Annotated in this window: 109 protein-coding genes, 4 tRNA genes and 1 pseudogene (1 of these 114 running past the window's edge); 57 read left to right on the forward strand and 57 right to left on the reverse strand. The window is 59.4% G+C overall.

Translation table 11 applies throughout. The features are described from left to right. Positions 1 to 277: 277 nt before the first annotated feature. The 9 genes from msrQ to mrcB form a co-directional block, all read right to left on the reverse strand. On the reverse strand, positions 278 to 892 hold the full coding sequence (gene msrQ, locus C9422_RS19060; RefSeq protein WP_116581775.1) for a protein-methionine-sulfoxide reductase heme-binding subunit MsrQ: 615 nt from the start codon (positions 890 to 892) through the stop codon (positions 278 to 280). Beyond that, positions 892 to 1905, reverse strand: coding sequence for a protein-methionine-sulfoxide reductase catalytic subunit MsrP (gene msrP, locus C9422_RS19065; protein ID WP_116581776.1), 1014 nt, complete (start codon positions 1903 to 1905; stop codon positions 892 to 894). Before msrP ends, msrQ begins: the two co-directional genes overlap by 1 nt. A gap of 58 nt (positions 1906 to 1963) precedes the next feature. Beyond that, the gene (gene pssA, locus C9422_RS19070) at positions 1964 to 2818 is read right to left on the reverse strand and encodes a CDP-diacylglycerol--serine O-phosphatidyltransferase (protein WP_007971084.1); all 855 of its coding nucleotides are present in this window, start codon (positions 2816 to 2818) and stop codon (positions 1964 to 1966) included. Between the two features lie 144 nt (positions 2819 to 2962). Further along, positions 2963 to 3979, reverse strand: a complete 1017-nt coding sequence (ilvC, locus tag C9422_RS19075) for a ketol-acid reductoisomerase (protein ID WP_003228216.1) — start codon at positions 3977 to 3979, stop codon at positions 2963 to 2965. A gap of 45 nt (positions 3980 to 4024) precedes the next feature. After that, entirely contained in the window at positions 4025 to 4516 is a 492-nt protein-coding gene (gene ilvN, locus C9422_RS19080) for an acetolactate synthase small subunit (protein ID WP_003176102.1), read from the reverse strand. A 2-nt stretch (positions 4517 to 4518) separates the two neighbouring features. After that, the gene (locus C9422_RS19085; RefSeq protein ID WP_015096847.1) at positions 4519 to 6243 is read right to left on the reverse strand and encodes an acetolactate synthase 3 large subunit; all 1725 of its coding nucleotides are present in this window, start codon (positions 6241 to 6243) and stop codon (positions 4519 to 4521) included. Between the two features lie 483 nt (positions 6244 to 6726). Next, complete coding sequence (locus C9422_RS19090) at positions 6727 to 7062, reverse strand: YqcC family protein (protein ID WP_116581777.1); 336 nt, start codon at positions 7060 to 7062, stop codon at positions 6727 to 6729. Continuing rightward, complete coding sequence (locus C9422_RS19095; protein ID WP_116581778.1) at positions 7062 to 7799, reverse strand: tetratricopeptide repeat protein; 738 nt, start codon at positions 7797 to 7799, stop codon at positions 7062 to 7064. The genes C9422_RS19090 and C9422_RS19095 overlap by 1 nt, the downstream gene beginning before the upstream one ends. Before the next feature lie 16 nt (positions 7800 to 7815). Continuing rightward, positions 7816 to 10134: a penicillin-binding protein 1B gene (mrcB, locus tag C9422_RS19100; RefSeq protein WP_116581779.1), complete on the reverse strand. Its 2319-nt coding sequence runs from the start codon at positions 10132 to 10134 to the stop codon at positions 7816 to 7818. Between the two features lie 115 nt (positions 10135 to 10249). Here mrcB and C9422_RS19105 point away from each other — a divergent pair, with 115 nt between their 5' ends. The 4 genes from C9422_RS19105 to C9422_RS19120 all read left to right on the forward strand — a co-directional run bounded on the left by C9422_RS19105 (position 10250) and on the right by C9422_RS19120 (position 13546). After that, positions 10250 to 11806 carry a bifunctional aminoglycoside phosphotransferase/ATP-binding protein gene (locus C9422_RS19105; RefSeq protein ID WP_116581780.1) on the forward strand — a complete coding sequence of 519 codons (1557 nt, stop codon included), beginning with the start codon at positions 10250 to 10252 and terminating at the stop codon, positions 11804 to 11806. 90 nt (positions 11807 to 11896) lie between these two features. Continuing rightward, a complete protein-coding gene (locus tag C9422_RS19110; RefSeq protein WP_102701635.1) occupies positions 11897 to 12241 on the forward strand; it encodes a pentapeptide repeat-containing protein in 345 nt (114 codons plus the stop codon). A gap of 247 nt (positions 12242 to 12488) precedes the next feature. Next, positions 12489 to 12761, forward strand: a complete 273-nt coding sequence (locus tag C9422_RS19115) for a TfoX/Sxy family protein (protein WP_007971093.1) — start codon at positions 12489 to 12491, stop codon at positions 12759 to 12761. A 467-nt stretch (positions 12762 to 13228) separates the two neighbouring features. Then, positions 13229 to 13546 carry a Rieske (2Fe-2S) protein gene (locus C9422_RS19120; protein WP_015096854.1) on the forward strand — a complete coding sequence of 106 codons (318 nt, stop codon included), beginning with the start codon at positions 13229 to 13231 and terminating at the stop codon, positions 13544 to 13546. Here C9422_RS19120 and sfsA read toward each other — a convergent pair. Together sfsA and C9422_RS19130 are read right to left on the reverse strand one after the other, a co-directional pair. Beyond that, on the reverse strand, positions 13543 to 14256 hold the full coding sequence (sfsA, locus tag C9422_RS19125) for a DNA/RNA nuclease SfsA (RefSeq protein WP_116581781.1): 714 nt from the start codon (positions 14254 to 14256) through the stop codon (positions 13543 to 13545). The genes C9422_RS19120 and sfsA overlap by 4 nt on opposite strands. After that, positions 14256 to 15428 (reverse strand): pyridoxal phosphate-dependent aminotransferase, encoded by a 1173-nt coding sequence (locus C9422_RS19130; protein ID WP_116581782.1) that lies wholly within the window; start codon positions 15426 to 15428, stop codon positions 14256 to 14258. The genes sfsA and C9422_RS19130 overlap by 1 nt, the downstream gene beginning before the upstream one ends. A gap of 336 nt (positions 15429 to 15764) precedes the next feature. Here C9422_RS19130 and dksA point away from each other — a divergent pair, with 336 nt between their 5' ends. The 16 genes from dksA (at position 15765) to C9422_RS19215 (ending at position 36698) form a co-directional block, all read left to right on the forward strand. Continuing rightward, positions 15765 to 16205, forward strand: a complete 441-nt coding sequence (gene dksA, locus C9422_RS19135) for an RNA polymerase-binding protein DksA (RefSeq protein ID WP_007971100.1) — start codon at positions 15765 to 15767, stop codon at positions 16203 to 16205. A 203-nt stretch (positions 16206 to 16408) separates the two neighbouring features. Further along, a complete protein-coding gene (gene gluQRS / locus C9422_RS19140) occupies positions 16409 to 17305 on the forward strand; it encodes a tRNA glutamyl-Q(34) synthetase GluQRS (protein ID WP_116581783.1) in 897 nt (298 codons plus the stop codon). 77 nt (positions 17306 to 17382) lie between these two features. Next, positions 17383 to 17559 (forward strand): hypothetical protein, encoded by a 177-nt coding sequence (locus tag C9422_RS19145; protein ID WP_003176118.1) that lies wholly within the window; start codon positions 17383 to 17385, stop codon positions 17557 to 17559. Next, positions 17543 to 20497 (forward strand): sensor histidine kinase, encoded by a 2955-nt coding sequence (locus C9422_RS19150; RefSeq protein ID WP_007971103.1) that lies wholly within the window; start codon positions 17543 to 17545, stop codon positions 20495 to 20497. The genes C9422_RS19145 and C9422_RS19150 overlap by 17 nt, the downstream gene beginning before the upstream one ends. 22 nt (positions 20498 to 20519) lie before the next feature. Beyond that, positions 20520 to 21959, forward strand: coding sequence for a sigma-54 dependent transcriptional regulator (locus C9422_RS19155; protein WP_116581784.1), 1440 nt, complete (start codon positions 20520 to 20522; stop codon positions 21957 to 21959). A gap of 818 nt (positions 21960 to 22777) precedes the next feature. After that, a complete protein-coding gene (locus C9422_RS19165) occupies positions 22778 to 24178 on the forward strand; it encodes a polynucleotide adenylyltransferase PcnB (protein ID WP_007971107.1) in 1401 nt (466 codons plus the stop codon). A gap of 3 nt (positions 24179 to 24181) precedes the next feature. Beyond that, a complete protein-coding gene (gene folK / locus C9422_RS19170; RefSeq protein ID WP_116581786.1) occupies positions 24182 to 24667 on the forward strand; it encodes a 2-amino-4-hydroxy-6-hydroxymethyldihydropteridine diphosphokinase in 486 nt (161 codons plus the stop codon). 364 nt (positions 24668 to 25031) lie between these two features. Further along, positions 25032 to 25832: a 3-methyl-2-oxobutanoate hydroxymethyltransferase gene (gene panB, locus C9422_RS19175; RefSeq protein WP_116581787.1), complete on the forward strand. Its 801-nt coding sequence runs from the start codon at positions 25032 to 25034 to the stop codon at positions 25830 to 25832. Next, positions 25829 to 26689: a pantoate--beta-alanine ligase gene (gene panC / locus C9422_RS19180; protein WP_116581788.1), complete on the forward strand. Its 861-nt coding sequence runs from the start codon at positions 25829 to 25831 to the stop codon at positions 26687 to 26689. The genes panB and panC overlap by 4 nt, the downstream gene beginning before the upstream one ends. Before the next feature lie 126 nt (positions 26690 to 26815). After that, positions 26816 to 27196, forward strand: a complete 381-nt coding sequence (gene panD, locus C9422_RS19185; protein WP_003228271.1) for an aspartate 1-decarboxylase — start codon at positions 26816 to 26818, stop codon at positions 27194 to 27196. Positions 27197 to 27420: 224 nt separating this feature from the next. Continuing rightward, positions 27421 to 29085: a glucose-6-phosphate isomerase gene (gene pgi / locus C9422_RS19190; protein ID WP_116581789.1), complete on the forward strand. Its 1665-nt coding sequence runs from the start codon at positions 27421 to 27423 to the stop codon at positions 29083 to 29085. Between the two features lie 230 nt (positions 29086 to 29315). Then, the gene (gene acs / locus C9422_RS19195) at positions 29316 to 31253 is read left to right on the forward strand and encodes an acetate--CoA ligase (RefSeq protein WP_116581790.1); all 1938 of its coding nucleotides are present in this window, start codon (positions 29316 to 29318) and stop codon (positions 31251 to 31253) included. A 108-nt stretch (positions 31254 to 31361) separates the two neighbouring features. Further along, positions 31362 to 32234, forward strand: a complete 873-nt coding sequence (locus C9422_RS19200; RefSeq protein ID WP_116581791.1) for an oxygenase MpaB family protein — start codon at positions 31362 to 31364, stop codon at positions 32232 to 32234. Between the two features lie 103 nt (positions 32235 to 32337). Further along, the gene (locus C9422_RS19205; protein ID WP_116581792.1) at positions 32338 to 33354 is read left to right on the forward strand and encodes a class I SAM-dependent rRNA methyltransferase; all 1017 of its coding nucleotides are present in this window, start codon (positions 32338 to 32340) and stop codon (positions 33352 to 33354) included. Between the two features lie 93 nt (positions 33355 to 33447). Next, positions 33448 to 36405 carry a DUF748 domain-containing protein gene (locus C9422_RS19210; protein ID WP_116581793.1) on the forward strand — a complete coding sequence of 986 codons (2958 nt, stop codon included), beginning with the start codon at positions 33448 to 33450 and terminating at the stop codon, positions 36403 to 36405. Continuing rightward, positions 36405 to 36698: a DUF2845 domain-containing protein gene (locus tag C9422_RS19215; protein ID WP_178082429.1), complete on the forward strand. Its 294-nt coding sequence runs from the start codon at positions 36405 to 36407 to the stop codon at positions 36696 to 36698. Before C9422_RS19210 ends, C9422_RS19215 begins: the two co-directional genes overlap by 1 nt. 266 nt (positions 36699 to 36964) lie before the next feature. Here the strand turns inward: C9422_RS19215 and C9422_RS19220 are convergent, their stop codons facing one another. Both C9422_RS19220 and C9422_RS19225 read right to left on the reverse strand, forming a co-directional pair. Beyond that, positions 36965 to 37321: a BON domain-containing protein gene (locus tag C9422_RS19220; protein ID WP_056728649.1), complete on the reverse strand. Its 357-nt coding sequence runs from the start codon at positions 37319 to 37321 to the stop codon at positions 36965 to 36967. 299 nt (positions 37322 to 37620) lie between these two features. Beyond that, positions 37621 to 38043 carry a pilin gene (locus tag C9422_RS19225; protein WP_116581795.1) on the reverse strand — a complete coding sequence of 141 codons (423 nt, stop codon included), beginning with the start codon at positions 38041 to 38043 and terminating at the stop codon, positions 37621 to 37623. Between the two features lie 227 nt (positions 38044 to 38270). On the opposite strand from C9422_RS19225, the gene C9422_RS19230 reads away from it, so the two are divergent. The 4 genes from C9422_RS19230 to yacG are packed head-to-tail and all read left to right on the forward strand — an operon-like array spanning position 38271 to position 41179. Continuing rightward, the gene (locus C9422_RS19230) at positions 38271 to 39488 is read left to right on the forward strand and encodes a type II secretion system F family protein (protein ID WP_116581796.1); all 1218 of its coding nucleotides are present in this window, start codon (positions 38271 to 38273) and stop codon (positions 39486 to 39488) included. A gap of 1 nt (position 39489) precedes the next feature. Further along, a complete protein-coding gene (locus tag C9422_RS19235; protein ID WP_116581797.1) occupies positions 39490 to 40362 on the forward strand; it encodes an A24 family peptidase in 873 nt (290 codons plus the stop codon). Next, positions 40359 to 40982 carry a dephospho-CoA kinase gene (gene coaE, locus C9422_RS19240; protein ID WP_116581798.1) on the forward strand — a complete coding sequence of 208 codons (624 nt, stop codon included), beginning with the start codon at positions 40359 to 40361 and terminating at the stop codon, positions 40980 to 40982. The genes C9422_RS19235 and coaE overlap by 4 nt, the downstream gene beginning before the upstream one ends. Beyond that, positions 40979 to 41179 carry a DNA gyrase inhibitor YacG gene (yacG, locus tag C9422_RS19245; RefSeq protein WP_007970539.1) on the forward strand — a complete coding sequence of 67 codons (201 nt, stop codon included), beginning with the start codon at positions 40979 to 40981 and terminating at the stop codon, positions 41177 to 41179. Before coaE ends, yacG begins: the two co-directional genes overlap by 4 nt. An 18-nt stretch (positions 41180 to 41197) precedes the next feature. On the opposite strand, the gene C9422_RS19250 is transcribed toward yacG, so the two are convergent. Next, positions 41198 to 41887: an energy-coupling factor ABC transporter permease gene (locus C9422_RS19250; protein ID WP_116581799.1), complete on the reverse strand. Its 690-nt coding sequence runs from the start codon at positions 41885 to 41887 to the stop codon at positions 41198 to 41200. Further along, the gene (locus tag C9422_RS19255; RefSeq protein ID WP_116581800.1) at positions 41884 to 42351 is read right to left on the reverse strand and encodes an FAD/FMN-containing dehydrogenase; all 468 of its coding nucleotides are present in this window, start codon (positions 42349 to 42351) and stop codon (positions 41884 to 41886) included. Before C9422_RS19255 ends, C9422_RS19250 begins: the two co-directional genes overlap by 4 nt. Before the next feature lie 130 nt (positions 42352 to 42481). Here C9422_RS19255 and C9422_RS19260 point away from each other — a divergent pair, with 130 nt between their 5' ends. From C9422_RS19260 to C9422_RS19280, 5 genes and pseudogenes are all read left to right on the forward strand, one after another. Next, a complete protein-coding gene (locus tag C9422_RS19260; protein WP_116581801.1) occupies positions 42482 to 43108 on the forward strand; it encodes a DUF1780 domain-containing protein in 627 nt (208 codons plus the stop codon). Beyond that, positions 43105 to 43632: an MOSC domain-containing protein gene (locus C9422_RS19265; protein WP_116581802.1), complete on the forward strand. Its 528-nt coding sequence runs from the start codon at positions 43105 to 43107 to the stop codon at positions 43630 to 43632. The genes C9422_RS19260 and C9422_RS19265 overlap by 4 nt, the downstream gene beginning before the upstream one ends. A gap of 53 nt (positions 43633 to 43685) precedes the next feature. Further along, positions 43686 to 43859: a DUF3094 domain-containing protein gene (locus tag C9422_RS19270; protein WP_007970531.1), complete on the forward strand. Its 174-nt coding sequence runs from the start codon at positions 43686 to 43688 to the stop codon at positions 43857 to 43859. A gap of 60 nt (positions 43860 to 43919) precedes the next feature. After that, entirely contained in the window at positions 43920 to 45218 is a 1299-nt protein-coding gene (locus tag C9422_RS19275; protein WP_007970529.1) for an NAD(P)/FAD-dependent oxidoreductase, read from the forward strand. Positions 45219 to 45439: 221 nt separating this feature from the next. After that, positions 45440 to 45547, forward strand: a pseudogene (locus tag C9422_RS19280) (hypothetical protein); the annotation flags it as partial. Between the two features lie 203 nt (positions 45548 to 45750). Here the strand turns inward: C9422_RS19280 and C9422_RS19285 are convergent. From C9422_RS19285 to rluD, 7 genes are all read right to left on the reverse strand, one after another. After that, a tRNA-Pro gene (locus C9422_RS19285) sits at positions 45751 to 45827 on the reverse strand. 95 nt (positions 45828 to 45922) lie between these two features. Next, positions 45923 to 45998 (reverse strand) — tRNA-Lys (locus C9422_RS19290). A 5-nt stretch (positions 45999 to 46003) separates the two neighbouring features. Then, positions 46004 to 46080: transfer RNA gene (locus C9422_RS19295), tRNA-Pro, on the reverse strand. Between the two features lie 9 nt (positions 46081 to 46089). Further along, positions 46090 to 46165 (reverse strand) — tRNA-Asn (locus C9422_RS19300). Between the two features lie 300 nt (positions 46166 to 46465). Continuing rightward, entirely contained in the window at positions 46466 to 49030 is a 2565-nt protein-coding gene (clpB, locus tag C9422_RS19305) for an ATP-dependent chaperone ClpB (RefSeq protein ID WP_007970527.1), read from the reverse strand. 130 nt (positions 49031 to 49160) lie between these two features. Further along, positions 49161 to 49886, reverse strand: a complete 726-nt coding sequence (gene pgeF / locus C9422_RS19310; RefSeq protein WP_116581803.1) for a peptidoglycan editing factor PgeF — start codon at positions 49884 to 49886, stop codon at positions 49161 to 49163. Further along, positions 49883 to 50845 (reverse strand): 23S rRNA pseudouridine(1911/1915/1917) synthase RluD, encoded by a 963-nt coding sequence (rluD, locus tag C9422_RS19315; protein WP_007990414.1) that lies wholly within the window; start codon positions 50843 to 50845, stop codon positions 49883 to 49885. The genes pgeF and rluD overlap by 4 nt, the downstream gene beginning before the upstream one ends. Positions 50846 to 50996: 151 nt before the next feature. Here rluD and C9422_RS19320 point away from each other — a divergent pair, with 151 nt between their 5' ends. The 4 genes from C9422_RS19320 to C9422_RS19335 all read left to right on the forward strand — a co-directional run bounded on the left by C9422_RS19320 (position 50997) and on the right by C9422_RS19335 (position 54059). Further along, positions 50997 to 52019, forward strand: a complete 1023-nt coding sequence (locus C9422_RS19320) for an outer membrane protein assembly factor BamD (protein ID WP_116581804.1) — start codon at positions 50997 to 50999, stop codon at positions 52017 to 52019. 124 nt (positions 52020 to 52143) lie between these two features. After that, on the forward strand, positions 52144 to 52377 hold the full coding sequence (locus tag C9422_RS19325; protein ID WP_007970520.1) for a PP0621 family protein: 234 nt from the start codon (positions 52144 to 52146) through the stop codon (positions 52375 to 52377). Positions 52378 to 52482: 105 nt separating this feature from the next. Beyond that, on the forward strand, positions 52483 to 52725 hold the full coding sequence (locus C9422_RS19330; RefSeq protein WP_116581805.1) for a hypothetical protein: 243 nt from the start codon (positions 52483 to 52485) through the stop codon (positions 52723 to 52725). Further along, complete coding sequence (locus C9422_RS19335; RefSeq protein WP_116581806.1) at positions 52722 to 54059, forward strand: sigma-54 dependent transcriptional regulator; 1338 nt, start codon at positions 52722 to 52724, stop codon at positions 54057 to 54059. The genes C9422_RS19330 and C9422_RS19335 overlap by 4 nt, the downstream gene beginning before the upstream one ends. Positions 54060 to 54143: 84 nt before the next feature. Here the strand turns inward: C9422_RS19335 and thiO are convergent, their stop codons facing one another. The 7 genes from thiO to C9422_RS19370 are packed head-to-tail and all read right to left on the reverse strand — an operon-like array spanning position 54144 to position 58230. Continuing rightward, positions 54144 to 55244, reverse strand: coding sequence for a glycine oxidase ThiO (gene thiO, locus C9422_RS19340; protein WP_116581807.1), 1101 nt, complete (start codon positions 55242 to 55244; stop codon positions 54144 to 54146). Between the two features lie 56 nt (positions 55245 to 55300). Next, positions 55301 to 55702 (reverse strand): type IV pilin protein, encoded by a 402-nt coding sequence (locus C9422_RS19345; protein WP_116581808.1) that lies wholly within the window; start codon positions 55700 to 55702, stop codon positions 55301 to 55303. A gap of 14 nt (positions 55703 to 55716) precedes the next feature. Further along, positions 55717 to 56058: a hypothetical protein gene (locus tag C9422_RS19350; protein ID WP_256589995.1), complete on the reverse strand. Its 342-nt coding sequence runs from the start codon at positions 56056 to 56058 to the stop codon at positions 55717 to 55719. A 58-nt stretch (positions 56059 to 56116) separates the two neighbouring features. Then, entirely contained in the window at positions 56117 to 56557 is a 441-nt protein-coding gene (locus tag C9422_RS19355) for a PilX N-terminal domain-containing pilus assembly protein (RefSeq protein ID WP_371924806.1), read from the reverse strand. A gap of 49 nt (positions 56558 to 56606) precedes the next feature. Beyond that, positions 56607 to 57314, reverse strand: coding sequence for a PilW family protein (locus C9422_RS19360; RefSeq protein ID WP_116581810.1), 708 nt, complete (start codon positions 57312 to 57314; stop codon positions 56607 to 56609). Beyond that, positions 57311 to 57760, reverse strand: coding sequence for a type IV pilus modification protein PilV (gene pilV, locus C9422_RS19365; RefSeq protein ID WP_116581811.1), 450 nt, complete (start codon positions 57758 to 57760; stop codon positions 57311 to 57313). Before pilV ends, C9422_RS19360 begins: the two co-directional genes overlap by 4 nt. Then, positions 57757 to 58230, reverse strand: a complete 474-nt coding sequence (locus C9422_RS19370) for a GspH/FimT family protein (RefSeq protein WP_116581812.1) — start codon at positions 58228 to 58230, stop codon at positions 57757 to 57759. The genes pilV and C9422_RS19370 overlap by 4 nt, the downstream gene beginning before the upstream one ends. A 124-nt stretch (positions 58231 to 58354) precedes the next feature. Here C9422_RS19370 and C9422_RS19375 point away from each other — a divergent pair, with 124 nt between their 5' ends. After that, positions 58355 to 58894 (forward strand): GspH/FimT family protein, encoded by a 540-nt coding sequence (locus C9422_RS19375; RefSeq protein ID WP_116581813.1) that lies wholly within the window; start codon positions 58355 to 58357, stop codon positions 58892 to 58894. On the opposite strand, the gene ispH is transcribed toward C9422_RS19375, so the two are convergent. From ispH to murJ, 6 genes are all read right to left on the reverse strand, one after another. Further along, positions 58863 to 59810, reverse strand: a complete 948-nt coding sequence (gene ispH / locus C9422_RS19380; RefSeq protein WP_015096888.1) for a 4-hydroxy-3-methylbut-2-enyl diphosphate reductase — start codon at positions 59808 to 59810, stop codon at positions 58863 to 58865. The two genes, C9422_RS19375 and ispH, sit on opposite strands and share 32 nt — an antisense overlap. A 154-nt stretch (positions 59811 to 59964) precedes the next feature. Then, entirely contained in the window at positions 59965 to 60402 is a 438-nt protein-coding gene (gene fkpB, locus C9422_RS19390; protein ID WP_172435717.1) for an FKBP-type peptidyl-prolyl cis-trans isomerase, read from the reverse strand. A gap of 7 nt (positions 60403 to 60409) precedes the next feature. Next, a complete protein-coding gene (gene lspA, locus C9422_RS19395; RefSeq protein WP_007970932.1) occupies positions 60410 to 60922 on the reverse strand; it encodes a signal peptidase II in 513 nt (170 codons plus the stop codon). Continuing rightward, positions 60915 to 63746, reverse strand: coding sequence for an isoleucine--tRNA ligase (ileS, locus tag C9422_RS19400; RefSeq protein ID WP_116581814.1), 2832 nt, complete (start codon positions 63744 to 63746; stop codon positions 60915 to 60917). The genes lspA and ileS overlap by 8 nt, the downstream gene beginning before the upstream one ends. A 13-nt stretch (positions 63747 to 63759) precedes the next feature. Continuing rightward, entirely contained in the window at positions 63760 to 64698 is a 939-nt protein-coding gene (gene ribF, locus C9422_RS19405) for a bifunctional riboflavin kinase/FAD synthetase (protein WP_104451400.1), read from the reverse strand. 129 nt (positions 64699 to 64827) lie between these two features. Further along, the gene (gene murJ, locus C9422_RS19410; RefSeq protein WP_116581815.1) at positions 64828 to 66366 is read right to left on the reverse strand and encodes a murein biosynthesis integral membrane protein MurJ; all 1539 of its coding nucleotides are present in this window, start codon (positions 66364 to 66366) and stop codon (positions 64828 to 64830) included. A 252-nt stretch (positions 66367 to 66618) separates the two neighbouring features. On the opposite strand from murJ, the gene rpsT reads away from it, so the two are divergent. Next, positions 66619 to 66897 carry a 30S ribosomal protein S20 gene (gene rpsT / locus C9422_RS19420; RefSeq protein WP_007970922.1) on the forward strand — a complete coding sequence of 93 codons (279 nt, stop codon included), beginning with the start codon at positions 66619 to 66621 and terminating at the stop codon, positions 66895 to 66897. Positions 66898 to 67078: 181 nt separating this feature from the next. Here rpsT and C9422_RS19425 read toward each other — a convergent pair whose 3' ends face one another. The 5 genes from C9422_RS19425 to rplU form a co-directional block, all read right to left on the reverse strand. After that, a complete protein-coding gene (locus C9422_RS19425; RefSeq protein WP_015096894.1) occupies positions 67079 to 67543 on the reverse strand; it encodes a CreA family protein in 465 nt (154 codons plus the stop codon). Positions 67544 to 67555: 12 nt separating this feature from the next. Continuing rightward, positions 67556 to 68674, reverse strand: coding sequence for a glutamate 5-kinase (gene proB, locus C9422_RS19430; RefSeq protein WP_033047437.1), 1119 nt, complete (start codon positions 68672 to 68674; stop codon positions 67556 to 67558). A 133-nt stretch (positions 68675 to 68807) separates the two neighbouring features. Continuing rightward, positions 68808 to 70031: an Obg family GTPase CgtA gene (gene cgtA / locus C9422_RS19435; RefSeq protein ID WP_008052064.1), complete on the reverse strand. Its 1224-nt coding sequence runs from the start codon at positions 70029 to 70031 to the stop codon at positions 68808 to 68810. Positions 70032 to 70226: 195 nt separating this feature from the next. Next, a complete protein-coding gene (gene rpmA, locus C9422_RS19440; RefSeq protein WP_003281574.1) occupies positions 70227 to 70484 on the reverse strand; it encodes a 50S ribosomal protein L27 in 258 nt (85 codons plus the stop codon). A 35-nt stretch (positions 70485 to 70519) separates the two neighbouring features. Then, on the reverse strand, positions 70520 to 70834 hold the full coding sequence (gene rplU, locus C9422_RS19445; protein WP_003176051.1) for a 50S ribosomal protein L21: 315 nt from the start codon (positions 70832 to 70834) through the stop codon (positions 70520 to 70522). A 240-nt stretch (positions 70835 to 71074) separates the two neighbouring features. Between rplU and C9422_RS19450 the strand changes: the two genes are divergently transcribed. From C9422_RS19450 to C9422_RS19460, 3 genes are all read left to right on the forward strand, one after another. Continuing rightward, positions 71075 to 72043: a polyprenyl synthetase family protein gene (locus C9422_RS19450; protein ID WP_007970914.1), complete on the forward strand. Its 969-nt coding sequence runs from the start codon at positions 71075 to 71077 to the stop codon at positions 72041 to 72043. A 145-nt stretch (positions 72044 to 72188) separates the two neighbouring features. Continuing rightward, the gene (locus C9422_RS19455; protein ID WP_116581816.1) at positions 72189 to 72530 is read left to right on the forward strand and encodes a zinc ribbon domain-containing protein YjdM; all 342 of its coding nucleotides are present in this window, start codon (positions 72189 to 72191) and stop codon (positions 72528 to 72530) included. 200 nt (positions 72531 to 72730) lie between these two features. Beyond that, on the forward strand, positions 72731 to 72988 hold the full coding sequence (locus C9422_RS19460; RefSeq protein ID WP_007970910.1) for a hypothetical protein: 258 nt from the start codon (positions 72731 to 72733) through the stop codon (positions 72986 to 72988). A 134-nt stretch (positions 72989 to 73122) separates the two neighbouring features. Here C9422_RS19460 and C9422_RS19465 read toward each other — a convergent pair whose 3' ends face one another. The 3 genes from C9422_RS19465 to C9422_RS19475 form a co-directional block, all read right to left on the reverse strand. Then, positions 73123 to 73740, reverse strand: coding sequence for an FKBP-type peptidyl-prolyl cis-trans isomerase (locus C9422_RS19465; protein WP_007970907.1), 618 nt, complete (start codon positions 73738 to 73740; stop codon positions 73123 to 73125). Positions 73741 to 73860: 120 nt separating this feature from the next. Beyond that, the gene (locus tag C9422_RS19470) at positions 73861 to 74151 is read right to left on the reverse strand and encodes a DUF6482 family protein (protein WP_007970906.1); all 291 of its coding nucleotides are present in this window, start codon (positions 74149 to 74151) and stop codon (positions 73861 to 73863) included. Between the two features lie 203 nt (positions 74152 to 74354). Next, positions 74355 to 74843 carry a TIGR00645 family protein gene (locus C9422_RS19475; RefSeq protein ID WP_007970904.1) on the reverse strand — a complete coding sequence of 163 codons (489 nt, stop codon included), beginning with the start codon at positions 74841 to 74843 and terminating at the stop codon, positions 74355 to 74357. Positions 74844 to 75013: 170 nt separating this feature from the next. On the opposite strand from C9422_RS19475, the gene C9422_RS19480 reads away from it, so the two are divergent. Next, a complete protein-coding gene (locus C9422_RS19480) occupies positions 75014 to 76843 on the forward strand; it encodes a hypothetical protein (RefSeq protein WP_116581817.1) in 1830 nt (609 codons plus the stop codon). A gap of 6 nt (positions 76844 to 76849) precedes the next feature. Here the strand turns inward: C9422_RS19480 and C9422_RS19485 are convergent, their stop codons facing one another. Together C9422_RS19485 and C9422_RS19490 are read right to left on the reverse strand one after the other, a co-directional pair. Next, on the reverse strand, positions 76850 to 77191 hold the full coding sequence (locus C9422_RS19485; RefSeq protein ID WP_007970902.1) for a hypothetical protein: 342 nt from the start codon (positions 77189 to 77191) through the stop codon (positions 76850 to 76852). A gap of 338 nt (positions 77192 to 77529) precedes the next feature. Then, entirely contained in the window at positions 77530 to 79968 is a 2439-nt protein-coding gene (locus C9422_RS19490) for a Lon protease family protein (protein WP_007970901.1), read from the reverse strand. A 279-nt stretch (positions 79969 to 80247) separates the two neighbouring features. On the opposite strand from C9422_RS19490, the gene C9422_RS19495 reads away from it, so the two are divergent. The 4 genes from C9422_RS19495 (at position 80248) to C9422_RS19515 (ending at position 83952) form a co-directional block, all read left to right on the forward strand. Further along, on the forward strand, positions 80248 to 80736 hold the full coding sequence (locus tag C9422_RS19495) for a DUF3015 domain-containing protein (RefSeq protein WP_007970900.1): 489 nt from the start codon (positions 80248 to 80250) through the stop codon (positions 80734 to 80736). A 224-nt stretch (positions 80737 to 80960) separates the two neighbouring features. Continuing rightward, complete coding sequence (locus C9422_RS19500) at positions 80961 to 82814, forward strand: DUF4105 domain-containing protein (protein WP_116581818.1); 1854 nt, start codon at positions 80961 to 80963, stop codon at positions 82812 to 82814. A 216-nt stretch (positions 82815 to 83030) separates the two neighbouring features. After that, entirely contained in the window at positions 83031 to 83387 is a 357-nt protein-coding gene (locus tag C9422_RS19510) for a hypothetical protein (protein WP_116581820.1), read from the forward strand. Between the two features lie 70 nt (positions 83388 to 83457). Further along, positions 83458 to 83952, forward strand: coding sequence for a GreA/GreB family elongation factor (locus C9422_RS19515; RefSeq protein ID WP_116581821.1), 495 nt, complete (start codon positions 83458 to 83460; stop codon positions 83950 to 83952). Here the strand turns inward: C9422_RS19515 and gdhA are convergent. Together gdhA and ettA are read right to left on the reverse strand one after the other, a co-directional pair. Next, entirely contained in the window at positions 83949 to 85286 is a 1338-nt protein-coding gene (gene gdhA / locus C9422_RS19520; protein WP_116581822.1) for an NADP-specific glutamate dehydrogenase, read from the reverse strand. The genes C9422_RS19515 and gdhA overlap by 4 nt on opposite strands. A 373-nt stretch (positions 85287 to 85659) precedes the next feature. Further along, positions 85660 to 87324, reverse strand: coding sequence for an energy-dependent translational throttle protein EttA (gene ettA / locus C9422_RS19525; protein ID WP_007970893.1), 1665 nt, complete (start codon positions 87322 to 87324; stop codon positions 85660 to 85662). Positions 87325 to 87612: 288 nt separating this feature from the next. Here ettA and C9422_RS19530 point away from each other — a divergent pair, with 288 nt between their 5' ends. The 7 genes from C9422_RS19530 to C9422_RS19565 all read left to right on the forward strand — a co-directional run bounded on the left by C9422_RS19530 (position 87613) and on the right by C9422_RS19565 (position 97482). Beyond that, on the forward strand, positions 87613 to 91461 hold the full coding sequence (locus tag C9422_RS19530; RefSeq protein ID WP_116581823.1) for an EAL domain-containing protein: 3849 nt from the start codon (positions 87613 to 87615) through the stop codon (positions 91459 to 91461). 212 nt (positions 91462 to 91673) lie between these two features. After that, on the forward strand, positions 91674 to 92927 hold the full coding sequence (gene glyA, locus C9422_RS19535; RefSeq protein ID WP_007970889.1) for a serine hydroxymethyltransferase: 1254 nt from the start codon (positions 91674 to 91676) through the stop codon (positions 92925 to 92927). A 319-nt stretch (positions 92928 to 93246) separates the two neighbouring features. Further along, on the forward strand, positions 93247 to 93789 hold the full coding sequence (locus tag C9422_RS19540; RefSeq protein ID WP_116581824.1) for a hypothetical protein: 543 nt from the start codon (positions 93247 to 93249) through the stop codon (positions 93787 to 93789). A 61-nt stretch (positions 93790 to 93850) separates the two neighbouring features. Further along, positions 93851 to 94402 (forward strand): hypothetical protein, encoded by a 552-nt coding sequence (locus C9422_RS19545; protein WP_116581825.1) that lies wholly within the window; start codon positions 93851 to 93853, stop codon positions 94400 to 94402. Positions 94403 to 94709: 307 nt separating this feature from the next. After that, positions 94710 to 96023 (forward strand): C4-dicarboxylate transporter DctA, encoded by a 1314-nt coding sequence (locus C9422_RS19555; protein ID WP_116581827.1) that lies wholly within the window; start codon positions 94710 to 94712, stop codon positions 96021 to 96023. Between the two features lie 48 nt (positions 96024 to 96071). Continuing rightward, positions 96072 to 96776 (forward strand): FadR/GntR family transcriptional regulator, encoded by a 705-nt coding sequence (locus tag C9422_RS19560; protein ID WP_116581886.1) that lies wholly within the window; start codon positions 96072 to 96074, stop codon positions 96774 to 96776. Between the two features lie 25 nt (positions 96777 to 96801). After that, complete coding sequence (locus C9422_RS19565) at positions 96802 to 97482, forward strand: GntR family transcriptional regulator (RefSeq protein WP_116581828.1); 681 nt, start codon at positions 96802 to 96804, stop codon at positions 97480 to 97482. A gap of 113 nt (positions 97483 to 97595) precedes the next feature. Here the strand turns inward: C9422_RS19565 and yjiA are convergent, their stop codons facing one another. From yjiA to C9422_RS19585, 3 genes are all read right to left on the reverse strand, one after another. Next, positions 97596 to 98567 carry a GTPase gene (gene yjiA / locus C9422_RS19570; protein WP_116581829.1) on the reverse strand — a complete coding sequence of 324 codons (972 nt, stop codon included), beginning with the start codon at positions 98565 to 98567 and terminating at the stop codon, positions 97596 to 97598. A gap of 162 nt (positions 98568 to 98729) precedes the next feature. After that, on the reverse strand, positions 98730 to 98927 hold the full coding sequence (locus C9422_RS19580) for a YbdD/YjiX family protein (protein WP_116581830.1): 198 nt from the start codon (positions 98925 to 98927) through the stop codon (positions 98730 to 98732). Between the two features lie 15 nt (positions 98928 to 98942). Then, entirely contained in the window at positions 98943 to 101009 is a 2067-nt protein-coding gene (locus C9422_RS19585; RefSeq protein ID WP_116581831.1) for a carbon starvation CstA family protein, read from the reverse strand. Between the two features lie 160 nt (positions 101010 to 101169). On the opposite strand from C9422_RS19585, the gene C9422_RS19590 reads away from it, so the two are divergent. Continuing rightward, on the forward strand, positions 101170 to 101538 hold the full coding sequence (locus C9422_RS19590; protein WP_116581832.1) for a PilZ domain-containing protein: 369 nt from the start codon (positions 101170 to 101172) through the stop codon (positions 101536 to 101538). Positions 101539 to 101643: 105 nt separating this feature from the next. Here C9422_RS19590 and radA read toward each other — a convergent pair whose 3' ends face one another. After that, positions 101644 to 103011 carry a DNA repair protein RadA gene (gene radA, locus C9422_RS19595; protein ID WP_007981045.1) on the reverse strand — a complete coding sequence of 456 codons (1368 nt, stop codon included), beginning with the start codon at positions 103009 to 103011 and terminating at the stop codon, positions 101644 to 101646. 603 nt (positions 103012 to 103614) lie between these two features. Here radA and mscL point away from each other — a divergent pair. Continuing rightward, positions 103615 to 104028, forward strand: a complete 414-nt coding sequence (mscL, locus tag C9422_RS19600; protein WP_007981043.1) for a large-conductance mechanosensitive channel protein MscL — start codon at positions 103615 to 103617, stop codon at positions 104026 to 104028. A 40-nt stretch (positions 104029 to 104068) separates the two neighbouring features. On the opposite strand, the gene C9422_RS19605 is transcribed toward mscL, so the two are convergent. After that, complete coding sequence (locus tag C9422_RS19605; protein ID WP_116581833.1) at positions 104069 to 104845, reverse strand: ferredoxin--NADP reductase; 777 nt, start codon at positions 104843 to 104845, stop codon at positions 104069 to 104071. 307 nt (positions 104846 to 105152) lie between these two features. On the opposite strand from C9422_RS19605, the gene C9422_RS19610 reads away from it, so the two are divergent. Both C9422_RS19610 and C9422_RS19615 read left to right on the forward strand, forming a co-directional pair. Beyond that, on the forward strand, positions 105153 to 105866 hold the full coding sequence (locus C9422_RS19610; RefSeq protein WP_116581834.1) for an autoinducer binding domain-containing protein: 714 nt from the start codon (positions 105153 to 105155) through the stop codon (positions 105864 to 105866). A 188-nt stretch (positions 105867 to 106054) separates the two neighbouring features. Next, complete coding sequence (locus tag C9422_RS19615) at positions 106055 to 107179, forward strand: methyltransferase (RefSeq protein ID WP_116581835.1); 1125 nt, start codon at positions 106055 to 106057, stop codon at positions 107177 to 107179. A 64-nt stretch (positions 107180 to 107243) separates the two neighbouring features. On the opposite strand, the gene C9422_RS19620 is transcribed toward C9422_RS19615, so the two are convergent. From C9422_RS19620 to C9422_RS19630, 3 genes are all read right to left on the reverse strand, one after another. Continuing rightward, the gene (locus tag C9422_RS19620; RefSeq protein WP_007975773.1) at positions 107244 to 107411 is read right to left on the reverse strand and encodes a DUF2474 domain-containing protein; all 168 of its coding nucleotides are present in this window, start codon (positions 107409 to 107411) and stop codon (positions 107244 to 107246) included. A gap of 81 nt (positions 107412 to 107492) precedes the next feature. Continuing rightward, on the reverse strand, positions 107493 to 108500 hold the full coding sequence (cydB, locus tag C9422_RS19625; RefSeq protein ID WP_007975775.1) for a cytochrome d ubiquinol oxidase subunit II: 1008 nt from the start codon (positions 108498 to 108500) through the stop codon (positions 107493 to 107495). Between the two features lie 3 nt (positions 108501 to 108503). Further along, positions 108504 to 109940, reverse strand: a complete 1437-nt coding sequence (locus C9422_RS19630; protein ID WP_007975777.1) for a cytochrome ubiquinol oxidase subunit I — start codon at positions 109938 to 109940, stop codon at positions 108504 to 108506. Positions 109941 to 110438: 498 nt separating this feature from the next. On the opposite strand from C9422_RS19630, the gene C9422_RS19640 reads away from it, so the two are divergent. Then, entirely contained in the window at positions 110439 to 111698 is a 1260-nt protein-coding gene (locus C9422_RS19640) for an MFS transporter (RefSeq protein WP_111288301.1), read from the forward strand. Here C9422_RS19640 and C9422_RS19645 read toward each other — a convergent pair. Continuing rightward, entirely contained in the window at positions 111695 to 112246 is a 552-nt protein-coding gene (locus C9422_RS19645; RefSeq protein ID WP_007975779.1) for a DJ-1 family glyoxalase III, read from the reverse strand. The genes C9422_RS19640 and C9422_RS19645 overlap by 4 nt on opposite strands. A gap of 68 nt (positions 112247 to 112314) precedes the next feature. Next, the gene (locus C9422_RS19650; RefSeq protein WP_116581836.1) at positions 112315 to 112761 is read right to left on the reverse strand and encodes a DUF4879 domain-containing protein; all 447 of its coding nucleotides are present in this window, start codon (positions 112759 to 112761) and stop codon (positions 112315 to 112317) included. A 222-nt stretch (positions 112762 to 112983) separates the two neighbouring features. On the opposite strand from C9422_RS19650, the gene C9422_RS19655 reads away from it, so the two are divergent. Both C9422_RS19655 and trmA read left to right on the forward strand, forming a co-directional pair. Further along, positions 112984 to 114279, forward strand: a complete 1296-nt coding sequence (locus tag C9422_RS19655; RefSeq protein ID WP_116581837.1) for an NCS2 family permease — start codon at positions 112984 to 112986, stop codon at positions 114277 to 114279. Further along, positions 114276 to 115064, forward strand: the 5' portion of a protein-coding gene (gene trmA, locus C9422_RS19660; RefSeq protein ID WP_116581838.1) for a tRNA (uridine(54)-C5)-methyltransferase TrmA. 291 nt of this gene lie beyond the right edge of the window; 789 of the gene's 1080 nt are visible here — the first part of the coding sequence; the start codon lies at positions 114276 to 114278; the stop codon falls past the right edge of the window. The genes C9422_RS19655 and trmA overlap by 4 nt, the downstream gene beginning before the upstream one ends.

Here is a 115064-nt window from a genome sequence, read left to right on the forward strand (position 1 = left end):
TGCTGTCAAGTGATTTTTTTCAGAAGTTTTCAAGGAATCCTTAACAACTTCAACCACTTGCGCCTTCGATCTCTCGTCAGCGGGAGGCGAATTCTACAGCGTTACTCGCTGCTGTCAACACCTCTTTTTCAACTTCCTTGGCGCTTCGATGAACTGAAGCAACCTGCCGCCGAAAACTGCGTAACTCTTTGTTTATCAAGGAGTTTTCCGTTTCGACTGCGCCGGAAGTGGGGCGAATTATAGGCCTCCAGAATCTGCCGTCAACACCTATTTACGCCTATTTGGCAGAAGAGGCCTTTTTAGCCGTTAAACGAGGGATTCGACGAGCTACGGGCGGTAGCCGCAGCACTAACAACAACGCACCTATAGACGCATAGATCACCCACTCTTTGAGGTCGGCACGCACAATCCAGAGCATATGCAGCAATCCAAGCCCGAGAATGACGTAAGCCAGGCGATGCAACTTCTTCCAACTCGCCCGCAATCGCCGCTGACTGTATCGATTGGACGTCACCGCCAATGCCAGCAAACCAAGAAAGCCCAGCGCCCCGACAATAATGTAAGGCCGCTTGCGCAACTCGACACCCAATTGCGACCAGTCAAAACCAAGAATGAATGCGGCATAGCTACTGAGGTGGAGCACTACATAGGCAAAACACCACAACCCCAACTGTCGCCGCACAACAATCCACCCTGGCCAACCGGTGAGCCTCTGCAAAGGCGTCATACCCAAAGTCACGAGCAGCAGAACAAGCGCCCCCAACCCCAATCGATCGACCAGTACCTTGCCCGGATCCGGCCCGAGGACATCCCCCCAGGCCTGAGACAACCACAGCAGCGGCCACACCAGTACCACGACAAAGACACCGATACGCCAAAACGGATAGCGCATCAGTAATTCTTCCTCAGGTCGAGCCCCATATATAGAGAGGCAACTTCCTCTGAATAGCCGTTGAACATTTGCGTATCGCGCACATTGGGCTTGAATAAACCGCTCGGCAGGCGGCGTTCACGAGCCTGAGTCCAGCGAGGATGATCAACCGTGGGATTCACGTTCGCATAAAAGCCATACTCATCCGGAGCAATACTTTGCCAGGTGGTTTTCGGCTGCTCGCTGACCAGACTGATGCGCACAATGGACTTGATGCTCTTGAAGCCATATTTCCAGGGCACCACCAAACGCAACGGCGCGCCGTTTTGATTAGGCAACTCACGCCCGTACATGCCTACCGCAAGAATCGCCAACGGGTTCATCGCCTCATCCAGACGCAGCCCTTCTATATAGGGCCAGTCGATCAAGGCAAAACCGGAGCGTTGCCCCGGCATGCTTTTGGAATCCTGCAGGGTTTCGAAGCGGATGAATCTGGCTTTCGAGTTCGGCTCTACTTCCTTGAGTAACGCCGAGAGGGGAAAGCCGATCCAGGGAATGACCATCGACCAGGCTTCTACACAACGCAGTCGGTAGATTCGCTCCTCAAGCTGGTACGGCTTCATGAAATCCTCCAGCGCATACCGCCCTGGCTTGCCCACCTCCCCGTCCACGACCACCGACCACGGCTCAGTCTTCAGCGCGCCGGCATTGGCGGCCGGATCCCCCTTGTCGGTGCCGAACTCGTAGAAGTTGTTGTAGTGGGTCGCATCCTTGAACGGCGTGATCGCCTCATCCTTGACGTTGACCGCACCCCACTGGGTAGCAGGAAGTTTTTCGCTGAACCAGGAAGGCGCCTTGCCGGGTTCGACATCCGGGTAACGCGCAGCATCGCCAGCGCTGGCCCATTGCGGCAGGCTGCCCAAAGCGAAGCCGGCAACCGTGGCACCGAGCACTTTGCGTCGAGACAGATAGAGGGATTCAGGCGTGACGTCCGACTCATGACAGTCGGACGTTCTGGTGACTTTGATCAGCATGGTTACTCCGCAGCTTTGGAGGACAGATGCACCCATAGACTGCGGAGTATGAGGGAAATTACGCGCTCTTGTTACGGCGAAGACGTAACAGGTATTGAACCGGGCCGGAGGCTGCATAGGCGAGAAACACCAGCAACAGGATGCGCGGCGGATCACTGAACACCACCGCAAACACCAGCACCACAGCGAGAATCGCCACGAACGGCACGCGCCCTTTCAGGTCCAGTTCCTTGAAGCTGTTGTACTTGATGTTGCTGACCATCAGCATGCCGGCCGCCGCCACCATCAGCGCAACCAGGAAGGACATCTTCGAGCCCTGAATGCCGTAATCGCTGAATGCCCAGACGATGCCTGCAACAACACCCGCCGCCGCCGGGCTGGCCAGCCCGATAAAGTAGCGCTTGTCCGCCGTACCGACCTGAGTGTTGAAACGTGCGAGACGCAGCGCCGCACCCGCGACATAAATGAAGGCGACCATCCAGCCAACCTTGCCCATGTCACCCAGCGCCCAACCAAAGGCCAGCAATGCCGGTGCGACACCAAAGGCAACCATGTCCGACAGCGAGTCGTACTCGGCACCGAAGGCGCTCTGGGTATTGGTCATACGCGCCACGCGGCCATCAAGGCCATCGAGCACCATGGCAACGAAGATCGCGATGGCCGCAAACGCGAAATACTTGCTCGCATTGGCCGAGTCACCCGCACTCAGGGCCGCCTGGGCGCTCATCGAGTTGATGATGGAGTAAAACCCTGCGAACAGGTTCGCAGTGGTAAACAGGTTCGGCAGAAGATAGATACCACGATGCCGGACTTTACGACCTTCAGCGTCATGGCCCTCCTCGACATGTTCATCGATGGGCAGCAGGCTTTCGGCGTCAGAAGCCTGGTTTGGCTCTTCGGGGCGTTCGCTCATGGACATTACCTTGCAACGGGGTGGAAAGTTTGGACAGGTGTCTGGGACGACGGTTCGGCCGCAAACGATGCAGCTTTATACCAGAACCGCTCTCCCAAACGAAAAAACGCGGCCTAAGCCGCGTTTTTCGTACAAGGGCGTGACTTAGTTTTTGGCTTTGTCGACGATCTTGTTGGCACCGATCCACGGCATCATGGAGCGCAGTTGCTCACCGATGATTTCGATACCGTGAGCGGCGTTGTTACGACGCTTGGCGGTCATCGAAGGATAGCCGGTAGCGCCTTCGCTGATGAACATCTTGGCGTATTCGCCGTCCTGAATACGTTTCAGGGCGTTGCGCATGGCCTGACGGGACTCGGCGTTGATGACTTCCGGGCCGGTCACGTACTCGCCGTATTCGGCGTTGTTGGAGATCGAGTAGTTCATGTTGGCGATACCGCCTTCGTACATGAGGTCAACGATCAGCTTCAGTTCGTGCAGGCACTCGAAGTAGGCCATTTCCGGCGCGTAGCCAGCTTCAACCAGGGTTTCGAAACCGGCTTTTACCAGCTCAACGGTACCGCCACACAGAACGGCTTGCTCGCCGAACAGGTCGGTTTCGGTCTCGTCCTTGAAAGTGGTTTCGATGATGCCGGTACGGCCGCCGCCAACGCCGGCAGCGTAGGACAGCGCAACGTTCTTGGCGTTGCCCGAGGCGTCCTGGTAGATAGCGATCAGGTCAGGGATACCGCCGCCCTTCACGAATTCGGAACGTACGGTGTGGCCTGGAGCCTTCGGCGCGATCATGATCACGTCGAGGTCAGCGCGCGGCACAACCTGGTTGTAGTGGATCGCGAAGCCGTGGGAGAAGGCCAGGGTGGCGCCTTTCTTGATGTTCGGCTCGATTTCGTTCTTGTACAGGGAGGACTGGAACTCGTCCGGGGTCAGGATCATGACCAGGTCGGCCGCTGCAACAGCCGAAGCAACGTCGGTCACTTTCAGGCCGTGGGCTTCTGCCTTGGCAACGGTAGCCGAACCTTTACGCAGACCTACAGTCACGTCAACGCCGGAATCTTTCAGGTTGCACGCCTGAGCGTGGCCTTGGGAACCGTAACCGATGATGGCAACTTTCTTGCCCTGGATGATCGACAGGTCGCAGTCTTTATCGTAGAAAACTTTCATGAATTTCCCCTATATCAGGCCGTTCAGGCCGTTCGCTAATTTGGTTTAGATGCTGAGTACTTTGTCGCCGCGGGCAATGCCGGTCACGCCGCTACGGACGGTTTCCAGAATCGAGGCGGTGCCGATGGACTGAATGAAGCTGTCGAGCTTGTCGCTGGTACCGGTCAGTTGAACGGTATACACGCTGGCGCTGACATCGACGATCTGCCCACGGTAAATATCGGTAGTGCGCTTGATCTCGGCGCGCTGGGCGCCGGTGGCCTTGACCTTGACCAACATCAGTTCGCGCTCGATGTGAGCACTTTCCGACAGGTCGACCAGTTTTACCACTTCGATCAGCTTGTTCAGGTTCTTGGTGATCTGCTCGATGACTTCATCGTGACCGACAGTGGTCAGCGTCAGACGCGAAAGGGTCGGGTCTTCGGTTGGGGCCACGGTCAGGCTTTCGATGTTGTAGTTGCGCTGCGAGAACAGGCCAACCACGCGAGACAGAGCGCCGGGTTCGTTTTCCAGAAGCAAGGAAATAATGTGCCGCATGATTAAGTACGCTCCGTCTTGCTCAGCCACATATCGCGCATGGAGCCGTCTTTGATCTGCATCGGATAGACGTGCTCGCTGGTGTCGACCGAAATGTCGATCACCACCAGGCGATCTTTCATGGCGAACGCCTCTTCCATCTTCGACTTCAAGTCCTTCGAATCGGTGATACGCACGCCAACGTGACCGTAGGCCTCTGCCAGTTTGACGAAGTCAGGCAACGATTCCATATAGGAATGAGAATGGCGGCTGCCGTAGCTCATGTCCTGCCACTGGCGAACCATGCCCAGCACACCGTTGTTCAGGATGACGATCTTGACCGGCAAACCGTATTGCAGGCAGGTCGACAGCTCCTGAATGTTCATCTGGATACTGCCCTCCCCAGTGACGCAAACGACGTCGTCATCCGGGAAGCTCAACTTGATGCCCATGGCCGCCGGAAAACCGAAGCCCATGGTGCCCAGGCCACCGGAGTTGATCCAGCGGTTCGGCTTGTTGAACGTGTAGTACTGCGCCGCGAACATCTGGTGCTGACCCACGTCGGAGGCTACAAAGGCATCACCCTTGGTCACTTCGCACAGGGTTTCGATCACGGCCTGCGGCTTGATGACGCTGCCGTCGCCCTTGTCATAAGGGAACAGGCCACGATCACCGCGCCACTCATCGACTTGCTTCCACCAGCTGGCAACGGACTCCTTGTTCGGGGTCTCGCCGATTTCCTTGAGGATCGCGACCATTTCGGTCAGGACACTCTCGACCGGACCCACGATCGGCACGTCGGCCTTGATGGTCTTGGAGATCGAAGCCGGGTCGATGTCGATGTGAATGATCTTGGCGTTCGGGCAGAACTTCGACGCGCCGTTGATGACACGGTCGTCGAAACGCGCGCCGACAGCGAGGATCACGTCAGCATGGTGCATCGCCAGGTTGGCGGTGTAGCTGCCGTGCATGCCGAGCATGCCGATGAACTGACGGTCGGTGCCTGGGTAGCCACCGAGGCCCATCAGGGTATTGGTCACTGGCAGGTTGAGCATCTTCGCCAGTTCGGTCAGTGGTGCGGAACCACCGCCGAGGATCACGCCGCCGCCCGAGTACAACACAGGACGCTTGGCCGCCAGGAGCATTTCTGCCGCCTTGCGGATTTGACCGGAGTGACCGCGAACAGCCGGGCTGTAGGAACGCAGCTTGGCTTTTTTCGGGAAGACGTATTCGAACTTCTCGGCCGGGTTGGTCATGTCTTTCGGAATATCGACAACGACCGGACCAGGGCGACCGGATTGCGCCAGGTAGAAGGCTTTCTTCATGACTTCCGGGATTTCCGACGCGTGCTTGATCATGAAGCTGTGTTTCACGATCGGCCGGGAGATACCGATCATGTCGGTTTCCTGGAATGCGTCGGTGCCAACCATGGTGCTCGGCACCTGGCCGGAAATGACCACCATCGGAATGGAGTCCATATAGGCCGTGGCAATACCGGTGATGGCGTTTGTCGCGCCCGGGCCGGAAGTCACCAGCACCACACCGGCTTTACCGGTGGCACGGGCGTAGCCGTCAGCCATATGGGTAGCCGCTTGCTCGTGACGAACCAGGATGTGGGTCACTTCCGGTTCTTTGAACAGGGCATCGTAGACATGAAGAAGAGCACCACCCGGGTACCCGTAGATATATTTGACGCCTTCGTCGCGCAAAAAGCGGACGAGCATCTCACCGCCAGATAAAAGCTCCACGTTGCTCACCTCTAAAACGCCAGAATACCGCCCACGAAAAATGGGACGGGTCTTAATAGGTTTACTTCTCAGCAGAGCATGAGCGACGGTGGTCGCCGACTACGTCAGCACTGACTGAGCAAGTATTGGGATCGTCCCAAGTGTTGCGGGGCTTTCCCACCCAGCGCGAGGTAACGCGTTGCGGGTGTAACAGGTCGACGCGGATATGCGCCTCATGATCTGCTGAGAGGGTCTGCTTCTGGCAGTCCCTGTACAGCGGACTTTGGATTCTTCTGTTTCGCCCTTCGCAAGTCAAGTCGTCTATGAGCTTTATTCTACTAAGCACATGAGAACGCAAGAAAAAACCCGTAAATCCGCCCTGTGTTAGCTTCGATTGCGCAACTTTTGGCAAAAAATTGGCACGCGCATGCACTTACCCTGCAACGGCCGACAAAATAGAGAGAGATTGTGGACAACTGCCAGCAGACGCTGGCAGCTTCTGGCTCAGCGAGAGGCGGCTATCAACTGATCAAACTGCTTGAGCAATACCTGCAACTGCCGATCCCTGCCCTGGACATTGCGTCCGGCAAAGACCATTTCAGCCATTTCCTGAATGCCCGAAGCATTGGGTAGCGGCAAATCCTGCTCGAGGATCATCTTCATGCGCGGCAGGAAGATCCATTGCAGCCATTGCTCGAAATCCAGTGTATCGACCGAAAACGGCTCGACACTGGAAAGCGCTTCGGCCGATGGCGAGACCTCGTCCCACCAGCCTTGCACCCGCAACTCGCGCTCGATCAACAGCAGTTGATCGGCGATTTTCAGAAAGCGCGCATCCATCACAGCGTTACCTTGGCCTTCTGGCGCGCCAGTGCCGCGCCCTGGGCGTCACCCTGCTTTTCACGTGCCTGGGCAATCAGCTCCCACAAGTTGGCCTGAAGGGCCGGACGCCCATTGGCCAACGTCAGCCCACGGCGAGCGAACTGCTCGGCCTGGGCCGCATCGCCTTGAGCCATCCGCACCTGCGCCAGACGGTACAGCACCTGCGGTTCACGCGGAGCAACGCGCTGGGCGCGCTCAAGGCTGGAAGAGGCACCGTTGAGATCACCGCTCGCCTGTTGCTGCTGAGCGGTGGTCAGCAAAGCCAGTACCGGACCGTCCAGTTGCTCGTCGGCAGAGAGCCCGCCCGAACTGGCCGACGGAATCCCGCTTGGCGACGACGGCATGCTGTAGCTGCCCTGATTGATCGGCGCCGACTGTACCGGCGACGTGTCAATCGGCCCCGGCGTGATCGGCCCCGGGGTAATAGGCGTAGTGCTGATTGGCGTGGAAGTCGTTGCAGCGCCTGGCACCATCACCACGACGCCGCTGTCACCTTGCGGAATCGCCTGGGTCTGCGACTGACCTTGTACAGGGCGCTTGACGGTCGTCTGGCGGAAGCCGCCATTGGCCGAGATCCGCTCACTGTTGGACACCGCAGTACCGGAATCCACAACCGGAATCGAACCACGTTGGACGGTAGAACAACCGCTGAGCAAAGCTACGGCGGCAACCGCTGGAATCAACCACTTGTTCACTTGAAACCCTCTTTGCTTAATTCATCCAGCCCTTGACCCAATCCATCACCGACTCGGCAGGGCTTTCACCACCGCAAGCGGCACCGGGAGGCGGTTCGCTGCCGCGAATATACGGCATCTGCACGGCACCGGGGCAACCGGCGTCAGAACCTTGCCCGGTTCGCGAATCCACCCAGGCCTGAACGATATTATCCGGCTGCGGCATGTCCAGCGGCAACGGGTCGGCCTTGCGCATGAAGCTGGTCCAGACCTGCAAGGCACCGGTGGCACCCGTGAATGGCGTCTTGCCGTTGTCATCGCGCCCCAGCCAGACCACCGCCAGCAAGTCCTGGCTGAAACCGGCAAACCAACTGTCTCGCGAGTCGTTACTGGTGCCGGTTTTACCCGCGAGGTTCAGCGTTCTTGGCAACACGTTGTAAACCGAGCTGCCGGTACCTTCTCGCATCACGCGCTGCATGGCGCTCTGGATCAGGTAAATGGAGGCCGGATCGAAACGCTGCTGAATCTGGAACGGATAACGCTTGAGCGGCTCGCCTTCGGCCGTCAGCACGCTGCGAATCCCGCGCATCGGCGTATTGAAGCCACCGTTGGCGAGGGTCTGGTACATGGTCGCCACTTCGATGGGCGTCATCCCGCCAGCACCGAGCAACATCGAGGGGAAGGCCGGGAATTCACGAGACACCCCCAGGCGCTCCACCGTCTTCAGAACGTTCGGCACACCGACCGCCAGGCCGAGACGCGCGGTCGACAGGTTGTAGGAATGCGCCAGACCCTGATAGAGGAAGACGGTACCGTGAGAACGACGATCATAGTTCTGCGGCTTCCAGACCTGGCCGTCGGCGCCCTTGACCGAGAAGGACTCGTCCGACAGCCAGCTGGTCAACGTGTACTGGCTCGGCTTCTCCAGCGCGGTCAGGTACACCGCCGGCTTGATCAACGAGCCGATCGGCCGCACAGCATCCAGCGCCCGGTTGAACCCGGCAAAACTGGCCTGGCGACTGCCGATCATGGCCTGTACTTCGCCGGTCTCCGGGTTGGTCACGACCATGGCCGCCTCGACGTCATCGGAACCCTTGCGCCCGGCCAGGCGCTTGAAGGTGTCGTTGACCGAGGCCTCAGCCTTCATCTGCAGGATCGGGTCGAAACTGGTGAAGATGCGCAGGCCTTCCTCGGTCAAGTCTTCGTCGCGATAGTCTTCGCGCAACTGGCGCTTGACCAGATCGAGGAAGCCGGGGAACGAGCTGTCCGCCAGACTGCCGCGCTTGGTCACGCCCAGCGGCATTTTCTTCGCCGCCTCAACCTGTTCGGCAGTCGCGACGCCCTGCTCCTGCAGCACATCGAGTACCAGGTTGCGCCGCTCAAGGGCACGTTCCGGATAACGACGCGGGTTGTAGGAAGACGGCCCTTTGACCATCCCCACCAGCAGTGCGACTTGATGCAGCTTGAGTTCGGCCAGCGGCTGACTGAAGAAGAACTGGCTGGCCAGACCGAAACCGTGCACCGCGCGCTGACCGTCCTGCCCGATAAATACTTCGTTGAGGTAAGCCTCAAGGATTTCGCGTTTGTCGTAATGCAGTTCAAGCAGCAGCGCCATCATCGCTTCGGTGAGCTTGCGGCTCAGACTGCGCTCGTTGGTCAGGTAGAAGTTCTTGACCAACTGCTGAGTCAGGGTACTGCCGCCCTGACGCATGCGGCCGGATGAACCGTTGACCCAGATCGCTCGGGCGATCGACTTCGGCGAAACACCGAAGTGATGATAAAAATCGCGGTCCTCGACAGCCACCAGCGTTTCCAGCAGATACGGCGGCACCTGATCGATCTTGATCAGAATCCGGTCTTCAAGGTTTTTCGGGTACAGGCCACCGATCAACAGCGGCTCCAGGCGCACCACCGACAGTTTCGAGCCTTTTGCCCCCGCCAGCTCGGCCACGTAATCGCCGGAGAAACGCACCCGCACCGGTTGCGCCTGCTCCATGCCTTCGTAGAACTGGAAGCCACGGGTGTTCAGGTCAACGGTATTGCCGTTCACCGACGCCGCGCCCGGACCGTTGGCCACGCTTTCACGGCGATAACCCAGGGCATCGAGCTCGGTCAGGAAATCATCCCGGCTCAGCTTTTGTCCGACGAACAGCTCGAGCGGACGTGCGTAAACCTTGGCCGGAATGGTCCAGCGCTTGCCGGAGAACTTCTCCTGGACGATCGCATCAAGGTAAACGGCGAATCCGGCCAGCACTACCAGGCCGACCAGACTGAGTTTAATGGCCCAGCCCAGCCACGGGCGCAGGCCCCTGGAGGGTGGTTTTTTGGGGGTACGGGGAGTTCGAGTACGAGTCATGGCGGCGGATTATACGCACTTTATTCATACTCAACAGGAGCGCTCCGAGGTTTGCGTCAAGCGGACTTGCAGCCATAATGACGGCCTTGATTTTCCAGACTCTGAAGGATCGCCTGTGAGCCAGACCTTGATCGCTGCCCTGCAAAACCCTGCCCTCTACCCGCACCCGGTAGAAGGATTCCAGGTCATCGAAACCCATATCTCCTGGGTCATTCTCACCGGCCCCTTCGCTTATAAAGTGAAGAAACCGGTCAACTTCGGTTTTCTCGACTTTACCGGCCTTGAAGCTCGCGAACATTTTTGCGCTGAAGAGCTGCGCCTGAACCAGCGCCTGACCGACGATTTGTACCTGGCAGTGTTGCCCGTCACCGGCAGCGCCGAGGCTCCGCAATTGGGCGGCGAAGGGCCAGCCATCGAATATCTGCTGAAGATGCGCCAGTTTCCGCAAAGCGGACTCTTGAGCACCCTGCAAGCCAATGGCGAATTGACCACCGCGCACATCGACGAGATGGCCGAGCAAATCGCCCGCTTCCACCTCAACGCCCCCAAAGTGCCGGCCGGGCATGAAGCCGGCACCCCGGACAGCGTCATGGCGCCGGTACGGCAGAACTTCGAACAGATTCGTCCGTTCCTCAGCGACAAAGCCGACCTGTTGCAACTCGACGCCCTGCAAGCCTGGGCCGAAAGCAGCTTCGAGCGCCTCAAACCACTGCTCGCCCAGCGCAAGGCCGAAGGCTTCATTCGTGAATGCCACGGTGACATCCACCTGGGTAACGCAACCGTGATCGACGGCAAGGTCGTGATCTTCGACTGCATCGAATTCAACGAGCCGTTCCGTTTTACCGACGTTTATGCCGACACCGGCTTCCTGGCGATGGACCTGGAAGATCGCGGCCTGAAGTGCCTGGCGCGCCGTTTCGTCAGCCAGTACCTGGAGTTGACCGGCGACTATCGCGGCCTCGAACTGCTGAACTTCTATAAAGCCTACCGCGCCCTGGTTCGCGCCAAGGTCGCCCTGTTCAGCATGCCGGCCGACGCCACTGCAGTGCAGCGCGCCACGACCCTGCGCCAGTACCGCAACTACGCCAACCTCGCGGAAAGCTACAGCACCATTCCTTCGCGCTTCATGGCCATTACCCACGGCGTTTCCGCTGTCGGTAAAAGCCATGTCGCCATGCGCCTGGTCGAAGCCCTGGGCGCGATTCGCCTGCGCTCCGATGTCGAGCGCAAGCGCCTGTTCGGCGAACAGACCGTCGAGAATGATGTACAGGCCGGCATCTATAGTGCCGACGCCAGCGCGGCGACCTATGCCCGCCTGCACGAAATCGCCGACGTCATTCTGCGTGCGGGCTTCCCGGTGGTGGTCGACGCCACTTACCTCAAGCGTGAGCAGCGTGACAGTGCGGCGAAGGTGGCCGAGGCCACGGGTGCACCCTTCCTGATCCTCGACTGCAATGCACCACAGGCCGTGATCGAAAGCTGGCTGGCCGTACGCCAGGCCGACAAGAAGGACCCGTCCGACGCCACTCTGGCCGTGATCGAAGCCCAACAAGCCAGCCGTGAGGCGCTGACCCCCGCGGAAATCCTCTGCAGCAAACGCGTCCAGACCAACGAAAGCGGGACCCTGGATACCGTTGTGGAACAGATTCGCCAACGCCTGCCGGGCCTGTAAAAACTATTTCAGCCGTGAGGCCCTCGCAGGCCTCACGGCTGTTAAACAGTGGCACTATACTGGCGTCATAAAACCATCAGGTGATGCGACATGAGCCAGCCAAAACTTCTCGACACTCCGCTTTATGCCCTGCTGCACAAAGACGACATCAGAGGCTTCAACAGTGAGCGCCCCAAGGATGGCCCTATCGACATGGTGGGTGGAGATTTCCGGGGGCTGGACCTGCGCGAACTGAATGCCGACGGTGTGGACTTCAGCGACGCCTACTTCCGCTCCGCCGACTTGCGCGGCATCGATTTTCGCAAAGCGAACCTGGAAGGCGCGAGCCTGGCCCACGCGCAAATCTCCGGTACCTACTTTCCAGTGGAACTGAGTGCCGACGAAATCCTCATGTCGATGAACTTCGGCACGCGTTTGCGCTACCGCACCCGCTGATCACCGTTGCCGGCTGACACGTCCAGCGCCCCATTGCGCTGGACTGCAGGGATATTCACTTGCCATCCCTGATTGCTCCCCCCCTGACTCTTCCTTGCACGTTCGCCGACCTTCTACACCCTGCCAACGCTTGTCTCTTAGAAGCTTTTGCGTCGAAAACGAGCAAACAATCACGCTTTTCCTACTGATGGCTACACTCCTCAGAAGATTGCCCACGCTCTCCATTCGGCCATCGCAAGGAGGCTTGATGAATGATGAACTGCAACACCTGAAGAATCTTGGCAAGACGTCAGCGCAATGGCTGCATGCCGTGGGCATCCATAGCGCATCGGACTTGCGTCGCCTCGGGGCGGTGGATGCATATCGGGCCGTGCGGACGCGCGGTTTTCGGGCGTCCAAGGTGTTGTTGTACGCAATTGAAGGCGCCCTGATGGACGTTCACTGGAATGACATCCCTGCCGAGCGCAAGGAAGCGTTGAACAAACAACTGGAAGCCATTTCTTCACGCCACAAGAACTGATCCGACAAATATTTCAGAAGCTTTGCAACCTGAAACCCAATGATTACGGGGTCTACAGAGGTCAATTCGGCGAATCGCAAGGAAATCAAAAAACAGCGGTTGACTTGGTAATGAGAATCGATATGATTATCACAACTGGTCGCGAGACTGGTCGATTTTCTGAATAGCCCTTGGTTCGGACTCTCAGATTATCTCCTCATCAGGCTAATCACGGTTATTTGACCCGGCTCTTGCCGGGTCTTTTTTTGCCTGTGGAAAAGCACTGACGGGATTCGGCGATGGATGCGCCATGCCGATCACCACAGCGCGGGTGGTCAGACGCATATCAGTTTCCCGGGCATCGAATGGTCAGGCCAAGTATCCTCGACGATAGGCACTTGTCCCCGGCGGGCAAGACGGCCAATTGATCGCATTTAACCGTCAAGCCCGGACCTATCCGGTCACGAGCTGCGGGACTGAGGATAGAGATGAAGTTGCTTTGTGCAGGTGCCGAACTGGTCAATGACAGCAGTCGCGGTTTCGACATTGACGGCCAAAAGCTTTTTGCGGTGCGCCGCAGCGGCCAGGTCCATGTTTACATCAATCGCTGTCCGCACCGGGGCGTCGCTTTGGAGTGGCATCCTGACCAGTTTCTCGACCCCAGCAACAGCCTGATCCAGTGCGCCACCCATGGCGCACTGTTCCTGATCGAAGACGGCGAATGCGTCGCCGGCCCTTGCGCGGGGCAAGCCTTGACCAGAGTGGCCTGTCGCGAGGACGAACAAGGGATCTGGATCAGCCTTTAGCCGCCCGGCAACACGTCCAGACGCCGGTCGATCAGCATTTCCTGGTGATTCAAGCTCACAGCGTAAGCCAGCACCTCGACCCCACACTCAATGGCCTCACGCAAGGCCTGCGCATAAGCCGCATCGATTTCCTGCGCCGGACGCACGGCCTCGATGCCGGTCAGGCAAACACAGTACAACTGCACCCCGCGAATACCGTCCCTGGCCAGGTGGGCCAGTTCCCGCAGATGCTTGGCGCCACGCTGGGTGACCGCATCGGGAAACGCCGCCACCGCCGTACCGTCGAAACCCAGGGTCACGCTTTTGACCTCGACGTAGGCAGGCCCTTCGGGGTAATCGAGCCGGAAATCGATACGACTGTTTTCCTGACCATAAGCCACTTCGCGCTTGAGTCCGGTAAAGCCGTTCAATTCCGTGATGACGCCCGCTCGCAGCGCCTCTTCGACCAAACCATTGGCCCGGGCGGTGTTCACACAAAACAACCGCCCTTGCGGGGTTTCGCCGATCTCCCAGGTGCCGGGCAACTTGCGTTTCGGGTCGTTGGAGCGGCTGAACCAGACCTGCCCGCCTTCGACCTGACAATTGAGCATCGAACCTGTATTCGGGCAGTGAATGGTCAGCAACTCGCCGTCAACGGTTTCGATATCGGCGAGAAAACGCTTGTAGCGTCGAATCAGGCGACCTTCTTCGAGGGGGGGATTAAATCGCATCAGCCTTGCCAGCTCCGCAACCCACGGGCAATGCGCTCGACCGCTTCCTGCAACCGCTCGAGATTTTGCGTATAGGCGAACCGCACATGATGCCCGGCCTGATAACGCCCGAAATCCAGCCCCGGGGTGAAGGCCACATGCTCGGTCTCGAGAAAATGTTTACAGAACGCGAAGGCATCGCCGCCGAACTTGCTGATATCGGCGTACAAGTAGAATGCCCCCTCCGGTTCCACGGCAATGCCGAAGCCCAATTCACGCAAGGCCGGCAGCAGGTAATCCCGACGCCGGCCAAATTCGGCGCGACGCTCTTCGAGAATGCTGATGGTTGCCGGCTCGAAACAGGCCAGCGCGGCGTGCTGCGCCATACTTGGAGCACTGATGTAGAGATTCTGGGCGAGCTTTTCCAGCTCACCGACGGCAGCGTCAGGGGCCACCAGCCATCCCAACCGCCAACCGGTCATCCCGAAGTACTTCGAAAAGCTGTTCAGCACGAAGGCACTGTCGTCGACTTCCAGCACGCTGGCCGCATCGGTGCCGTAGGTCAGGCCGTGATAGATCTCGTCGACCACCAGATGACCGTGGCGCTCCTTGATCGCGACAGACAATTTCGCCAGCTCCTCGCGGGTCAGGATCGTGCCGGTCGGATTGGCCGGCGACGCCACCAATGCGCCCACGCTGTCGTGATCCCAATGACGCTCGATCAGGCCAGGCGTCAATTGATAACGCACCTCCGGACCGACCGGTACCAATTGCGCCGCGCCTTCGACCAGTCGCAGGAAGTGCCGGTTACAGGGGTAGCCCGGGTCCGCCAGCAACCAGTGCTTGCCAGGGTCGACCAGCAAAGCACTGGCCAGCAGCAACGCGCCGGACCCGCCGGGTGTGATGAGGATGCGTCGAGGGTCGATGTTCAAGCCATAACGCTGCTGATAAAAGCCCGAAATGGCCTCACGCAGTTCCGGAATGCCGCGCGCGGCGGTGTAACGGGTCTTCCCCGCTGTCAGCGCAGCCTGGCCGGCCTGGATGATCGGTTCGGCGGTGGTGAAGTCCGGCTCACCGATTTCCAGGTGGATCACATCGTGGCCAGCCGCCTGCAATTCATTGGCCCGCGCCAACAGCGCCATGACATGGAAAGGTTCGATCGCGCGACTGCGGGCACTGTAGGGCTGAGCCATTGGCCTTCCTTCAACAGGGGGGAAAAAACCGATTCTACCCAAGCGCAGGAACGAGCGAGAACCTAAAGCGGTCAGAGGGCTTATAACCTTGACCACAAACGATTCAAGCGAGTGCGCAAGGTTTGACTAAAATCAATAGTTGAGCAGGGTTCCGGAGCCGCCAGACAACGGTTTGTCATCATTGGCAAGCACCATCAGCCGCAAGCTCGACATCCGGGAGTAGCGCGGCCCGAGTTGATCTGGTAAGTTCGCCCGCTTGCAGCCGCAGGGCCGGCAGGTGTCGGTGATGGAGCAATCCTGCGCAGATGGATTACAAGAGTAGAGGCGGTCTATTTCATGTCCACCCAAGCAAAGCAGCAAAACCAGGCAATCAGCGGCTTCGAGCCCTATGTTCAGAAAGCTGGCGAAGAGTATATGGGCGAGCCCATGCGCAAGCACTTCACCAAGGTTCTGAATCAGTGGAAAAAAGAGCTGATGGAAGGTGTCGACAAGACCGTGGACCACATGAAGGACGAAGCGGCCAACTTTCCTGATCCGGCCGACCGTGCCAGCCAGGAAGAGGAATTCGCCCTCGAACTGCGTGCCCGCGATCGTGAACGCAAGTTGATCAAGAAGATCGACAAGACACTTCAGCTGATCGAAGACGAAGAGTACGGCTGGTGTGAATCCTGCGGCATCGAGATCGGCGTCAAGCGCCTCGAAGCGCGCCCTACCGCCGACCTGTGCATCGACTGCAAGACCCTGGCGGAAATCAAGGAAAAGCAAGTCGGCAAATAATTGCGACTTGAACGAAGAACGGAGCGTGCGAACGCTCCGTTTTTGTTTCTAAAATTCGCCTCAGCAGCAAACCTGTGGGAGCGGGCTTGCTCGCGAAAGCGGTGCGTCAGCCTATATTGATGTTGAAGCTGATGGCCTCTTCGCGAGCAAGCCCGCTCCCACAAGGTGGTTAGCGCAAGCCTGGAAAAAGTAACACTGCCCTTATGACTGCCATCGCCTCATCCACCTACATCGGGCGCTTCGCCCCTACGCCCAGTGGCCATCTGCATTTCGGTTCTCTGGTCGCAGCGCTGGCCTCGTACCTCGATGCGCGCTCGGTGGGCGGACGCTGGCTGATGCGCATGGAAGACCTTGATCCGCCCCGCGAGGAACCCGGCGCCCAGGCGGCCATTCTCAAGGCCCTGGAAAGCTATGGCTTCGAGTGGGATGGCGACCTGGTACGCCAAAGCGAGCGGCACGACGCCTACGCCGAGGTGCTCAATCGCCTGTTCAATCACGGCCTGGCCTACGCCTGCACCTGTTCGCGCAAACAGCTGGAACCCTATCACGGGATTTATCCGGGGTTGTGCCGCAATGCCGGCCATGGGGCCGATGATGCCGCCATCCGCCTGCGCGTACCGGAACTGGAGTACCACTTCCTCGACCGGGTGCAGGGCGAGTACCGCCAGCACCTGGGCCGGGAAGTCGGCGATTTCGTGATCCGCCGTCGCGACGGGCTCTACGCCTATCAACTGGCCGTGGTCCTGGACGATGCCTGGCAGGGCATCACCGATATCGTTCGAGGTGCCGACCTGCTGGACTCCACGCCCCGCCAGTTGTACCTGCAAGAACTGCTCGGCCTGCCGCAACCTCGCTATCTGCATATCCCGCTGATTACTCAGCCTGATGGCCATAAACTCGGTAAGTCCTACCGTTCGCCGCCGTTGACCGAGGATCAGGCAACGCCCCTGTTATTGCGGGCGCTGCGCGCGCTGGGACAGAACCCGGGAACCGAACTGGTTTACGCCACGCCACGGGAAGTGCTGAACTGGGGCATTGCCCACTGGGATGCCTCGCTGATCCCGCGCACACTGAGCCTGCCCGAGGCACAGCTGCTGTGATCGCACTTGCAGTGGCGCGCCCATCCGTTACCATCGCCGCACGTTTTCGGGCACGCACATAAAAAAGAGAGGCCGGGATGTACATCTATCGCTTGGTCCTGCTTTTGGTAGTGGGCATTTACCTGTTTTCCCCGGCCATCATGGATTGGTGGATCGACGCCACTGGCGCCTGGTATCGCCCTTATCTGCTCTGGCTGATTCTGATCGTCGTGACCTTCATCCTGCAGAGCCAAAAAGATGCCGATGAGCTTTAGCCTGACCCAGATGATCCTGATCAGCGCCGCATACCTGGCGGTGCTGTTCGGTGTGGCCTGGATCAGTGAACGGGGCATGATTCCCCGGGCGATCATTCGCCACCCGCTGACCTACACCCTGTCGCTGGGCGTCTATGCCAGTGCCTGGGCGTTTTACGGCACCGTGGGCCTGGCCTATCAGTACGGCTACGGCTTTCTATCCAGCTACCTGGGTGTTTCCGGAGCCTTTCTGCTGGCGCCGGTGTTGCTTTATCCGATCCTGAAGATCACCCGCACTTATCAACTGTCGTCCTTGGCGGACCTGTTCGCCTTCCGCTTCCGCAGCACCTGGGCCGGAGCGCTGACCACGATTTTCATGCTGGTCGGCGTATTGCCGTTACTGGCCCTGCAGATTCAGGCGGTCGCCGACTCCATCGGCATCCTCACCCGCGAGCCTGTACAAAATCGCGTGGCCCTGAGTTTCTGTGCACTGATTACGCTGTTCACGATTTTCTTCGGCTCCCGCCACATCGCCACCCGGGAAAAGCATGAAGGCCTGGTGTTCGCGATTGCCTTCGAGTCGGTGATCAAGCTGATCGCCCTCGGCGGTGTCGGGTTGTATGCGCTTTACGGCGTGTTCGACGGCCCGCAACAGCTTGAGCTTTGGCTGCTGCAAAACCAGACTGCGCTCGCGGCCCTGCACACGCCTTTGCAGGAAGGCCCGTGGCGCACCCTGTTGCTGGTGTTCTTCGCCTCGGCCATCGTGATGCCGCACATGTATCACATGACCTTTACCGAAAATCTCAACCCACGTTCGCTGGTCAGTGCGAGCTGGGGCCTGCCGCTGTTCCTGCTGCTGATGAGCCTGGCGGTGCCGCTGATTCTCTGGGCCGGCCTGAAACTGGGCGCCACCACCAATCCGGAATACTTCACCCTGGGCATAGGCATCGCCGCCAACAGCAAGGCTTTGGCATTGCTGGCCTATGTCGGCGGGCTGTCCGCCGCCAGCGGCCTGATCATCGTCACCACGCTGGCGCTGTCGGGGATGGCCTTGAACCACCTGGTACTGCCGCTTTATCAGCCACCGGCCGAAGGCAATATCTACCGCTGGCTGAAGTGGACCCGCCGGGCGCTGATTGTCGCGATCATCATGGCTGGCTACGGCTTCTACCTGATGCTCGGTGCCGAACAGGACCTGGCCAACCTCGGCATCGTCGCGTTCGTCGCCACGTTGCAGTTCCTGCCGGGCGTGCTCTCGGTCCTGTACTGGCCGACAGCCAACCGTCGCGGCTTCATCGCCGGCTTGCTGGCAGGGATACTGGTGTGGCTGGTGACCATGTTGCTACCGCTGGTCGGTAACCTGCAGGGCTTCTACATTCCGCTGCTGAACATGATCTACGTGCTGGACGACACCAGTTGGCACATGGCGGCGATTGCCTCGCTGGCGGCCAACGTACTGATGTTCACCCTGATCTCGCTGTTCACCAACGCCAGCACCGAAGAGGCCAGCGCTGCCGAAGCCTGTGCCGTGGATAACGTGCGCCGCCCGCAACGCCGCGAACTGCACGCGGCCTCACCCCAGGAGTTCGCCACGCAGCTTGCAAAACCATTGGGTGCAAAAGCGGCACAGAAAGAAGTGGAACAGGCGCTGCGCGACCTTTATCTGCCATTCGACGAACGCCGACCCTATGCCCTGCGTCGCTTGCGTGACCGCATCGAAGCCAACCTCTCCGGCCTGATGGGGCCGAGCGTGGCCCAGGACATGGTCGAGACGTTCCTGCCTTACAAGGCAGGTGGCGAAAACTACGTGACCGAAGACATTCACTTCATCGAAAGTCGACTCGAGGACTACCACTCGCGCCTGACCGGTCTGGCCGCCGAACTCGATGCCCTGCGTCGCTATCACCGCCAGACCCTGCAGGAATTGCCGATGGGCGTGTGCTCGCTGGCGAAAGATCAGGAAATCCTCATGTGGAACAAGGCCATGGAGGAACTGACCGGCATCGCCGCACAGCGTGTGGTCGGTTCGCGCCTGAGCACCATTGCCGATCCGTGGAAAGAACTGCTGCAAGGCTTCATCAATCTGCCGGACGAGCACTTGCACAAGCAGCACCTGGCCCTCGACGGCCAGACACGCTGGCTGAACCTGCACAAAGCGGCGATCGACGAACCCCTGGCACCGGGCAACAGTGGCCTGGTGTTGCTGGTGGAAGACCTGACCGAAACCCAGATGCTCGAGGACAAACTGGTGCACTCCGAGCGCCTGGCGAGCATCGGTCGCCTGGCGGCCGGCGTGGCCCATGAAATCGGCAACCCGATCACCGGTATCGCGTGCCTGGCGCAGAACCTGCGCGAAGAACGCGAGGAAGACGGCGAGCTGAAGGAGATCAGCGGGCAGATCCTCGAGCAGACCAAGCGCGTGTCGCGCATTGTCCAGTCGCTGATGAGCTTTGCCCATGCCGGCAGCCATCAGCACAGCGACGAGCCCGTCTGTCTGGCCGAAGTGGCTCAGGATGCCATCGGCCTGCTGGCCCTGAACCGACGCAATTTCGAAGTGCAGTTCTACAACCTGTGCGACCCCGAGCACTGGGTCGAAGGCGACCCGCAACGGCTGGCCCAGGTGTTGATCAACCTGCTCTCAAACGCCCGTGACGCATCGCCTCCCGGCAGTGCGGTGCGGGTCAAGAGCGAAGCCGGCGAACACACGGTCGATCTGATCGTGGAGGACGAAGGCAGCGGTATTCCGTCGAGCATCATGGACCGATTGTTCGAACCTTTCTTCACCACCAAGGACCCTGGCGAAGGCACCGGTCTGGGCCTTGCACTGGTCTATTCCATCGTTGAAGAGCATTATGGACAAATCACCATCGACAGCCCGGCTGATGTTCAAAGCCAACGCGGCACCCGAATCAGGGTTACCTTGCCGCGTCATGTCGAAGCGACGTCCGCTGTGAACTGAGACCGTCGAGAGTATCGAATCAATGCCGCACATTTTGATCGTCGAAGACGAAACCATTATCCGCTCCGCCTTGCGCCGCCTGCTGGAACGCAACCAGTACCAGGTCAGCGAAGCCGGTTCAGTGCAGGAAGCACAAGAACGCTTCACCATTCCCTCGTTCGACCTGATCGTCAGCGACCTGCGCTTGCCGGGCGCGCCTGGCACAGAGTTGATCAAGCTCGCCCAAGGTACGCCGGTGCTGATCATGACCAGCTACGCGAGTCTGCGCTCGGCTGTCGACTCGATGAAAATGGGTGCGGTGGATTACATTGCCAAGCCATTCGACCACGACGAAATGCTGCAAGCCGCCGCACGCATCCTGCGTGACCGACAAACGGCACAAGCCGGTGGTGAAGCGGTTGCCGGCAAAGCCGCCAATGGTGCGTCGAAACCCGGTGCCGACAACAGCAACGGTGAAATCGGCATTATCGGCTCATGCCCGCCGATGCAGGACCTGTATGGCAAGATCCGCAAAGTCGCGCCGACCGATTCCAACGTGCTGATCCAGGGCGAATCGGGCACCGGTAAAGAACTGGTGGCTCGCGCCCTGCACAACCTGTCCAGACGCGCCAAGGCACCGATGATTTCGGTGAACTGCGCAGCCATTCCGGAAAGCCTGATCGAGTCCGAACTGTTCGGCCACGAAAAAGGCGCATTCACCGGCGCCAGCGCCGGGCGCGCCGGCCTGGTGGAAGCGGCGGACGGCGGCACCTTGTTCCTCGACGAAATTGGCGAACTGCCACTGGAAGCCCAGGCTCGCCTGCTGCGCGTATTGCAGGAAGGCGAAATTCGTCGCGTAGGTTCGGTGCAGTCGCAAAAAGTCGATGTGCGCCTGATCGCCGCGACTCACCGCGACCTCAAGAGCCTGGCGAAGATCGGCCAGTTCCGCGAAGACTTGTATTACCGCCTCCACGTTATTGCGCTGAAGCTGCCAGCCCTGCGCGAACGCGGTGCGGACGTCAACGAAATCGCCAACGCCTTCCTGGCGCGGCAAAGTGCGCGAATCAACCGCACCGACCTGAAGTTCGCCGCGGATGCCGAGCAAGCCATTCGTCACTACTCCTGGCCGGGCAACGTTCGCGAACTGGAAAACGCCGTCGAGCGCGCGGTTATCCTGTGCGAAAGCCCGGAAATCTCCGCCGAACTGCTGGGCATCGACATCGAACTGGGCGACCTGGAAGATGACGAATTCATTGGCCTGCCGCCCCAACAGGGCAACGGCAACGCCGGTAACAGCAACCACGAGCCGACCGAAGACCTCTCCCTGGAAGACTACTTCCAGCATTTCGTCCTCGAACACCAGGACCACATGACCGAAACCGAACTGGCCCGCAAACTCGGGGTCAGCCGCAAATGCCTGTGGGAACGCCGTCAGCGCCTGGGCATCCCGCGGCGCAAGACCGGGGTGGCCAGCGAAAGCTGAACCCCACCTGTCTCATGTGCGGGTAACACGTGACATTGTGAAAAAACTGTTACCTCAGCTTTTTCACGTAACAGAAGCCGGGGCTTACGGTAACGAAGCCCCGGCTTTTTTTCGCCGTCGAAATGCCCAACAGCCGACCTAACCCCTTGTTTTATTGGGTTTCGCAAAAGTTGGCACGCACCCTGCTATATGTTTGGTACAAGAACAATAACAAGCAATGCACAAGACAATAAAAATAAGACGAATCGACTCACGCACAATAAAAACAAGACGGCGAGAGGCGCAGCTAACTGATTCTTTTGGAGAGGCGTTGTATTTGGGGCTTGCCCCACGACCAGGCCGAGAACAACAAAAACTGTCCTAAGACAGAGCCTGTACTGGTTGGATCGAAAGATCACTGCAATTCAGCGACCAAAGCAATCCGTTTGCTCTTGGCTCCCGATTGGGAGGGTCATGAAGGAAAGCTTCATGGCAAGGGCACTTAACAAAAACAAAAAGCCCGAAACCAAAAATAAAAATAGAGCATGCAACTACTTCTTGGGGAGCTTCGGCTCCCCTTGTAGTTTCTGCGATTCAGAAAAACCCGCGTATCACTGCAGGAGCGAGCCTGCTCGCGAAAATCCCACAGGCACATCGGGGCATCTGGTTTTACGCGTAATCGTTCACGTCCATCGCGAGCAAGCTCGCTCCTACATCCTGCGCCTTACAGCTCATATCTGCTGTGTCCTACACCATCCCCCGACTAAATGCTAGAATCCCCGCCCATCATGCGGTCATTCTTCTGTTATGGCCGAATATTCCTTCAAACAGTGCATCCCATGCTGAAGAAGCTGTTCCAGTCATTCCGTTCTCCCAAGCGTCCTACGCAACACATTCGCAGCACGCCTGAAGTGCTCAACAGCGGCCAACACTCGCTGCAAAAGGCGCAATTCAGCCGCTACGCGGTGAATATCGTTGAACGCCTGCAGAGCGCCGGTTATCAGGCTTACCTGGTGGGCGGCTGCGTGCGCGACATGTTGCTGGGCATTACACCGAAAGATTTCGACGTTGCCACCAGCGCCACCCCCGAGCAGGTACGGGCCGAATTCCGTAACGCGCGTATCATCGGGCGTCGGTTCAAACTGGTGCACATCCACTTTGGGCGCGAAATCATCGAAGTCGCGACCTTCCGCGCCAATCACCCGCAAAACGAAGACGAGGAAGACAGCAACCAGTCTTCGCGCAACGAAAGCGGGCGCATCCTGCGCGATAACGTCTATGGCACCCTGGAAGAAGACGCGCAACGTCGCGACTTCACCATCAATGCCCTGTATTACGATCCGGTCAGCGAGCGCATCCTCGACTACGCCAACGGCGTACACGACATCCGCAATCACCTGATCCGCCTGATCGGCGATCCGAAGCAACGCTACCAGGAAGACCCGGTACGCATGCTGCGGGCCGTGCGTTTCGCCGCCAAGCTGAACTTCGGTATCGAAAAACACAGCGCCCTGCCCATTCGCGACCTGGCGCCGATGTTGCGCGAGATCCCGTCGGCTCGCCTGTTCGAAGAAGTGCTCAAGCTGTTCCTCTCCGGCCACGCCGCGGATACGTTTGAAATGCTGGTCGACTTGCAGTTGTTCGATCCACTGTTCCCGGCCAGCGCCGAAGCACTGGAATACAACCCGACCTACACCCACACCCTGATCAGCGAAGCCCTGATCAATACCGACCTGCGGATCAAGCAGAACAAACCGGTCACCCCGGCGTTCCTGTTTGCGGCCCTGCTCTGGCCTGCCCTGCCGGCGCGCGTCCTGCGTCTGCAGGAGCGTGGCATGCCGCCGATTCCGGCGATGCAGGAAGCAGCGCATGAGCTGATTGCCGAACAGTGCCAGCGAATCGCGATTCCGAAACGCTTCACCATGCCGATCCGCGAGATCTGGGACATGCAGGAACGCCTGCCGCGTCGCAGCGGCAAGCGTGCCGATCTGTTGCTGGACAACCCGCGCTTCCGCGCCGGCTATGACTTCCTGCTGTTGCGCGAGAGTGCGGGCGAGCAGACTGACGGCCTCGGCGAATGGTGGACCGACTATCAGGACGCCAATGAAAGCGAGCGCCGCGACATGATCCGCGACCTCAGCGGCAAGGAAGAAGGCACCGGCGCCCCGCGCAAGCGTCGCCGCAGCGGTGGCTCCAAGCGCAAGCGCGCCGCTGGCGCTTCGAGCACCACGGGCGAGTAATCCATGGAACGCATCTACATCGGCATGGGCAGCAATCTGGCTGACCCTGCCGAACAATTGCGCTGCGCCGTCGAGGCGCTGGCGTCCTTGCCGCAATCCCGACTTGTCGGGGTTTCTGCGTTTTATCAAAGCGACTCGCTGCTTCCCGGACAACCGCGCTACACCAATGCGGTGGCCGCTCTCGACAGCACGCTGGCGCCACTGGAATTGCTGGATGCCTTGCAGGCCATCGAAAACGGCCAGGGTCGCAAGCGCCTTGAACGCTGGGGACCGCGTACGCTGGACCTCGACATCTTGCTGTTCGGTGATCGCCTGATCGACGAACCGCGCCTCAAGGTTCCCCACTACCACATACAGGAACGGGCCTTCGTGCTATATCCATTGGCCGAGCTGGCACCTGCCGATCTGCAGCTGGCCGATGGCCGGACCCTGGCCGAACTGCTCAATGCATGCCCGTTCGTCGGCCTGGAACGCCTGCTCCCGACGTGACACAAATCACCTGTGGGAGCGGGCTTGCTCGCGAAAGCGGTGCTTCAGCCAACATTGATTCTGGATGACACACCGCCTTCGCGAGCAAGCCCGCTCCCACATTGGTTTTGTGTCGGGCACAAGATCTGCTGCTGAATCGCATCAGTTACTCCGGTAACACCCCACCCGTAACAATGCGGTAACACACGCAATTGACTTCCCTCGTTCTCCTCACGACTATAGGCGTCCCGCTGCCGCCTACACGGCGTTCAAGGGCGCAATCCAGGCCTTAAAAGCACGACGAAAGAGCGTGCGCCTGTATTCAACGAAGAATCACGCGCGTTACTCGCAGTAGTTTCCACAGCGCCTGAATGAGGAACTTTTCATGCCAGCCATCACCCTGACCACCCTGCAAGGTCTGAAGCAAAAAGGTGAAAAGATCACCATGCTGACCTGCTACGACGCAACCTTCGCCCACGCCTGCAACCAGGCCGGCGTCGAAGTGCTGCTGGTGGGCGACTCCCTCGGCATGGTTTTACAGGGCCACGACAGCACCTTGCCTGTCACCAGCGCAGAAATGGCTTACCACGTGGCTGCCGTCAAGCGCGGTAACAGCGATGCCCTGATCCTCGCCGACCTGCCTTTCATGGCCTATGCCACCACCGAACAAGCCATGACCAACAGCGCCCTGTTGATGCAGGCCGGCGCGCACATGGTCAAGGTCGAAGGAGCGTTGTGGCTGGCCGATTCGATCCGCCTGCTGGCCGAGCGCGGCATCCCTGTCTGCGCGCACATGGGCCTGACCCCGCAGTCGGTGAACATCCTTGGCGGCTACAAGGTCCAGGGTCGCAATGAAAACCAGGCGCGGCAGATGCGTGCCGACGCGATCGCTCTGGAACAGGCTGGCGCGGCCATGCTGCTGCTCGAGTGCGTCCCGAGCGAGCTGGCTGAAGAAATCACCCAGGCGGTGAAGATTCCGGTGATCGGGATTGGCGCCGGCAATCGCACCGATGGCCAGGTGCTGGTTCTGCACGACATGCTGGGGCTGTCCATTACCGGCCGCGTGCCAAAATTCGTGAAAAACTTCATGACTGGCCAGACCAGCATTGAAGCTGCGTTGAATGCCTACGTGACTGAAGTCAAGGCAGCGACTTTCCCTGGTATCGAACACGGATTCTCTGCATGAACACCGTAAAAACCGTACGCGAACTGCGGGCCGCCGTGGCCCGTGCCCGTAGCGAAGGCAAGCGCATTGCCTTTGTGCCGACCATGGGCAACCTGCACAGCGGCCACGTTGCACTGGTGACCAAGGCCTCCCAACGGGCGGACTTCGTGGTGGCGAGCGTTTTCGTCAACCCGCTGCAATTCGGTGCCGGCGAAGACCTCGACAAGTACCCGCGCACCCTCGCCGCCGACCAGGAAAAACTGCTCCAGGCCGGTTGCCATCTGCTGTTCGCGCCGACCGTCGAGGAGATGTATCCCGACGGCATGGCCGGCCAGACCCGCGTCAGTGTCCCGCAATTGTCCGAAGGCCTGTGCGGCGCAAGCCGGCCGGGGCATTTCGAAGGCGTGGCGACGGTGGTCAGCAAGCTGTTCAACATGGTCCAGCCGGACCTGGCAATCTTTGGCGAGAAGGACTTCCAGCAACTGGCGGTGATTCGCGCGCTGGTACATGACCTGAACATGCCGATCCAGATCATCGGTGAGCCGACCGTACGGGCGGCCGATGGCCTGGCGCTGTCGTCGCGCAACGGGTTCCTCAACGAAGAGCAACGCGCTGTGGCACCGGTGGTCTACCGCACGCTGAATGCGATCAGCGAGGCGATCAAGCAGGGCGAACGCGATTACCCGACGCTGATCGACACGCAGATCAAACAGCTCGAAACGGCTGGCCTGCGCCCTGACTATCTGGAAATTCGCCATGCCCTGACCCTGCGCCCGGCGACGGCTCAGGATCGTGACCTGGTGATTCTGGTGGCGGCGTTCCTCGGTACGACGCGGTTGATCGACAACCTGCACCTGAACCTCGACGCTGCGGTTTAAACAGCACGATCAAAAATCAAACAACAAAACCAAAATCAACGGCGAGATCAAAAGATCGCAGCCTGCGGCAGCTCCTACGCGCCTGTGGGGGTTGCCCGCCGTTTGATTCCGACCTGGGAAACATTCATGCACGCCATCATGCTCAAAGCCAAGCTGCATCGCGCCGAAGTCACCCATGCTGTACTCGATTACGAAGGCTCCTGCGCCATCGACGGTGAATGGCTGGACCTGTCCGGCATCCGCGAGTACGAACAGATCCAGATCTACAACGTCGACAACGGCGAGCGCTTCACCACCTACGCCATCCGTGGCGAAGAAGGTTCGCGCATGATCTCGGTCAACGGCGCCGCGGCGCACAAGGCCAAGGTCGGTGATCGCGTGATCATCTGCGCTTACGCTCATTACAGCGAAGCCGAACTGCTCAACTTCAAGCCGCGCATGCTCTACATGGCACCGGGCAATGAACTGAGCCACACCAGCAACGCCATTCCGGTCCAGGTCGCCTGATCCGAGCCCTGTCTCTTCCGTTTGTCGGACCATTCCTAACTTCGATGTTAAAAAAGTACCGGAAACAGGTCAGACAAAGTCAAGACAGATCATTGCGCGGGGTTTACTGTATTCGCCCTGCGCCATGAAATCGTGTCGACGCAGTTGACCGGAACGCCCACCCACAGCGCTCCGGGATTTTTAGTGTTCCAAAGGCCGTTCAAGTAATAAGGAAACCCGCAGCGATGGCGTATTACCGCACTCCTCACGACGTTACCGCTCTGCCCGCCTGGCAAGCGTTGAATGACCACCGCCAAGCCATGCAGGATTTCAGCATGCGCGAAGCCTTCAATGCCGATCCGCAGCGCTTTACTCAATTCACCCTCAGCAGCTGCGGCCTGTTTCTCGACTATTCGAAAAACCTGATCAACGCCGAGACCCGCAATCTGCTGGTGGGCCTGGCCAACGAAGTCGACCTCAAGGGCGCGATCAAATCGCTGTTCGATGGCGAAATCGTCAATGCTTCCGAAGGCCGTCCAGCCCTGCACACCGCGCTGCGCCGCCCGGTCGGCGACAAGCTGTCGGTCAATGGCGTCAACGTGATGCCCGAAGTGCACAAGGTGCTGAACCAGATCACCGACCTCGTCGGCCGCATCCACGATGGTCTGTGGCGTGGTTACACCGAGAAGCCGATCACCGACGTGGTGAACATCGGCATCGGTGGCTCCTTCCTCGGCCCGGAACTGGTGTCCGAAGCCTTGCTGTCCTACGCCCAGAAAGGCGTGCGTTGCCATTACCTGGCGAACATCGACGGCAGCGAATTCCACGAACTGACCATGAAGCTGCGTGCCGAAACCACGCTGTTCATCGTCTCTTCGAAATCCTTCAACACCCTCGAAACCCTGAAAAACGCCCAGGCCGCCCGTGCCTGGTACCTGGCCCAGGGTGGTTCGGAAGCCGAGCTGTATCGCCATTTCATCGCGGTCTCGAGCAACAACGCCGCCGCCGTAGCCTTCGGTATCCGCGAAGAAAACATCTTCCCGATGTGGGACTGGGTCGGTGGCCGCTACTCGCTGTGGTCGGCCATCGGTTTGCCGATTGCCCTGGCCATCGGCATGTCCAACTTCAAGGAGCTGCTGTCCGGTGCCTACACCATGGACCAGCACTTCCAGAGCGCACCGTTCGAACAGAACATGCCGGTACTGCTGGCCTTGCTCGGCGTGTGGTACGGCAACTTCTGGGGCGCGCAAAGCCACGCGATCCTGCCGTACGATCACTACCTGCGTAACATCACCAAGCACCTGCAACAGCTGGACATGGAATCCAACGGCAAGAGCGTGCGCCAGGATGGCAAGCCCGTGTCCACCGATACCGGGCCGGTGATCTGGGGCGGCGTCGGCTGCAACGGTCAGCACGCCTACCATCAGTTGCTGCACCAGGGCACTCAACTGATTCCGGCCGACTTCATCGTGCCGATCGTCAGCTTCAACCCAGTGTCCGACCACCACCAGTGGCTGTACGCCAACTGCCTGTCGCAAAGCCAGGCGCTGATGCTCGGCAAGACCTTGGCCGAGGCCGAAACCGAGCTGCGCGACAAAGGCATGAGCGAAGCCGACGTACACAAACTCGCGCCGCACAAGGTGATCCCGGGCAATCGTCCGAGCAACACCCTGGTGGTCGAGCGCATCAGCCCGCGTCGCCTCGGCGCACTGGTGGCGATGTACGAACACAAAGTCTTCGTGCAAAGCGTGATCTGGGGCATCAATGCCTTCGACCAGTGGGGCGTGGAGCTAGGCAAAGAGCTGGGCAAAGGTGTCTACAACCGCCTGGTCGGTAGCGAGGAAACCCCGGCCGAGGACGCCTCGACTCAAGGGCTGATCAACTACTTCCGCGGTCGTCACCGCGGGTGATAGGCTGAAGGGGCGGTTTACCCGCCCCTTCAGATTGCAGATTCCGACAGTTACTACGGCACCGGGTTGATCGCAAAATCGGTGGCGTGCGCTATCACTGTGTAGGAGCTGCCGCAGGCTGCGATCTTTTGACCTTCATAAAAACAGGATCAAAAGATCGCAGCCTGCGGCAGTTCCTACGAGGGTCGCGCAGCTCCCCTCTTGTCGCAAAACAAGAATAAGGAACCGTCATGTTCGATATCAGCAAGTTCCCCAAAGCCGATGCCGTCCGCCGGGCTGCACAACTGAGTCAAGACGACTATCAGCGCCTGTACCGCGAATCCATTGAACACCCCAGCACCTTCTGGGCCGAACAGGCCACGCGTTTTCTCGACTGGAGTGCGCCCTGGGAAACCGTCCAGCGCTACAACCTGAAGACCGGTGAGGCCAGCTGGTTTGCCGGTGCGCAATTGAATGTCAGCTACAACTGCATCGACCGGCACCTGGAGAAACGCGGCGATCAGGTCGCCATCATCTGGGAAGGTGACGATCCTGCCGACTCGACATCGATCACCTACAGACAACTGCATGAAAACGTCTGCCGCCTGGCCAACGTGCTGAAAAGCCGTGGCGTGAAAAAAGGCGACCGCGTGTGCATCTACATGCCGATGATTCCCGAGGCGGCCTACGCCATGCTCGCCTGTACCCGCATCGGCGCGGTGCACTCGGTGGTGTTCGGCGGCTTCTCCCCGGACTCCTTGCGCGACCGCATTCTCGACGCCGACTGTCGCACCGTGATCACCGCCGACGAAGGCGTGCGCGGCGGCCGGCCCGTACCACTCAAGCAGAACGTCGACAAGGCGCTGCAAAGCTGCCCGAACGTGAGCACCGTGCTGGTGGTCGAGCGCAGAAATGTACAAGTGAACTGGGTCGAAGGACGGGACATCAAGTACCAGCAGGCCCTGCGCGAAGCCAGCCCCGATTGCCCGCCCGAGCCGATGGACGCCGAAGACCCGCTGTTCATCCTCTACACCTCCGGCAGTACCGGTAAACCCAAAGGCGTGCTGCACACCACCGGCGGCTACCTGCTGCAAGCGGCGATGACCTTCAGGTACGTGCTGGATTACCGCGATGGCGAGGTCTTCTGGTGCACCGCCGACGTCGGTTGGGTCACTGGCCACAGCTACATCGTCTACGGTCCGCTGGCTAACGGCGCAACCACGCTGATCTTCGAGGGCGTGCCGAGCTACCCGACGACCTCGCGCTTCTGGCAGGTGATCGACAAACACAAGGTGAATATTTTCTACACCGCCCCGACGGCTCTGCGTTCGTTGATGCGCGAAGGGCCCGCCGCGTTGAAGGGAACCTCCCGCGCCAGCGTCAGGCTGCTCGGTACGGTCGGCGAACCGATCAATCCGGAAGCGTGGGAGTGGTACTTCCATGAGGTGGGCGAAGAGCGCTGCCCGATCGTCGATACCTGGTGGCAGACCGAAACCGGCGGCATCATGCTCAGCCCTTTGGTCAGCGCCCAACGAATCAAGCCCGGTTGCGCCACACAACCAATGTTCGGCGTGCAGCCGGTGCTGCTCGACGAGCAAGGCAAGGAAATCCAAGGCGCCGGCAGCGGCGTACTGGCCATAAAATCCAGCTGGCCGGCGCAGATCCGCAGCGTCTATGGCGACCCGCAGCGCATGGTCGACACCTATTTCAAGCCGTATCCCGGCTACTACTTCACCGGCGATGGCGCGCGGCGCGATGAAGATGGCGACTACTGGATCACCGGGCGCATCGACGATGTGATCAACGTGTCCGGCCACCGTATCGGCACCGCCGAAGTGGAAAGCGCCCTGGTGCTGCACGACAGCATCGCCGAGGCCGCTGCGGTCGGTTACCCCCACGACATCAAGGGCCAGGGCATCTATGTTTTCGTCACGCCCATGAACGGCGTCGAAACCAACGATGAACTGAAGAAGGAATTGTTGGCCCTGGTCGGCAAGGAAATCGGCAGTTTCGCCAAACCGGACTTGATCCAGTGGGCACCGGCCTTGCCGAAAACCCGCTCAGGCAAGATCATGCGGCGCATTCTGCGCAAGATCGCCTGCAACGAACTGGACAGTCTGGGCGATACGTCGACCCTGGCCGACCCGAGCGTGGTGCAGGGCCTGATCGATAAACGCCTGAATCAATAATGCTCGCTCTCTGTAGGAGCTGCCGCAGGCTGCGATCTTTTTGATCCACAGAGCAAAATCAAAAGATCGCAGCCTGCGGCAGCTCCTACAAAAAATTACCGGGACACCATGGAATTCATCCGCACCCGCATCGAAACCCAGATCATGAGCCTGACCGGTTTGTCCCTGGGCAAGCTCGACCTGGAAAACCCCAAGGGCGACCCCGGGCTGTTCGGACCGGACTCGGTGAGCTGGCAAGTCCATGGCGATTTCAGCAGCATGCTGATCGGTGGCATCAGCGCCCTGATGCTGCAGGCCCTGCACCCGCTGGCATTGGCCGGGGTCTGGGACCATTCGAACTTTCGTGAGGACATGCTCGGTCGCTTGCGCCGCACCGGGCAGTTCATCTCCGGCACCACCTTCGGTTCGCGGCAAGACGCCGACTGGTTGATCGAGAAGGTTCGCACCATTCACTTGCAGGTGACTGGCACGGCGCCGGATGGACGCCCCTATGCCGCCAGCGATCCCGATCTGCTGACCTGGGTGCACGTCGCCGAGGTCAGCAACTTCCTCGCTGCGCATTTGCGCTATCGCAACCCGCATCTGTCCCCAGTCGATCAGGATCGCTATTACGCAGAGATCGCCTTGGTCGCCGAGCGTCTCGGTGCCCGGGATGTGCCCCGTTCGCGACAGGCCATTGCCGACTACCTCGAGCGCGTGCGCCCGCAACTGCTGTGCGACGAGCGCAGCCGCGAGGTGCTGCGCCTGTTGTTGAACGCGCCCTCTCCCAGTCGTTTGGCCAAGCCGTTCGGCGGCCTGATGATGCAGGCGGGGATCGATCTGCTGCCCGATTGGGCCAGTGACATGCTCGGCGTCAGCCAGAACCCGCTGCAACGCAAGCTGATCCGCGCCAGCGTCAATCGCAGCGCGCCAATGCTGCGCTGGGCGGTGCGTAATGGATCGGTGCATCGGGCCAAGCGACGGATGGGGTTGCTGAGCTGACGCTCAGAGCCGCAAGCTCCAAGTTCAAAGCTTGAAGCTTGAAGCTTGAAGCTCAGTAACTGTTAAACTCCCGCGCCCAATTCTCTCCTGCAAGGCGCCCAGCATGTCTTCCTTGAATCAGGCGCTGCGCGCCGCCCTCGATCAACGCCAGGACCTGCTCGCCGAACTGCACCAGCAGGGCACCGACTGCTATCGCTTGTTCCACGGCAGCCAGGAAGGTGCCGGTGGCCTGACCATCGACCGCTACGGCCCGCAATTGCTGGTACAGAGCTTCCACCAGCCGCTGGAGCGCGAGGCGCTGCTGCAACGGCACGACGCGATCAACCAATACCTGGGCTTTGAAACCCTGCTGGTCTACAACGACCGCTCCCGCGGCAACTCGCGCATCGATCGCGAAGACATCGTCTACCGCGCCGACGAAGCCGCCCTGCAAGACCTGGTCGGCCACGAATGGGGCCTGAACTATCGGGTGCGAGGCCGCCATGCCGGACAAGACCCGCTGCTGTTCCTCGACCTGCGCAACACCCGTGGCTGGGTCAAGGATCACAGCAAAAACAAAAGCGTGCTGAACCTGTTCGCCTACACCTGTGGCGTCGGCCTCAGTGCCGCCGCCGGCGGCGCGCGCGAAGTGTGCAACCTGGACTTCGCCGAAGGCAACCTGGCGGTCGGTCGCGAGAACGGCCAACTCAACCCGCAGTTGCCGCCCATGGAATTTATCCAGTCCGACTACTTCCCGGCCATTCGCCAACTGGCTGGCCTGCCGATCAGCCAGCGTCGCGGGCAAAAACTGCCGAGCTATCAGCGCCTGGAACAGCGCCAGTACGACCTGGTGCTGCTCGACCCTCCGGCCTGGGCCAAGAGCGCATTCGGCACAGTCGATCTGCTGCGCGACTATCAGAGTCTGCTCAAACCGGCCCTGCTGACCACCGCCGACAACGGTGTGCTGATCTGCTGCAACAACCTGGCGAAAGTCAGCATGGACGACTGGCGCGAACAGGTTTTGCGTTGTGCGGAGAAGGCCGGGCGGCCAGTGCGTGAGTGGAGCGTGATGAAACCAGGCGCCGACTTTCCGTCGATGGATCAGCAACCACCGCTGAAAACCCTGATTCTGCAGCTCTGACAGCTGTGGGAGAAATCTGAAACTTCCTAGACAGGTCAATCACTTCGGAACCGGAAACGCGTGCCATACTCCAAGGCACTCCGATTCAGACAGATGAAGCCGCACATGTACAAAGGATTGATTCGCGCCATCGGCGCCTTGTTGACTGCTCTGGCCCTCTACAGCTTGCTGGGTTTTCTGATTTTACCGGGTGTGGCGTTGCGCGTTGCCAACCAGCAACTGGCCAACTACGCCACCACGCCCGCCACGATCCAGCGGATCGAGTTCAATCCGTTCAGCCTTGAACTGACCCTATGGGGCTTGAACATCGGCGAGCCCGGCAAGGAGCAGGTCGCTTTCGAACGCTTGTACGCCAATCTGCAACTCGACAGCCTGTGGACCAAGGCGGTGCACCTGTCCGATGTCGAACTGGACAAACCCAAGACCGAAATCCTGTTCGGCAAGGACGGCAAACTCAATCTGCTTGGGCTGTTCAAACTGCCAGAAAGCGAACCCACGCCTGCCGATCCGAACGCCCAGCCGTTTCCGCTGCGCATCGAGCGCATCAAGCTGGCCGGCGGCGCCCTGCACTTTGAAGACGCCCGGCCCAGCGAGCCCATCGAGTTTCTCTACGACTCCCTCGATTTCGAGCTGAAGAACCTCAGCACCCTGCCCGATGACAGTGCCGACATGACCCTGGTGGCCGTCGGCCCCAATGGCGGACAGATCGACTGGACAGGCAATTTCAGCCTGATCCCGATCGCCTCCGAAGGTAAGCTGAAAATCACTGATGGCAAGATGAAAGCCTTTTGGCCCTATGTGCGCGATTCCGTTCCACTGGATCTCGAAAACGGCGTCATGAGCATCAGCACCGACTACAAACTCAGTCTGTCCAAGGAAACCGAGCTGCTGCTGAGCAATGTAGCGGTCACTGTCGCCCCCTTCGCGATCAAGGCGCCGGATGGCCGGCCGCTGGTAAAGCTTGAGCGACTGGACGTCAGCGAAACCACGGTGGACCTGGCCAAACAGCAGGTGGTGGTCGGCAAGATCCGCAGCCACAAACTGGAAACCTGGGCCGCGCTGGAACCGGACGGCCAACTCGACTGGCAGAAACTGTTCGCCAGCCAACCGTCAAAATCCACCGCCAAAGCCAAGGCGGATGCCGAACCGACCAGCACTCCGGCGGCGGCAGACTCACCGAAACCCGAACCGGGCGCACCCGACAAACCTTGGCAGGTGCTGATCAAGGATGTGCAGCTGCGCGACTACAAGGTGCATCTGGCTGACCGCAAGGCACAGCCTGCCGTCGCCCTGGACCTGGCTCCGCTGAACCTCGACCTGCAAAACTTCGACAGCCTCAACGGCTCGCCCTTTACCCTCAAGCTCGATACCGACGTGGGCAAGCAAGGCAAGATCATGGCTGACGGCGAGGTCAACCTGGCCCCGATCAGCGCCAGACTGAAGGTCCAGACCAGGGACATAGACCTGCGGGTTGCCCAGTCCTACATCACGCCATTCATTCGCCTGGAACTGCGCAGCGGCATGCTCGGCAGCGATCTGGCGGTCAACCTCAAAAGCACCGAGCCCCTGGCCTTCAACGTCACCGGTCGCGCCCAGGTCGATCAGCTGCATACCCTGGACACCCTGAAAACCCGCGACTTCCTCAAATGGCAACAGGTCGTGGTCGAAGGCCTGAACTATCAGCATGGGGACAGCCTGTCGATCGACAAGGTCAATCTGTTCCAGCCCTATGCGCGTTTCATGATCAACGATGATCGCACCACCAACATCGACGATCTGTTGATCCCGCAACCGGCGGACTCCGGGGCAAAAACGGCAGCGAGCAAACCGACAAGCAACGAAAAACCGCTGGGCATCCACATCGGCGGCATCTTCATCAATGACGGTTCGGCCAACTTCGCCGACTTCAGCCTCACCCCGAACTTCGCCACCGCCATCCAGCAACTCAACGGGCAGATCGGCACCATCGACAGCCGCCAGCCGAAACCGGCCAGTGTCGACGTCAAGGGCAAGGTCGACCGCTACGCGCCGGTGACCATCAAGGGCTCGGTCAATCCGTTCGACCCGATGGCCAGCCTCGACATCGCCACCAGCTTCAAACGCGTGGAACTGACCACGCTGACCCCCTACTCCGGCAAGTTCGCCGGCTACCGTATCCGCAAGGGCCGGCTCAATCTCGACCTGCATTACCAGATCACCAAGGGGCAACTCAAAGCCGAAAACAAAGTGGTGGTCGAGCAACTGCAGCTGGGTGAAAAAGTCGACAGCCCGGATGCAGTGAGCCTGCCGCTGAAACTGGCGATTGCCTTGCTCAAGGACGTCGACGGCAAGATCTCCATCGAGCTGCCGGTCACCGGCGATCTGAACAACCCTCAGTTCAGCGTCATGCCGATTATCTGGCAGACCCTGCGCAACCTGATCGTCAAAGCCGCAGCGGCACCGTTCAAGCTCATTGGCGGGCTGGTCAGCGGTGGCGGCTCGGAGGACCTGGGCAGCGTTTCGTTCGCGGCGGGTTCCAGCGAATTGGGCAAGGACGCCGAAAGCGCCCTGGACAAACTCTCCAATGCGCTCAAGGAACGCCCGGCCCTGCGCCTGGAAATCGAAGGCACCGCTGCCCAGAGCAGCGATGGCCCGCTGATCGCCGAGCAACGCCTGGAACGGGAATACCAGTACAACTACTACAAAATGCTCCAGCGCCGCGGTGAAAAGGTCCCGGCCCAGGCTTCGTTGCTGGAAGTGCCGGACGGGGAAAAAGGCCCCTTGCTCGAAGGTATCTACCGCACCCGCCTGAAAACCCAGCCCCCTGCCGAATGGAAGGACCTGGGCAAGGAAGAGCGCACCGCGAAAATGCGCGCAGAGGTGATCAAGTTCTGGAGCTCCAGTGACGTACTGTTGCGTCAACTGGGCCAGGAGCGCGCCAGCAGCATCAAGGATTACCTGGTCGACAAGGCCAAACTGGAAGATGAGCGGGTGTACTTCATCGACGCCAACCTGGGCGAAGCGGAAAGTGACGGCCGCGTGGTGACACCGATGCATCTGGATGCCGAGTGATGATGCGGCAGCTGGCAGGCCTGGTCCTGGCGCTATCCGCCAGCCAGGCCTGGGCGGCCGATACCCTGCGCTGCGGCAGCCAATTGATCAGCGTCGGTGATCGTTCGAGTGAGGTGGTGCAGAAATGCGGTGAACCGGTGAGTCGCGACCTGCTGGGTTACAAACGCAGTGCAGACCGGCGCGAGGAGTTTCAGGTCGAGGAATGGACTTACGGACCGAATGGCGGCATGTATCAATACTTGCGGTTCGAAGGTAATCGGCTGAAGCAGATCACCAGCAAACGCGGCAATTAACCGGTACTACCCAATGTGGGAGCGGGCTTGCTCGCGAAAGCGGTTTTTCATTCAACGCATGTGTTGAATGTCAGTCAGCCTTCGCGAGCAAGCCCGCTCCCACAATTGTTTACGGCGCACCACATAAAACAGGCCCCGGCAAAATTGCACGGGGCCTGTGGCGGCCAACATCCGTTTGGCCCTTCGCATGAACACTCAGGTTGCAACAGACGTATGACTCGGCCCGTCTGTCGCGCCTTCTCCCGGTCCAGGCGAGAAGTCTTGCCTTACTCGGCTTTCAGGCCGTCAGCGGAGACCGCCTTGACGCCTTTGATTTTCTTGGTGATGGCCACAGCCATTTCCTTTTGCGAATCGGTCACGGCGGTGGTCGACGACAGCGATACCACGCCTTTGTTGGTTTCAACCTTGATGTCGCTACCTGGAATGCCTTTTTCGGTCATCAGGTCAGCTTTGACTTTGGTGGTGATCCAGGTATCGGAAGTAGCTTCTTTCGCTTCGGTCATCTCACCGGCAGCCAGCACCATTGGCGACTGGGTTGCCTGGGTGGTTTGAGCAAACGCGGCGTTGGCCATGGTCAGGGTCAGCGCGGTAGCAGCAGCGGCAGTGATAGCGAACTTCTTCATACGAGTAACTCCTGTTTTTCGGAAAGTCTGCCGGGTGTCTTGTCGGCAGGGTTACCAAGGATATTGCGAACGCTGTGCCAACTTTGGAAACAAGGATAAAGCATTACAAATCAACAAGTTATAAAATCAGCCAATTTTCGGAATCATGCAAAATGCACGAGATGCACAAACACTGCATGCAAGTTGCGGGTTTATGAAAAGTTCCTAAGATGCTGAAATTTCTGAGCTTTATGAGCGGCTTTTGACGGCCGGTCGACAAACAGAAAAAACCCCGCAAAAGCGGGGACTGATTCAGTACTTCATGCCGCAGAACCGGAACACCCTTTAGGCAAGTAATCCTGAGAGACGCTGCTTTTACATGACCAGCCTTTGGCTTCGTCCCGTGTCAGGGTGACGGTTTTGCCCTGGACCACCCCCGGGGCATTGTGCAACGTACAGACGATTGATCCTGCTCCCTCCGGCGTTGTAGCCGTCACAGACAGGGCGCAATGGGTGGTCGTTGCCGTACCGGCGGGCGCCACGTTGGCAATTGTCGGCGTTTCCCCCTGATTGAGCACATCCTCGAACGGTACTTTCATCGCAGTCAACTCGGCCATCGCCGCCGTGACCTTGGCCCGGGCCTGGTACTTGGAATACATCGGCAGGCCCAGTGTTGCCAGGATCCCGATGATCGCCACCACGACGAGCAACTCGATCAGGGTAAAACCTTTCTGATTGTTCATGTACAAGCTCCATGCATGAGTCGAAGGCTCATGACCTGCCCCATGGCAGCACAGCCTGTGCCAAGGCCGGAAGCCCCTGTTGGCAATGGGTGTGGTGGTCGCGAAGCCCTTACCCACTACCAGGATCAGTACTATCTGACGTTTTTTGTCACCTCACCCTGGCGGGTTTGGCCCCATCCTTTGACTAGGCTATAAGAGCAACTCAATCGGAATACCCAGGACTGAACATGGCGGTCAAGGCAGCGAAAATCAGCGTGTATGCATGGGAAGGCATCGACCGCAAAGGCACAAAAGTGACCGGCGAACTCAGCGCTCAAAACCCGGCGCTGATCAAGGCAAAACTGCGCAAACAAGGCATCAGTCCAGGCAAGGTTCGCAAAAAAAGCCCATCGGTTTTCAGCATGGGCAAGCGTATCAAGGCCCAGGACATTGCCCTGTTCACCCGGCAAATGGCGACGATGATGAAGGCCGGCGTGCCGTTATTGCAGTCCTTCGACATCATCGGCGAGGGCTTCGACAATCCGGCCATGCGCACGCTGGTGGACGAACTGAAACAGGAAGTTGCGGCAGGCAGCAGCTTCGCCGCCGCCCTGCGCAAGAAGCCCCGGCATTTCGATGAGCTGTATTGCAACCTGGTGGATGCCGGCGAGCAGGCCGGTGCCCTCGACACCCTTCTGGAGCGTGTCGCGACCTACAAGGAAAAAAGCGAATCCCTCAAGGCCAGGATCCGAAAAGCCATGACCTACCCGCTGGTGGTGGTGTTCGTCGCGGCGATTGTCACCGGGATTCTGCTGGTCAATGTCGTGCCGCAGTTCGAGTCGGTGTTCAAAGGCTTCGGCGCCGAACTGCCGGCCTTCACCGTGATGGTCATTGGCCTGTCGCAATTCATGCAGGCCTGGTGGTGGGTGGTCCTTGGTGCGCTGCTCACGATGGCCTTCGGCGTGCGCCACGCCCTCGGGAAGTCCCCGGCCTTGCGTGACCGGATGGACACCTGGCTGCTGAAACTGCCGCTGGTGGGCACCCTGATGCACAAGTCCGCCGTGGCCCGGTTCGCCCGCACACTGTCGACCACTTTCGCTGCCGGCGTGCCGCTGATGGAGGCCCTGCAATCAGTGGCCGGCGCGACCGGCAATAGCGTGTTCAAGCGCGCTGTGTTGCGCATCCGGCAAGACATTTCGACCGGCATGCAATTGAATTTCGCCATGCGTACCTCCGGCGTCTTTCCGAACATGGCGATACAGATGACGGCCATCGGCGAAGAGTCAGGCACCCTGGACGCCATGCTCGACAAAGTCGCGGGATTCTACGAAGACAACGTCGATAACATGGTCGATAACCTCACCAGCCTGATGGAGCCGTTCATCATGGTGGTGCTGGGTGTTATCGTCGGTGGACTGGTAGTTGCCATGTACCTGCCCATCTTCCAACTTGGCTCAGCGATCTGACATGCCCTTGAATGAAATCCTGATTCACTCTCCGCTGGCCTTTGTCCTTCTCGCAGGCATCACCGGCCTGCTGGTCGGCAGTTTCCTCAATGTCGTGATCTGGCGCTTGCCGAAAATGCTCGACCGCGACTGGCGTGAGCAGGCCCATGACATTCTCGGGCTGCCTGGCGAAACGCCGCTGCCGACCTACAACCTGTTGCTGCCTCACTCCCAGTGCCCGCATTGCGATCACCGAATCCGTGCCTGGGAAAACATCCCGCTGCTCAGTTATGTGTTTTTGCGCGGCCGCTGTTCAGCCTGTGCGGCGGCGATCAGCCCGCGCTATCCATTGACCGAATTGGCCTGCGGGTTGTTATCGGCGTTTGTTGCCTGGCACTTCGGCTTCGGTTGGCCGGCCGGCCTGGTACTGGTCCTGAGCTGGGGATTGCTGGCGATGAGCCTGATCGACGCCGAACATCAGATATTGCCGGATGTGCTGGTGCTGCCATTGATGTGGCTGGGGTTGGTCGTCAACAGTTTCGGCCTGTTCGTGTCGCTGCACGAGGCACTGTGGGGGGCAATAGCCGGCTACGGCCTGCTGTGGTCGGTGTTCTGGCTGTTCAAACTGATCACCGGCAAGGACGGCATGGGTCACGGTGATTTCAAACTGCTGGCGATGCTGGGCGCCTGGGGTGGCTGGCAGATTTTGCCGCTGACCATCCTCCTGTCCTCGCTGGTGGGAGCAATCATCGGGCTGATCACCCTGCGCTTGCGCCATGCAAAAACCTCGACGCCTATCCCTTTCGGTCCCTATCTGGCCATTGCCGGCTGGATTGCCTTGCTCTGGGGTGGTCAAATAACCGACCTCTATTGGCAGTATGTCGGTTTGAAATGAATACCCCTGTGGAAAAACCCTGGATTCTCGGCCTGACCGGCGGCATCGGCAGCGGTAAAAGCGCGGCCGCCCAACACTTCATCGATCTGGGCGTGCATGTGGTCGACGCCGATCATGCCGCTCGCTGGGTCGTTGAACCCGGACGCCCGGCACTGGCACAAATCGCCGAACACTTCGGCCCCGGCGTGTTGCAGACAGACGGACAACTGGACCGCGCTGCGCTACGCAAATTGATCTTCGAAGTGCCTGAAGAGCGCCGCTGGCTGGAGGCCCTCCTGCATCCACTGATCGGCGAGGAAATCGCTCATCACCTGGCGCTGGCAAAATCACCTTATGCGATTCTGGTATCGCCGCTGCTGATCGAGTCCGGCCAGTACGCCATGACCCAACGGGTGCTGGTGATCGATGCCCCGGAACAATTGCAGATCGAACGCACCCTGCAACGTGACCAGACCAGCGAGCAGCAAGTCCAGGCGATCCTCAAGGCCCAATCCAGCCGCCAGGATCGCGTGAGCCATGCCGACGACGTCGTGGTCAACGACCGCGACCTTGCCTGGCTACATAGCGAGGTCGAACGCCTGCATCGCTTTTATCTTACTTTGCGTGGAGGCCAGTCATGAGCCAACCAACAACCGTCGAATGCCCAACCTGTGGCGCCCCCGTGGAATGGACCGCCGAAAGCAAATTCCGGCCATTCTGCTCCGATCGCTGCAAACTGATCGACCTGGGCGCCTGGGCGTCCGAAGAACACAAGATTCCAGTGGCTCCCGATGCCGAGGACGAGATGTTCAGCGGTGACTTCGACCCGCGCCACTGATCCACCGGATCGACGATTTCAGGGCTTGGGATCGTCGTCCTTCCAAGGGGCCGAGAGGTAGCGGGTGCGGTTGAACGTCTCAAGCCACTCCGGACAAAACACGACCAGCGCACTGACGATCATGCCGTTGATAAAGGCTTCGGGAAAAATGATCAGCCATAGATATCCGACAAAATCTTCCAGCCAGTACGGCATGGCAAAACGCTCGTCGAACCATAACAACCAAAGCGCCAGCAGCAGGCACAGCAGCGCTGACAGCGCGGCGGCGAAAAATCCGGAAACGAAGATATACACAAAGGGATTTCGTGGCTGCGCCCGCTCCACCAGGATCGCGCAGCACTCGGTGACCAGCACCGGCAGTGCAATCAACAACGCACCGTTGACCCCGACTGCAACCAGATCCTGACGCCCGAGCAACACCAGCCCCAACTGCGCGACCAGCCCGCCAACGATCGCCAGCGGCCAGTCCAGCAGCAATGTCACCGCCGTCATTCCAATGAAGTGGTACGACACGCCGGTATCGAAATCCCGCCGCACCAGCCACAGCATGAACAACGCGAACACCGTGCCGAACAATAAATGCTGGCGACGGCTGTCGGTGAACAGTTCAACCCAGGGCGCACGCCACATCGCCCAAAGCAGCACCGGCACATAGATCATCCAGCCGACTGTCAGGCTCTGCGGTGACAGCAGCTCAGCGCCGATCATGGACCAGACGTCTCCAGCGCTTCACGCAATTGCGCAGCCGTGGCGTATTCGTGCTGATTGATCAATCGACCATCCTTGAGCTGCAACCACAACACTTTATCCACAGCGCCGGGGTAACGCGGTGCGACACGACCTTCACGATCCAGCATCACCCGATAGGAGTAATCGCGCATGGCCGGTACTGCGAACATTTTCGCGATCAAGCGTGGCATTCGCTGGATGTCCGCGAGAAAGACCGCGTGCCGGGCCTCCAGATAGCCTTTGGGCTGACCTTGCAGCGCCGCATCGACCAGTTTCGCCGCCTCCATGCTGCGCGCCACCAGCAGCGTCTGAGTGCGACTGTCGAGGGTGAAGGCCTGATCGAACTGGTCAAGCAATGTCCATGGTGCCAGCCGCTCGCCGACCTCCAGCGCATTGGCCCACAGCGGCAGCAGACTGAGCACTAATAGCGACCAATATTTCACCTTGCCCCCCCTTGTTCCATCGCAGGCGCGTAATGGCTATCAGTCTACACCGCCCGTTCCGTGTGCCCAGCGTTGCTGATTGATGCTTAACGCTTTCTGCTTGTCGCAATTGAACGCTAAGCTTGGGCCTATGGATGACTCAGATTACTTACGCCTGCTGACCATCGCGGCCGAGCAAGCCAACGCGTTCCTGTCCAATGCCCGCAAATGGGAGCGTGAGCGTTGGGTGTGCCAGCGCCTGTTGCAAGGATTGAACATTCCCTATCGCGCCGACGAATTCGCCCCCGCCGGGGAGCCGCCGGACGTGTTGTTTCGCGATGCCAGTTTCGAGGTGTTCTTCGTGCTGGACGAGGGCCGGCGCCTCAACGATGAATGGCGCGACGAACTGCAACGCCGACGCAGCGCGTTTTCCCTGAGCCAACTGGTGCGCCGCGAGGCCAAGCCACGACGCATCCCCGCCAACGAGTTCTTGCTGCGATTGGCGCCGACCTTGCGCAAAAAAGCGCACAACTACAAAGAGCGCGGCATGGACCTGGGTGAACTGGACATCATTGCCTTCGCCAGCCTCAAACGCGAAGTGCTGGACCTCAACAGCCATTTCCCGCCGCCGACCGAGTACCTGCGCCAGGGCTGGCGTTCGCTGTCCTTGGTCGGGCCGACTTTTGCCCGCGTGCTGTTCGCCCACCCGGAAGCACCGGACTTCTTGCGCAGCAACCTGGGGCGCAGCATTGTCTTTGACGTCGGGATCAGCCTGTGAGCCCGCTGCAGGCGCTGATCGCCGAGGTGCCGCAACAAGGTCGTGTACGCTGGATCGGCGTGCGCCCGCAATCACGCTCGGCAATGCTTGAACTCGATGCCGTGGAAGCGCGCCTGGAGGCCGGCCTGACCGGTGACCACGCCCGCCCCGGCGTGCGCAATGCGCGGCAGGTCACACTGATTCAGTGGGAGCACCTGGCGGTGATCAGTTCGCTGATGGGGCGTGCACAGGATCATCCGGTCCGGCCTGAAGATCTGCGGCGCAATCTCGTTATCAGTGGCATCAATCTGTTCAGCCTCAAGGGCCGCCGCTTCCGGATTGGCCAGGCAACGTTCGAAACTACCGGCTGGTGCCAACCCTGCGCGCGCCTTGAAAGCAACCTGGGCATCGGCACCTTTCAGGCCGTGCGCGGACATGGCGGAATCACTGCCCGGGTGTTACAAAGTGGAATCATTCGCCTGGACGATATCGTCAGCGTCGAACCCGTTCCAGACAGCGGCTATGCTGCGTTCAACCCTGGGTAAATACACTGTAGCTTCTACACATTCAGCAACGTCTACCTTTGACGAGGCCCGATATGACCAGCCGCCTGAACCCCGACGACCAAAAGCATGTCGAAGAGTACCTGCAGTTGTCCCAGCACCAAGTCGAGCGCCGGCCTTTCCGGCCGTGGATGCTCCTCGTACTGGTATTGGCAGTGACCATTGGCCTGGGCCTGTTGAGCCGACTTATCAGTTACCTGACGCTATGAGCTGCCTTGCGCTCGCTCGGGTAATTGCACCGATTTCTTTTAGCCTTGCGAGTTATCCCCATGTCCCATCGTATTGTCATTGTCGGCGGCGGCGCCGGCGGTCTGGAGTTGGCTACCCGTCTGGGTAAGACTCTGGGCAAGCGCGGTACGGCCAGCGTGATGCTGGTCGACGCCAACCTGACCCACATCTGGAAACCGTTGTTGCACGAAGTGGCGGCCGGTTCCCTGAACTCTTCCGAAGACGAACTCAACTATGTCGCCCAGGCCAAATGGAACCACTTCGAGTTCCAGCTGGGGCGCATGAGCGGGCTCGATCGCGCGAATAAAAAAATCCAGCTGGCCGCCACCTACGACGAGGCCGGTCTGGAACTGGTCCCGGCCCGCGAAGTGCCATACGACTCGCTGGTGATCTCCGTCGGTAGCACCACCAACGATTTCGGCACCCAGGGCGCAGCGCAACACTGCCTGTTCCTCGACACCCGCAAACAGGCCGAGCGTTTCCACCAGCAACTGCTCAATCACTATCTGCGCGCTCACGCCGGCCAGACCGACGCAGTCGAACAAATCAGCGTGGCCATCGTCGGCGCCGGTGCCACCGGGGTCGAACTGGCCGCCGAGCTGCACAACGCCGCCCACGAACTGGCGGCCTATGGCCTGGACCGGATCAAACCGGAAAACATGCACATCACCCTGATCGAAGCCGGTCCACGGGTGCTGCCGGCGCTGCCGGAACGGATTGGCGGGCCTGTGCATAAAACCCTGGAGAAACTCGGGGTCAACGTCATGACCAATGCCGCGGTCAGCGAAGTGACGGCCGACAGCCTGATCACCGCCGACGGCAACGAAATCAAGGCCAGCCTGAAAGTCTGGGCCGCGGGGATTCGCGCGCCGGGTTTCCTCAAGGACATCGATGGCCTGGAAACCAACCGCATCAATCAGCTGCAGGTGCTGCCGACCCTGCAAACCACCCGCGACGAGAACATCTTCGCCTTCGGCGACTGCGCCGCCTGCCCGCAACCAGGCAGCGACCGCAATGTGCCACCACGCGCCCAGGCCGCTCACCAACAGGCTTCGTTGCTGGCCAAATCGCTGAAACTGCGCATCGAAGGCAAGCCCCTGCCGGAGTACAAGTACACCGACTACGGCTCGCTGATCTCACTGTCGCGTTTTTCGGCTGTGGGTAACCTGATGGGCAACCTCACCGGCAGCGTGATGCTCGAAGGCTGGCTGGCACGGATGTTCTACGTGTCGCTGTACCGCATGCACCAGATGGCGCTGTACGGCCCGTTCCGCACGGCGATGTTGATGTTGGGCAGCAAGATCGGACGCGGTACCGAGCCACGCCTCAAGCTGCACTGATAACTGCCCACTGTAGGAGCTGCCGCAGACTGCGATCTTTTGACTTTGCTTTTTGAAGGGCAAGATCAAAAGATCGCAGCCTGCGGCAGCTCCTACAGAGGTACGTGTACACCGACCGGGCGGAACCATTGCGGCCGCAGTGCTCACATCAGGAAAAAAGCAAAAAAAAACCCCGTATCTTTCGATACGAGGATTTTTAAGCGCGGATGTTCTACGTGTAGCTATACCGCATGCACCAGATGGCGCTGTACGGCCCGTTCCGCACGGCGATGCTGATGCTGGGCAGCAAGATCGGACGCGGTACCGAGCCGCGGCTGAAGCTGCACTGATAACTGCCCACTGTAGGAGCTGCCGCAGGCTGCGATCTTTTGACTTTGCTTTTTGAAGGGCAAGATCAAAAGATCGCAGCCTGCGGCAGCTCCTACAGAGGTACGTGTACACCGACCGGGCGGAACCATTGCGGCCGCAGTGCTCATACCAGGAAAAAAGCCAAAAAAAATCCCCGTATCTTTCGATACGAGGATTTTTAATATGGTCGGGGTAAGGGGATTCGAACTCCTGACATCCTGCTCCCAAAGCAGGCGCGCTACCGGACTGCGCTATACCCCGGTAAAAAAAAGGCACCTTTTAAAGGCGCCTTCTGCGAACAGAGCTTTTGGCGTCTGATCTTAAGATTCGATTCCAGCGCTAACTGGTTTCAAAAATGGTGGGTCGTGTGGGATTCGAACCTACGACCAATTGGTTAAAAGCCAACTGCTCTACCAACTGAGCTAACGACCCAAATATGGTCGGGGTAAGGGGATTCGAACTCCTGACATCCTGCTCCCAAAGCAGGCGCGCTACCGGACTGCGCTATACCCCGGTTTGAAATTGGCTCCGTGACCAGGACTCGAACCTGGGACCCAATGATTAACAGTCATTTGCTCTACCGACTGAGCTATCACGGAACTACACATTTCAATTTACAACTTTGAAGCTTTACTGCGTTCTCTTCGACCCGTTCGCATCGCTGCGTTCGTGTGTCTGAGGCGCGCTATTCTACAATCTTCAGCACCTCTGTCAACCCCCTAAATTGCTTTCAAGTTAATGATTTGCAACTTATTTTGGATTCCAGCTTGGGGAGCGGAAACCCTGGTGGGTGACTGACTGCGGGGCGCACTTTACAAGCCTTTTCCTTTGAGTTCAACAGCCTAACGAAAAAAAGGCCTCGTTATGCGAGGCCTTTTCGATTTTGTTGCCGTTATGGATCAGACGAAGACGATTTCGTCGTGTTCCACCACACCGTGAGCGGTATCGCCCGGCATGAATCGGCCAGACAGAATCAACTGCGCCAGCGGGTTCTCGATCCAGCGCTGGATAGCGCGCTTGAGCGGCCGTGCACCGTACACCGGGTCGTAACCGACCGCGATCAGCTTGTCCATGGCCTCAGGGCTGAGTTCAAGCTTCAGCTCGCGCTCGGTCAGGCGGCTACGCAGACGACCCAACTGGATCTCGGTAATGCCGGCGATCTGATCCCGCGCCAACGGCTCGAAGATCACCACTTCGTCGACCCGGTTGATGAACTCTGGCCGGAAGTGGCTGGAAATCGCATCCATCACCGCCGCGCGCTGCGCCTCACGATCACCGACCAGTTCCTGGATCTGCACCGACCCCAGGTTGGAGGTCATGACAATCACAGTGTTCTTGAAATCCACCGTGCGGCCATGGCTGTCGGTCAGACGGCCGTCTTCTAGCACTTGCAGCAAGATGTTGAACACATCCGGGTGCGCCTTCTCGACTTCGTCCATGAGGATCACCGAATACGGCTTGCGACGTACGGCCTCGGTCAGGTAACCGCCCTCTTCATACCCCACGTAGCCCGGTGGCGCACCGATCAGGCGAGCCACGGAGTGTTTCTCCATGAACTCGGACATGTCGATCCGTACCATCGCCTCTTCGGTATCAAAGAGGAATTCGGCCAGCGCCTTGCACAGCTCGGTTTTACCGACCCCGGTCGGGCCGAGGAACATGAACGAACCACTCGGGCGATTCGGGTCGGACAACCCGGCGCGCGAACGCCGCACCGCGTTGGAAACGGCCACCACCGCTTCATCCTGGCCGATCACACGCTGGTGCAACAGGCTTTCCATCTTCATCAGCTTGTCGCGCTCGCCTTCGAGCATTTTCGACACCGGAATACCGGTCCACTTCGACACGACTTCAGCGATCTCTTCTTCAGTCACCTTGCTGCGCAGCAACTGGTTTTCGGCTTTGCCATGCTGATCGACCATTTGCAGGCTGCGCTCCAGGTCCGGGATCACCCCGTACTGCAACTCGGCCATGCGGTTCAGGTCGCCTTTGCGGCGGGCTGCTTCCAGTTCCTGACGGGACTGCTCGATTTTCTGCTGGATCTGCGCAGACCCCTGGACTTCGGCTTTCTCCGAGTTCCAGATTTCTTCAAGATCCGAGTACTCACGCTCATGACGAGCGATTTCTTCCTGCAGTTTTTCCAGACGCTTCTTCGCTGCGTCGTCACTTTCTTTCTTCAGCGCCTGGGATTCAACCTTCAGCTGAATCAGGCGACGCTCCAGACGGTCCAGCACTTCAGGCTTGGAGTCGATCTCCATGCGGATGCGGCTGGCGGCTTCGTCGATCAGGTCGATGGCCTTGTCCGGCAACTGCCGGTCAGTGATATAGCGATGGCTGAGCTTGGCCGCCGCAATGATCGCGCCGTCAGTGATGGCCACCTTGTGGTGAACCTCATAACGCTCTTTCAGGCCACGCAGGATGGCAATGGTGTCTTCTTCGCTCGGCTCGTCCACCAGCACTTTCTGGAAACGTCGCTCGAGAGCGGCGTCCTTCTCTATGTATTGGCGGTATTCGTTCAGCGTGGTGGCACCCACGCAGTGCAGTTCACCGCGGGCCAGGGCCGGCTTAAGCATGTTGCCCGCATCCATCGAGCCTTCGCCTTTACCGGCGCCGACCATGGTGTGCAGTTCGTCGATGAACAGGATGATCTGCCCTTCCTGCTTCGACAGCTCATTGAGCAGGGATTTCAGGCGCTCTTCGAATTCACCGCGATACTTGGCACCGGCAATCAGCGCCCCCATGTCCAGGGACAACAGACGCTTGCCCTTGAGGCCATCCGGCACTTCGCCATTGATGATGCGCTGGGCCAGGCCTTCGGCGATGGCGGTTTTACCCACGCCAGGCTCACCGATCAGCACCGGGTTGTTCTTGGTACGACGTTGCAGCACCTGGATGGTCCGGCGAATTTCATCGTCACGGCCGATCACCGGATCGAGCTTGCCGTCTTCGGCGCGCTTGGTCAGGTCGACGGTGTACTTGTCCAGGGCCTGGCGTGCTTCCTCGTGGTTCGGGTCGTTGACGGCCTCGCCACCACGCAGGTTGTTGATCGCGTTTTCCAGGGCTTTCTTGCTCACGCCCTGGCCGAGCAACAGCTTGCCGAGCTTGCTGTTCTCGTCCATGGCGGCGAGCAGCACCAGTTCGCTGGAGATGAACTGGTCGCCCTTCTGCTGGGCCAGACGGTCAGCCTGATTGAGCAGGCGCGCCAGATCCTGCGACATGTTGACGTCGCCGGTCGGGTTCTGGATTTTCGGTAGCTGGTCGAGCTCTTTGGTCAGCTCTTTACGCAGGCTGTTGACGTCGAAGCCCACCTGCATCAGCAGAGGTTTGATCGAACCCCCCTGTTGCTCGAGCAAGGCTTGCATCAAGTGCGCCGGTTCAATGGCCGGATGATCGTGGCCGACAGCCAGGGATTGGGCGTCGGACAAGGCTAACTGCAACTTGCTGGTTAAACGGTCTATACGCATGGGTCACCTTCCTTTTGAGCAGGCCGGACCTATAAAACATCCTGAATGAAGAAACCTGCCAGATACCACAATAGATGCGGTCGATTCTGGGAGTTTCAAGCGTCGTGACGTTGATGCAGATCAGACAAGTCTAGCGTTCGAGCCAAACCAGGGAGGCAAACCGACCAGTGCGAGGCGCACGGCGGTAAGAAAAGAAGCGCGGATCGGTCACGGTGCAGAACCCGCCACCATAAACGGCGGTGACACCGCGAGCGGCCAGACGCAAGCGCGCCAGCCTATAGATGTCGGCCATGAACTTGCCGGGGTTTTGGCTCGGCACAAAAGCCTCAGCCGCTTGCGGCAATTGCTCGACGAAGGTCTCGCGCACCTCCGGGCCGACTTCAAAGGCCTGCGGGCCGATGGCCGGGCCGAGCCAGACCAATACGTCTCCCGGCGCAACGTCCAGCGTATCGAGCGTCGCTTCCAGCACGCCTGCCGCCAACCCTCGCCAACCGGCATGGGCCGCCGCGACGCGAGTGCCGGCGCGGTCGCAGAACAGCGCAGGCAGGCAGTCGGCAGTCATTGCCGCACAGGCGATGCCGGGCGTCGACGTCCAACTGGCATCAGCGGTGGCCACCTGGCCCGGATCGGCATGGGCCACGACGATGCCGTGGACCTGCTGCAGCCAGGCCGGTTGAATCGAGAAATGATCGGTAAGACGACGGCGATTCTCGGCAACCGCTTCGGGGCTGTCGTCGACGTGATCGCCGAGGTTGAGGCTGTCGAACGGCGCCACACTGACGCCGCCCGCACGGGTGGTCACACAGGCTTTGACCCCGGCCGGCGCGGGCCAGTCAGGAATCAGCCAGTCACTCATCCGATGAACGCCTCGCGGTCTTGCTTGAGCAGGGTCAGCAGCCAGACGAAGTCTTCCGGCAACGGCGATTCCCAGCTCATGCGCTTACCGGTGGTCGGATGATCCAGCTCCAGGAAACGTGCATGCAGCGCCTGACGCGGGAAATTCTTCAGCGACTCGACCATGGTCGGGTTGGCGGCCGGCGGAATACGGAAACGACCGCCGTAGGCGGGATCTCCGACCAACGGGTAGTTGATGTGCGCCATGTGCACGCGAATCTGGTGCGTACGACCGGTTTCCAGCTTCACCCGCACGTGAGTGTGGGAGCGGAAGCGCTCGAGCACGCGGTAATGGCTGACGGCTTGCTTGCCACCTTCCATCACGGCCATGCGCTGGCGTTGCTGGCCGTGACGACCGATCGGCGCATTGATCTTGCCGCCAGCTGTCACCACACCGATCACGATGCACTCGTAGATCCGGCTGACGCTGCGACTCTGCAACTGTGTCACCAGCTGCGTCTGCGCCTGAATGGTCTTGGCCACCACCATCAGACCGGTGGTGTCCTTGTCCAGGCGATGCACAATACCGGCGCGGGGCACATTGATGATGTCCGGCACGTGGTGCAGCAAGGCGTTGAGCAAGGTGCCGTCGGCATGACCGGCAGCCGGGTGCACCACCAGGCCCGCAGGCTTGTTGATCACCAGGATGTCGTCGTCTTCGTAGACGATGTCCAGGGCTATGTCTTGAGCGACCCATTCGCCCTGAGCTTCCTGCTCGGCAGTCAACTCAAGGATGGCGCCACCATGGACGATGTCTCGCGGGCGGATAACCGCCCCATCCACAGTCAGGCGGCCGTCTTTGATCCAGGCGGAAAGGCGCGAGCGCGAGTGCTCAGCGAATAATTGTGCGGCGACTTGATCGAGGCGTTGGCCGCCCAATTCGGACGGCACCTCTGCGCGAAGTTCAATTTTATCGGACATGCTCAGACTAGGCGTCGGCACAGCCTTTGGTTTCGGCTGCGCGCTTGTGGTTAAATACGGCGTCTTTTGCCCCGAGGCTTTTCAACGGGGCGCTCATCATAACAGGACGGCCACGCCCAAGACAGCGGCCGTCATAGGGACGCAAGCCGCCATGCAAGTGAAACACCTGCTGCTGATCGCCATCCTCGCATTGACCGCTGCTTGCTCATCGAAGGAAGTCGTAGACGAAAACCTCAGTGAAGTCGAGCTGTACCAACAGGCTCAAAATGACCTGGACAACAGTAGCTACACCTCCGCCATCGCCAAGCTGAAGGCTCTGGAGTCGCGTTATCCGTTCGGTCGCTATGCAGACCAGGCGCAACTCGAACTCATCTACGCCAACTACAAGAACACCGAGCCAGAAGCGGCCAAGTCCGCGGCTGAGCGCTTCATTCGTCTGCACCCACAGCATCCGAACGTCGATTATGCCTACTACCTCAAGGGCCTGACTTCTTTCGACCAGGACGTCGGCCTGCTGGCGCGTTTCCTGCCGCTGGACATGACCAAGCGTGACCCTGGCGCCGCCCGCGACTCCTATAACGAGTTCGCCCAACTGACCAGCCGCTTCCCGAACAGCCGTTACGCGCCGGATGCCAAGCAGCGCATGATTTACCTGCGCAACCTGCTGGCGGCCTACGAAATTCACGTGGCCGACTACTACCTGACCCGTCAGGCCTATGTCGCAGCGGCAAACCGCGGTCGTTACGTGGTGGAAAACTTCCAGGAAACCCCTTCGGTCGGCGACGGCCTGGCGGTGATGACCGAGGCCTATCAGCGCCTGCACCTGGACGAACTGGCTGCCACCAGCCTGGAAACCCTGAAGCTCAACTACCCGAACCACCCGACGCTGGTAGACGGCCAGTTCGTGCCGACCGTGGCCGAAGCCGACAACCGTTCGTGGCTGAGCAAGGCGACCCTGGGCCTGATCGAATCCCGTCCGCCGCTGCCACCGGGCGAAACCCGCGCCAACCAGGACGTGCAGAAGCAGTTCCAGGACGCCAAGGACGCCATCCCGGCCGAGCTCAAGCCTAAAGACGACAATGGCGACGCAGTCGAAGAAGAAAATCACGAAGCGGAAGGCAACAACAGCGACCGCTCGTGGTTCAGCTACATGACCTTCGGCGTGTTCGACTGACACCTCGGGCTGTGAAAAAGGGAGACTCTCGGGTCTCCCTTTTTTATTTCAGTGCTTTATTACACTGTGCGCCTGTCAGGTCCTTGGCTAAACTGCCGGATCATCAGTCGAAAAGCAGCTCACCATGCTTCGTTTATTGTTCTGGATTGTCCTGATTGCCGCTGCCGTATGGTTCTGGCGCAAATTCAAGGGTCAGGCTTCCACCCCCCGGTCCCCTGCCGAACGGGACGCGGCACCCATGGTCCGTTGCGCCCATTGCGGCGTTCACCTGCCCCGTGACCGCGCGCTGAGTCTCGACCAACGGTGGTATTGCAGCCAGGCTCATCTCGAGCAGGACAAGAACTCCAGCGGCCGCTGACACTCTCCCGAAATGGCGGCCGATCGAGGACTATCGCTGACACCCAAGGAACTGAAGGGCACCGAGTGACGTCTGACGCAGATTATTCAAGACCTCTCTCTGCGAATGAACCGGGTAATCGAAAACGTCCTGTACCTGCAGCGCCGCGCGCCAATGTCGCCGCCATGGCTTGACCTGAAATCACTGGAAATACTCGATCACGAAGCCCCCGCCCCGTATTTCAAGGGCCCGGGGCTTTATCTGTCCGGCCAGCCGGGCGAAAGCATTCTGTCCCGCCTAGACTTCAAGGCACGCCAGGAAAGCGGCTGCTTTTGCATGACCTTTGCTCACGGACGGAACCTAGTTTGAATACGAGACCACGACAAAAAGTCTTGATCGTCGATGACGAACCAGACATACGCGAACTCCTGGAAATCACCCTGGGAAGGATGAAACTGGAGACGTTCAACGCTCGCAATGTCGGAGAAGCGCAATCACTGCTGAAAAGCGAAACTTTCGATCTCTGCCTGACCGACATGCAGTTGCCGGATGGCACCGGCCTGGAGTTGGTGCAGCACATCCAGCAACGCCACCCTCAGGTCCAGGTGGCGATGATCACCGCCTATGCCAGTCTCGAAACCGCAATCAATGTGCTCAAGGCCGGTGCATTCGACTTCCTCACCAAACCGGTGGACCTTCCGCGCCTGCGTGAACTGGTCACCAGCGCCCTGCTGCTTCCTGCCCGCGGGGCCGACATCGATCGCCGTTTGCTGGGCGACTCATTACCCATGCGCAACCTGCGCAAGCACATCACCAAACTGGCCAACAGTCATGCGACGGTATACATCAGCGGAGAATCCGGCAGTGGCAAGGAATTGGTCGCGCGCCTGATCCATGATCAAAGCCCCCGCGCCAAGCAGCCGTTCATTGCGATCAACTGCGCGGCGATTCCCTCGGAACTGTTGGAGAGCGAGTTTTTCGGCCATCGCAAAGGCAGCTTCAGCGGCGCCATCGAAGACAAACCCGGACTGTTCCAGACCGCTCACGGCGGCACCCTGCTACTCGACGAAGTGGCCGACCTGCCGCTGGCCATGCAAGTCAAACTGCTACGCGCCATTCAGGAGAAAGCCGTACGCAGCGTCGGCGGGCAACAGGAAGTGGCGGTGGATGTGCGCATTCTCTGCGCCACACACAAGGACCTTGGCGCCGAAGTCGCCGCCGGGCGATTTCGGCATGATCTTTACTACCGTTTGAATGTGATCGAACTCCGGGTGCCGCCCTTGCGCGAGCGTCGCGATGACATCGAGGTGCTGGCCAGTCACATACTCAAGCGCCTGGCCGCCGATACGGGTCAACCGGCAGCCAGACTCCACCCCCAAGCCCTCGATGCACTGAAAAGCTATCGCTTCCCGGGCAACGTGCGGGAACTGGAAAATATGCTCGAACGGGCTCATACCTTGTGCGAGGACAATCAGATCGAAGCAGGCGACCTGCGCCTGGCTGAGGGCAATTGCGCAGCTGAAGGTGGAATGCCGGACCTGACCCGGATCGACAATCTGGACACCTATCTGGAAAACGTCGAACGCCAACTGCTGCTCCAGGCCCTGGAGGAAACCCGCTGGAACCGCACGGCGGCGGCTCAGCGGTTGAATCTGTCATTCAGGTCGATGCGTTACAGGCTCAAGAAATTAGGGCTGGATTGAGGCTTTAAAAAGATCGCAGCCTGCGGCAGCTCCTACAGGAGGTGCGTTCCCATCATGTAGGAGCTGCCGCAGGCTGCGATCTCTTCAAAGTCTTCCGGCAGGCGCATAAGGCGCCGGATCGATAATCGGCGTACGACCCAGCATCACATCGGCAAACAACTGACACGACGCCGGCGCCAACACCAGTCCGTTACGGTAATGCCCACAGTTGAGCCAGAGCCCCTCAAACCCCGGCACCGGGCCGATATAGGGAATGCCCTCGGGTGATCCCGGGCGCAATCCGGCCCAGTGCCCCACCACTTCGGCATCGGCCAGTGCCGGGATCAATTCCACCGCCGACGCCTTCAGGCTTTCCAGCGCAGACCCGGTCGGCGTCTTGTCAAAACCTTCATGCTCCAGCGTACTGCCGATCAGTATGTGTCCGTCGCGCCGGGGAATCGCATAACGGCCCTTGGCCAGGACCATGCTTGGCAGGAAATCCGCCGCGCACTTGTAGAGAATCATCTGCCCTTTCACCGGCTCGACCGGCAGCGTCAGATCAAGACACTTGAGCAATTCACCGCTCCAGGCTCCCGCCGTCAGAACGACTTGATCGCCGAGAACAACACCGGTGGCGGTCTGCACGCCGACCACTTTGTTGCCGTCACGAACAAACCCGCTGACTTCGCACTGCTCATGGATCGTCACGTTCGGCAGCGCCAGCAACGCGGCCTTGAGCGACTTCACCAGACGAGGGTTACGCACGTTGGCGACATCGGCCATGTAGATCGCCCGGGAAAAACCGCTGCCCAGCACTGGCACCGCGTCGTGTGCCGCCGAGATATCCACGGCACTCAACGGACGATGTTCCCGCGCGGCCCAGGCCAGCGCTTGGGCCTCGTCATCCAGATCCAGCCAATACAGACCGGTGGTATGCACTTCAGGATCAACACCGGTGGCGGCGAACAAGCGCTCGCCCAGTTGTGGATAAAAGTCCTGGGACCAGTGAGCCAACGCAGTGACCGCCGGGCTATAGCGCCACGGGTAAAGCGGCGAAACGATGCCGCCACCGGCCCAGGACGACTCCTGACCGACGTTCGAGCGATCCAGCAGCACAACGCTTTGCACTTCGGAGGCGAGATTGAAGGCCGTCAGCAAGCCAATCACCCCACCGCCGACAATCACTACTTGCTGTTGCCTGGTCATGTTCTGATCCAATCGTTAAATAGACAGAGGGTGCAAAAAGCACCTGAAAAAGAAACTCAGCGCCCCCAGCAATCTTTGCTGGTCAGGCCGGACTTCGCATTGACCATACCCAGTACACCGGTGTTGGTGATGGTCAGATCACCGCATTTGTCAGTGGCCATGCTTGAGCCGGCCTTGCGTACCGCCGTCAGCAGAAAGGTCTGCTCGGTCAGGGCTGGAGTGATGCTGTAGTAGTCATTGCCGGCGCTGAGGCCCGTCGCATCGGTGTAGACATTTTTCTGCGAGTAGAAGCGTTCCAGGAGCTGCGCCTGCTCCGAAAGCAGACCCGCCACTTCCGCGCGACGGCCCTTGTTCAGGTACTCGGTGAAACTCGGGGCGGCAATGGTCATGACAATCCCGATGATCGCAATCACGATCATGATTTCGATCAGGGTAAAACCGCGGTTGGAACTACGCATGCCTCAACTCTCACTTACTGTATTTGTCGCCACATGATGCGACGGCTGCCGCCGGATTTTTCCATCCCCGGCGTGTCGTCGCCAGTGGAATCGTTTACGACCCCGCCATTGTCGCCGGTATCCTGGGGCGAATGTTCTCCGACGAAGATCACACCCTCGGACAGCGTGTCGAGGTTGTCGACCACGCCATCGGCGTTGCTGTCGAGCATCTTAACGCTGATCGCTTCGGGCAGCTTCAGGCAGAAGGCTTTCAAGCCCTGATTGCCATGATAGAAACCGTACCAGTTGCCATTCGCCAGACAGGTTGGCCGGTTCAGCGCTGGCGAATCCGCTGGCGTGGCTGCATGCGCCGACATCGACAGGTCAAGCGCGACAACGACGCCGAGCAGGTGTGACCATAACCTGACAGATCGCTCAGTACTTCGCATAGATACTCTCCACCACACTGCGCGAATGCCCCGCGATGCCGACTGCCGTTACCCGATACAAGGTCGCCTGGGTATTGATTGGCACATTCACCGCCTTCTTGCTGACACCGATGTTTTGCACGCCATAAAAACCTTTGCCCGATGCAATCCAGGTCACTCCGGAGGTGGCGTTGAAGCCGGCGGCGGTAATAGTCGAGGACTCGGACGGTGGTGCACATTGAACGATGCCGCTGCAAACAGGTAGCGCATAACTGTCCCGTTGCACTCCACTCTCGCCTACCCGCAATGCTGACTCGGCGCTCTGAAACGACTGGTTGTGCAAGGCGACGCTACCGGCCATTTTTTCCTGCAGGGTCGCGCTCTGCATCGAGGAGAGACCAATCAGCGTCAGCAAGAGCAAGAAGACCAGACTGACCAGCAGCGCCATGCCGCGCTGGGTGTGATATGTCACGGGAGAACGATTCAATGGCATTCCCTCATGGCAAGCGGTTGCGCAGAGCGGCAACCACGTTGAAGGTTTGATCGCTCACCCGGCGGCTCGGGTCGGTGAGGGTCAGGCTCAGGCGTACGCTACGAATCAGCGCGGGGTCCGGCGGGTTGCTGCTGTAGCGGGATGCAGCCAGATCAGTGGCCGTGCTGGCCAAGCCAAAGCTCACGTCGAAAGCGCTGACGTTATCCACCAGTACCTGGTCTGCTGCGGCCCCGCCCTTCATGAGCAATTGGTTGTTGCTGAACCTGTAACTCAGCCGCCGGATCGGAAATGCCTGCTGCCCTGCCGCTGGCGTCCGGCCTTCACTGTAGGCCGTCGAATGGGTTTTACAATCGGAAAGCACGGTCCAGTCCGGCTTGTCGCCATTGCTGCCAACATCCGACATCACCAGCGTCAACTGGCGGCCGCCGTTTTCCCAACGAATCGGCGTTGTACGACTGGCATGGAAATCACCTTTCTCACTTGAATCAGTGATCGTTTCCAGACAACCGAACATCCCGACCATGCGGATTTCCTTAATCATTTTGCTCAACACAAAACGTGCATCCTCCTGCATGTTCGCGGCCGCATTCTGACTGAGATAGGTGTTCTTGGCCGCGATGAAAACCTGCACCACGCCGAGCACCACGATCAGGCTCAATGCCAGGGCGATCAGCAACTCGACCAGGCCGAAGCCTTTGCTGCAACGAGTCATGGGGTCGCCCCCGGATCGACGGCTGTGCGGCTGGTCAGGACGAAGCTGCGCCGCGAGTCGGCAGTATTCGCGGCCCGTGAGTCGTCCCAGTTGATCGTGATGGTGTACAGCTGCTGGTTGACGGTGACCCTGCCGGTCGCGGTGGCGCCGAGTGAGCTGACAATGTTGGCGTTGAAGTCAAACAGGTCCTGATCCCGGGTAACGTCCGGATTGCCCGAAGCCGGAGGCGCAATGGTGTAGTCCGCAGCGGCATTGGCGCGAATGCGGTCCAGCATGTCGTAGGCGATAAAACTGGCCTGACTGGTCATGCGCGCGCTGTCCGTGTACTTCAGCGCATTGAGCTGAAACGCCGCTGCGCCCAGCAACCCCACCCCCAGAATGACTAACGCCATCAGGACTTCGATCAGCGTCATGCCCTCCTGCGAGCCTTGCATCCCTGCCCTCATCCGCAACGTCCCCCCAATAGAATTCGTCCGTTCAAACACACTGTCAGCGTCCTGCTTTGTGCTCCCCGCCCATAGCTGATCATCACCTCCGAGGACGGCGATGACAATCCGCCCAGACTGTTGAAATCGATAGCAGTGACGCCAGAGGTTAGCGCCAGAGTTGCGCCGTTGCTCATCGCCGGAACAACCCGCAATACATTGGCCAAAGCGCCAGTACCGTCGTAAATCGCCAGCTCTCCACTCCAGGCATCCCCGCCGGCTGTCGGCCGCACCCGCGTGGTATTGCCCCGATCGATGGCCTCGAGCCGGGCAACATTCAACGCTCGGCGCAGGTCCGCGATTTCGGTATCAGCCCTGGTTGTTTGAGCCGAGCGTTTAAACGCCGGGACGGCCATGGTGAGCAGGATCAGAAGAATCGCGAGCGCGATCAGCAACTCGATCAGCGTGAAACCTTTTGTACGATGCTCCATCGGGCCCTTCTGTTTCCTTCGGCTATACCTGCTGTTGCGCAGCACAACGTTCGAACGATGCTGTGCGTTGCCATTTCTCGCGCACGGATTGCGCGAGCCACAGCACGCCACGGAGGGAAATATCATGCGACAACACGGCTTCAGCCTGATCGAACTGCTCATGGGACTGGCAATTACAGGAATTGTTCTGCTTCTGGTGACTCCGGCGTTCGCAACGCTGATCGAGTCGAACCAAAGACAGCAAGCGGCGCAGGCTCTTTTCAGTGGTATTCGCACCGCCCGGAGCGAAGCCATCGTCCGTAACCAGGCCGTGGTGATTCACAGCATCAATGGCGACTGGAGCCAAGGCTGGCGGATGATCCTGGATATCAGCGGCAAGGGGCAGATGGACAGCGACAATCCACTGTTGGCCGAACGCCAGAGCGGCGCACGCGTGTCGATTGCAGGGAACGGTTCGGTCGAAAGCTCAATACGATTCAAAGGTCAGGGCGAAGCACTGATTGGAGGAACGTTATACATTTGCGCCGCTCGCGAGCAGGTAAGCCGACATCAAGTGGTGTTGGCACGGACCGGTCGCGTCAGCCTGCGCAACGACAAGGTTGAGCAGGCGTTATGCGGGAAAAGGACTGAATTCAGAGCAACGAGCGAACGCGCAGTTCTTTAGGCATCGAGAACGTGATGTTCTCCTCGCGACCGGCCAGCTCATCGGCACCGGTGGCACCCCAGGCCTGCAACTGCTGGATCACGCCGCGCACCAGGACTTCCGGGGCGGATGCGCCAGCAGTGATGCCGATACGCTCGACGCCGTCGAACCAGCTCTTTTGCAGGTCTTCGGCACCGTCGATCAGGTAGGCCGGAGTGGACATGCGCTCTGCCAGCTCGCGCAAGCGATTGGAGTTGGAACTGTTCGGGCTGCCGACCACCAGCACCACATCACACTCGTCGGCCAGTTGCTTGACCGCGTCCTGACGGTTTTGCGTGGCGTAGCAAATGTCGTCCTTGCGCGGTCCGCCGATGGCCGGGAAGCGCGAACGCAGGGCGTCGATAACACGACTGGTATCGTCCATCGACAAGGTGGTCTGGGTCACGAAGGCGAGCTTTTCAGGGTTGTTCACCTGCAACGCCGCGACATCTTTTTCGTCTTCGACCAGGTAGATCGCGCCACCATTGCTGGCATCGTACTGGCCCATGGTGCCTTCGACTTCCGGGTGACCGGCGTGGCCGATGAGAATGCACTCCCGGCCGTCACGGCTGTAGCGCGCCACTTCGATGTGGACTTTGGTCACCAGCGGGCACGTGGCATCGAACACTTTCAGCCCGCGGCCAGCCGCTTCGCTGCGCACGGCCTGGGAAACGCCGTGTGCACTGAAGATCACAATGACGTCGTCCGGCACCTGATCCAGCTCTTCGACGAAGATCGCACCACGGGAGCGCAGGTCTTCGACGACAAATTTGTTGTGGACCACTTCGTGGCGCACATAGATAGGCGGCCCGAAGACTTCCAGGGCGCGATTGACGATTTCGATCGCCCGGTCCACACCGGCGCAGAAGCCACGGGGGTTGGCGAGTTTGATTTGCATGCTGTGCCTCGTGTCTTGCGCTCGAAATATTGGATCACTGCAATCCCTGTGGGAGCGGGCTTGCCCGCGAGGAGGGCCTGACAGCCAACTTTGATGTCGGCTGATGTACCGCTATCGCGGGCAAGCCCGCTCCCACAGTGGTCTGCTTTGTTTCTTACAACGCTTTGACGGAAATGATTTCCACGTCAAAGGTCAGCGTTTTGCCCGCCAGCGGGTGGTTGAAGTCGATGGTCACTTGCGCGTCGTCGAACTCTTTCACCACGCCCGGCAGTTCAGTATTGGCCGCATCGTTGAAGATCACCAGCAAACCCGGCGACAGTTCCATGTCTGCAAACTGCGAGCGCGGAATGATCTGCACGTTTTGCGGGTTTGGCTGGCCGAACGCGTTTTCCGGCTCGATGCTCAGTGTACGCTTGTCACCGGCCTTGAAACCGAACAGGGCTGCTTCGAAACCTGGCAACAGGTTGCCGTCACCGACCTTGAAGGTCGCCGGGGCTTTGTCGAAGGTGCTGTCCACCGTGTCGCCATTCTCCAGGCGCAATGCGAAATGCAAGGTGACTTCCGTGTTCTGGCCGATGCGTTGCTCAGCCAATACCTGTTCAGTCATGAACGGTTTCTCCGGTCTTTTTACTTTTGAACATATCCAGTGCCAGCATCACCGCACCAACGGTAATTGCGCTGTCGGCAAAGTTGAACGCCGGGAAATACCAGCGGTTCTGCCAATGCACCAGAATGAAATCGATCACATGGCCCAGGGCAATGCGGTCATACAGATTGCCCAGCGCGCCACCGAGCACCAGCGCCAGCGCAACCGCCAGCCAGGTCTCGTTGCGCCCCAGACGCTTGAGCCACACCACCAGCACCGCACTGACCACCACCGCGATCAAGGCGAACAGCCAGCGCTGCCAGCCGGAGCTGTCAGCCAGGAAGCTGAACGCCGCACCAGTGTTGTAGGCCAGGGTCCAGCTGAAGTAATCGGGGATGATCACGATCTGCTGGTACATCTGGAGCTTGCCTTCGAAGTAGAACTTGCTGGCCTGGTCGATGACCAGGACCAGCAAACTCAACCAGAGCCAGCTCAGCCGTCCGAAACGGCCAACGGCATTAGGCATAGTGACGGACCTCGCCAGCGCCGCTGATGTTGTCCACGCAACGACCGCAGATTTCCGGATGCTCCGGGTTCACGCCGACGTCTTCGCGGCAGTGCCAGCAACGGGCGCATTTAGCGTGGGCCGACTTGACGATCTTCAGCTTCAGGCCGCTGACTTCAGTGACGACCGCGTCCTCTGGTGCCTTCACAAACGGTGCAACGCTGGCAGTCGAGGTGATCAGCACGAAACGCAGTTCGTTGCTCAGCTTGGCCAGGTCGGCAGTCAGCGCGTCTTCGGCGAACAGCGTCACTTCGGCCTGCAGGTTGCCACCGACAGCCTTGGCTGCACGCTGGATTTCCATCTCTTTGTTGACCGCGACTTTCACTTCCATGATGCGGTCCCAGTAGGCGCGACCCAGCTCGAAGCCTTCCGGTAGTTCGCTCAGGCCTTCGTACCAGGTGTTGAGCATGACGGACTCGTTACGCTCGCCCGGCAGGTACTGCCACAGTTCGTCGGCGGTGAACGCCAGGATCGGCGCGATCCAGCGCACCAGCGCCTCGGAGATGTGGAACAGCGCGGTCTGGCACGAACGGCGGGCCTTGCTGTCGGCGCCGGTGGTGTACTGGCGGTCCTTGATGATGTCGAGATAGAAGCCACCCAGCTCCTGCACGCAGAAGTTGTGGATCTTCGAGTACACGTTCCAGAAGCGGTATTCGCTGTAGTGCTCTTGCAGCTCACGCTGCAGCAGCAGGGTGCGATCCACGGCCCAACGGTCCAGTGCCAGCATTTCTTCGGCCGGCAGCAGGTCGGTGGCCGGGTTGAAACCGGTCAGGTTCGACAGCAGGAAACGCGCGGTGTTACGGATACGCCGGTAGGCGTCCGCACTGCGTTGCAGGATCTGCTCGGAAACGGCCATTTCACCCGAGTAATCGGTCGAGGCAACCCACAGACGCATGATGTCGGCGCCCAGGGTGTCGTTGACTTTCTGCGGCGCGATCACGTTGCCCAGGGACTTGGACATCTTGCGGCCGGACTCGTCGACGGTGAAGCCGTGGGTCAGCAGTTCGCGGTACGGCGCATGATTGTCGATGGCACAACCGGTCAGTAGCGACGAGTGGAACCAGCCGCGGTGTTGGTCCGAGCCTTCCAGGTACAGGTCGGCGCGTGGGCCGGTTTCGTGGCCCATCGGGTGCGAACCACGCAGGACGTGCCAGTGCGTGGTGCCCGAATCGAACCAGACGTCCAGAGTGTCGCTGATCTTGTCGTACTGCGGCGCTTCGGCACCCAGCAGCTCGGCGGCGTCCAGCTTGAACCAGGCTTCAATGCCTTCGACTTCGACGCGCTTGGCAACTTCTTCCATCAGTTCGACGGTACGTGGGTGCAGCTCGCCGCTTTCCTTGTTCAGGAAGAACGGGATCGGCACACCCCAGTTGCGCTGACGGGAGATGCACCAGTCCGGACGGTTGGCGATCATCGAGTGCAGGCGCGCCTGGCCCCAGGCCGGGACGAACTGGGTATCTTCAATGGCCTTGAGCGAGCGCTGGCGCAGGGTGTCGCCAGTGGTCGGCTGCTTGTCCATGCCGATGAACCACTGCGCGGTGGCGCGGTAGATCAGCGGGGTCTTGTGGCGCCAGCAGTGCATGTAGCTGTGTTCGATGACGGTGGTGTGCAGCAGCGCACCGACTTCGGTCAATTTGTCGACGATGGCCGGGTTGGCCTTCCAGATGAACTGGCCGCCGAAGAACTCCAGCGAAGGCACGTACACGCCGTTGCTTTGTACCGGGTTGAGGATGTCATCGTTGACCATGCCGTACTTCTTGCAGGTCACGAAGTCGTCCACGCCGTAAGCCGGTGCGGAGTGAACCACGCCAGTACCGGCGCCCAGTTCGACGTAGTCGGCCAGGTATACCGGCGACAGGCGGTCGTAGAACGGGTGACGGAAGTTGATCAGTTCCAGCGCCGAGCCAGCAGCGGTAGCGATCACCGAACCTTCCAGCGAGTAGCGCGCCAGGCACGACTCGACCAGCTCTTCAGCCAGCACCAGCAGCTTGTCGCCGACGTCGACCAGGGCGTAGTTGAATTCCGGGTGGACGTTCAACGCTTGGTTGGCCGGGATGGTCCACGGGGTGGTGGTCCAGATCACGATCGATGCCGGTTTGCCCAGGGCAGGCAGACCGAAGGCGGCAGCCAGCCTGGCTTCGTCGGCAATCGGGAAGGCCACGTCGATGGTCGAGGACTTTTTGTTCTCGTACTCGACTTCCGCTTCAGCCAGGGCCGAACCGCAGTCGAAGCACCAGTTCACGGGCTTCAAGCCCTTGAACACGAAACCGCCCTTGACGATTTCAGCCAGGGCACGGATTTCCCCGGCCTCGTTCTTGAAGTCCATGGTCTTGTACGGGTTGGCGAAATCGCCCAGCACGCCCAGACGGATGAACTCGGATTTCTGCCCTTCGATCTGCTCGGTGGCATAGGCACGGCACAGTTCGCGGGTCTTGTCCGCGCCCAGGTTCTTGCCGTGGGTCACCTCGACCTTGTGCTCGATCGGCAGGCCGTGGCAGTCCCAGCCCGGGACATAAGGCGCGTCGAAGCCCGACAGGGTCTTCGAGCGGATGATCATGTCCTTGAGAATCTTGTTCAGCGCATGACCGATGTGAATCGTGCCGTTGGCGTACGGAGGGCCGTCGTGCAATACGAACTTCGGACGATCCTTGCCAATCTCTCGCAACTTTCCGTACAGGCCAATACTGTCCCAGCGCTGCAGGATCTGCGGTTCGCGCTGTGGCAGGCCGGCCTTCATTGGGAAGGCGGTGTCCGGAAGGTTTAGCGTGGCTTTATAGTCGGTCATTTAAGGCTCTTCATTAGCGATGGGCGCTAGGTGCGGCTAGTGCACGGGCGGCGGCGACATCCGCGCTGATCGCCGTTTTCAGTGCCTCCAGAGAGGCGAAACGCTGCTCTTCACGCAGCTTGTGGTGGAAAACCACCGTTAAACGCCGGTCATACAGATCGCCGGCAAAATCTAAAAGATGCACTTCCAGGTGGGCTTTGCCATCACCTTGAACCGTGGGCCGCACGCCGATATTGGCGACGCCGGGCCAGGTCTTGCCGTCGATCTCGACGTCCACCAGGTAAACCCCGGTAAACGGTACGCGACGGCGCTTGAGTTGTATGTTGGCCGTGGGCGTACCCAACTGCCGAGCGAGCTTCTGGCCATGCAATACGCGACCGGCGATCCGGTATGGCCGCCCGAGGAGGCGTTCGGCCAGGGCGAAATCCGCGGCGGCCAGGGCATTGCGGACCTGCGTGCTGCTGACCCGGATGCCATCGAGCTCGACGGTTTGCGCCGCTTCGACGGTAAATCCCTGAAGGATGCCGGCCTGTTGCAGGAAATCGAAATCTCCCGCGCGATCACAACCGAAACGGAAGTCATCACCGACCTCCAGGTGCTGGACACCCAGGCCATCGACCAGAATCGTATCGACGAACTCGCTGGCGCTGAGCTTGCTCAGGCGCTGGTTGAAAGCCAGGCACAGAACGCGGTCGACGCCTTCGGCGGCCAACAATTGCAGCTTGTCCCGCAGACGGGCCAGACGGGCCGGTGCGGTCTCCGGAGCGAAGAACTCGCGCGGTTGCGGCTCGAAAATCACCACGCAACTGGGCACGCCCAACTCGAGCGCACGCTCACGCAGCCGCGCCAGGATAGCCTGGTGACCACGGTGTACACCGTCAAAGTTGCCAATAGTGGCGACACAGCCCCGATGCTGGGGGCGCAGATTGTGGAGGCCTCGAACCAGCTGCATAACGCGCTTCTTGCTCATAAAGTGGTCGATTATAACCACACCCGGCGGCCGACGACAGGCAACACCGTAACCCAAAGTGATCGAACCGACAAAACCGTCGGCTCGCCCGTGTTTATCGAGGCCGGAACCTCAGCCCAGCGTCTTGCGATTGAAGTCGCGCAAACGGAAGCCCATCAACACTAACATGCCGAAATAGGCCACCACACCGGCAACGACCAAAGCACCCAGACGCAGGAAACGCTCAAGCATCTGGCCCTCACCCCAGGCCGGCATGAAATGCATCCCGGCCAGCAAAACGCCAGACATCACCGCCACCGCAATCACCAGCTTGAAACCGAACTTTGCCCAGCCCGGTTGCGGCTGGTACATCTGCTGTTTACGCAGCTGATAGAAGAGCAACCCCGCATTGAGGCAGGCGCCGGCGCTGATGGCGAGCGCCAGGCCCGCGTGAGCCAGAGGACCAATCAGCAGCAGGTTAAACAACTGAGTGACGACCAGCGTGAAAATTGCGATTTTCACCGGCGTGCGGATGTTTTGTTGCGCATAAAAGCCCGGCGCCAGCACTTTGATCACGATGATTCCGAGCAACCCGACGGAATAGGCGATCAACGCACGCTGGGTCATGGCCGCATCATGGGCATCGAACTGACCATACTGGAACAGGGAAACCGTCAGCGGTTCGGCCAGAATCCCCAGCGCCAGGGCGCAAGGCAATACCAGCACGAAGCACAGTCGCAGACCCCAGTCGAGGATGCGCGAGTATTCGTGGCGATCCTTGCTGGCGTAGGTCTTGGCCAGGGTCGGCAGCAGAATCGTCCCCAGCGCCACGCCCAACACCCCGGACGGCAGCTCCATCAAACGGTCGGCGTAATACATCCACGACACGGAACCGGCAACCAGGAAAGACGCGAAGATCGTGTTGATGATCAGCGAAATCTGGCTCACCGAGACACCGAGAATGGCCGGCAACATTTGCTTCATGACACGCCACACACCGCTGTCACGCAGGTTCAGGCGCGGCAGTACGAGCATGCCGATCTTTTTCAGGTGCGGTAACTGATAGAGCAACTGTGCCAGGCCGCCGACCAGTACCGCCCAGCCGAGCGCCATGACGGGCGGATCGAAGTACGGCGTCAAAAACACCGAAAAGATGATCATGCTGACGTTCAACAGGGTCGGCACGAAGGCCGGCACCGAAAAGCGGTTCCAGGTATTGAGGATCGCGCCGGCCAACGACGACAGGGAAATCAGCAGGATGTAGGGAAAGGTCACCCGCAACAAACTGGAGGTCAGTTCGAATTTTTCCAGCGTGTTGGTGAAACCCGGCGCCGTGACCCAGATGACCCACGGTGCGGCGATCATGCCCAACGCTGTGACCAGCGCGAGCACCAGTGTCAGCAGGCCCGAGACGTAGGCGATGAAGGTACGCGTCGCCTCTTCGCCCTTCTGGCTTTTATATTCGGCAAGAATCGGCACGAACGCCTGGGAAAACGCCCCTTCGGCAAAGATTCGCCGCAGCAGATTGGGCAATTTAAAGGCGATAAAGAAGGCGTCCGTCGCCATTCCTGCGCCAAATGTGCGCGCGATGAGGGTGTCTCGGACAAATCCCAGAATCCGGGAAAGCATCGTGATAGAGCTGACGGCGGCCAACGATTTGAGCAGATTCATGGAAAGAGTTTGTGCCTGTCGATAAACAGCAGGCGAACTACGCGCCTACTTGTGCGATACTCCGCGCCGCAACAGCACAGAGCCAAAGCTCGCGAGTTTACAGGTCACACGCCGGAAAGAAATATCCCGTCGCACCACGCCTACCACTTAGCGGAACGTTTCAAGCGCCCTTGACAAGACTTCAACTCATCGGCATGATTCGCGGCCTATTTTGTTTGCTATTTCCTAAAAAGTCTTTCGAGGAGCTCGACGGTGGCCAACTCACCTTCCGCCAAAAAACGTGCAAAACAGGCTGAGAAGCGTCGCAGCCACAACGCCAGCCTGCGTTCCATGGTTCGTACCTACATCAAGAATGTAGTTAAGGCCATCGACGCAAAAGACGCTGCCAAAGCTCAAGCCGCTTACGTTCTGGCTGTGCCAGTTATCGACCGTATGGCCGATAAAGGCATCATCCACAAGAACAAGGCCGCTCGTCATAAGAGCCGCCTGAATGGCCACGTGAAGGCCCTGAACGTTGCCGCTGCTGCCTAAGCGACACGCTCATTAAAAAACCGACCTCAGGGTCGGTTTTTTATTGCCTGTGATTTGGTGAAGCACACAAAAAATGTGGGAGCGGGCTTGCTCGCGAAGGGGCCATCACATTCAACATCATCGTTGACTGACAGTCCGCATTCGCGAGCAAGCCCGCTCCCACAGTTTGTTTTGCGTCAGATTATTGGGCGTGCGCCCACGGCAGAATCGGAATCGCCGTCACCGCATTCTGCGGACTACCCTCGATCAAGCGATCGCTGTACACCAGATACACCAGCGTATTGCGCTTCTTGTCGAGGAAACGCACCACCTGCATGGTCTTGAACACCAGGGACGTGCGCTCCTTGAATACCTCGTCGCCATCCTTGAGCTCCCCCTTGAAGCTGATCGGCCCGACCTGCCGGCAAGCGATGGACGCCTCGGCACGATCTTCGGCCAACCCAAGACCACCCTTGACCCCGCCCGTCTTGGCGCGCGACAGATAGCAGGTCACACCCTCGACCTTGGGATCATCAAAGGCCTCGACCACGATCCGGTCATTTGGCCCGACGAACTTGAACACCGTCGACACCTGGCCAATTTCCTCGGCCGAAGCCAGCAGCGGCATCGCCAACAGCAATCCCAACAATCCTTTTGCCACGCGCATTCAGGTATTCCTTCAGACCAGGATCAGGTTATCGCGGTGAACCAGTTCCGGCTCTGCCATGTAACCCAGCAGACCGACAATCGCCTCGGACGACTGACCGATGATTTTTTGCGCTTCCAGCGCGCTGTAGTTGGCCAGGCCGCGGGCAATCTCACGACCGTCCGGCGCCACGCAAACCACCATCTCGCCGCGACGGAAGCTGCCCTGCACCAATTTGACCCCGACCGGCAGCAAGCTCTTGTTGCCCTGGGACAACGCGGTCACCGCACCGGCATCCAGCACCAGAGTGCCACGGGTTTGCAGATGACCGGCCAGCCACTGCTTGCGTGCCGCCAGCATGCCGCGCTCCGGCGAGAGCAAGGTGCCGATGCGCTCGCCCGCCTTGAGGCGATCCAGCACACGCTCAAGCCGCCCACCGACGATGATGGTGTGAGCACCGGAACGGGCCGCCAGGCGCGCCGCGCGCAGCTTGGTCTGCATGCCGCCACGCCCCAGCGCCCCGCCCGTACCGCCCGCCACCGCATCGAGCGCCGGATCATCGGCACGCGCTTCGTAAATCAGCTGGGCATCCGGATTGTTGCGCGGATCGGCGTCGAACATGCCATCGCGATCCGTCAGGATCACCAGCAAGTCAGCCTCGACCAGGTTCGCCACCAACGCCGCCAGGGTGTCGTTGTCGCCGAAACGGATTTCGTCAGTGACCACGGTGTCATTCTCGTTGATGACCGGAATGACCTTGAGCTCGACCAATGCGCGCAAGGTACTGCGGGCGTTCAGGTAGCGCTTGCGGTCGGACAGGTCGTCGTGGGTCAGGAGAATCTGCGCGGTATGCCGGCCATGCTCGGCAAAGCTCGACTCCCAGGCCTGCACCAGCCCCATCTGGCCGATTGCAGCAGCGGCCTGAAGCTCGTGCATCGCACTGGGTCGCGAAGTCCAGCCCAAGCGGCTCATACCGGCCGCCACCGCCCCGGAGGACACCAGCACCAGCTCGACACCCGCCTCATGCAAGGCCACCATCTGCTCAACCCAGACACCCATTGCCGCGCGATCCAGGCCTTTGCCGTCCGCCGTCAGCAAAGCGCTGCCGATCTTCACGACCCAACGCTGCGCACCTGTCACCTTGCTCCGCATCATCTTCAACCTTAGCTTGAGGACAGCGCGACCCAGCGCTGCCCGTGACGTTATTCGTGGCTATTCGCGACCAACGATTTACAGATACTAAAACGCCGCTCGATTGAGCGGCGCTTAAGTTTATCGCAACGAATCAGTCACGCACGTAAATGATTTCCGGACCGTCTTCGTCATCCACATCTTCTTCATCCCAATCATCGTCGCCGATGTCGTGGACCGACTTCACGCCGCTGCGACGCAGGGCACGCTTGTCATCCAGCGCCTGCAGCTGAGCGCGAGCCTCGTCTTCGATGCGCTGATCGAGATCGGCCAGCTCTTCCTTGTAGGCCGGGTCATTGGCCAGGCGATCAGCACGATCTTCCATGTAACGCATGATGTCGTGGCACAGACGCTCGGTACCGAGCTTGGAGATGGCCGAGATCACGTAAACCGGACCAGTCCACTCAAGGCGATCAACGATTTCCTTGACACGAGCATCGTGCTCTTCATCAAGGATCTGATCGCACTTGTTCAGGACCAGCCAGCGATCACGCTCCGCCAGGGACGGGCTGAACTTGATCAGCTCGTTGACGATCACTTCAGCGGCATCCGGTGCGCTGGCATCATCCAGCGGCGCCATGTCCACGAGGTGCAGCAGCAGACGCGTACGCGCCAAGTGCTTGAGGAAGCGAATGCCCAGACCAGCACCTTCGGAAGCGCCTTCGATCAAACCCGGAATATCGGCAATGACGAAGCTCTTCCAGCGATCGACGCTGACCACACCCAGGTTCGGCACCAGCGTGGTGAACGGATAGTCGGCAACCTTCGGCTTGGCAGCCGAAACCGAACGGATAAAGGTACTTTTACCAGCGTTCGGCAAACCCAGCAGACCAACGTCAGCCAGTACTTTCATTTCCAGCTTCAGGTCGCGCTGCTCACCCGGCTTGCCCGGAGTGGTCTGGCGCGGCGCACGGTTGGTACTGGATTTGAAACGGGTATTGCCCAGACCGTGCCAGCCACCCTGCACTACCATCAATTTCTGACCAGCCTTGGTCAGGTCGCCGATGACTTCCTGAGTTGCGGAGTCGATCACCGTGGTGCCGACCGGAACGCGCAAGATTAGGTCTTCACCCTTCTTGCCGGTGCAGTCGGTGCTGCCGCCGTTGGAGCCACGCTCAGCATCGAAGTGCCGGGTGTAACGGTAGTCCACCAGGGTATTGAGGTTTTCATCGGCCATCATGTAGATGGAACCGCCATCACCACCGTCACCACCGTTCGGACCACCGTTTTCGATGAATTTTTCCCGACGGAAACTCATGGCGCCATTGCCGCCATCACCGGCCTTTACTCGAATCGATACTTCATCAACAAACTTCATAACAAACGCCTCTCGCCATACGGACGAGCCGAAAAACAATCAAGACATAAGACTCTTGCAAAAATGAGCGCAGCGACCCCAAACCACGACACCTATATCGTACGCCGACAGCCCATACAAACAGCTTTGCAAGAGACTCACCCCACAAACGAAAAAGCCCCGTCGCGAGACAGGGCTTTTCCAGCGATCGCGCAATTAAGCTGCGACTACGCTCACGTAACGACGACCGAAGGCGCCTTTTACTTCGAACTTGATCACGCCTTCGACTTTAGCGAAGAGGGTGTGATCCTTACCCATGCCAACGCCGTAGCCAGCGTGGAATTGGGTACCGCGCTGACGCACGATGATGTTGCCTGCTTTGATAGCCTGGCCGCCATACATCTTCACGCCAAGGCGTTTGGCTTCTGAGTCGCGACCGTTACGGGTACTACCACCAGCTTTTTTGTGTGCCATGAGTTCAATTCTCCTAGTGAGGAATTAGGCTGAAATTAAGCCTGAATACCGGTGATTTTGATCTCGGTGTACCACTGGCGGTGGCCCATACGCTTCATGTGGTGCTTACGGCGACGGAACTTGATGATGCGGACTTTATCGTGACGACCTTGGGAGATCACTTCAGCCACAACGGTAGCGCCAGCAACAACTGGAGCGCCGATATTCACGTCGTCACCGTTGGCAACCAACAGAACGCGATCAAAGGTAACGGATTCGCCGGTAGCGATTTCCAGTTTTTCGATCTTCAGGTATTCACCTGGGGCGACTTTGTACTGCTTGCCGCCAGTAACGATTACTGCATAAGACATGGTATTTCTCCGATAATCCTGCTCACCCAGCTCTTTATAAGAAGAGGTATTGGCTGGCATGGCTGCATGGGGCTGGAAGGCCCGCTTGCAATTGCGTAAGGCAGGTGCTGCCCAGGAAGTTCAGGGTGCGCGATTGTACGCAAGCCACGCCAGCCTTGCAAGGGGCCGTCCATCGCGCCTTGACACCTGCTGGCGTGGGTCCTAGCATGCCGCGCAACCCTTCTGGAGCGACTGTCGCTGATGCAACCCCAAGCTTTCTACCGCGCGGTGGCGGACGATTTTAGCGCCGTCGACGGCATCATCAAGAAGCAGCTGACTTCGCGCGTGCCGCTTGTATCGAAAATCGGCGATTACATCACCTCGGCCGGTGGCAAACGCCTGCGTCCCTTATTAGTGCTGCTGTGCGGCAAGGCCTTGGGCCGTGAAGGCGACGAACTGCGCCTGTTGGCCGCCACCATCGAGTTCCTGCACACCGCCACCCTCCTGCATGACGACGTGGTCGACATGTCCGGCATGCGTCGTGGCCGCTCGACCGCCAACGCCATGTGGGGCAACGCGCCAAGCGTGCTGGTCGGCGACTTCCTGTATTCGCGCTCCTTCGAAATGATGGTCGAACTGGGTTCCATGCCAGTGATGAAGATCCTTTCGCAAGCCACGCGCATCATCGCCGAAGGCGAAGTGTTGCAGCTGTCGAAGGTGCGTGACGCCAGCACCACCGAAGAAACCTACATGGAAGTCATCCGCGGCAAGACCGCGATGCTCTTCGAAGCCTCGACCCACAGTGCCGCCGCCCTGTGCGAAGCCACGCCGGAACAGGCCGAAGCCCTGCGTACATTCGGCGATCATCTGGGCGTGGCATTCCAGCTGGTCGACGACCTGCTGGACTACAAAGGCGACGCCGAGACCCTGGGCAAGAACGTCGGTGACGATCTGGCCGAAGGCAAGCCGACCCTGCCGCTGATCTACACCATGCGCGAAGGTACGCCGGAACAGGCCGCCCTCGTGCGCAAGGCGATCCAGAAAGGCGGAATCGAAGATCTGGAAAGCATCCGCGAAGCCGTGGAAGCCTCGGGTTCGCTGGAGTACACCGCGCAACTGGCCCGCGATTATGTGGCCCGCGCGATCAAGTGCCTCGAAGCGCTGCCCGCCAGCGAATACCGCGATGCGCTGGTTGAATTGAGTGAGTTCGCGGTAGCCCGTACGCATTAAGATCAAAAGATCGCAGCCTTCGGCAGCTCCTACGCCAACCCTGTAGGAGCTGCCGAAGGCTGCGATCTTTTGCTTTCAACTCCCCGCGCCTGAAAAACCCTATATAATGTGCGCTTTTTAGCGATCCTGAATCCAAGGAGCCTTAGTGAGCACGCTGCCACCCTGCCCAAAATGCAATTCCGAATACACCTACGAAGACGGCACCCAGCTGATCTGCCCCGAGTGCGCCCACGAATGGTCCGCCAGCGGTGAAGCCGAAGCGGCGCCCGATGACTCAGTGAAAAAGGATTCGGTCGGCAATGTCCTGCAGGACGGCGATACCATCACCGTGATCAAGGACCTCAAGGTCAAGGGTACGTCCCTGGTGGTCAAGGTCGGCACCAAGGTCAAGAACATCCGCCTGTGCGATGGCGATCACGACATCGATTGCAAGATCGACGGCATCGGCCCGATGAAACTCAAGTCCGAATTCGTCAGAAAAGTCTGATCCTGCTGTTATCCATCCCGCGCCCGGCACGGGATGGAACTCCCCCCCCCGCTTCACCCGGTAAATCCAAGCAATAGCCAGACGCCAGCCCTTTTGACCTGACGCAATCTTTACCCAGGAAAAAGCGCAAACCGCCAATAGGCCCTTGCTATTTATTGAATAGGAATTATTCTCATAAAACCCTCAGTGGAGATGAGAATATGACTTATTTGATCGATGCCTGGCTGGACCGCCCACACCCTTACCTCAGGATCCTGCATCGGGAAACCGGGGAAGTCTGTGCCGTACTGGAAGAAGAAGCCTTGAACGAGCTGCAGGACCAGGGTGACCTGGACGTCAGCGGCCTGAGCTCAAGCGAGCCGGTGGTGCTCAAGGAACTGGTGCGCAATCTGTTTCTGTTCTGCTATGCCCGGGCGTTGCGCCCGCACAGTGAACTGCACCACAAGATCGAACTATGAGAGTCACCGAAAAAACTGTGGGAGCGGGCTTGCTCGCGAAAGCGGTGTGTCAGGCAACCTGTTTGTCGACTGAAAAAACGCCTTCGCGAGCAAGCCCGCTCCCACATTAGCCCGACGCAATATCGGGCCAGGTCTTACAGAACGTCAAGCAGCTCGACGTCGAACACCAGTACGCTGTGCGGCGGGATGCCGCCAACGCCTTGAGCGCCGTAAGCCAGTTCGCTCGGCACGTACAGGCGCCATTTGCTGCCGGCGTTCATCAATTGCAGGGCTTCGGTCCAGCCGGCGATCACGCCACCAACCGGGAATTCTGCAGGCTGGCCGCGCTCGTAGGAGCTGTCGAATACAGTGCCGTCGATCAGGGTGCCGTGGTAGTGAGTACGCACGGTGTCTTCACGGGATGGCTTGGCGCCTTCGCCAGCAGTCAGAACTTCGAACTGCAGGCCGGAAGCCAGAGTGGTGATGCCTTCACGCTTGGCGTTTTCAGCCAGGAAAGCCAGGCCTTCGCCAGCGGCCGCTTCAGCCTTGGCTGCAGCTTCGGCCTGCATGATTTCACGGATGACCTTGAAGCTGGCGGACATTTCTTCCTGACCCACACGGCTTGGCTTGCCGGCGAATGCGTCGGTCAGACCTGCCAGGATCGCGTCCAGGCTGACGCCCGGTGGCGGATTGTCACGCAGCTGGTCGCCCAGCTGACGGCCAATACCGTAGCTGACGCGGGTTTCGTCGGTGGACAGATTTACTTCGGACATGACACTGCTCCGCTGTGCGGACGGCCTGGAACTTGCCGTGCGTGCACAGCGCGTCCCGGAGCGCCCGGAACCAAAAGGGCCAGCAGACTAGCACAGATGACATGCCATTGATGAGGGACGTCAGGCGATCGGCACCTTCAGGGTATCCTGCACATCGGCAACCAGCCCGCACATTTCGTCATGCACGACAGTGTGCACAAGGTTGAAGTGCAACTTGGGAAAGGAGCGCAGCACATCACGGGCATGCTCCACCGAACGCAGGCTCATCGTGTGCCCGTGCATATCGTTCAAGGGATACGCCGCGCCATGCATCCGTGCTTCCAGCAGGTAGATGCCACCTTCCATGGAGATCAGGTTCAGCTCATCGACCTTCCCGGCGACGGCATAGGCATTCAACTCTTGCAGGTTCATGTACGCACCTCACGCAATGGCGAGCCAACATACTTACAGGGATAGGCTTCGGTGCATCAAAGCACAAGCCACAAACGGCGCCGCCCGTCTGTTTTGCAACCCTGTGGGAGCGTGGCTTGCCCGCGATGGCATCACTGCGGTTCGTCGTTAGACCGAGGAGATGCCATCGTGGGCAAGCCACACTCCCACAATGGAAGTTGAAATCAGTGCTTGGTGACTTTATCCAGGTAACCCATGGCGAATGCCGAGACCACGAAAGTCATGTGGATGATCACATACCACTGCAGATGCTCGGGGTCGACGTTCTTGGCGTCCATGAAGATGCGTAGCAGGTGAATGGACGAGATTGCCACGATCGACGCAGCCACCTTCATCTTCAGCGACGAAGAGTCCATGGTGCCGAGCCAGTTGAGCTTTTCCTTGCTGTCGTCGATGTCCAGTTGCGAGACGAAGTTCTCGTAGCCGGAAATCATCACCATCACCAGCAAACCGCCCACCAGCGCCATGTCGATCAATGACAGCAGCACCAGGATCAAGTCCGATTCGGCCATCGAGAACACGTTCGGGATGACGTGGAAGACTTCCTGGAAAAATTTCAGTGCCAGCGCCAACAGCCCGAGGGACAGGCCGAAATAGATCGGCGCCAGCAGCCAGCGCGAGGCGTACATTGCATTTTCGATAAAGCGTTCCATTGAAACTCACATGTGGACTGGAAATGGCGGCGAGTATATCAGTCGCCTGCCCCTATCCAGAAGCTGCCAGAAAACGTCGAAAAATCCGCCACCTGCGCCTGTGTATCAGGGTTTTTCTGCTAGTGTCCAAATCATTGAACGCTCAGTGATATTGGACAGGAAGACTGGAAATGGATGTGCGATTGCCTTTGACGAGTGCCGGAATTTGCCTGGCACTGCTGCTAAGTGGCTGCTCACCCAGCGATGAAAAACGCCAGGTCAGCCTCGAAGAAAAAACCGCGCAGTTCGAAAAGTCGCTGGACGCCATCCAGGATCCGAAGCTCAAGGACGCCGTGTCGGAGCTGGGCGGTTCACTGCTGCTGCTCGAGCGCGCGCAACTCAAGCTCGACAGCAAACCGGTGGAAACCGAATACGGCGAAGACGCCCTTGCCATGCTCAAGCACTACCCGACCCCACAAGCCCTGGTCGACACCTACATCAACGGGTTGTTTGTGCTGCAAAAAGATTCCAGTTCCGACTACCTGACCGATCTGCAACCGGTGTTTCCCTTCACGTTCAGCGTTCCTGCCGCGTTTTTGTTTCCCCACGGCCTGGAATGGCAGTCCGTCACCCTGAGCAATAAACGGGTCATTGCCTTCCAGCCGGAATGGTCGGAAACCGACCCCGGCATTCAACTCAGTCCATCGAGTTCCAACCTGACCAACCCCGATGACCTGACCGTGGCCTACCCCTTCATCGAAGGCCTCGACATCGACAAAAAAAAGCAGCCGCAGCCGGTGAGCCTGCAGGGTAAGGTCGAAGTCATCGCGCCCCGCCGGCTCTACAGCTTCGACCTGACAAAAAAGGACATCGGCCAGACCCGCACCAATGACAACCTGAGCGTCACCTTGCTCACACTGACGAACAACTACGCGGAAATCGAATACAACAACAGTGCGCCGCTGGCGCCTGAAGTCAGTGAAACACCACTGAACCCGTTGATCGTCCAGGCCAGGGACAGCACCGGGCAATACATCACGCGCGCAGGCTCGATCAACGAAACCGCGGCACAAATCGCCTTCTATCGGCAGCAACTGGCCAAGATGCAGCAACAAAAGAGCTGGAGCGAGACGCTGGAAAAGCAACTCGACGAAGAACAACGCGCCTTTGAGAAACGGCAGACCCGACGCTATTCGAAGGTGTATTTCAACGGGACGATCGAAACCCTCGAAGTCAGCATGCTGGATTTTTCCGCCGCCACGGTCACCCGCAAGGACCTCGATCTGCCGGTCCGGCGCTTCGATGCCGAGACCCCGGACAAGGGCATTCAGCCCTTGAACCTGCCCGTGGTGGTCTATGACGACCAGGCGGTAACCTGGCTGAAAGGGGCAACGCTGAGCGAGGATCAACTGAAAAAGAACGTCAGCATCAGCCAGTCGGTCGACGACCCCAGCGCTGCTCGAATCGAATTCACCCATTTGCGCAGCTTCAACGATGAGCTGCTGGGCACATCGCTCAACCCCGGTGAAAGCCCGGTGAGTTTCTTTACCGAAGACGCGCGTGGCAAACGCGACGAGCCGATCGAACTGCCACCCGAGGCCTACCAGATCGACCCGTTGCGCGGCACCATCACCTACGATCTGAATCTGTTTCCGGAAACGCCGGCCTACGCAGTGGGCTCGATGCCACTGTTCCTGGCCACGATCGAGCAAAAAACCGTCGAAACCCGTCAACTGCCCAAAGGCCTCGAGCTCAAGGACAATGCCCTGGTGGTGAATCTGAAAGCATTTCCCGCCCAGGACTGGCGCTTTTTCGCCAAGGACGACAGCGGCAATTACTTGAAGGAAATTCTATCGGTCAGCCATGGCGCGAACGCACAAGGTCGGGCGCAATTTGCCGTGCATTACTTCTACGGGCAGCCTACGCGCCTGGAAACCTACCAGCGCACTGACCTCGCCACCGTGCAATATGGTTTCGAGGTCAAACTCGACAAGGCCGACATGACACGCCTTGATCAATAGTGCGACTCAGTGCTCGGGGTGAAACTCGAAGCCGCCCAGGTTACGGCAGCGACCACCGTTGATTTCCCGCAATTGGGCTTGCAGGTGCAGGCACCAGATTTGCGGATCGTCGGCCAACTCGTAGCCGTGCAAGGTCAGGCTTTCAACGATGGTGTCGAGGATTGATTCAGCGGCGATCGGGCCATGGAACGGGCCTTGGGCCTTGATGGCCGAAGGTTGTTCACCGGCCATTCCGGCGGCGAACAACAGAGTCCACATGCCCGTGTCTCCTGCCAACGGACGGATGGCACACTCGATACGGGTCACAAGGCCCAGGCATTGACGGGTGAGGCAGAGGTTGCGCGACATGGCGGCGACCCTCGGTAGATCCGGTATTCAGCCCCCATGTGAAGGCTGTTTCGATCCTGTGATTACTGTCGATATCCCTGAGCAGAGAATAGAAGAAAAGTCTGGCTTGCAGGCCGAGGCAAGACCGAAAGGCGCCGAATGGTCATAGTGTGAATATTGACGTCATTTCGACGACGCTTTTCGATGCCCACCACAAAAAAACTTGTGGGAGCGAGCTTGCTCGCGATGGCGGTCGAACATTCAACATATTGGTCGAATGAAATTCCGATATCGTCGGAACGCCGCCCGGAGCAAGCTCGCTCCCACAAGGGATTGCACAGTTTCAGATCAACGATGCATCACGCAGGCTTGGTTTCCGCCAGTGCCTCCTGCGCCAACTCCTTCTCGGCTTCCTTGAGATCATCCTCGCTGATCATTTCCGCGATAACCCGCAAGCGTTCCACGACCCGCGCGTTCACGCTGCCTTCAGGGAACTCGCCATTTTCGTCCGGTTCGCCGGCTGGCTCGCCGACCAGCAAACTCAAGGCTTCGTCGGCCTGACGGACCGCATAGACATGGAACTGCCCCGCACGCACCGCCGCCAGCACCTTCTCGTCGAGCATCAGCGTGGCAACGTTGGCGTGAGGAATGATTGCCCCCTGCTCGCCAGTCAACCCGCGGGCTTCGCACAGACGGAAGAAGCCCTCGATCTTCTCGTTGACCCCGCCCACCGCCTGCACTTCGCCGAACTGGTTGATCGAACCGGTGATGGCAAAGCACTGTTTGAGTGGAGTTTTCGACAAGGCCGAGATCAGGGTGCAGGCCTCGCCCAGGGACGCGCTGTCGCCATCGACATAACCGTAGGATTGCTCCAGGGCGATGCTTGCGGAAATCGCCAGCGGGAATTCCTGGGCGTAGCGGCTGCCCAGATACCCCGTGAGGATCATCACGCCCTTGGAGTGGATCGGCTGGCCGAGGTTGACCTCGCGCTCGATGTCGACAATACCGCTGCCACCCGGGTACACCGTGGCGGAAATCCGCGCCGGCACACCGAAAGCCGAGTCGCCGACCTCCAGCACGGTCAAGCCGTTGCACTTGCCGACTGCTGCGCCATCGGTGTCGATCAGGATGATCCCGGCCAGCATGTCGTCGAGAATCCGCGCCGAAACCCGCCCGGTTCGCGTGGCCTTGGCCTTGAGTGCCCGTTCGATGTGCCCGGCGTCGGTCATTTCATCACCGGCCAGATGGCGGATGAAATCGGCCTCGCTGACCAGCTGGAACAAGTCACCGATACGCGCCGACAAGCGCCCCTGGTGCTCGGCCAGGCGGGCGCTGTAAGTCGCCAGACGCGCCACCGCATCGGCGGTCAGCGGTGCCATGCCTTCTTCGGAAGTACGGGTTTTGAGCAACTGGGCGAACTGCTCCAGGCTCTCGTCGACCATCGGGATGTCCTCGTCGAAATCCACCAGGACGCGGAACATCTCCTGGAAGTCCGGATCGAGGTCTTGCAGCGTGTAATACAGCTGACGGGCACCAATGATGACGACTTTGACCTGCAGCGGAATGTGTTGCGGTGTCAGGGTCACAGTGGCCAGACGGCCCAGCTCGCCCAGCGGTGATTCCATTTTCAGCTTGCGCGATTGCAGGGCGCGTTTCAGCGCGTCCCACACGAATGGCTCGCTGAGCATCTTGTCCGCTTCAAGGATCAGGAAACCACCGTTGGCCCGGTGCAAGGCCCCCGGCCGCAGTTGGCGGTAGGTGGTGTACAGCGCGCCCTGGTCTGTGCTGTATTCGATACGCCCGAAGAGGTTTTCGTAGGTCGGGTGCGGCTCGAACACCACCGGCGCACCGCCGCTGGCCGAGTGACCGACCACCAGGCTCGGTGCGTATTGTTCTTCCAGCAACTTGCGGGCGACAGCGTCGGTCTTGCTGTCGTCCACCAGTTGCTCGACCACGGTCTTGAGCAAATACACCTGCATGGCTTGCAGATAACCGCAAACCGCCGCGTTCTCGGCGTACTTCTCCGACAATGGCGACAACAAGGGTTGCAAGGCCAGAGTGATGGTTTCTTCGTTCAGGTGACGCAACTGGTTGCTCGACTCACGCTTCCATTGCGGCAGGCTGGCGAGCTCTTCGTTGAGGCGCTCTTCCAGTGCCGAAATATCTTCGTGAAAGCGCTCGCGTTCGGCTTCCGGCAGCTGGGCGAATTCAGCTTCGTCCAACGCCTTGCCATCGCCCATCGGGGTGAAGGCGATATTGCTGGCGTCGCGGTAGAGCGCGACGTCTTTCTCCAGCGCCAGACGCTCGATGACGTCCAGGGCCTTGTCGTAGCGCTGGTTGAAGGCGCGGTCGATGCCACTCTTTTTCTGTTGGTAGGACGGATGCTCGAAGACAGCCGGAAACGTCGCCAGCAGGTTGTCGATCAAGCCGTTGATGTCACCGATGAATGCACCGGCGGTGCCCGACGGCAGTTCCAGTGCACGCGGCTCGCGCGGCTCATCGAAATTGTTGACGTAGACCCAGTCCGCCGGAGTCTGCAGGCGCTTGCCTTCGGCCTTGAGGTAGCGTTTGACGAACGAGAACCGGCCAGTCCCGGGCTCGCCCATGACAAATACGTTGTAACCGGGGCGTGGCATGGCCACGCCGAACTGCAAGGCTTCGACCGCACGTTCCTGGCCAAGCACACCGCGAAAGGGCTCCAGATCATTGGTGGTAGAGAAGCTGAACTGTTCAGCGGAAAACGGACGGGTCAGCGCTTCGGGCGCTAGACGCAAGCTGGCAGCAACAGGATCAGGCATCGGGCTTCCTTAACAATCAGGCGGGGCAGATGGCAGCATTCTGGCGCTGCCCATGCCCGACTGGCAAGGAGCGCCGCAGTCCTGAGCATCGGCAATCGGCAAACCCCAGGCGGGCCGGGCTAGCGCCGCCGTTCCCCATGAATGTTTTGCAAAAAATCACGGAACCCCGCGATCGTGCCTAAACTCCAAACTGCGCGGCTGGACTAATGACCGGCCCACTGGCACCAGACGGGCCAGAACCCCCTGTCAAATTGGTATGCACATAAAGAGAACAAAGCTATGAAACGGATTCTTCTTGGTACTCTCTTCACCGCTGTATCCATCAACGCCATGGCTCAGGCGCCAGGCGGCCCGGATTGCGGTTGGGGCAACATGCTGTTCGAAGGCCAGCGTGGTACTCCGGCTCACTTCCTGGCATCTACCACCAACGGCACTTCCGGCAACGCAACCTTCGGCATGACATCCGGCACCAACGGTTGCGCAACCAACGCGTCGCTGACCTATGGCGGCAAATCCTGGTTCGCCATGAACGGCATGATGAACGAACTGTCCGAAGACATGGCCAAGGGTCAGGGCGAAGCGCTGACCACCTATGCCGTGGTACTGGGCGTAGCGCCGGAAGACCGTGCGCACTTCGCCGCCGTCACTCACGAGCACTTCCAGCAGATCTTCAGCAAGGCTGACGTGACGGCCGAAGATGTGCATACCAACACCCTGGCCGTGCTCAAGGCCGACCCTCGTCTGGCCAAGTACGCAACTCAAGCTTAAGCTCGACCCGCCCGCTTCTCATTGGGGGAGCGGGTTTTTATTTTTTGGACCTGCCCCCTTTTCGGGTAATGCCAGCCATCTGTAGGAGCTGTCGAGTGAAACGAGGCTGCGATCTTTTGATCTTTTAAAAACAAAGATCGCAGCCTCGTTTCACTCGACAGCTCCTACAGGTGAAGGACAACAATTGCGCTGGTCCTGTTTTTTTCCTGTTTAAGTTGCCGACTATGTTCAAACGCCTTGCCTGGCTGGCGCTGTGTGTCTGCGCCCCACTGTCCGCCGCGCCTCACATCGACCCTCAACGTTTGCAGCAACTGGCCAACGACCCTTTCTGGATATCCCTGGGCCATTACGAAACCGCCAAGCTCGGCGGCTGGCGCAGCTATGTCAGCGACCGAAAATTCTTCCTCGCCGCCGATGGCAATGAACATCCGGACCATGAACTGGCGGCGACTGTACAAGCCTTGTATGCCCCGGCCAGTGCCGGTGAACAGCACGCGCAATGCGTCTACCCGGCCCGCACCCGCTGGCTCAAGGAACAACTCGACCTGACCGGTCTGCCAACGCCGGACTGCGCAGCGTTCAAACAATGGTTCAAGGACGTCTCGCCCGACAGCGCGGTGATGATCTTCCCGGCAGCTTACCTGAACAGCCCATCCTCGATGTTCGGCCATACCCTGCTGCGCATCGACCAGGCTGAAGTGAAGAGCGACAAGACTTCGCTGCTCAGTTACGCGATCAACTTCGGCGCCTACATCGAGGGCTCGGACAACAGCATCATCTATGCCTGGAAAGGCCTGATGGGCGGTTATCCCGGCCTGTTCGCGATGGTGCCCTATCAGGAAAAGCTCTCGGAATACCGCAGCCTGGAAAACCGCGACCTGTGGGAATACCGCCTTAACCTGACCCCACAGGAAACCGCGCGCATGGTCGAGCACGTCTGGGAGCTGAAACAGATCAAATTCGACTATTTCTTCTTCGACGAAAACTGCTCATACCGCTTGCTGGAACTGCTGCAAGTGGCTCGCCCGGGCCTGCGCCTGACCGAGCAATTCCCGCTCACGGCCATCCCCACCGACACCGTCAAGGCCGTGAAAGCGGCCGGGCTGGTGGAATCGATCCAGTATCGCCCGTCCCGAGAGCGCGAGTTGCTCAGTCGCGCCGAGCCGTTGAACCCTGAAGAACAGCAATGGGTGCTGAAAGTCAGCGCCGACCAGAATCAATTGCAGGATCCGACATTCAAGGCTCAGCCCCGCGACCGCCAGGCGCTGATCATCGATGCCGCCTACCGCCTGGAGCGCTATCGCGCCAACGGCCAGGAGCGCGATCCGGCGCGCGCCCAGCGCAGCTTCGAACTGCTGCGGGCGATCAACCAGAATCCGGCGCCGGAGCTGAATATCCCGCAACCCGGCTTGCCTGAAGACGGTCACGAGTCGCGCACCTGGCAGCTCGGTCTCGGCACCCGTGGAGACAAGGCCTTTGGCGAGTACGGCTTGCGCATGGCTTATCACGACCTCAACGACAACAGCGAAAGCTTTCCCCTTGGCGCGCAGATCGAAATCCTGCAATTGAAACTTCGCCAGTACGAAGGCAACGACTGGCAGGTGCAGCAACTGGACCTGGCAACCATTCGCTCCCTGACTCCGCGTAACGAATTGCTTCAACCGCTGTCATGGCAAGTCACCGGGGGCCTGGAACGAGTGCCGGGCAAGCACGATGACCAAACCCTGGTCAGCCATGTCAACGGCGGTGGTGGTGGAACCTGGCAACTGAGCGAGGACATGCTCGGATTTGTCCTGGGCACTGTGCGTGTCGAGCACAACAACGACTTCGCCGAATTCATCGCGCCGGCCGCCGGTTTCAACAGTGGGGTGCTGTGGAAAAACCCGCTGGGCAATCTAAGCCTCGAAGCCAAGGGCGATTACTTCACCAATGGTGAAGTGCGCCGCAGCCTGAGCCTGAATCAGCAATGGGAAATCTCCCGCAATCTCGGACTGCGCTTGAGCGCCCAGCGAGAGTTCAGCCATCTGGCGTCGGCCGAGAACGAAGTGATGCTTGAGCTGAAGTGGTACCACTACTGACCCCAACGCCACGTACCCTTGTGGGAACGGGCTTGCTCGCGAAAGCGGTGTGTCAGTCAGCATTAATTTTGAATGACAAATCGCATTCGCGAGCAAGCCCGCTCCCACAGGGGGTTATGTGGCGTTCGACAAAAAGCGTACACAGCTTTCACATACACCCGACGAATCCACCTCTAGACTTTCTCTATGGGCCACGTATCGGCCTGGGAGAGTGAAATGTGGCGGTGTGCAGGATGGTTGGCTGTGTTGTTGCTGATCGCAGGTTGCCAGTCAACCCACGATGACCTGCTCGCCAAAGGTTACCCGCCCGCCTTCGCCGATGGCTTCGATGACGGTTGCAGCAGTGGCCGGCAGGCCGCCGGGGCGATCACCGGCGAGTTCCGCAAGAATGTCCCGCGCTACCTCAAGGATCCGTTGTACGCCGAAGGCTGGAGTGATGGCTTTCGTCAGTGCCAGGCCATGCGGGATAACCAGGACAGTGGGGATGGGCGCAATAGTCATCTGCAAGAGCGCGACAAAGCCTGGCAGCAACAGAAAGACCAGGACGCTGCCCGGGCCTATCACTCGCCGTAAGTCGCTTTCAGACATCCAGTGAAACCAAATGCCTGCGACCATGGCCCAAATCCTATATCGGGAGATTTTCATGAGTCGTGCCTTCGTCAATGAAGATAACGCCGCCGCGCAAGCCGATCAGCCCGTCGAACGGCAAGTCAGCGCGCAGCCCAATTACGTCACGCCGCAAGGCCTGAGCCTGTTGCAGAGTAAAGTCGCCGAACTGCAAAGCCTGCACGCCGAACAATCGGCAAAAGGCGAGCAGGCCGACAAGCAGCGCCTGGCGGATCTCGAACGAGATTTGCGTTACTTCAAGCAGCGTCTGGGCAGCGCTCAGGTGGTACCCGCCGCGACGTCGACCGAGAAAGTGCAGATCGGCAGTTGGGTGACCTACGCCGATGAACACGCCACCGAACGCCGGGTACAACTGGTGGGCGAAGATCAGGCCGATGCCGCCCATGGCCTGATCAATTGGGGTTCACCGCTGGGCCGGGCACTGCTCGGTGCACGACTCAACGATGAAGTGCTGTGGCAGCGGCCTGCCGGGGATCAACTGATTGAAGTGATCCGTATCGAGCCGACTTAGACCACGCCCTGGGCCAGCATGGCATCGGCAACTTTGACGAAGCCGGCGATGTTCGCGCCCTTGACGTAGTTGACCCGACCATTCTCTTCGCCGTAATGCACGCAGGCGTGGTGGATCGACTGCATGATCGCGTGCAGCTTGCTGTCCACTTCACCTCCGGTCCACGCCAGGCGCATGGCGTTCTGCGACATCTCCAACCCGCTCACCGCCACGCCACCGGCATTGGACGCCTTGCCCGGCGCGAACAGAATGTCGGCCTCGATAAACAGGTCTACCGCCTCCAGGGTGGTCGGCATGTTCGCGCCCTCGGCCACACAGATGCAGCCATTGCGCAGCAAGGTTCGAGCGGCTTCGGCATCCAGTTCGTTTTGCGTCGCGCACGGCAGCGCGATATCGCAGCTCAGGTTCCACGGAAGCTCACCGGCGCGGAACTCCAGGCCAAAACGGCCGGCCAGTTCACGGATGCGTCCGCGCTGTACGTTTTTCAGTTCCAGCACCGCCAGCCATTGCTCCTCGGTCAAACCGCTTTCGCAATACAACGTGCCTTCGGAGTCGGACAGCGAAATCACTTTGCCGCCCAGGTCCATGACCTTGCGCGCCGCGTATTGCGCGACGTTGCCGGAGCCGGAGATCGCTACGCGTTTACCTTCCACGGCCAGGCCACGGCGCTTGAGCATTTCCTCGGCGAAGTACACGCAACCGAAACCGGTGGCTTCCGGACGAATCAGGCTGCCGCCGTAGCTTGGACCTTTGCCGGTCAGCACGCTGGTGAACTGATTGCTCAGGCGCTTGTACTGACCGAACAGGAAGCCGATTTCCCGCGCGCCGACACCGATATCCCCGGCCGGCACGTCAACGTCCGCGCCAATGTGGCGGTACAGTTCGCTCATGAAGGCCTGGCAGAAGCGCATGACTTCCGCGTCGCTTTTGCCTTTGGGGTCGAAGTCGGAACCACCCTTGCCGCCGCCCATGGGCAGTGAAGTCAGGGAGTTTTTGAAGGTCTGTTCGAAGGCGAGGAATTTCAGGACGCCCATGTTCACCGACGGGTGAAAACGCAGGCCACCCTTGTATGGGCCGATCGCGCTGTTCATCTGGATGCGGAACCCGCGATTGACCTGGACCTTGCCCTGGTCGTCGACCCATGACACGCGAAACACCACCGCCCGCTCCGGCTCGCAGATGCGCTCCAGGATGCCGGAGGTCAGGTAATGCGGATTGGCTTCAAGAAAGGGCCACAGGGTACGCAGGACTTCTTCGACAGCCTGGTGAAATTCGGGTTGATCCGGATCGCGTTTTTTCAGGCGCGCAAGGAAGGATTCGACGGATTCGATCATGGAAAAGTCTCGGCAAATTTATTGTCGTTGGAGGAGATTGAGCCGGACTGTAACAAACGATTCGCGCACAAGAACAGAGCAAAATGTCGCATTAATGAAATTAAATGGTGCACATGATATAAATTCACCCGGTTTTCCAGGTCATTCATGCACCTGAATGGGGAGAGCAACTCAAGTCTTGCACCAACAAATACATCGCCATCGCTGGCAAGCCAGCTCCCACAAGTTTTGTAGCCGAGCACACATTTTGGGCATTACCCAAACCCTGTGGGAGCTGGCTTGCCAGCGATGAATGCGCCACGGTATCCCTGAAAAAACCAACGCAAAAAAAACGGAGCCCGAAGGCTCCGCTCTTTATGCAACCAACCCAATATCAGGCCAGCTTCTTGTGCCGTACACGATGCGGCTGGGCAGCCGCTTCGCCGAGGCGTTTTTTACGGTCGGCTTCGTACTCGGTGTAGTTGCCTTCGAAGAACACTGCTTGCGAGTCGTCTTCGTACGCCAGGATATGCGTCGCGACGCGGTCAAGGAACCACCGGTCGTGGGAGATCACAATGGCGGCGCCCGGGAAGTCCAGCAGGGCTTCTTCCAGGGAACGCAGGGTTTCAACGTCGAGGTCGTTGGACGGTTCGTCGAGCAGCAGGACGTTGCCGCCCTCTTTCAGGGTCAGGGCCAGGTGCAAGCGACCACGCTCACCACCGGACAGGTCCTTGACGAACTTCTGCTGATCGCCGCCCTTGAAGTTGAAGCGACCGACGTAGGTGCGCGACGGGATCTCGTAGTTGCCGATGCGGATCTGGTCGGAACCGTCGGAAATCTGCTGGAACACGGTCTTGCTGCCGTCCAGGTCTTCGCGGCTCTGGTCCACGCAAGCCAGTTGCACGGTTTCGCCGACTTCGATGCTGCCCGAATCCGGCGTTTCCTTGCCCATCAGCATGCGGAACAGGGTCGACTTACCGGCACCGTTACCGCCGATCACGCCGACAATGGCGCCTTTAGGCATGGAGAACGACAGGTTGTCGATCAGCACGCGGTCGCCGTAGCCCTTGGTGACGTTCTTGAATTCGATGACCTTGTCGCCCAGGCGTGGACCGGCCGGGATGTAGATCTCGTTGGTTTCGCTGCGCTTCTGGAATTCCTGCGATTGCATCTCTTCGAAGCGTTGCAGACGAGCCTTGGATTTCGACTGGCGGGCCTTGGCGCCTTTGCGCACCCACTCCAGTTCTTCCTTCATGGCCTTTTCGTGGGCCGACTGCTGCTTGGATTCTGCAGCCAGACGATCGGACTTGGCTTCCAGCCAACCCGAATAGTTGCCCTCGTACGGAATGCCCGCGCCGCGGTCGAGTTCCAGAATCCAGCCAGCGACGTTGTCCAGGAAGTAACGGTCGTGCGTGATCGCAACCACAGTACCCGGGAAGTCGTGCAGGAAATGCTCGAGCCACGCAACGGAGTCGGCGTCCAGGTGGTTGGTCGGTTCGTCGAGCAGCAGCATGTCCGGTGCGGACAGCAGCAGACGGCACAGGGCCACACGACGCTTTTCACCACCGGACAGGTGTTCGACCTTGGCATCCCAGGCCGGCAGACGCAACGCATCGGCGGCGACTTCCAGCTGGCGTTCCAGGTTGTGGCCGTCGCTGGCTTGCAGGATGGCTTCGAGCTTGGCCTGTTCGGCGGCCAGTTTGTCGAAATCGGCATCCGGATCGGCGTAGGCCGCGTAGACCTCGTCCAGGCGCGCCTGGGCGTCCTTGATCACGCTGACCGCTTCCTCGACCACTTCACGCACGGTCTTGGTCGGATCCAGTTGTGGTTCCTGCGGCAGGTAGCCGATGTTCAGCTCCGGCATCGGACGGGCTTCGCCCTCGAACTCGGTGTCAACGCCAGCCATGATTTTCAGCAGCGTAGACTTACCCGAACCGTTGAGGCCGAGTACACCGATCTTGGCGCCGGGGAAGAACGACAGAGAAATGTTTTTCAGGATTTCCCGCTTCGGCGGAACAACTTTGCCCAGCCGATGCATGGTGAATACGTATTGAGCCATGGAGAACCTAGGGTCAGTGACTGATGAATGATTGGAGCGCAGGCAATGCCCGGCCAGACCGTGCGCGTCGCTCGCTTGAGGTTATCAATACGTGCGCGCTGAAAAAGTCTGAGTCTAGGAGCTGGAACGCTCCCGCGTAACCGGCAAAGCTACCTTAATGACCGATGGCAGTCCAGCCGACGGGCTGGGGCTGGCACTTCGCCACAACTCAAGGCATGCTAGCCGCCCTTCGGGCGTCCGGCTTATAGTGCACGTCGCGCCAGTCCAGCCAAACCGCAGGATTACAGCTTGTCCAATGTCCCTCCGCCCCTGACTTCCAGTGCGCCGACCACAGCGCCCGGCTCCCCCCTGCGCGGGACCTTGAAGGGCACCTTGGCGACACTTGCGTTGTTGTTGCTGGCATTGCTGTTCTGGCAGTTGTTCGATCAGTTGCGCGAAACCCAGAAAAACCAGCGTCAATACACCATCGACTACACCGCCGATCTGGCCGCTCAGGTCAGCCTGAACATGGCACTCAACGCGCAGATCGCCCTCAACCTGTTGCCCATCGTCGAGCAACCGCAGGATGCCGATGAACTGCAGGCCCTGCTGCGCAAGCTGCAACAGTCGCTGCCGGAACTGCGCAGCCTGGCCTTGCTCAGCCCCTCGGGGAAAGTCATCAGTGACAGCGCTCCCGACAGCGAAGACAGCGACTACCTGGGTGAACTGGTACGCCGCAGCCACGCCCAGGCGCACTACTTCAGCAATGCCACCGATGGTTCTGTGGTGCATTTATTGTTGCATCAGGCCAGCGGCAGTTCCCGGGGCTACTGGGCCTTGCGCCTGACACCGACCTTCTTTGCGTCCTTGACCAAGCAAAACGAGACCGGAAGCCGTCCGTTGTGGCTGGTGGAAAACCGCATCAATCATCAGATCATCAGCCGTGACGAAGGGCTGCCCTCGGTCAATCCGGGCACACTGACCGAGGACGATGTCGCCAACAGTGTGCTGACGGTTCCGCTGAGCAGCAGCGATTGGCAATTGCGCGGCTTGTTTGACCGTCAGCGCGTACTGGAAGAACTGCTGCCGGCGTTCATCGGCAAATGCCTGCTGGGCCTGGCGTTTTCCATGCTGCCGTTCATCGCTTTGCTGAACATGCGCCGGCGTCAACGCCAATTGAATGAAGGCCGCCGGCGTTATCAGGACATTTTCGAAGGCACCGGTGTGGCCTTGTGTGTCCTCGACATGTCCGGGCTGAAGAGCTTTTTCGACAAGGCACACCTGCAGGACAGCGAACAACTGCAAGCGTGGCTGGCGATCCCGGAAAAACGCCGACAACTGGTGCAGGAACTGCGGATCACCGAGGTCAACCAGGTCGCACTGCAGTTGCTCAATGTCGATAACGCCAATAAAGCCTGGAAGCTGCTGATCGACGGCCATCCGCTGGACGGCACCGCCATCGGCAACCAGGTGCTCGATGCAGTGCTCAATCAGCAGCAACAGCTTGAGCTGGAAATCAAATTGCAGGATGCCGGCGGTCGCGACCAACACCTGTGGCTGGTACTGCGCCTGCCGCAAACCCAGGACGATTATAAATCGGTGATTTTGAGCATCACCGACATCACCAGCCGCAAGCTCATCGAGTTGTCGTTGCAAGAGCGCGAAGGGTTTTGGTCGGACGTGGTGCGCACCGTACCGGACCATCTGTATGTGCAGGATGTGATCAGCCAGCGCATGATCTACAGCAACCACCATCTGGGCCAGACGTTGGGTTACAACCGCACCGAACTGCACCAGATGGGCGAATATTTCTGGGAAATCCTCCTGCACCCCGAAGACGCCGACTATTACCACCGCTCCCGCCAGGTCCAGCGCCAGGCCGGTTATCGCCAGTTGATGCAGTGTCAGTTGCGTTTCCGCCATCGGGACGGCCTGTGGCGACGCTTCGAGATTCGCGAGCAGGCACTGGCGCGGGACAACGAGGATCAGGTCACACGGATCATCGGCGTGGCCAAGGACATCACCGACCAGATCGAAGCCAGCGAATCCCTGCGCGACAGCGAGCAGCGCTATCGCATGCTCGCCGAAAGCATCAGCGACGTGATTTTCTCCACTGACAGCCGCCTTAACCTCAATTACGTCAGCCCTTCGGTGCAAGCCGTGCTGGGCTATGACGCCGAGTGGATTTTCCAGAACGGCTGGCAATCGACCATCGCCAACCCGCAACAACTGACCGGCATCTACCACCTGATGGACCGGGTCAGCAAGGCGCTGGACCAGCCGGACCAACTGGCAGTGTTACGCAGCCAGGTACAAACCCAACTGTTCCTGTTCGATTGCCTGCGGGCCGACGGGCGCAAGATCCCCATCGAACTGCGCCTGGTATTGGTCTGGGACGAACACGGGACGTTCGAAGGCGTGCTCGGCGTCGGCCGCGACATCAGCCAACAACGCCGGGCCGAAAAAGACTTGCGCATGGCCGCCACGGTATTCGAGCACTCGACCTCGGCGATCCTGATCACCGACCCGGCCGGCTACATCGTCCAGGCCAACGAAGCTTTCAGCCGTGTCAGCGGCTATGCCGTGGAGCAGGTGCTCGATCAGTTGCCGAACATGCTGACCGTCGACGATCAGCAGGAAGCCCACCTGCGTTATGTGCTCAAGCAATTGGGCCAGCACAGTACCTGGGAAGGCGAAGTCTGGCTCAAGCGCCGCAACGGCGAGCATTACCCGGCCTGGGTCGGGATTACCGCCGTGCTCGACGACGAAGGCGATCTGGCCAGTTATGTGTGCTTCTTCAGCGACATCAGCGAGCGCAAGGCCAGCGAGCAGCGGATTCATCGCCTCGCCTACTACGACGCCCTGACCCACCTGCCCAACCGCACGCTGTTCCAGGATCGCCTGCACACGGCACTGCAATCGGCCGAACGGCAGAAGTCGTGGGTGGTGCTGATGTTCCTCGATCTCGATCGCTTCAAGCCGATCAACGATTCTCTGGGCCACGCCGCCGGCGACCGCATGCTCAAGGAGATGGCCACGCGCCTGCTCGGTTGCGTAGACGATGACGACACGGTGGCGCGCATGGGCGGTGACGAGTTCACCTTGCTCCTGCAACCGCGAGCCAACCGGGAGATCGCCCTGAACCGGGCCATCCACGTGGCCGAACAGATTCTCGCCAGCCTGGTGAAACCCTTCGTGCTCGAGGGCCGCGAGTTCTTCGTCACGGCCAGTATCGGCATCGCCCTGAGCCCGCAGGACGGCAACGAGCTCAGCCAGTTGATGAAGAACGCCGACACCGCGATGTACCACGCCAAGGAGCGTGGCAAGAACAACTTCCAGTTCTATCAGGCGGACATGAACGCCAGCGCCCTGGAGCGACTGGAACTGGAAAGCGATTTGCGCCATGCCCTGGAACAGAACGAATTCGTGCTGTATTACCAGCCGCAGTTCAGCGGCGACGGCAAGCGCCTGACAGGTGCCGAGGCGCTGCTGCGCTGGCGCCATCCCCGCCGCGGGCTGGTGCCGCCGGGGGATTTCATTCCGGTGCTCGAAGAGCTCGGGCTGGTGGTGGATGTCGGCGACTGGGTGATCAGCGAAGCCTGCCGTCAACTCAAGGCCTGGCATCAGGCCAGGGTACGGGTGCCGAAGGTGTCGGTGAACATCTCGGCGCGGCAGTTCTCCGACGGCCAGCTCGGTACCCGAATCGCCACCATCCTCAAGGAAACCGGCCTGCCGCCGGCATGCCTGGAACTGGAACTCACCGAAAGTATCCTGATGCGCGAAGTCAGCGAGGCGATGCAGATCCTCGACGGCCTGAAGAACCTCGGCCTGAGCATCGCAGTCGACGATTTCGGTACCGGTTACTCATCGCTCAACTACCTCAAGCAGTTCCCGATCGACGTGCTGAAAATCGACCGCACCTTCGTCGACGGATTGCCGTCGGGCGAACAGGATGCGCAGATCGCCCGGGCGATCATCGCCATGGCTCACAGCCTTAACCTGGCGGTGATCGCCGAGGGTGTCGAGACCCACGAGCAGCTTGATTTTCTGAGGGAACACGGTTGCGACGAGGTGCAGGGTTATCTGTTCGGGCGGCCGATGCCGGCGGGGCGGTTCGAAGGGCAGTTCAGCAATGATGCCCTCTTCATGTTCGATTGATTGGAGCTGACAGTTCCAATCAATCGAACATAAAGAGCAGCTTCAAGCGGCAAGCTACAAGCGAAGGCCACTCCGCTTTTGACTTGCAGCTTGTGGCTTGCAGCTTGAAGCTGAATCCCATTCGTCTGCGACATGATGCCGTTTCATATGCCATCTAAAACCCATTGGGTTAGAATGCCCCCCTTTTCCGCCCCCGATCCCTGAGGACCGCCATGTTCAGCCGTGATTTGACTATTGCCAAGTACGACGCCGATCTCTTTGCCGCCATGGAGCAAGAAGCTCAGCGCCAGGAAGAGCACATTGAGCTGATCGCTTCGGAAAACTACACCAGCCCTGCTGTGATGGAAGCCCAAGGCTCGGTACTGACCAACAAGTACGCCGAAGGCTACCCGGGCAAGCGCTACTACGGTGGCTGCGAGTACGTCGACATCGTCGAGCAACTGGCTATCGATCGCGCCAAAGAGCTGTTCGGTGCCGACTACGCCAACGTTCAGCCGCACGCCGGTTCGCAAGCCAACAGCGCCGTTTACCTGGCCCTGCTGTCGGCTGGCGACACCATCCTGGGCATGAGCCTGGCCCACGGCGGTCACCTGACCCACGGTGCCAGCGTTTCGTCCTCGGGCAAGCTGTACAACGCCATCCAGTACGGCATCGACGCCAATGGCCTGATCGACTACGACGAAGTCGAGCGCCTGGCCGTTGAGCACAAGCCGAAAATGATCGTGGCCGGTTTCTCTGCCTACTCGCAGATCCTCGACTTCCCGCGTTTCCGTGCAATCGCCGACAAGGTTGGCGCGTACCTGTTCGTCGACATGGCCCACGTGGCCGGTCTGGTCGCCGCTGGCGTCTACCCGAACCCGGTTCCATTCGCTGACGTCGTGACCACCACCACCCACAAGACCCTGCGCGGTCCACGTGGTGGCCTGATCCTGGCTCGCGCCAACGCCGACATCGAGAAGAAGCTGAACTCCGCAGTATTCCCGGGCGCCCAGGGCGGCCCGCTGGAGCACGTGATCGCAGCCAAGGCGATCTGCTTCAAGGAAGCGCTGCAGCCTGAGTTCAAGGCTTACCAGCAACAAGTGGTGAAAAACGCCCAGGCCATGGCCAGCGTATTCATCGAGCGCGGTTTCGACGTGGTTTCCGGCGGTACTCAGAACCACCTGTTCCTGCTGTCGCTGATCAAGCAGGAAATCTCCGGTAAAGACGCCGACGCCGCTCTGGGCAAAGCGTTCATCACCGTGAACAAGAACTCCGTGCCAAACGATCCACGCTCCCCGTTCGTGACCTCCGGCCTGCGCTTCGGCACTCCGGCTGTGACCACTCGTGGCTTCAAGGAAGCAGAGTGCAAGGAACTGGCTGGCTGGATCTGCGACATCCTGGCTGACCTGAACAACGAAGCGGTGATCGACGCCGTTCGTGAGAAGGTCAAGGCCATCTGCAAGAAGCTGCCGGTGTACGGCGCTTAATCAGCCCCGTTCAATCGCAGTTAAAAAACCGGCACTTGTGCCGGTTTTTTTACGCCTGGGATTTCTAACTACCTATATCAATCCCCTTGCGAATCGATACTGATAGCTTCAAAAAAAATGTACCACCAACTATATACTTATCCCAAATAGCAGCCCTTAACCTTACCGACCAACATCTATTATCTTGAAACACAACCAGGATCCCAACTTTAAAAACCCATGATAACCTCCATCAAAGTCACTACAAACAACGAACCATCCGAGTTACTTACAACACAACAACGAGTGTTATTCACACATCACGAAAGAGAAATAGATCATGCAAGCCATGGATGTAAATCAATCGTTCACCGCGCAACTTTTTGTCAATAACACACCCTTAGCCATATCCCGCAAGATACTTGAAAAGAAGCTCGCAGCCCCTGAAGTCTCAGAGTATTGGGCTGGAGTCTTCCGAAAAAAACTCATCTATTCCAGCAACCTCCTGAGTTACGGCGAAGAAGTAGTCCCCGAAACCTTCCTTTTCGCTTATCACGACGATGTTTATACCATCAAGATTGCAGACGAAAACGGTCAGTTCACAAACACTGCAAGCATGGAGGGTGAATTACGCAACTTAACCGTCTTCGATGGCGATGATCCTACTTATTTTCGGATCATTTATCAGGGCGAATATGCGAAGCTGGATGACATGCCAAACGAACTCAATAGAATTCGTTTACGATCCGGACCGCAACACAGGGAGGTTCTAACCTATGGCGATCAACCTAGTTTCCCGGTGCTAACCGACCTGAAGAATCGCGGCCGAACTTTGTTCCTTGAACTGAAAATCCTCCAACGCCATGTTTCATCAGCACTCTGAACACACTGTAATTTAAAACAACCAAAATCAAACACCCGATCTCACGGAAGAGGTATACATCATGCAAAATACAGACAGTCAATCATTCACTGCCAAACTTTTTGTCGGTGACAAACCAGTGGCAGAAGCCCGCAAAGTCATATCAAAGCTGCTCGAAGATCCCGAACTTGCAAATGAATGGCGCGAATTTCATCAACTCATACTTAACGACAACCCCCAAGAACTGAGCTACGGGGAAGGTGTCACTCCCGAAATCTTCTTGTTCACCTATCACGACGACGTGTACACCATCAGGATTAAAGAGAGAGACGGAGTCGGACAGTTCACTAAAACTGCCAGCATGGAAGGATCGCCTCGCAACTTGAGCATGTTCACTGGAGATGACCCAACTTACTTCCGCATCCTTAACAGTGACAGCGTTGTTGTGAAACTGGATGAAATACCAAACGACGTCAGTGACATCTATCTTGCAACCGGGCCGCAACGCCGAATGGTTCACACCTATGGCGGTCCACCCACCTTTCCAGTTTTCACTGATGAGCAAAACCGCGGCGGCAGTCTTGTAGCTTTCAGACTGCAGATTATTGAGCGCAACGTCCCCGGTGTAGGTTGAGCAAACGGCAATAAATCAGGGCAATAAACCTCCCGCTGTGAACCACCGCTCAAGGGTCCAGCAGTGACACCCGATGCCAGTCAGCCCAGCCGACTGGCATTTTTTCATATGAAAAGGCTCAAGGTCGAGGCTTCCCACACAACTGGTAAGACCGGTCATGCCAATTATGCAATTTCCCCTTGCGAATCCCACAAAACAGCGCCTAGACTGCGCCTGCACTGGACATACCGGTAAGACCACAATAATTAAGTCCTGAATCTGATGCGCTACAGCGTCGGCAGCCAGGACACCGACCAGGATTCCTCCCATGCTCAGATGGTGCTCGCGTTCAATCTTCCTCCAAGTGATTCTCGGACTGGTGCTCGGCATCGTCTGCGGGCTGACCCTTCCCGAATACTCCGCCCAACTCAAACCCCTCGGCGACGGTTTCATCAAGCTGATCAAGATGCTCATCGGCTTGATCGTGTTCTGCGTGGTGGTCAGCGGCATCAGCGGTGCCGGCGACCTGAAAAAGGTCGGGCGCATCGGTCTGAAATCGGTGATCTACTTCGAGGTGCTGACCACCATCGCCCTGGTGATTGGCCTGGTGTTCGCCTTCAGCACCGGTATCGGCAGCGGCGCGAACATTCACCTGGAGCAGCTTTCCGCAGCCGACATGGGCGATATTGCCCAGCGCAGTCAGCACATGCACACCACTACGCAGTTCTTGATGGACCTGATTCCGACTTCGGTGATCGGTGCCTTTGCCGATAACAACATCCTGCAGGTCCTGCTGTTTTCAGTGTTGTTCGGCAGTGCCCTGAACCTGGTGGGCGAGGCGGCATCGGGAATTTCGCGGCTGATCAATGAACTCAGCCACGTAATCTTCCGCATCATGGGCATGATCGTGCGACTGGCACCGATCGGTGTATTCGGTGCGATCGCCTTCACCACCAGCAAATATGGCCTGGATTCGCTGCAGCACCTGGGCAGCCTGGTCGGCCTCTTCTACCTGACCTGTGTTGCCTTCGTGGCCCTGATTCTCGGCCTGGTGATGCGCCTTTCCGGCTTGAAGATGTGGCCGTTGCTCAAGTACCTGCGCGAAGAACTGCTGATCGTCATGGGCACCGCTTCGTCCGACGCGGTGCTGCCACAAATCATGCGCAAGCTTGAGCACCTGGGCATCGGCAGTTCGACGGTCGGGTTGGTGATTCCAACGGGTTACTCGTTCAACCTCGACGGTTTCTCGATCTACCTGACCCTGGCCATCGTGTTCATCGCCAACGCCACCGGCACGCCGTTGGCCATGACTGACCTGCTGACCATTCTGCTGGTGTCGCTGATCACATCCAAAGGCGCCCACGGTATTCCCGGCTCGGCGCTGGTGATTCTGGCGGCCACCCTGACAGCCATTCCGGCAATTCCGGTGGTGGGCCTGGTACTGGTGCTGGCCGTGGACTGGTTCATGGGCATCGGCCGGGCGCTGACCAACCTGATTGGCAACTGTGTGGCGACCGTGGCCATCGCGCGCTGGGAAAAGGACATCGATGTGCAGCGGGCGAACAAGGTACTTTCGGGCCAGGCCGGTTACACCTTTCAGCCGAGAAAACCGGCTGCTCAAGCGGCAGCCAAAGAATTCTGAATGATCGCCGTGCCTGCCGACCGCAGGCACGGCTCATGGAGCGAACACGTGATTACCTCATCAACCGTCGTCAACTCAGTGGTAGAAAAACTTCGGGCCGCTTTGGCCCGAGGTCAGTGGCGCTCCGGCGAAATGCTGCCGGGGCAACGTGAACTGGCCGAACAACTGGGTATCAGCCGTCCGAGCCTGCGTGAAGCCGTCATCGTTCTGGAAACCCTCGGGCTGGTGCGCTCGATGCCGGGCAAAGGCGTGGTGGTGCTCGAAGCCAATCTCGCCGACAGCCAGGCCCATGACAACGCGCTGGCCGCAGCGAGCCTGGAAGACGTGCTGCAACTGCGCTACACCCTTGAGCCATTCATCGTCGGCCTCGTCGCGCAATCCATCAGCAGCAAGGAGGTCGGGCAACTGCGCCTGACCCTGATGGACATGCGCGAAGCCCTGGAAGCCCGTGACAGTGAAGCCGGCGTAAACGCCTACATCGCGTTCCACGAAGAATTGTTCACGCTGACATCGAACCCGATCTTCCAGAGTGTGGTGCAGCAAACCAGCAATGCCCTCAAGCAAAGCGCCGAAGTGCTGCGCAACTCCCCGGAGCATCTGGCCGAGCGACTTGAAGAAAACGAAGCCGTGGTGCGGGCAATCCGCAGCAAGAACAGCGCCCAGGCCAGCGCCGAGATGCGCCGGCACATTCTGCGCGAAGGCCAACGCATGGGTATCGAACTGAACATCCCGGAAGACAACCTCGGCAGTTGAAACCTCTTCGAACTGGAGATCGGCCATGAACCGCTTCGCCTCGCCACAAACACTCGCTACCCTGCCCGTCCGCCCTTCAGTGGATGATCTGTATTCACAGGTCCTGGAGGCCATTTTCGAACTGCGCATCCATTCGGCCAGTCGCTTTACGGAAGAAAGCCTTGCGCAGATGTTCGGTGCAAGGCGCAGCGACATGCGTGAGGTGCTGATGCGACTGTCCCATCAGCACATCATCCTCCTTCGCGCCAACCATCGTCCCCGCGTCACTGAGCCTGATGTCGAGCAGACCCGGCAGACACTGCATGCCCGTCGACTGGCCGAGATCATGCTGTTGCGGCTGGCCGCTCAACGAGCGTGCGCACAAGACTTGAAGCGCCTGCGGACACTGGTCGAAAACGAGCGTCAATGCGCCGAGCGTGGCCGGGCGATTCGTTTGTCGGGAGAGTTTCATTTGCAGCTGGCACAAATGGCGGGAAATGCACCGCTAGCGCATTTTCTTGAGAGCCTTGTCCCACTGACTTCGTTGGCGATTGCGCAGTGTGGGGAGCAGATGCACAGTTGTTGTGCCTGGCAGGATCATTTGGCGATTGTTGATGCTGTTGAATGTGGAAATACTGCGGCAGCGACCATGCTGATTAACCGGCATCTGGATCATCTGGAACAGACACTGCTCAATACAACCCGTGAACATTGTGTTGCCGGCTAGATTGCATCGCGGGCAAGCCCGCTCCCACAGTGTTCGAGGATGAGCTGTTCAACCAGAAACCTGTGGGAGCCGGGCTTGCCCGCGATGGCGTCCTCAAAGATGCCATAAAAACCTCAGTCCGCCGCCACCCGTGCAAACCCCTCACGAATTTTCTCTTCCGGCAAATCGTCAGCAATGAACACGATCACGCTCTCGCGAACTTCGTCTTCAGCCCACTCGGTATCCCAGTCGAACCCATAAAGCTTCAGTACCCCCTGAAACACCATGCGCCGTGGTTCGCCAAGGATGTTCAATACGCCTTTGTAGCGCAGCAACTGCTTGCCATGCTCTTCCAGGAGTTCGTTCATGAACTCGCTGAGCTTATCGATATCCAGCGGCTTTTCAGTGCGCAGGACCAGACTGGAAATACGATCGATGGACGGTGCCTGGCTGACCGGTCGCAAACTCACACCGCCACCGAGGTCGGCATTGAGATTGAAACCGCGCACATCCAGCAATTCAGCCAGGTCGATCTTGCCGTGGTCGACCACGCGGATCGGGGCGCGACGGTTGATGCGGGCCAGGCGCTCGCTCAACGCGCTGAAGGTCGGCTCGTCTATCAGATCGCGCTTGCTCACCAGCAAGCGGTCGGCGAAACCGATCTGTGCCTGGGCGATGGTCTGGGCCAGGTGCGAGTCGGCATGTGCCGCGTCGACCAGCGTGATGATGCCGTCGAGGATGTAGCGCTCGCGCAGTTCTTCATCGATAAAGAAGGTTTGCGCCACGGGTGCCGGGTCGGCCAGGCCGGTGCATTCGATCACCAGGCGGTCGAAGGCAATGTCGCCCTGATCCAGACGTTCGAGCAACAGATAAAGCGCTTTGGTCAGGTCGGTATGGATGGTGCAGCAGACGCAGCCGTTGGAGAGTGTCATTACTTGGACCGGCTCATCGCCCAACAACTGGGTATCGATTCCGGCGTCGCTGAATTCATTCTCGATCACGGCGATTTTCAGGCCGTGCTCGGCCTTGAGCAGGTGACGCAACAGGGTGGTCTTGCCGGCGCCGAGGAAGCCGCTGAGGATCGTGACCGGGATGGGGGAGGACAAACTGGATCTCCTTTTTCACAAGATGAAAACACAACACAGAACAAATGTGGGAGCGGGCTTGCTCGCGAAGGGGTCGTGTCAGTCGACATGAATGTTGAATGACACACCGCTTTCGCGAGCAAGCCCGCTCCCACAGGGATTGCCGTTAATCCGAAAGCCGGATCAACAGCACTTCGGCCCACCCTTGCCACCGTAACGGGCTTCCTGACGCTCGCGGAAGAACGCCTCGTAGTCCATCACCGGTTTGTTCGGGTGCTTGGTCTGCATGTGCTCGACGTAGTTGTCGTAGTCGGGCATGCCGACCATCAGGCGCGCGGCCTGACCGAGGTATTTACCGAGGCGACTCAAGTCATTGAACATGATGCAGATCCTCGATCACGCTTCTGGCAGCGCCTGGAATGGCGCCTCTTTGTCCGTACGCTCTTTGCTGCCCCAGGCGGAAATACCGATCTTGAGCGCGAAGAACAGGATGCTGAACACCACGCACAGGAACAGCGCGGTCAGCGTGGCGTTGGTGTAGGCATTGAAGATTACGTGCTGCATCTGCGTAATGTCCTTGGCCGGGGCGATGATCTGGCCGTTAGCCAAGGCATCGCTGTATTTTTTCGCCAGGGACAGGAAGCCGATCGCCGGGTTGGCGTCGAACAGTTTGATGAAGCCGGCGGTGGTGGTGCAAATCAGCAACCACATGGCTGGCACCAGGGTCACCCAAATGTAGCGCTGGCGTTTCATCTTGATCAGCACCACGGTGCCGAGCATCAGCGCGATACCGGCCAGCATCTGGTTGGAGATACCGAACAGCGGCCACAAGGTGTTGATGCCGCCCAGCGGGTCGATCACACCCTGGTACAGCAGATAACCCCACATGGCCACGCAACCGGCGGTGGCGATCAGGTTGGCGGTCCAGGACTCGGTGCGGCGCAGGGCAGGCACGAACGAGCCGAGCAGATCCTGGAGCATGAAGCGCCCGGCACGGGTACCGGCGTCGACCGCGGTCAGGATGAACAGCGCTTCGAACAGGATCGCGAAGTGGTACCAGAACGCCATGGTGTTCTCGCCCGGCAGAACACTGTGCAGGATCTGCGCGATCCCCACCGCCAGGGTCGGCGCACCACCGGCACGGGCCAGGATGGTGGTTTCACCAATGTCATGGGCCACTGCTTGCAGGGCTTCCGGCGTGATCGCAAAGCCCCAGTTACTGACGGCTGTCGCAACGGCCACCACATCACCGCCGACCACGGCCGGCGGGCTGTTCATGGCGAAATACACGCCAGGCTCGATTACCGAGGCGGCGACCATCGCCATGATGGCTACGAACGATTCCATCAGCATGCCGCCGTAACCGATGTAGCGGGCATTGGTTTCGTTATCCAGCAGCTTCGGCGTGGTACCGGAAGAGATCAGCGCGTGGAAACCCGAGACCGCGCCACAGGCGATGGTGATGAACAGGAACGGGAACAGACCGCCCTTCCAGACCGGGCCGGTGCCGTCAATGAACTGGGTCAGGGCCGGCATTTTCAGCTCGGGCATGGTCACCAGGATGCCGATGGCCAGGGCGACGATGGTGCCGATTTTCAGGAAGGTCGACAGGTAGTCACGGGGTGCCAGGATCAGCCACACCGGCAACACCGCGGCAACGAAACCGTAGCCGATCAGCATCCAGGTGATTTGTACGCCAGTAAAGCTGAACGCCTTGGCCCACACCGGATCCGCGGCAATCTGCCCGCCGAGCCAGATCGAGCCCAGCAGCAACAGCACGCCGATCACCGAGATCTCACCGATGCGGCCCGGGCGGATGTAGCGCATGTAGATGCCCATGAACATCGCGATCGGGATGGTCGCCATCACCGTGAAAATGCCCCACGGGCTCTCGGCCAAGGCTTTGACCACGATCAGCGCCAGCACCGCAAGGATGATGATCATGATCAGGAAGCAGCCGAACAGCGCGATGGTGCCGGGGATACGGCCCATTTCTTCGCGGACCATGTCGCCCAGGGAGCGGCCGTTGCGGCGGGTGGACATGAACAGGACCATGAAGTCCTGCACCGAACCGGCAAGCACCACACCGGCGATCAGCCACAGCGTGCCGGGCAGGTAGCCCATTTGCGCCGCCAATACCGGGCCGACCAACGGCCCTGCGCCAGCAATGGCCGCGAAGTGGTGACCGAAGAGAATGTGTTTATTGGTCGGAACGTAATCCAGACCGTCATTGTTGATCACGGCGGGAGTGGCCCGTCGCGCGTCGAGTTGCATGACGCTGTTGGCGATGAACAGACTGTAGTAGCGGTAGGCGACCAGATAGATGGCCACGGCAGCGACCACAATCCACAAGGCATTGATTGCCTCACCTCGGCGCAATGCCACGACACCCAGGGCGCACGCACCTACGATTGCCAGCACCAGCCAGGGCAGATGGCGTAGCGGGCTATTATTATTTTTCATTTTATTATTCCAGCCAGAGTGGACAAGAAAGACAGCCACCCCGAGTTTAGCGCTCCTGACGGCAAAGACCATACCCCGACATAGGTCTGGACACCTGCCAGCGCTGGCAGCCTTGAAGAATGCAGGTCTATAGTCAGCGTACATCTACGAGGACCGTGCCATGAGCGAGCACCCTGCCGACCGTCGCCGCTTCAAACGTATTGCGTTCGATGCCCGAACTGACTTGAGTCAGGGTGAGTTCACCTGGCCGGTGAAGTTGATTGATCTGTCGCTCAAGGGGGTGCTGATCGAGCGACCCGATCCGTGGTTGGGCAATCCGCAGCAGGATTTTCTGGTCGACATTCATCTGAGCGAAGACGTCGACATCACCATGGATGCGCAACTGGCCCACGATGACCATGGCCAACTCGGCTTTGTCTGCCTGCACATCGGCCTGGAATCCATAGAACGGCTGCGGCGACTGATCGAGCTCAACCTGGCCGACGAGGTCGAACTCGAGCGAGAGTTGGGTGCACTGATCGAAATCTGAACCTACCCCTGTGTAGGAGCTGCCGCAGGCTGCGATCTTTTGATCTTTTAATGGCGAGAGCAAAAGATCGCAGCCTGCGGCAGCTCCTACACAGGGTGATTGGCGTTACTCGAAGAGTGCGTCGAGGGCCTGCTCCAGACGGGTTACGGCAATAATCTGCAACCCCGGTGGCGCCTCCTTCGGCGCATTGCCCTTGGGCACGATGGCCCGTTTGAAGCCGTGCTTGGCAGCCTCTTTCAAACGCTCCTGACCGCTCGGCACCGGTCGCACCTCACCGGAAAGCCCCACTTCGCCGAACACCAGCAGATCGTGAGGCAGGGGCCGGTTGCGCAAACTGGACATCACCGCTGCCATCAACGCCAGGTCGGACGCCGTTTCGAGCACCTTGACCCCGCCGACCACGTTGAGAAACACGTCCTGATCGTGGGTCGGAATGCCACCATGACGGTGCAGCACCGCCAGCAACATCGCCAGCCGGTTTTGATCCAGCCCCAGCGTGACCCGCCGCGGGTTGGCCAAATGGCTATCGTCCACCAGCGCCTGTACCTCCACCAACATCGGCCGCGTGCCTTCCCACGTCGCCATGACCACACTGCCCGGGACTTCCTCCTGGGCACGGGTCAGAAAAATCGCCGAAGGGTTGGAGACTTCTTTCAGGCCCTTGTCGGTCATACCGAACACGCCCAGTTCATTGACGGCACCGAAACGGTTCTTCACCGCCCGCAGCAAACGCAGGCGCCCGTCGGACTCGCCTTCGAAATACAGCACAGTGTCGACCATGTGCTCCAGAACCCGAGGCCCCGCCAGCGCGCCTTCCTTGGTGACGTGGCCCACCAGGAAAATCGCCGTACCGCTCTGCTTGGCATAACGCACCAGCAACGCCGCGCTTTCACGCACCTGGGATACACCACCCGGTGCCGATTGCAGTTGCTCGGTAAAGATCGTCTGGATCGAGTCGATCACCATCACCCTGGGCTTTTCCTGGCGGGCCGTGGCAATGATGGCTTCGATGCAGGTTTCGGTCATGACCCGCAGTTGATCCTGAGGCAACCCCAGGCGTCGCGCACGCATGGCCACTTGCTGCTGGGACTCTTCACCGGTGACGTACAGCGCCGGCATGCTCTTGGCGAGGTTGCACAATGTTTGCAACAGAATGGTCGACTTGCCGATGCCCGGATCGCCACCTATCAGCACCACCGAGCCATCCACCAGACCACCACCCAGAACCCGGTCGAGCTCGCTGGAAGCGGTGGAGAAGCGAGGCACTTCTTCGACACTGACTTCAGCCAGCGTCTTGATCTGCGCCTGCTGGCCGGCCCAGCCGGTACGACCGCTGGGGGCGGCTGCCCCGCCGCTTTCCACCATGGTTTCGGTGAGCGTGTTCCAGGCCCCGCATTCACCGCACTGCCCGGCCCATTTGGGGAAGGTTGAGCCGCACTCGGTGCAGCCGTACATGCGCTTGGCCTTGGCCATCGGAACTCCCGGAAAAAAACGCGATGATAGCTCAGCTGAGGCACGCGAGTGCGGCCAGATATTTTGCAATCTTCTGGATGATTTCAAATAGCCATAATCTATTCGTACTTTTTTGAAATATGACCGCGATAAATCCTTGTATAAGTTTTTACCCAACATACTCAACAAACACTTGAGACGTACCTTACTGCCCCCTTAAAAACCTATACAAGCTTTATTCATTTATACACCTGATGCATAACTTCAAAAACACTCAAACAAAGCGAGCTCCAAACTAACGAAACAGTTAACAGCATTGCAACTGCAATAAATTTTCAACACCGACTTTTTTGTTTAACAATTACCCGAACAATTTCAACATCCCAACTCAAGGAGGGCACTTCAACCTGGTTCGCTCACACAGCGAAGTCATATCGCTGAAAAAAGCCGTAAGCGAACCGCCGCAGAAGGGCTGGCCGGCCCACAAATGAGATCAATCGGCGAGTTCTCCATGACCACCCGAATCGATTGCTGGCAAGCACGGCAGACCGTTGATTCGAGCAGAATGCGATTGGCTGATTTACACTGCGTTCATCAACCTCATCTGTAACAAGGAAATAACCTATGGGCGTGCTAAACGAGTTCAAGGCCTTCGCGGTCAAAGGCAACGTGGTCGACATGGCCGTCGGCATCATCATCGGCGCAGCCTTCGGCAAGATCGTCACATCGTTTGTCGGTGACCTGGTCATGCCGCCAATCGGGATGCTGATCGGTGGCGTGGACTTCAGTGACCTGGCCATAACGCTCAAGGCAGCAGAGGGTGCGACTCCGGCGGTGGTGCTGGCTTATGGCAAATTCATCCAGACCATCATCGACTTCATCATCGTCGCCCTCGCGATCTTCGTCGGCGTCAAGGCCATCAACCGCCTGAAGCGCGAAGAGGCCGTGGCTCCGAGCCTGCCGCCGGTTCCAACCAAGGAAGAAGAGTTGCTGGGAGAGATCCGCGACTTGCTCAAGGCCCAGAACAACCGGCCTTGACCGCCCCCGCATAAAACGGCGCCTTCGAGGCGCCGTTTTTTTACCAGAAGTTTTCCACCGCCACCTGACCGGGTCGCCGGCTGAGGCTCAAGTGCATGTCACGCTGTTTAAGCAGCTTGCGCGTGTCATCGATCATCTGCGGATTTCCGCACAGCATGACCCGTGAGTGTTCAGGCGTCAGCGCAACACCTGCGGTGCGCTCCAGTTCGCCGCTTTCAATCAGTGTGGTGATCCGCCCATTCAATGCGCCAGGATGCTGTTCACGAGTGACCGTGGTGATGAATTGCAGTTTGTGCGCGTACTCGGCCAGATAGTCACGTTGCGTCAGCCCCGCGATCAGTTCCTGATAAGCCAGCTCCCGGGCTTCACGAACGCTATAGACCAGGATAATCCGCTCGAATCGCTCCCAGACTTCGAAGTCCTGCAGTATCGACAGGAACGGCGCCACGCCGGTTCCGGTGGATAACAGCCATAGATCGCGCCCATCGACAAAACGGTCCGGCGTCAGGTAGCCAAAGGCCTGGCGGTCGACCAGCAATTTGTCGCCAACGACCAGCCGGCTGAGCTCGCTGGTGAACTCACCGCCCGGCACGACAATGGAAAAGAACTCGAGGAACTCGTCAAAGGGTGAGGACACCATGGAGTAGGCGCGCCATACCGTGCTGCCATCTGCCCTGGTGACGCCCAACCGGGCAAACTGCCCCGCCCGAAAACGAAACCCCGCATCCCGCGTGGCACGCAGGGTAAACAGGTTCGGGGTCAACGGATGAACCTCGAGCAAGGTCTGACGGGTAAATTTTTCTTCGCTGACGGACATGGAAGGCTCCAATCAATAGATACCTCAGTGTCCCGCAAAGACGGCAGCATAAACACAGACATTTTGTAGTGTTATTGAGTGTGCAACTTATTGATTATTCGATGTGAGAAACACCAGACAATATAAAATGACAAATGGCATTTAATATTTAACACACGGCTTAAGAACCTGGCACACACTTTTTCAGCCGTTAAAAGAGCAAAATCGTCGAACTACAATTGTCGGATATGTCCTACACTCCGTCACGTGCCGGATCTCGGATCCAAAACAAGCACCCTCCGGAAACATACTGTTGGAGACCCCGTATATGGAAATCTGGAAGGAGTCACAGCTTCAACTGCTTTCTCAAACACAGGACATTAATACGGCCTATCGAATATCACTGAATTTCGTCAGGAACCTTGGATATAAATTTTGTGCCTTTTCAACCATTTCAGCGAACAGTCGCACTGATTGCTGCCCCGTCAACCTGAACAACTATCCACACGACTGGAACACACAGTATGAACAAAGCAACGCCAGCGAGATTGACCCCGTAGCGGCCTATTGCAATCACTCCATGCTACCCGTGCTCTGGAGCAAAGAGCTCTTCTGCGCAACCCCGTGGTTATGGCAACTGCTGCAACAGCAAGGCTTGGCGCATGGCTGGTCGCAAGCAATCCACGATGAAGAAAGCGGCCTGCGCAGCATTCTCAGCCTGGCCCGAAGCCATTGCCCGATTTCAGCCTATGAGCTGTACGAAAATCTTGGATTCTCGGTGTTCATCAGTCGCCACCTGCACGCCCTGGCGATCGGGATGCAACCAAAAAAACCGGTTCATACTAACGCCCCCTCCTTGTCACGGCGGGAAATCGATGTATTGAAACTGTCGGCCGATGGCAAGACGGCTTATGAAATTGCCAGGATCCTCAACTTGAGTGAACGCACGATCAACTTTCATGTGCACAGGGCTATCGAAAAGCTCGGCGTCAACAACAAGATGGCGGCAGTCATGGCCGCGAACCGCTCCGGAGCCATCTGAAAGCGCCCGACAGCGGGAAAACCTGCGGGTAATCCGATCAAAAAAAACGTACCATTTGCGGTCCCTCCTGAGTGATGGCGTGTAGACCTTCACGACGCAGTACACTCGGACGGCTCCGCCCGCACCAACGCCTCAGGGCAGCGGGACATCCGTTGATTACCCCCGTTGATTACCCAGAGCCCCGCCCCATGCCTTTGCTCGAAACACCCTTCGCCAGCCTCGACCTGATCCGCCAGCCCGAACAGCAGAACGAACCGCTGCAAGCATTCGATGCGGCTGATGAATACCTGCTCAATTATCTTGCCGAGCAGCAGCCCACGGCCGAGATGCGGGTATTGGTACTCAACGACAGTTTCGGCGCGTTGGCGGCCAGCCTGGCGGGCAAGGTGCGGGTGGTCAGCAGCGGTGATTCGTTCCTGGCCTTGCAGGGCCTGGAAAAGAACCTGGTGCGCAACGGCCTGGCGTTTGATGCGGTACCGAGCGTCCCCGCCAGCGAGGCACCTGTCGGGCCATTCGACTGCGTACTGATCCGCGTACCGAAAACCCTGGCATTGCTGGAAGAGCAACTGATCCGTCTGCAAGGGCAACTGGCACCTGGCGCCCAAGTGATCGCCGCGGCCATGATCAAGCACCTGCCCCGGGCGGCGGGCGACTTGCTGGAGCGCTACATCGGCCCCGTACAAGCCTCGCTGGCGGTGAAGAAGGCGCGGTTATTGATTGCCACGGCAGAAGACAAAACCCCGATTGTGTCGCCTTACCCGACGCGGTACAGGCTCGACGAGCCGGCTATCGAACTGCTCAACCACGCCAATGTGTTTTGCCGCGAAGGCCTGGACATCGGTACCCGGGCGTTTTTGCCACACCTGCCGAAAAACCTTGGCTCGGCGCGGGTCGCCGATCTCGGTTGCGGCAACGGTGTCCTGGCCATCGCCAGCGCCCTGCAAAACCCCGAGGCCCACTACACGCTGGTGGACGAATCGTTCATGGCCGTGCAATCGGCCGCCGAAAACTGGCACGCAGCGTTGGGTGAACGGGAAGTGATCGTGCGTGCCGGCGATGGCCTGGCCGGCCAGGAACCGCAATCGCTTGACGTGGTGCTGTGCAATCCGCCATTTCACCAGCAACAGGTCGTGGGCGACTTCCTGGCCTGGCGGATGTTCCAGCAAGCACGCGAAGCGCTGGTTGTGGGCGGCGCGCTGTACATCGTCGGCAATCGTCACCTGGGTTACCACAGCAAGCTGGCGCGATTGTTCCGTGGCGTCGAGCAAGTGGCAGCCAATCCGAAATTCGTGATCCTCAAGGCGCGTAAGTAACAGGCAAAAAAAACCCTCCGGTCGGAGGGTTGTAAATCCGCGCCTTGAGGCTGCGGGGGAGATGTCAGTGCGTCGTCAGTCCGGCCGCGTTCATGAACAGACGCATCAGGCTGGCGACGATGAACAAGGCGCCCACGCTGCCGACCCAGATCAGGGCCAACCAGCCGAGCCGCTGCCACAGCGGTTTTTTTTCGGCTTCTTCAATGTCGTGCAGGGAATGTTTGGCGGCCATAACGTCAATCCTCTTCAAGATTGATGGCGTCGCTTCCGACGCCATCGCGAGCAAGCTCGCTCCCACAGGTTTTCTATAGGACTAGTGGTAACCGTCTTCATGGGTGACCTTGCCGCGGAACACGTAGTAGCTCCAGAAGGTGTAGCCCAGGATGAACGGGATGATGAACAGCGTGCCCACCAGCATGAAACCTTGGCTTTGCGGCGGTGCGGCGGCATCCCAGATCGAGATCGACGGCGGGATGATGTTCGGCCACAGGCTGATGCCCAAACCGCTATAACCGAGGAAGATCAGCACCAGGGTCAACAGGAACGGCGTGTAGTGCGCATTGCGGGCCACGGCACGGATCAATCCGTACATCGTCACCAGCACCAGAATCGGCACCGGCATGAACCAGAACAGATTCGGCATGGTGAACCAGCGTGCGGCAATTTCTGCGTGGGCCAACGGGGTCCAGATGCTGACGATGCCGATCACCGCCAGCAGTACGAAGGCCAATGGCCGTGCCAGGTCATGCATCTGCTCCTGCAACTTGCCTTCGGTCTTCATGATCAGCCAGGTGCAACCGAGCAACGCATAGGCCACCACCAGCGCCGCGCCACAGAACATCGTGAACGGTGTCAGCCAGTCCAGTGAACCACCGGCGAATTGCCGGTTGACCACCGGCAACCCATCGATGAACGCACCGAGTGCCACACCCTGGAAGAACGTCGCGGTGACCGAGCCACCGATGAACGCCTTGTCCCACAGGTGGCGCTTGTCGTCCCTGGCCTTGAAGCGGAACTCGAAGGCTACGCCGCGAAAGATCAGCCCGATCAACATCAGAATCAGCGGCAGGTATAACGCGGAAAGCACCACCGAATAGGCCAGCGGAAACGCGCCGAACAAAGCCGCGCCCCCCAACACCAGCCAGGTCTCGTTGCCGTCCCAGACCGGGGCGACGGTGTTCATCATCACATCGCGATCGGTCTTGCCCGGAATGAACGGGAAGAGAATGCCGATGCCCAGGTCGAAGCCGTCCATGACCACGTACATCATGATGCCGAAGATGATGATCACGGCCCAGATCAGCGGAAGATCAATACCCATGATTCAAATCTCCTTGGTCAGGCTGTGGCCGGCATCGGCGTGATCGTCGTCGGCGGCGGACAGCGGACGGGCCGGTGTGCGTTTCTGGCCGGGACCTCCGTCGTTGGTTTCCTTGCCTTCGTCGATCTTCGGCCCCTTGCGCACCAGGCGCATCATGTAGCCAAGACCGGCGCCAAACAGGGCGAAATACACCACGACGAACAGGATCAGGGTGATGCTCATCTGCATGACGCTATGGTTGGACGACGCATCCGCCGTGCGCATCAGGCCGTAGACCACCCACGGCTGACGGCCGATTTCGGTGGTGAACCAGCCGGCGAGGATCGCGATCAGGCCGGACGGCCCCATCCACAACGCCAGGTACAGGAACGGTCGCGAGGTGTAGAGGGTGTCGCGCTTGCGCAGCCACAGGCTCCACAAACCGGTGAAGATCATCAGCATGCCCAGGCCCACCATGATCCGGAACGACCAGAACACAATGGTCGAATTTGGCCGGTCTTCAGGCGGGAACTCCTTGAGCGCCGGGACTTGCTTGTCCAGCGAGTGGGTCAGGATCAGGCTGCCCAGGTACGGAATCTCGACAGCGAATTTGGTTTTCTCCTCCTTCATGTCCGGCCAGCCGAACAGGATCAGCGGAGTCGCCTCGTTACCCTTGTTTTCCCAGTGCCCCTCGATCGCAGCGATTTTCGCCGGTTGATGCTCAAGTGTATTGAGGCCGTGGAAGTCGCCGATGACCGCCTGGATCGGCGCGACGATCAACGCCATCCACATGGCCATCGAGAGCATTTTGCGGATCGCCGGGTTGTCCTTGCCACGCAGCAAATGCCAGGCCGCGGAGGCACCCACGAAGAAGGCCGTGGCTACGAACGCCGCCGTGGCCATGTGCATCAGGCGATACGGGAACGACGGGTTGAAGATAACTGCCAGCCAGTCGGTGGGGATGACCTGCCCGTTGACGATCTCGAAGCCCTGCGGGGTCTGCATCCAGCTGTTGGAGGCGAGAATCCAGAAGGTCGAGATCAACGTACCGATGGCGACCATCACGGTGGCGAAGAAGTGCAGGCCACGCCCGACCTTGTTCCAGCCAAACAGCATGACCCCCAGGAACCCGGCCTCGAGGAAGAACGCCGTGAGCACTTCATAGGTCAGCAACGGCCCGGTAACCGATCCGGCGAAGTCCGAGAAGCGGCTCCAGTTGGTACCGAACTGATAGGCCATGACCAGGCCGGAAACCACGCCCATGCCGAAGTTGACGGCAAAGATCTTCGACCAGAAATGGTAGAGGTCACGGTAGGTGTCGTTATGGGTTTTCAACCACAGGCCTTCGAGTACCGCCAGGTAACTCGCCAGGCCGATGGTGATGGCCGGAAACAGGATGTGGAACGAGATGGTGAACGCGAACTGAATTCGGGCGAGATCAAGTGCCTCTAAACCGAACATAAGTCTTCCTCTGTCAGGTAGTACGGCTGCTGGCTGGAAGCCTGCACCCACGGCCCCCACGGATATGGAGTGTGGCGAATCTCTGTTTGTTCTTTTTTTTGCACGCATCACAACGCAGGGAGTCTGGCCTTGCGGCCGCCGGATCAATTCCTTTTGCGGGTTTTGATCTGGATCAATCAACGTTGAAAGAGTAGTCCCAATTTCGGGGATGAACCGCGTGGTCTATTGCCGCGTGACAAGTTGCCTCATGGCCTTGGTCACGAGCTGAAATACATTTCCTGTGGGAGCGGCGGTGCGACGATTCGACTTGCTCGCGAAGGCGGAGTGTCAGTCGACGTCAATACCGGATGTGCCGCCCTCTTCGCGAGCAAGCCCGCACACAGGACTTATCGCGCTGCAGAAATCGATGTCTGGCTAACTAAATTTTTTGTCATGGCAACTTCTTGTTACAGGTAGGTGATAATCTCGCTGTTCCCCTCTCCCCAGATTTCCCCGCAGATGCCCAGCCAAGAGCCCTTGCTGTTACGTCACCATCGCCCTTTTCTCGCGTTCTGGCTGGCCCGGATCTTTACCGCCAGCGGCTTCCAGATGCTCACCGTGGCCATCGGCTGGAACCTGTATCAATTGACCGGCAACGTGCTCGACCTGGGTCTGGTCGGCCTGGTCGAATTCGCCCCGCGCGTGCTGTTCATGCTGCATACAGGGCACGTTGCCGACCGCTATGACCGGCGCAAGGTCGCGGCGATCTGCCAGTCCCTGCAGGCATTGATCGCCCTGTCGCTGGCCATCGGCAGCGCGACCGACCATGTCACTCGGGAAATGATCTTTATCCTGGCCTTCCTGCTCGGCGCCGCGCGCTCCTTTGAAATGCCGACCACCCAGGCCCTGCTGCCAAGCATCGTGCCCAGCGCGCTGTTTCCCCGGGCCGTGGCCGCCGCACAATCGGCCCAGCAATCAGCCACCATCGTCGCCCCGGCCCTCGGCGGCTTGCTCTACGCCTTCGGCAGCGTCTGGGTGTATGGCCCGACGGTGCTGCTGTATGTCATCGCCTGTTCGCTGATGCTCAACCTGCCGGCCCGGCAGACGCCACTGAACAAGGGCAAGGCCACACTGGATTCACTGCTCGCGGGCATCCGCTTCATCCGCAGCCGTCCGGACATTCTCGGGGCGATCTCCCTCGATCTGTTCGCGGTGCTATTGGGTGGAGCGACAGCACTGCTGCCGGTGTTCGCCAAGGACATTCTGCTGACCGGCCCGTGGGGGCTGGGCCTGTTGCGCTCGGCACCGGCAGTGGGTGCGCTGCTGATGTCGCTGTTCCTGGCGCGGTTTGCCGTGGAGCGCAATGTCGGGCGGGTGATGTTCACCGCCGTGGGTATCTTCGGCGTGGCAACCATTGCGTTCGGCCTGTCGACCTCGTTCTGGTTTTCCCTGGCAGTGTTGGTGGTGCTGGGCGCGGCCGACATGATCAGCATGGTGATCCGTGCCTCCTTCGTTCAACTGGAAACCCCGGACGAAATGCGCGGCCGGGTCAGCGCCGTGAACGGTCTGTTCATCGGGGCCTCGAACCAGTTGGGCGAATTCGAATCGGGCCTGACGGCCCACTGGTTCGGCACCGTGCCAGCCGTGGTCATGGGCGGGATCGGCACGCTGGTGGTGACCGGGGTATGGGTCAAACTGTTCCCGACCCTGGCCAGCCGCGATCGCATGCACGTGGCTAAAGATGAAGAGAAGGAAGAGGCAAAAGTCCAAGCAGGCTAAACCAACAACTCCCCCGCCACCGCCGCACGTGTGGCTTTACCGCAGAGTTGCTCCACCAGCGCCAGGGCAAATGCCAATGCGCCAGCCGAGCCCTGTGCGGTGATGCAGTTGCCATCGACCACCACCGGTTGATCGACGAAGTTACAGCCCAACAATTGATGGCTGGCCGATGGCAGACAGGTCATGCGCCGTTGACGCAAAACGCCAAAGGCTTGCAGCGCCACGGCGGGCGCTTCGGCGATGCCGGCGAACAGGCGACCGGCTGCCGCCTGGTCCTTGATCAATTGTTGCAGGGGTTGGTGGGCAGCCAAGTGCTGCGCCCCCACCGCGCCACCCGGCAAGGCAATCAGGTCGAAAGGCTGCGCCAGCAAGTCCACCAGCATGGCATCGGACGTCAGCCGAGTGCCGCGGGCGCAAGTGAGCATGCGCCGCCCTTCGATACTGGCCACCACCACTTCTATTTTGGCGCGGCGCAGTACGTCGATCAGGGTCACGGTTTGCAGGTCATCGGTACCCTCGGCGAGGGCAATCAAGGCTCTAAAAGTCATCGGGCACTGTCCACGGAATGATCTTTTAAGCGTAGTCAGCTTTCCCGCGCCTTGTTCGAGACATGTGGCTACTGGATGTAAAGCTGCGTCGACATCGTATTGCCGGGCGCATTGATCGAGGTATTGCTGAAGGTCAATGTGCCTTCTTGCTTACCCGCCAGGTCGAGTGCATACAAATAGCCGACTGTTTTTTCCCCGGGGGTGCAGCTGGTCAGGTTGCCGTTCTTGAACGCGCAGACCGGCGTACGCGTGCCGTTCACCTCAAAACCGTCCAGGGCGACATGGGCCTCGCGTCCATAACCCACTTCCAGCACGTACACCGTGATGTTCGGGCCATTGTGATCGCAGCGCGTCCGGGTTTGCCCTTCGTCGATATTTTCAACGCCACAGGACGGCGACGCGACTTTGAGCACTTTCAATTGAGTCAATGGCGGGGCCGATGCCGCCGTGGCCGTTTGGGCCCCGAGAAGCAACGCCATCAATACGCCGAACACGCTAACCAGACGCCTTTTCATGCAGTACTTTCCACCCCGAAAAACCAGCGCGCAGTATGGCGCACTTGGCTTTGTCGCAAAACATCGACGACGATCACCGCCATAAGCAGCCATATGCCCAAGCTACTGGTATGATGCGCGGCTTTTTCCGGCCCACAGTAATTTTCAGGTGCGTTCTGCTGCCTGTGCTTTGCTGTTGAGGTCGATACATTCACGGCGCCCGGCGCGCCACGGGGAGCAGACATGCTGGAAAGGCTGTTTCAACTCAAGGCACACAACACCAACGTGCGGACCGAGATTCTGGCGGGCGTCACGACCTTTTTGGCCATGGCCTACATTCTGTTCGTCAACCCGAGCATCCTCGGCGAGACCGGCATGGACAAGGGCGCGGTGTTTGTCGCCACCTGCCTGGCCGCTGCCATCGGCTCGACCGTCATGGGCCTGATCGCCAACTACCCGATCGCCCTCGCACCGGGCATGGGCCTGAACGCCTTCTTTACCTACACAGTGGTCCTGCACATGGGCCATACCTGGCAAGTGGCGCTCGGCGCGGTGTTCATCTCGGCAGTGTGTTTCTTCCTGCTGTCGATCTTCCGCATCCGTGAATGGATCATCAACAGCATCCCGTTGCCACTGCGCTCGGCCATTGCTGCCGGTATCGGCCTGTTCCTGGCGCTGATCGCCCTGCACAACGCCGGTATCGTGGTCAGCAACCCGGCGACCATGGTCGGCCTCGGTGACCTGAAACAACCGGCTCCGATCCTCGCTACCCTCGGTTTTGCCCTGATCGTCGCACTTGAGGCCCTTGCCGTGCGCGGTGCGGTGCTGATCGGCATTCTGGTGGTGACCATCGTTTCGATCGTGATGGGCTTCACCCCGTTCGGCGGCGTGATGTCGATGCCGCCGTCCCTGGCCCCGACCTTCCTGCAGCTGGACATCAAGGGCGCACTGGACATCGGTCTGGTCAGCGTGATTTTTGCCTTCCTGTTCGTTGACCTGTTCGACAACTCCGGCACCCTGATCGGCGTCGCCAAGCGCGCCGGTCTGATGGGCAAGGACGGCCACATGCCGAAAATGGGCCGTGCGCTGATCGCCGACAGCACCGCGGCCATGGCCGGTTCCCTGCTGGGCACCTCGACCACCACCAGCTACATCGAATCCGCCGCCGGCGTGAGTGCCGGTGGCCGCACCGGCCTGACCGCCGTCGTCGTCGCGATCCTGTTCCTGCTGGCGCTGTTCTTCTCGCCACTGGCCGCAAGCGTTCCAGCCTTCGCCACTGCACCGGCCCTGCTGTTCGTCGCCGTGCTGATGACATCCGGCCTGGCCGAAATAGACTGGGACGACATCACCGTTGCCGCGCCCGTGGTAATCACCGCGCTGGCGATGCCGTTCACCTATTCCATCGCCAATGGCATCGCCTTCGGTTTCATTTCCTGGACCGCCATCAAGCTGATGTCCGGTCGTGGCCGTGAGCTGAACCCGGCGCTGGTGATCCTGTCGATTCTGTTCGTGATCAAGCTGGGTTGGTTCAACGCATGACTTTTGATTCCCAGGCCTATGCCGTTCAACTCGAAGAAAAGGTCACGCGTTTGCGTGACCTGCTGGCCCCGTTCGATGCACCCGAGCCGGCCGTTTTCGATTCGCCGCTGAAAAACTTCCGCCTGCGCGCCGAGTTCCGCCTGTGGCGCGAGGCCGGCGAGCGGCATTACGCGATGTTTTCCCAGGAAGACAAACGCACGCCCATCCTGATCGAAGAGTTCCCGATCGCCAGCCTCCGCATCAACCAGTTGATGCCGCAGCTCAAGGCAGCGTGGCAAGCCAGTGCGCCTCTGAGCCACAAGCTGTTCCAGGTCGAATTCCTGACCACGCTGGCCGGCGACGCAATGATCACCCTGTGCTATCACCGTCCGCTGGACGAGCACTGGCACGCGGCGGCTTCGAAACTGGCGACGGACCTGAACGTCAGCATCATCGGCCGCTCCAAGGGCAAGCGCGAAGTCATCGGTCACGATTACGTGGTCGAGCAACTGGACGTCGGCGGCCGCCCCTTCAGCTACCGCCAGCCGGAAGGCGCGTTCACCCAGCCCAACGGTACGGTGAACCAGAAGATGCTCAACTGGGCGTACGATGCGCTCGGGGATCGCTCCGATGATTTGCTGGAGCTGTATTGCGGCAACGGCAACTTCACCCTGCCGCTCGCCACCCGAGTACGCAAAGTGCTGGCCACCGAAATCAGCAAGACTTCGGTCAACGCGGCGCTGAGCAATCTCAGCGAAAACGCAGTGGATAACGTCACCCTGGTGCGCTTGTCCGCCGAAGAGCTG

Origin of the sequence: Pseudomonas sp. B1(2018), assembly GCF_003097365.1 — a bacterium.
Lineage (GTDB): Bacteria > Pseudomonadota > Gammaproteobacteria > Pseudomonadales > Pseudomonadaceae > Aquipseudomonas > Aquipseudomonas laurylsulfatiphila.

Bases quoted from the DNA above. Each gene is read 5' to 3' on its own strand.
- msrQ (WP_116581775.1), bottom strand. From the start codon at position 892: ATGCGCTATCCGTTTTGGCGTATCGGTGTCTTTGTCGTGGTACTGGTG.
- msrP (WP_116581776.1), bottom strand. From the start codon at position 1,905: ATGCTGATCAAAGTCACCAGAACGTCCGACTGTCATGAGTCGGACGTC.
- pssA (WP_007971084.1), bottom strand. From the start codon at position 2,818: ATGAGCGAACGCCCCGAAGAGCCAAACCAGGCTTCTGACGCCGAAAGC.
- ilvC (WP_003228216.1), bottom strand. From the start codon at position 3,979: ATGAAAGTTTTCTACGATAAAGACTGCGACCTGTCGATCATCCAGGGC.
- ilvN (WP_003176102.1), bottom strand. From the start codon at position 4,516: ATGCGGCACATTATTTCCTTGCTTCTGGAAAACGAACCCGGCGCTCTG.
- C9422_RS19090 (WP_116581777.1), bottom strand. From the start codon at position 7,062: ATGGATGCGCGCTTTCTGAAAATCGCCGATCAACTGCTGTTGATCGAG.
- mrcB (WP_116581779.1), bottom strand. From the start codon at position 10,134: ATGACTCGTACTCGAACTCCCCGTACCCCCAAAAAACCACCCTCCAGG.
- C9422_RS19110 (WP_102701635.1), top strand. From the start codon at position 11,897: ATGAGCCAGCCAAAACTTCTCGACACTCCGCTTTATGCCCTGCTGCAC.
- C9422_RS19115 (WP_007971093.1), top strand. From the start codon at position 12,489: ATGAATGATGAACTGCAACACCTGAAGAATCTTGGCAAGACGTCAGCG.
- C9422_RS19120 (WP_015096854.1), top strand. From the start codon at position 13,229: ATGAAGTTGCTTTGTGCAGGTGCCGAACTGGTCAATGACAGCAGTCGC.
- sfsA (WP_116581781.1), bottom strand. From the start codon at position 14,256: ATGCGATTTAATCCCCCCCTCGAAGAAGGTCGCCTGATTCGACGCTAC.
- C9422_RS19130 (WP_116581782.1), bottom strand. From the start codon at position 15,428: ATGGCTCAGCCCTACAGTGCCCGCAGTCGCGCGATCGAACCTTTCCAT.
- dksA (WP_007971100.1), top strand. From the start codon at position 15,765: ATGTCCACCCAAGCAAAGCAGCAAAACCAGGCAATCAGCGGCTTCGAG.
- gluQRS (WP_116581783.1), top strand. From the start codon at position 16,409: ATGACTGCCATCGCCTCATCCACCTACATCGGGCGCTTCGCCCCTACG.
- C9422_RS19145 (WP_003176118.1), top strand. From the start codon at position 17,383: ATGTACATCTATCGCTTGGTCCTGCTTTTGGTAGTGGGCATTTACCTG.
- C9422_RS19150 (WP_007971103.1), top strand. From the start codon at position 17,543: ATGCCGATGAGCTTTAGCCTGACCCAGATGATCCTGATCAGCGCCGCA.
- C9422_RS19155 (WP_116581784.1), top strand. From the start codon at position 20,520: ATGCCGCACATTTTGATCGTCGAAGACGAAACCATTATCCGCTCCGCC.
- C9422_RS19165 (WP_007971107.1), top strand. From the start codon at position 22,778: ATGCTGAAGAAGCTGTTCCAGTCATTCCGTTCTCCCAAGCGTCCTACG.
- folK (WP_116581786.1), top strand. From the start codon at position 24,182: ATGGAACGCATCTACATCGGCATGGGCAGCAATCTGGCTGACCCTGCC.
- panB (WP_116581787.1), top strand. From the start codon at position 25,032: ATGCCAGCCATCACCCTGACCACCCTGCAAGGTCTGAAGCAAAAAGGT.
- panC (WP_116581788.1), top strand. From the start codon at position 25,829: ATGAACACCGTAAAAACCGTACGCGAACTGCGGGCCGCCGTGGCCCGT.
- panD (WP_003228271.1), top strand. From the start codon at position 26,816: ATGCACGCCATCATGCTCAAAGCCAAGCTGCATCGCGCCGAAGTCACC.
- pgi (WP_116581789.1), top strand. From the start codon at position 27,421: ATGGCGTATTACCGCACTCCTCACGACGTTACCGCTCTGCCCGCCTGG.
- acs (WP_116581790.1), top strand. From the start codon at position 29,316: ATGTTCGATATCAGCAAGTTCCCCAAAGCCGATGCCGTCCGCCGGGCT.
- C9422_RS19200 (WP_116581791.1), top strand. From the start codon at position 31,362: ATGGAATTCATCCGCACCCGCATCGAAACCCAGATCATGAGCCTGACC.
- C9422_RS19205 (WP_116581792.1), top strand. From the start codon at position 32,338: ATGTCTTCCTTGAATCAGGCGCTGCGCGCCGCCCTCGATCAACGCCAG.
- C9422_RS19210 (WP_116581793.1), top strand. From the start codon at position 33,448: ATGAAGCCGCACATGTACAAAGGATTGATTCGCGCCATCGGCGCCTTG.
- C9422_RS19215 (WP_178082429.1), top strand. From the start codon at position 36,405: ATGATGCGGCAGCTGGCAGGCCTGGTCCTGGCGCTATCCGCCAGCCAG.
- C9422_RS19220 (WP_056728649.1), bottom strand. From the start codon at position 37,321: ATGAAGAAGTTCGCTATCACTGCCGCTGCTGCTACCGCGCTGACCCTG.
- C9422_RS19225 (WP_116581795.1), bottom strand. From the start codon at position 38,043: ATGAACAATCAGAAAGGTTTTACCCTGATCGAGTTGCTCGTCGTGGTG.
- C9422_RS19230 (WP_116581796.1), top strand. From the start codon at position 38,271: ATGGCGGTCAAGGCAGCGAAAATCAGCGTGTATGCATGGGAAGGCATC.
- C9422_RS19235 (WP_116581797.1), top strand. From the start codon at position 39,490: ATGCCCTTGAATGAAATCCTGATTCACTCTCCGCTGGCCTTTGTCCTT.
- coaE (WP_116581798.1), top strand. From the start codon at position 40,359: ATGAATACCCCTGTGGAAAAACCCTGGATTCTCGGCCTGACCGGCGGC.
- yacG (WP_007970539.1), top strand. From the start codon at position 40,979: ATGAGCCAACCAACAACCGTCGAATGCCCAACCTGTGGCGCCCCCGTG.
- C9422_RS19250 (WP_116581799.1), bottom strand. From the start codon at position 41,887: ATGATCGGCGCTGAGCTGCTGTCACCGCAGAGCCTGACAGTCGGCTGG.
- C9422_RS19260 (WP_116581801.1), top strand. From the start codon at position 42,482: ATGGATGACTCAGATTACTTACGCCTGCTGACCATCGCGGCCGAGCAA.
- C9422_RS19270 (WP_007970531.1), top strand. From the start codon at position 43,686: ATGACCAGCCGCCTGAACCCCGACGACCAAAAGCATGTCGAAGAGTAC.
- C9422_RS19275 (WP_007970529.1), top strand. From the start codon at position 43,920: ATGTCCCATCGTATTGTCATTGTCGGCGGCGGCGCCGGCGGTCTGGAG.
- clpB (WP_007970527.1), bottom strand. From the start codon at position 49,030: ATGCGTATAGACCGTTTAACCAGCAAGTTGCAGTTAGCCTTGTCCGAC.
- pgeF (WP_116581803.1), bottom strand. From the start codon at position 49,886: ATGAGTGACTGGCTGATTCCTGACTGGCCCGCGCCGGCCGGGGTCAAA.
- rluD (WP_007990414.1), bottom strand. From the start codon at position 50,845: ATGTCCGATAAAATTGAACTTCGCGCAGAGGTGCCGTCCGAATTGGGC.
- C9422_RS19320 (WP_116581804.1), top strand. From the start codon at position 50,997: ATGCAAGTGAAACACCTGCTGCTGATCGCCATCCTCGCATTGACCGCT.
- C9422_RS19325 (WP_007970520.1), top strand. From the start codon at position 52,144: ATGCTTCGTTTATTGTTCTGGATTGTCCTGATTGCCGCTGCCGTATGG.
- C9422_RS19330 (WP_116581805.1), top strand. From the start codon at position 52,483: ATGAACCGGGTAATCGAAAACGTCCTGTACCTGCAGCGCCGCGCGCCA.
- thiO (WP_116581807.1), bottom strand. From the start codon at position 55,244: ATGACCAGGCAACAGCAAGTAGTGATTGTCGGCGGTGGGGTGATTGGC.
- C9422_RS19345 (WP_116581808.1), bottom strand. From the start codon at position 55,702: ATGCGTAGTTCCAACCGCGGTTTTACCCTGATCGAAATCATGATCGTG.
- C9422_RS19350 (WP_256589995.1), bottom strand. From the start codon at position 56,058: ATGTCGGCGCATGCAGCCACGCCAGCGGATTCGCCAGCGCTGAACCGG.
- C9422_RS19355 (WP_371924806.1), bottom strand. From the start codon at position 56,557: ATGGCGCTGCTGGTCAGTCTGGTCTTCTTGCTCTTGCTGACGCTGATT.
- C9422_RS19360 (WP_116581810.1), bottom strand. From the start codon at position 57,314: ATGACTCGTTGCAGCAAAGGCTTCGGCCTGGTCGAGTTGCTGATCGCC.
- pilV (WP_116581811.1), bottom strand. From the start codon at position 57,760: ATGAGGGCAGGGATGCAAGGCTCGCAGGAGGGCATGACGCTGATCGAA.
- C9422_RS19370 (WP_116581812.1), bottom strand. From the start codon at position 58,230: ATGGAGCATCGTACAAAAGGTTTCACGCTGATCGAGTTGCTGATCGCG.
- C9422_RS19375 (WP_116581813.1), top strand. From the start codon at position 58,355: ATGCGACAACACGGCTTCAGCCTGATCGAACTGCTCATGGGACTGGCA.
- ispH (WP_015096888.1), bottom strand. From the start codon at position 59,810: ATGCAAATCAAACTCGCCAACCCCCGTGGCTTCTGCGCCGGTGTGGAC.
- lspA (WP_007970932.1), bottom strand. From the start codon at position 60,922: ATGCCTAATGCCGTTGGCCGTTTCGGACGGCTGAGCTGGCTCTGGTTG.
- ileS (WP_116581814.1), bottom strand. From the start codon at position 63,746: ATGACCGACTATAAAGCCACGCTAAACCTTCCGGACACCGCCTTCCCA.
- ribF (WP_104451400.1), bottom strand. From the start codon at position 64,698: ATGCAGCTGGTTCGAGGCCTCCACAATCTGCGCCCCCAGCATCGGGGC.
- murJ (WP_116581815.1), bottom strand. From the start codon at position 66,366: ATGAATCTGCTCAAATCGTTGGCCGCCGTCAGCTCTATCACGATGCTT.
- C9422_RS19425 (WP_015096894.1), bottom strand. From the start codon at position 67,543: ATGCGCGTGGCAAAAGGATTGTTGGGATTGCTGTTGGCGATGCCGCTG.
- proB (WP_033047437.1), bottom strand. From the start codon at position 68,674: ATGCGGAGCAAGGTGACAGGTGCGCAGCGTTGGGTCGTGAAGATCGGC.
- cgtA (WP_008052064.1), bottom strand. From the start codon at position 70,031: ATGAAGTTTGTTGATGAAGTATCGATTCGAGTAAAGGCCGGTGATGGC.
- rpmA (WP_003281574.1), bottom strand. From the start codon at position 70,484: ATGGCACACAAAAAAGCTGGTGGTAGTACCCGTAACGGTCGCGACTCA.
- rplU (WP_003176051.1), bottom strand. From the start codon at position 70,834: ATGTCTTATGCAGTAATCGTTACTGGCGGCAAGCAGTACAAAGTCGCC.
- C9422_RS19450 (WP_007970914.1), top strand. From the start codon at position 71,075: ATGCAACCCCAAGCTTTCTACCGCGCGGTGGCGGACGATTTTAGCGCC.
- C9422_RS19460 (WP_007970910.1), top strand. From the start codon at position 72,731: ATGACTTATTTGATCGATGCCTGGCTGGACCGCCCACACCCTTACCTC.
- C9422_RS19465 (WP_007970907.1), bottom strand. From the start codon at position 73,740: ATGTCCGAAGTAAATCTGTCCACCGACGAAACCCGCGTCAGCTACGGT.
- C9422_RS19470 (WP_007970906.1), bottom strand. From the start codon at position 74,151: ATGAACCTGCAAGAGTTGAATGCCTATGCCGTCGCCGGGAAGGTCGAT.
- C9422_RS19475 (WP_007970904.1), bottom strand. From the start codon at position 74,843: ATGGAACGCTTTATCGAAAATGCAATGTACGCCTCGCGCTGGCTGCTG.
- C9422_RS19480 (WP_116581817.1), top strand. From the start codon at position 75,014: ATGGATGTGCGATTGCCTTTGACGAGTGCCGGAATTTGCCTGGCACTG.
- C9422_RS19485 (WP_007970902.1), bottom strand. From the start codon at position 77,191: ATGTCGCGCAACCTCTGCCTCACCCGTCAATGCCTGGGCCTTGTGACC.
- C9422_RS19490 (WP_007970901.1), bottom strand. From the start codon at position 79,968: ATGCCTGATCCTGTTGCTGCCAGCTTGCGTCTAGCGCCCGAAGCGCTG.
- C9422_RS19495 (WP_007970900.1), top strand. From the start codon at position 80,248: ATGAAACGGATTCTTCTTGGTACTCTCTTCACCGCTGTATCCATCAAC.
- C9422_RS19500 (WP_116581818.1), top strand. From the start codon at position 80,961: ATGTTCAAACGCCTTGCCTGGCTGGCGCTGTGTGTCTGCGCCCCACTG.
- C9422_RS19510 (WP_116581820.1), top strand. From the start codon at position 83,031: ATGTGGCGGTGTGCAGGATGGTTGGCTGTGTTGTTGCTGATCGCAGGT.
- C9422_RS19515 (WP_116581821.1), top strand. From the start codon at position 83,458: ATGAGTCGTGCCTTCGTCAATGAAGATAACGCCGCCGCGCAAGCCGAT.
- gdhA (WP_116581822.1), bottom strand. From the start codon at position 85,286: ATGATCGAATCCGTCGAATCCTTCCTTGCGCGCCTGAAAAAACGCGAT.
- ettA (WP_007970893.1), bottom strand. From the start codon at position 87,324: ATGGCTCAATACGTATTCACCATGCATCGGCTGGGCAAAGTTGTTCCG.
- glyA (WP_007970889.1), top strand. From the start codon at position 91,674: ATGTTCAGCCGTGATTTGACTATTGCCAAGTACGACGCCGATCTCTTT.
- C9422_RS19540 (WP_116581824.1), top strand. From the start codon at position 93,247: ATGCAAGCCATGGATGTAAATCAATCGTTCACCGCGCAACTTTTTGTC.
- C9422_RS19545 (WP_116581825.1), top strand. From the start codon at position 93,851: ATGCAAAATACAGACAGTCAATCATTCACTGCCAAACTTTTTGTCGGT.
- C9422_RS19555 (WP_116581827.1), top strand. From the start codon at position 94,710: ATGCTCAGATGGTGCTCGCGTTCAATCTTCCTCCAAGTGATTCTCGGA.
- C9422_RS19565 (WP_116581828.1), top strand. From the start codon at position 96,802: ATGAACCGCTTCGCCTCGCCACAAACACTCGCTACCCTGCCCGTCCGC.
- C9422_RS19580 (WP_116581830.1), bottom strand. From the start codon at position 98,927: ATGTTCAATGACTTGAGTCGCCTCGGTAAATACCTCGGTCAGGCCGCG.
- C9422_RS19585 (WP_116581831.1), bottom strand. From the start codon at position 101,009: ATGAAAAATAATAATAGCCCGCTACGCCATCTGCCCTGGCTGGTGCTG.
- C9422_RS19590 (WP_116581832.1), top strand. From the start codon at position 101,170: ATGAGCGAGCACCCTGCCGACCGTCGCCGCTTCAAACGTATTGCGTTC.
- radA (WP_007981045.1), bottom strand. From the start codon at position 103,011: ATGGCCAAGGCCAAGCGCATGTACGGCTGCACCGAGTGCGGCTCAACC.
- mscL (WP_007981043.1), top strand. From the start codon at position 103,615: ATGGGCGTGCTAAACGAGTTCAAGGCCTTCGCGGTCAAAGGCAACGTG.
- C9422_RS19605 (WP_116581833.1), bottom strand. From the start codon at position 104,845: ATGTCCGTCAGCGAAGAAAAATTTACCCGTCAGACCTTGCTCGAGGTT.
- C9422_RS19610 (WP_116581834.1), top strand. From the start codon at position 105,153: ATGGAAATCTGGAAGGAGTCACAGCTTCAACTGCTTTCTCAAACACAG.
- C9422_RS19615 (WP_116581835.1), top strand. From the start codon at position 106,055: ATGCCTTTGCTCGAAACACCCTTCGCCAGCCTCGACCTGATCCGCCAG.
- C9422_RS19620 (WP_007975773.1), bottom strand. From the start codon at position 107,411: ATGGCCGCCAAACATTCCCTGCACGACATTGAAGAAGCCGAAAAAAAA.
- cydB (WP_007975775.1), bottom strand. From the start codon at position 108,500: ATGGGTATTGATCTTCCGCTGATCTGGGCCGTGATCATCATCTTCGGC.
- C9422_RS19630 (WP_007975777.1), bottom strand. From the start codon at position 109,940: ATGTTCGGTTTAGAGGCACTTGATCTCGCCCGAATTCAGTTCGCGTTC.
- C9422_RS19640 (WP_111288301.1), top strand. From the start codon at position 110,439: ATGCCCAGCCAAGAGCCCTTGCTGTTACGTCACCATCGCCCTTTTCTC.
- C9422_RS19645 (WP_007975779.1), bottom strand. From the start codon at position 112,246: ATGACTTTTAGAGCCTTGATTGCCCTCGCCGAGGGTACCGATGACCTG.
- C9422_RS19650 (WP_116581836.1), bottom strand. From the start codon at position 112,761: ATGAAAAGGCGTCTGGTTAGCGTGTTCGGCGTATTGATGGCGTTGCTT.
- C9422_RS19655 (WP_116581837.1), top strand. From the start codon at position 112,984: ATGCTGGAAAGGCTGTTTCAACTCAAGGCACACAACACCAACGTGCGG.